Source organism: Hydrogenophaga intermedia (assembly GCF_000723405.1).
In the GTDB taxonomy this organism is placed as follows: domain Bacteria; phylum Pseudomonadota; class Gammaproteobacteria; order Burkholderiales; family Burkholderiaceae_C; genus Hydrogenophaga; species Hydrogenophaga intermedia.
Genome location: NZ_CCAE010000017.1, coordinates 1 through 85,743, shown reverse-complemented (window position 1 = coordinate 85,743; position 85,743 = coordinate 1). Strand labels below are relative to the sequence as shown.

At 67.7% G+C, this 85,743-nt stretch carries 81 protein-coding genes, 3 tRNA genes and 2 pseudogenes; 46 read left to right on the top strand and 40 right to left on the bottom strand.

Translation table 11 applies throughout. The features are described 5' to 3' along the window. Positions 1-120: 120 nt before the first annotated feature. Positions 121-591 carry a hypothetical protein gene (locus tag BN948_RS12185; protein WP_009520140.1) on the bottom strand — a complete coding sequence of 157 codons (471 nt, stop codon included), beginning with the start codon at positions 589-591 and terminating at the stop codon, positions 121-123. Between the two features lie 78 nt (positions 592-669). Between BN948_RS12185 and BN948_RS25660 the strand changes: the two genes are divergently transcribed. Together BN948_RS25660 and BN948_RS12170 are read left to right on the top strand one after the other, a co-directional pair. Beyond that, positions 670-1,152, top strand: a complete 483-nt coding sequence (locus BN948_RS25660; protein ID WP_050980725.1) for a helix-turn-helix transcriptional regulator — start codon at positions 670-672, stop codon at positions 1,150-1,152. 305 nt (positions 1,153-1,457) lie between these two features. After that, on the top strand, positions 1,458-1,877 hold the full coding sequence (locus tag BN948_RS12170; RefSeq protein ID WP_009520137.1) for a hypothetical protein: 420 nt from the start codon (positions 1,458-1,460) through the stop codon (positions 1,875-1,877). A gap of 63 nt (positions 1,878-1,940) precedes the next feature. On the opposite strand, the gene BN948_RS27560 is transcribed toward BN948_RS12170, so the two are convergent. After that, entirely contained in the window at positions 1,941-2,198 is a 258-nt protein-coding gene (locus tag BN948_RS27560; protein WP_202901766.1) for a CPCC family cysteine-rich protein, read from the bottom strand. A gap of 342 nt (positions 2,199-2,540) precedes the next feature. After that, positions 2,541-2,759 (bottom strand): hypothetical protein, encoded by a 219-nt coding sequence (locus BN948_RS12160; protein WP_009520136.1) that lies wholly within the window; start codon positions 2,757-2,759, stop codon positions 2,541-2,543. A 201-nt stretch (positions 2,760-2,960) separates the two neighbouring features. On the opposite strand from BN948_RS12160, the gene BN948_RS12155 reads away from it, so the two are divergent. Continuing rightward, positions 2,961-3,230 (top strand): hypothetical protein, encoded by a 270-nt coding sequence (locus BN948_RS12155; RefSeq protein WP_009520135.1) that lies wholly within the window; start codon positions 2,961-2,963, stop codon positions 3,228-3,230. A gap of 23 nt (positions 3,231-3,253) precedes the next feature. Here the strand turns inward: BN948_RS12155 and BN948_RS12150 are convergent, their stop codons facing one another. Next, entirely contained in the window at positions 3,254-3,880 is a 627-nt protein-coding gene (locus tag BN948_RS12150; protein WP_009520134.1) for an OmpA family protein, read from the bottom strand. A gap of 230 nt (positions 3,881-4,110) precedes the next feature. Here BN948_RS12150 and BN948_RS12145 point away from each other — a divergent pair, with 230 nt between their 5' ends. Continuing rightward, positions 4,111-6,246, top strand: a complete 2,136-nt coding sequence (locus BN948_RS12145) for a CHASE2 domain-containing protein (protein WP_009520133.1) — start codon at positions 4,111-4,113, stop codon at positions 6,244-6,246. 18 nt (positions 6,247-6,264) lie between these two features. On the opposite strand, the gene BN948_RS12140 is transcribed toward BN948_RS12145, so the two are convergent. The 3 genes from BN948_RS12140 to BN948_RS12130 form a co-directional block, all read right to left on the bottom strand. Then, positions 6,265-6,744: a FecR family protein gene (locus BN948_RS12140; protein WP_009520132.1), complete on the bottom strand. Its 480-nt coding sequence runs from the start codon at positions 6,742-6,744 to the stop codon at positions 6,265-6,267. Between the two features lie 62 nt (positions 6,745-6,806). Further along, positions 6,807-7,973, bottom strand: a complete 1,167-nt coding sequence (locus BN948_RS12135) for a lipocalin-like domain-containing protein (RefSeq protein ID WP_009520131.1) — start codon at positions 7,971-7,973, stop codon at positions 6,807-6,809. Positions 7,974-7,978: 5 nt separating this feature from the next. Continuing rightward, a complete protein-coding gene (locus BN948_RS12130) occupies positions 7,979-10,504 on the bottom strand; it encodes an FtsX-like permease family protein (protein WP_035621808.1) in 2,526 nt (841 codons plus the stop codon). Between the two features lie 119 nt (positions 10,505-10,623). Here BN948_RS12130 and BN948_RS27025 point away from each other — a divergent pair, with 119 nt between their 5' ends. The 4 genes from BN948_RS27025 (at position 10,624) to proX (ending at position 14,544) form a co-directional block, all read left to right on the top strand. Then, the gene (locus BN948_RS27025) at positions 10,624-10,791 is read left to right on the top strand and encodes a hypothetical protein (RefSeq protein WP_009515307.1); all 168 of its coding nucleotides are present in this window, start codon (positions 10,624-10,626) and stop codon (positions 10,789-10,791) included. Positions 10,792-11,232: 441 nt separating this feature from the next. After that, positions 11,233-12,432 (top strand): glycine betaine/L-proline ABC transporter ATP-binding protein ProV, encoded by a 1,200-nt coding sequence (gene proV / locus BN948_RS12125; RefSeq protein ID WP_009515306.1) that lies wholly within the window; start codon positions 11,233-11,235, stop codon positions 12,430-12,432. A 13-nt stretch (positions 12,433-12,445) separates the two neighbouring features. Next, positions 12,446-13,516 (top strand): glycine betaine/L-proline ABC transporter permease ProW, encoded by a 1,071-nt coding sequence (gene proW / locus BN948_RS12120; RefSeq protein WP_009515305.1) that lies wholly within the window; start codon positions 12,446-12,448, stop codon positions 13,514-13,516. Beyond that, complete coding sequence (gene proX, locus BN948_RS12115) at positions 13,513-14,544, top strand: glycine betaine/L-proline ABC transporter substrate-binding protein ProX (protein WP_009515304.1); 1,032 nt, start codon at positions 13,513-13,515, stop codon at positions 14,542-14,544. The genes proW and proX overlap by 4 nt, the downstream gene beginning before the upstream one ends. Before the next feature lie 20 nt (positions 14,545-14,564). Here the strand turns inward: proX and nth are convergent, their stop codons facing one another. After that, entirely contained in the window at positions 14,565-15,200 is a 636-nt protein-coding gene (gene nth, locus BN948_RS12110) for an endonuclease III (RefSeq protein ID WP_009515303.1), read from the bottom strand. Positions 15,201-15,314: 114 nt separating this feature from the next. Between nth and BN948_RS12105 the strand changes: the two genes are divergently transcribed. Both BN948_RS12105 and BN948_RS12100 read left to right on the top strand, forming a co-directional pair. Then, positions 15,315-16,505, top strand: coding sequence for an aminotransferase-like domain-containing protein (locus BN948_RS12105; protein WP_035621842.1), 1,191 nt, complete (start codon positions 15,315-15,317; stop codon positions 16,503-16,505). A 1-nt stretch (position 16,506) separates the two neighbouring features. Then, positions 16,507-17,436 carry an alpha/beta fold hydrolase gene (locus BN948_RS12100; protein WP_009515299.1) on the top strand — a complete coding sequence of 310 codons (930 nt, stop codon included), beginning with the start codon at positions 16,507-16,509 and terminating at the stop codon, positions 17,434-17,436. Here the strand turns inward: BN948_RS12100 and BN948_RS12095 are convergent. After that, positions 17,409-18,017 (bottom strand): 3'-5' exonuclease, encoded by a 609-nt coding sequence (locus BN948_RS12095; protein WP_009515297.1) that lies wholly within the window; start codon positions 18,015-18,017, stop codon positions 17,409-17,411. The two genes, BN948_RS12100 and BN948_RS12095, sit on opposite strands and share 28 nt — an antisense overlap. Before the next feature lie 52 nt (positions 18,018-18,069). On the opposite strand from BN948_RS12095, the gene uvrB reads away from it, so the two are divergent. The 10 genes from uvrB (at position 18,070) to BN948_RS12045 (ending at position 26,663) form a co-directional block, all read left to right on the top strand. Next, on the top strand, positions 18,070-20,166 hold the full coding sequence (uvrB, locus tag BN948_RS12090) for an excinuclease ABC subunit UvrB (protein WP_009515289.1): 2,097 nt from the start codon (positions 18,070-18,072) through the stop codon (positions 20,164-20,166). Positions 20,167-20,418: 252 nt separating this feature from the next. Continuing rightward, the gene (iscR, locus tag BN948_RS12085) at positions 20,419-20,952 is read left to right on the top strand and encodes a Fe-S cluster assembly transcriptional regulator IscR (RefSeq protein WP_035621804.1); all 534 of its coding nucleotides are present in this window, start codon (positions 20,419-20,421) and stop codon (positions 20,950-20,952) included. A 73-nt stretch (positions 20,953-21,025) separates the two neighbouring features. After that, complete coding sequence (locus BN948_RS12080) at positions 21,026-22,243, top strand: IscS subfamily cysteine desulfurase (RefSeq protein WP_009515285.1); 1,218 nt, start codon at positions 21,026-21,028, stop codon at positions 22,241-22,243. Between the two features lie 17 nt (positions 22,244-22,260). After that, positions 22,261-22,647 (top strand): Fe-S cluster assembly scaffold IscU, encoded by a 387-nt coding sequence (gene iscU, locus BN948_RS12075; RefSeq protein ID WP_009515283.1) that lies wholly within the window; start codon positions 22,261-22,263, stop codon positions 22,645-22,647. A gap of 8 nt (positions 22,648-22,655) precedes the next feature. Further along, a complete protein-coding gene (gene iscA, locus BN948_RS12070; RefSeq protein ID WP_009515281.1) occupies positions 22,656-22,979 on the top strand; it encodes an iron-sulfur cluster assembly protein IscA in 324 nt (107 codons plus the stop codon). A gap of 56 nt (positions 22,980-23,035) precedes the next feature. Further along, a complete protein-coding gene (hscB, locus tag BN948_RS12065; protein ID WP_009515280.1) occupies positions 23,036-23,554 on the top strand; it encodes a Fe-S protein assembly co-chaperone HscB in 519 nt (172 codons plus the stop codon). 40 nt (positions 23,555-23,594) lie between these two features. After that, positions 23,595-25,469 carry a Fe-S protein assembly chaperone HscA gene (hscA, locus tag BN948_RS12060; RefSeq protein ID WP_009515278.1) on the top strand — a complete coding sequence of 625 codons (1,875 nt, stop codon included), beginning with the start codon at positions 23,595-23,597 and terminating at the stop codon, positions 25,467-25,469. Positions 25,470-25,474: 5 nt separating this feature from the next. Beyond that, positions 25,475-25,813: an ISC system 2Fe-2S type ferredoxin gene (gene fdx / locus BN948_RS12055; protein WP_009515276.1), complete on the top strand. Its 339-nt coding sequence runs from the start codon at positions 25,475-25,477 to the stop codon at positions 25,811-25,813. After that, positions 25,813-26,532 carry a DNA polymerase III subunit epsilon gene (gene dnaQ / locus BN948_RS12050; RefSeq protein WP_009515274.1) on the top strand — a complete coding sequence of 240 codons (720 nt, stop codon included), beginning with the start codon at positions 25,813-25,815 and terminating at the stop codon, positions 26,530-26,532. The genes fdx and dnaQ overlap by 1 nt, the downstream gene beginning before the upstream one ends. Positions 26,533-26,588: 56 nt before the next feature. Then, a tRNA-Val gene (locus tag BN948_RS12045) sits at positions 26,589-26,663 on the top strand. A 75-nt stretch (positions 26,664-26,738) separates the two neighbouring features. Here the strand turns inward: BN948_RS12045 and BN948_RS12040 are convergent. The 9 genes from BN948_RS12040 to BN948_RS12000 all read right to left on the bottom strand — a co-directional run bounded on the left by BN948_RS12040 (position 26,739) and on the right by BN948_RS12000 (position 37,521). Continuing rightward, entirely contained in the window at positions 26,739-30,017 is a 3,279-nt protein-coding gene (locus tag BN948_RS12040; RefSeq protein WP_009515272.1) for a hypothetical protein, read from the bottom strand. A gap of 35 nt (positions 30,018-30,052) precedes the next feature. After that, positions 30,053-30,529 (bottom strand): hypothetical protein, encoded by a 477-nt coding sequence (locus BN948_RS12035; RefSeq protein ID WP_009515267.1) that lies wholly within the window; start codon positions 30,527-30,529, stop codon positions 30,053-30,055. A gap of 153 nt (positions 30,530-30,682) precedes the next feature. Next, positions 30,683-31,852 (bottom strand): MFS transporter, encoded by a 1,170-nt coding sequence (locus tag BN948_RS12030; protein WP_009515265.1) that lies wholly within the window; start codon positions 31,850-31,852, stop codon positions 30,683-30,685. A 3-nt stretch (positions 31,853-31,855) separates the two neighbouring features. After that, complete coding sequence (locus tag BN948_RS12025) at positions 31,856-32,410, bottom strand: NUDIX hydrolase (protein WP_009515264.1); 555 nt, start codon at positions 32,408-32,410, stop codon at positions 31,856-31,858. A gap of 74 nt (positions 32,411-32,484) precedes the next feature. Continuing rightward, the gene (locus BN948_RS12020) at positions 32,485-33,531 is read right to left on the bottom strand and encodes a TRAP transporter substrate-binding protein (RefSeq protein ID WP_035621798.1); all 1,047 of its coding nucleotides are present in this window, start codon (positions 33,529-33,531) and stop codon (positions 32,485-32,487) included. A 91-nt stretch (positions 33,532-33,622) separates the two neighbouring features. Next, positions 33,623-34,321 carry a fumarylacetoacetate hydrolase family protein gene (locus tag BN948_RS12015; RefSeq protein ID WP_009515260.1) on the bottom strand — a complete coding sequence of 233 codons (699 nt, stop codon included), beginning with the start codon at positions 34,319-34,321 and terminating at the stop codon, positions 33,623-33,625. Positions 34,322-34,340: 19 nt separating this feature from the next. Continuing rightward, on the bottom strand, positions 34,341-34,664 hold the full coding sequence (locus BN948_RS12010) for a 2Fe-2S iron-sulfur cluster-binding protein (RefSeq protein ID WP_009515258.1): 324 nt from the start codon (positions 34,662-34,664) through the stop codon (positions 34,341-34,343). An 11-nt stretch (positions 34,665-34,675) separates the two neighbouring features. Then, positions 34,676-36,151, bottom strand: a complete 1,476-nt coding sequence (locus tag BN948_RS12005; RefSeq protein ID WP_009515256.1) for a glutamine synthetase family protein — start codon at positions 36,149-36,151, stop codon at positions 34,676-34,678. Continuing rightward, positions 36,148-37,521, bottom strand: a complete 1,374-nt coding sequence (locus BN948_RS12000; RefSeq protein WP_035621794.1) for a Rieske 2Fe-2S domain-containing protein — start codon at positions 37,519-37,521, stop codon at positions 36,148-36,150. Before BN948_RS12000 ends, BN948_RS12005 begins: the two co-directional genes overlap by 4 nt. A 66-nt stretch (positions 37,522-37,587) precedes the next feature. Here BN948_RS12000 and BN948_RS11995 point away from each other — a divergent pair, with 66 nt between their 5' ends. From BN948_RS11995 to pgeF, 4 genes are all read left to right on the top strand, one after another. Beyond that, positions 37,588-38,307 carry a GntR family transcriptional regulator gene (locus tag BN948_RS11995; RefSeq protein WP_009515252.1) on the top strand — a complete coding sequence of 240 codons (720 nt, stop codon included), beginning with the start codon at positions 37,588-37,590 and terminating at the stop codon, positions 38,305-38,307. Positions 38,308-38,438: 131 nt separating this feature from the next. Beyond that, positions 38,439-39,545 (top strand): alkene reductase, encoded by a 1,107-nt coding sequence (locus tag BN948_RS11990; RefSeq protein WP_009515245.1) that lies wholly within the window; start codon positions 38,439-38,441, stop codon positions 39,543-39,545. Positions 39,546-39,587: 42 nt separating this feature from the next. Then, entirely contained in the window at positions 39,588-40,226 is a 639-nt protein-coding gene (gene maiA, locus BN948_RS11985) for a maleylacetoacetate isomerase (RefSeq protein WP_009515242.1), read from the top strand. Between the two features lie 28 nt (positions 40,227-40,254). After that, the gene (gene pgeF / locus BN948_RS11980; protein ID WP_009515241.1) at positions 40,255-41,031 is read left to right on the top strand and encodes a peptidoglycan editing factor PgeF; all 777 of its coding nucleotides are present in this window, start codon (positions 40,255-40,257) and stop codon (positions 41,029-41,031) included. Here the strand turns inward: pgeF and BN948_RS11975 are convergent. After that, complete coding sequence (locus BN948_RS11975) at positions 40,951-41,271, bottom strand: hypothetical protein (protein WP_009515240.1); 321 nt, start codon at positions 41,269-41,271, stop codon at positions 40,951-40,953. The two genes, pgeF and BN948_RS11975, sit on opposite strands and share 81 nt — an antisense overlap. A gap of 117 nt (positions 41,272-41,388) precedes the next feature. Here BN948_RS11975 and BN948_RS11970 point away from each other — a divergent pair, with 117 nt between their 5' ends. From BN948_RS11970 to phbB, 3 genes and pseudogenes are all read left to right on the top strand, one after another. Then, positions 41,389-43,197: a PHA/PHB synthase family protein gene (locus BN948_RS11970; RefSeq protein ID WP_009515239.1), complete on the top strand. Its 1,809-nt coding sequence runs from the start codon at positions 41,389-41,391 to the stop codon at positions 43,195-43,197. A 31-nt stretch (positions 43,198-43,228) separates the two neighbouring features. Further along, a complete protein-coding gene (locus BN948_RS11965; protein ID WP_009515238.1) occupies positions 43,229-44,407 on the top strand; it encodes an acetyl-CoA C-acetyltransferase in 1,179 nt (392 codons plus the stop codon). A gap of 60 nt (positions 44,408-44,467) precedes the next feature. After that, positions 44,468-45,205, top strand: a pseudogene (gene phbB / locus BN948_RS11960) (acetoacetyl-CoA reductase). A gap of 19 nt (positions 45,206-45,224) precedes the next feature. Here the strand turns inward: phbB and BN948_RS11955 are convergent. Together BN948_RS11955 and BN948_RS11950 are read right to left on the bottom strand one after the other, a co-directional pair. After that, entirely contained in the window at positions 45,225-45,647 is a 423-nt protein-coding gene (locus tag BN948_RS11955) for a cupin domain-containing protein (RefSeq protein WP_009515236.1), read from the bottom strand. A gap of 46 nt (positions 45,648-45,693) precedes the next feature. Further along, the gene (locus BN948_RS11950; protein ID WP_009515235.1) at positions 45,694-46,017 is read right to left on the bottom strand and encodes a 2Fe-2S iron-sulfur cluster-binding protein; all 324 of its coding nucleotides are present in this window, start codon (positions 46,015-46,017) and stop codon (positions 45,694-45,696) included. A gap of 97 nt (positions 46,018-46,114) precedes the next feature. Between BN948_RS11950 and BN948_RS11945 the strand changes: the two genes are divergently transcribed. Beyond that, positions 46,115-46,990 (top strand): LysR family transcriptional regulator, encoded by an 876-nt coding sequence (locus tag BN948_RS11945; RefSeq protein WP_009515234.1) that lies wholly within the window; start codon positions 46,115-46,117, stop codon positions 46,988-46,990. Between the two features lie 23 nt (positions 46,991-47,013). Here the strand turns inward: BN948_RS11945 and BN948_RS11940 are convergent, their stop codons facing one another. Further along, positions 47,014-47,916, bottom strand: coding sequence for a LysR family transcriptional regulator (locus BN948_RS11940; RefSeq protein ID WP_009515233.1), 903 nt, complete (start codon positions 47,914-47,916; stop codon positions 47,014-47,016). An 84-nt stretch (positions 47,917-48,000) separates the two neighbouring features. On the opposite strand from BN948_RS11940, the gene BN948_RS11935 reads away from it, so the two are divergent. Further along, a complete protein-coding gene (locus BN948_RS11935) occupies positions 48,001-48,402 on the top strand; it encodes a PPC domain-containing DNA-binding protein (protein WP_035621830.1) in 402 nt (133 codons plus the stop codon). Positions 48,403-48,468: 66 nt separating this feature from the next. On the opposite strand, the gene rpoD is transcribed toward BN948_RS11935, so the two are convergent. From rpoD to BN948_RS11915, 4 genes are all read right to left on the bottom strand, one after another. Further along, complete coding sequence (gene rpoD / locus BN948_RS11930) at positions 48,469-50,844, bottom strand: RNA polymerase sigma factor RpoD (RefSeq protein ID WP_035621790.1); 2,376 nt, start codon at positions 50,842-50,844, stop codon at positions 48,469-48,471. A 281-nt stretch (positions 50,845-51,125) separates the two neighbouring features. Beyond that, positions 51,126-53,087, bottom strand: a complete 1,962-nt coding sequence (gene dnaG / locus BN948_RS11925) for a DNA primase (RefSeq protein WP_009515230.1) — start codon at positions 53,085-53,087, stop codon at positions 51,126-51,128. A gap of 36 nt (positions 53,088-53,123) precedes the next feature. Continuing rightward, positions 53,124-54,908 (bottom strand): gamma-glutamyltransferase family protein, encoded by a 1,785-nt coding sequence (locus BN948_RS11920; RefSeq protein WP_009515229.1) that lies wholly within the window; start codon positions 54,906-54,908, stop codon positions 53,124-53,126. Between the two features lie 28 nt (positions 54,909-54,936). Next, positions 54,937-55,695, bottom strand: a complete 759-nt coding sequence (locus BN948_RS11915; RefSeq protein ID WP_009515228.1) for a 3-hydroxyacyl-CoA dehydrogenase — start codon at positions 55,693-55,695, stop codon at positions 54,937-54,939. A 131-nt stretch (positions 55,696-55,826) separates the two neighbouring features. Here BN948_RS11915 and pgsA point away from each other — a divergent pair, with 131 nt between their 5' ends. Together pgsA and BN948_RS11905 are read left to right on the top strand one after the other, a co-directional pair. Then, positions 55,827-56,396, top strand: coding sequence for a CDP-diacylglycerol--glycerol-3-phosphate 3-phosphatidyltransferase (gene pgsA / locus BN948_RS11910; protein ID WP_009515227.1), 570 nt, complete (start codon positions 55,827-55,829; stop codon positions 56,394-56,396). Positions 56,397-56,405: 9 nt separating this feature from the next. After that, positions 56,406-57,305 (top strand): DMT family transporter, encoded by a 900-nt coding sequence (locus BN948_RS11905; protein ID WP_009515226.1) that lies wholly within the window; start codon positions 56,406-56,408, stop codon positions 57,303-57,305. Here BN948_RS11905 and BN948_RS11900 read toward each other — a convergent pair. Then, entirely contained in the window at positions 57,262-58,239 is a 978-nt protein-coding gene (locus BN948_RS11900; protein WP_009515225.1) for a LysR family transcriptional regulator, read from the bottom strand. The two genes, BN948_RS11905 and BN948_RS11900, sit on opposite strands and share 44 nt — an antisense overlap. A gap of 95 nt (positions 58,240-58,334) precedes the next feature. Between BN948_RS11900 and BN948_RS11895 the strand changes: the two genes are divergently transcribed. The 5 genes from BN948_RS11895 (at position 58,335) to BN948_RS11875 (ending at position 62,171) form a co-directional block, all read left to right on the top strand. Beyond that, the gene (locus BN948_RS11895; RefSeq protein WP_009515224.1) at positions 58,335-59,420 is read left to right on the top strand and encodes a tartrate dehydrogenase; all 1,086 of its coding nucleotides are present in this window, start codon (positions 58,335-58,337) and stop codon (positions 59,418-59,420) included. 272 nt (positions 59,421-59,692) lie between these two features. Continuing rightward, positions 59,693-59,965 carry an HU family DNA-binding protein gene (locus BN948_RS11890; protein WP_009515223.1) on the top strand — a complete coding sequence of 91 codons (273 nt, stop codon included), beginning with the start codon at positions 59,693-59,695 and terminating at the stop codon, positions 59,963-59,965. 13 nt (positions 59,966-59,978) lie between these two features. Further along, positions 59,979-60,054 (top strand) — tRNA-Val (locus BN948_RS11885). 80 nt (positions 60,055-60,134) lie between these two features. Next, positions 60,135-62,057: a SurA N-terminal domain-containing protein gene (locus BN948_RS11880; protein ID WP_009515222.1), complete on the top strand. Its 1,923-nt coding sequence runs from the start codon at positions 60,135-60,137 to the stop codon at positions 62,055-62,057. Positions 62,058-62,095: 38 nt separating this feature from the next. After that, positions 62,096-62,171, top strand: a tRNA-His gene (locus tag BN948_RS11875). A gap of 59 nt (positions 62,172-62,230) precedes the next feature. Here BN948_RS11875 and BN948_RS11870 read toward each other — a convergent pair. Genes BN948_RS11870 through BN948_RS11860 form a run of 3 tightly spaced genes read right to left on the bottom strand, consistent with a single transcriptional unit; the run spans position 62,231 to position 65,020 of the window. Further along, the gene (locus BN948_RS11870; protein ID WP_009515221.1) at positions 62,231-62,962 is read right to left on the bottom strand and encodes a hypothetical protein; all 732 of its coding nucleotides are present in this window, start codon (positions 62,960-62,962) and stop codon (positions 62,231-62,233) included. Continuing rightward, complete coding sequence (locus BN948_RS11865) at positions 62,962-63,873, bottom strand: metal ABC transporter solute-binding protein, Zn/Mn family (protein WP_009515220.1); 912 nt, start codon at positions 63,871-63,873, stop codon at positions 62,962-62,964. Before BN948_RS11865 ends, BN948_RS11870 begins: the two co-directional genes overlap by 1 nt. Further along, on the bottom strand, positions 63,857-65,020 hold the full coding sequence (locus BN948_RS11860) for a hypothetical protein (RefSeq protein WP_009515219.1): 1,164 nt from the start codon (positions 65,018-65,020) through the stop codon (positions 63,857-63,859). Before BN948_RS11860 ends, BN948_RS11865 begins: the two co-directional genes overlap by 17 nt. A 124-nt stretch (positions 65,021-65,144) precedes the next feature. Between BN948_RS11860 and BN948_RS11855 the strand changes: the two genes are divergently transcribed. Beyond that, a complete protein-coding gene (locus BN948_RS11855) occupies positions 65,145-65,546 on the top strand; it encodes a Fur family transcriptional regulator (protein ID WP_009515218.1) in 402 nt (133 codons plus the stop codon). Positions 65,547-65,576: 30 nt separating this feature from the next. On the opposite strand, the gene BN948_RS11850 is transcribed toward BN948_RS11855, so the two are convergent. The 5 genes from BN948_RS11850 to BN948_RS11830 all read right to left on the bottom strand — a co-directional run bounded on the left by BN948_RS11850 (position 65,577) and on the right by BN948_RS11830 (position 70,262). Then, positions 65,577-66,443 (bottom strand): ParB N-terminal domain-containing protein, encoded by an 867-nt coding sequence (locus BN948_RS11850; RefSeq protein WP_009515217.1) that lies wholly within the window; start codon positions 66,441-66,443, stop codon positions 65,577-65,579. A 99-nt stretch (positions 66,444-66,542) separates the two neighbouring features. Next, positions 66,543-67,871 carry a TRAP transporter large permease gene (locus BN948_RS11845; RefSeq protein WP_009515216.1) on the bottom strand — a complete coding sequence of 443 codons (1,329 nt, stop codon included), beginning with the start codon at positions 67,869-67,871 and terminating at the stop codon, positions 66,543-66,545. Beyond that, on the bottom strand, positions 67,868-68,428 hold the full coding sequence (locus BN948_RS11840) for a TRAP transporter small permease subunit (RefSeq protein ID WP_009515215.1): 561 nt from the start codon (positions 68,426-68,428) through the stop codon (positions 67,868-67,870). The genes BN948_RS11845 and BN948_RS11840 overlap by 4 nt, the downstream gene beginning before the upstream one ends. A 3-nt stretch (positions 68,429-68,431) precedes the next feature. Further along, positions 68,432-69,490 (bottom strand): C4-dicarboxylate TRAP transporter substrate-binding protein, encoded by a 1,059-nt coding sequence (locus BN948_RS11835; protein WP_009515214.1) that lies wholly within the window; start codon positions 69,488-69,490, stop codon positions 68,432-68,434. A gap of 37 nt (positions 69,491-69,527) precedes the next feature. Beyond that, positions 69,528-70,262, bottom strand: coding sequence for a TetR/AcrR family transcriptional regulator (locus BN948_RS11830; protein ID WP_236953857.1), 735 nt, complete (start codon positions 70,260-70,262; stop codon positions 69,528-69,530). A gap of 89 nt (positions 70,263-70,351) precedes the next feature. Between BN948_RS11830 and BN948_RS26155 the strand changes: the two genes are divergently transcribed. From BN948_RS26155 to BN948_RS11810, 4 genes are read left to right on the top strand one after another with little or no spacing between them, the layout of a single operon-like run. Next, a complete protein-coding gene (locus BN948_RS26155) occupies positions 70,352-71,044 on the top strand; it encodes an SRPBCC family protein (protein ID WP_009515212.1) in 693 nt (230 codons plus the stop codon). A gap of 10 nt (positions 71,045-71,054) precedes the next feature. Then, the gene (locus tag BN948_RS11820) at positions 71,055-71,909 is read left to right on the top strand and encodes an FAD binding domain-containing protein (protein ID WP_009515211.1); all 855 of its coding nucleotides are present in this window, start codon (positions 71,055-71,057) and stop codon (positions 71,907-71,909) included. Between the two features lie 17 nt (positions 71,910-71,926). Continuing rightward, positions 71,927-72,412, top strand: a complete 486-nt coding sequence (locus BN948_RS11815; RefSeq protein ID WP_035621784.1) for a (2Fe-2S)-binding protein — start codon at positions 71,927-71,929, stop codon at positions 72,410-72,412. After that, on the top strand, positions 72,409-74,826 hold the full coding sequence (locus tag BN948_RS11810) for a xanthine dehydrogenase family protein molybdopterin-binding subunit (RefSeq protein ID WP_009515209.1): 2,418 nt from the start codon (positions 72,409-72,411) through the stop codon (positions 74,824-74,826). Before BN948_RS11815 ends, BN948_RS11810 begins: the two co-directional genes overlap by 4 nt. On the opposite strand, the gene BN948_RS11805 is transcribed toward BN948_RS11810, so the two are convergent. From BN948_RS11805 to BN948_RS11790, 4 genes are all read right to left on the bottom strand, one after another. Continuing rightward, positions 74,783-76,693, bottom strand: coding sequence for an AMP-binding protein (locus tag BN948_RS11805; protein ID WP_238327234.1), 1,911 nt, complete (start codon positions 76,691-76,693; stop codon positions 74,783-74,785). The genes BN948_RS11810 and BN948_RS11805 overlap by 44 nt on opposite strands. Before the next feature lie 83 nt (positions 76,694-76,776). Continuing rightward, positions 76,777-77,925 (bottom strand): acyl-CoA dehydrogenase family protein, encoded by a 1,149-nt coding sequence (locus BN948_RS11800; RefSeq protein ID WP_009515207.1) that lies wholly within the window; start codon positions 77,923-77,925, stop codon positions 76,777-76,779. Further along, a complete protein-coding gene (locus BN948_RS11795; protein ID WP_009515206.1) occupies positions 77,922-78,719 on the bottom strand; it encodes an enoyl-CoA hydratase-related protein in 798 nt (265 codons plus the stop codon). The genes BN948_RS11800 and BN948_RS11795 overlap by 4 nt, the downstream gene beginning before the upstream one ends. Positions 78,720-78,759: 40 nt before the next feature. Next, on the bottom strand, positions 78,760-80,106 hold the full coding sequence (locus BN948_RS11790; protein WP_009515205.1) for an aminotransferase class III-fold pyridoxal phosphate-dependent enzyme: 1,347 nt from the start codon (positions 80,104-80,106) through the stop codon (positions 78,760-78,762). A 122-nt stretch (positions 80,107-80,228) separates the two neighbouring features. Here BN948_RS11790 and BN948_RS11785 point away from each other — a divergent pair, with 122 nt between their 5' ends. After that, positions 80,229-81,188 (top strand): LysR substrate-binding domain-containing protein, encoded by a 960-nt coding sequence (locus BN948_RS11785; protein WP_081921934.1) that lies wholly within the window; start codon positions 80,229-80,231, stop codon positions 81,186-81,188. A gap of 9 nt (positions 81,189-81,197) precedes the next feature. Here the strand turns inward: BN948_RS11785 and BN948_RS11780 are convergent, their stop codons facing one another. Further along, positions 81,198-81,815 (bottom strand): TetR/AcrR family transcriptional regulator, encoded by a 618-nt coding sequence (locus tag BN948_RS11780; RefSeq protein WP_009515203.1) that lies wholly within the window; start codon positions 81,813-81,815, stop codon positions 81,198-81,200. Between the two features lie 84 nt (positions 81,816-81,899). Here BN948_RS11780 and BN948_RS11775 point away from each other — a divergent pair, with 84 nt between their 5' ends. From BN948_RS11775 to BN948_RS26150, 4 genes and pseudogenes are all read left to right on the top strand, one after another. After that, entirely contained in the window at positions 81,900-83,474 is a 1,575-nt protein-coding gene (locus BN948_RS11775) for an ABC transporter substrate-binding protein (protein WP_009515201.1), read from the top strand. 6 nt (positions 83,475-83,480) lie between these two features. Then, positions 83,481-84,452, top strand: a complete 972-nt coding sequence (locus BN948_RS11770) for an ABC transporter permease (RefSeq protein ID WP_009515200.1) — start codon at positions 83,481-83,483, stop codon at positions 84,450-84,452. Further along, the gene (locus BN948_RS11765) at positions 84,449-85,627 is read left to right on the top strand and encodes a M20 aminoacylase family protein (RefSeq protein ID WP_009515199.1); all 1,179 of its coding nucleotides are present in this window, start codon (positions 84,449-84,451) and stop codon (positions 85,625-85,627) included. The genes BN948_RS11770 and BN948_RS11765 overlap by 4 nt, the downstream gene beginning before the upstream one ends. Next, a pseudogene (locus BN948_RS26150) lies at positions 85,624-85,743 on the top strand (ABC transporter permease); the annotation flags it as partial. The gene BN948_RS11765 and the pseudogene BN948_RS26150, both read left to right, overlap by 4 nt.

Here is an 85,743-nt window from a genome sequence, read left to right as displayed (position 1 = left end):
CGCGGGGTCCGTGCCGGAGTGGGGGGAGTAGCTTAGGCCATGGCGCTCGGCCTTCAATGACGGCGCTGTAATTCGCAGGGATGCACTGAATGAAAATCCGCGCGCAGTTGACGCGTCCCGTCAACTGCAGTGCAGATTCCATTCAACTGAGCCTGTCCTCCAGAGAGAGGATTGATACAGCAGACGCCGGCCGGGAGCTCCCGGCACGGGCTGCATGCGGCCGTTGCGAACGTGTGGATCGTCGCTGAGCTTGAAAAGCAAGGGGCCGACCGATGGGGGCTCGCACGGTGCTGGCCTCCACAGCGCGTCGATCCAGCTGAAGCTCCAACTCGGGCCTGAATCGCGGCGCCGGTCCAGGCGGGCGATGCCCTTGAGGTCCGCGACGGGAATCTCGGCCAGCATGTCCAGCAGCGTGTTGTCCCAGGCCACCAGCGAGGTCTGCGACACCTTCCGGCCGTTGCAGGAGACGTCGTAGACGAGCAGGCACCAGGGGCGTTCCATCGAGAGCGTGATGGCTGGCCAGTGGCTCTGGCGCGGGGCGACCTTCGAGGGGTGAAGGTACTGGACGAGGCCGGGGGCGGTGATGAACACGAGGTGACTCCCTGCGAAAGGGCGTCGATTGTGCCTCCATAAATGCCATCATGAAACTCACGGGGCAACACTTTTTAGGTGCCAGACCTTCCCTCCACGCCTTCTGATCCGTTCGACCGTCTGGTCGCCAACGTCATTGCGCTGCGCGCAAAGGGGAACTGGAGCACGCGCGCCTTGGCCGAGCAGGCGCATGTGAGCCGCACTGCGGTCCAGAACCTGGAATTGGGGCGCTCCAATCTGCCGTTGAGCATTGTTGACAACTTGGCCCGGGCCTTGGGCGTGAAGACGGGCTCGCTGTTCGGCAAGCGTCCCATCGCTCGCGATGAAACCGATGGCTTGATCGAGGTGGTTCTGGCGCAGAACCTGATTGCGGCGAGGAAGAGGGCGATGCTAACTCAGGAGAACTTGAGTCAGCAATCGGGTGTCAGCAGGTTTGTCATCGCGCATGTCGAACGCCAAGCGCGCAACCCGAAGTTGCTCACTGTCGCGAAGCTTGCTGCTGCGCTCGACTTGTCGCTCGAAGCGCTCCTGACCGCCCCCCATTCCGAAACTGGCCCGTGACACGTACAGTCCGGGAACCCATCAACGGGCTCTGACGGGAGGCGCGATTGGAAACAATGGCCGGGATTGCGTGGCAAGTGCTTAGGCAACTTGTGTTCAGCTTCATCTTCTTCTGGCCTGGCTGGTTCGTGGTCAAGACGATCACCCTGGGCCGCTACCCGCGATCCATACATCCCGCCAAAGCCGATTGGCTCGACTACGAGCTTCTGTCGGTCATTGGTGTTGTCGCTGTCATTGGGGCTTTGATCCTGGTGGCTTACCTATGGCGGTAGCCGGCCAGAAGCGGACGTCCTGAGGAGGCATGCATGCTGCACTTGCTTGAACCAGAAGTGGCTGGAGGATGGGGGCCGGGTACCGAGGCTGATGTCTCAGTCCATCCACCTGTTGTTAGTCACTTGGTGTACGAGGTGGAGGGCTGGCTGGGCGACGATTTGCTGGAGGCGTTTCCATGCTTCGTGATAACCGAACGCTTGGCGGATGCACTTCGCTCCACCGAACTCACCGGCTGGAAACTAGGGCCAGTTGAAGTCAGGCCATCGACGCAGTTCGAGGAGTTGAACGCCGGCATTGCCTTGCCGAAATTTCAGCGATTGCACGTCTCGGCCAGTGACGCTGCATGTGACTTCAACCTCGATGGTGAGCATCGGCTTCTGGTGTCCGATGCCGCCCTCACGCTGCTTCGTAGGTTCAACGTCGCTCACTGCAACATCGAAGCGGTGGGCTGAATGACCGCTGTTTGGTGTTCTGGACGTCCGCCATGGGCCCGAAGCAGCCGTTGAACAACTCGTTTACGTATCAAGCTCGTCGGCATTTGGAGGTCTCACTCTCCACTTCCAGGCTTCACTTGAAGCGCCAAATTTGGCGAAATTCAACCTCGCCTGCGAAAGACTCAGTTCATCGTTTGGACCACCCCATACCTCATCGGCCGTGAGGTCGTCCTGGCCATCGTCTTGCCAAAAGCAGACCGGGCAGATTTCATCGTCGCAAGGTTTTGCCTTTGTGCGACATCCGCAGCAAGGGCATCTCGCCAATGGCTTTTTCGTCACTTCTGGCGTCCGCTCCTGGCCGATAGCAAGCTATCGATCTTGAAGTTGTTTGCGAACTTCTTGCCAGTCCGCCCAAGCATGCTCTGGCCGAACGTCTTGGTAGCCCCGCTTTTCCTCCATCGCTATGGCCTTGCTGTAAGGCATCCTCATGCACACAGATTTGTCCCGTATAGCTTCGACTTCGTCTTGATCGAGCGGAGCGCCTTTGTCAGTTTCCATGCGGTGCAGGATTACGACAAGAGCTGGGATAAAGACCAGGCAGAGAGGATCGTCATCAGGTTGCTGCATGTTCGTTCGCTACATATGGCGAGATGTCCGCTCTTGGCCGATTGCTGACGGTGACTACTGCACGCAATCGAATACGTAGCCATTCATGTACATCGCCTCGGTCTGGCCTATGAACCGTGCGTGCCGACCGTGCTTCTGGCATTCTGACTGGGCGGCGGGCGTGGCGCTGCCAATGTCCATCGCGTCCACTGTCACGCTTCGCGGCGTGGTAGCAATGATTTTCGCGGCGCATCCCGATAGGCAGATGCAAAGCACCAAAACTGCGATCTTCATGCGCCCCTCCAAGTTTGGCCGTTCGATGCTTACCCCTGGCCGGTAGCAGCCATCCTAGCCCACACCCAAGTCGAAACCAGCAGCAATTGGAGGATCGCCGTATGGGTGTCGATGCGAGACAACGCGTATGGGCATCACTCCAATTGCACTCAATCAAATTGGGTGATATCAATCGGCATCCACACACCCTTGGAGTACCCGATGCTCACCCGCCCCCTGATCCTCGCCGCCGCCCTGGCCCTCACCGCCACAGCCTCTTGGGCCGACACCGCCACCTGCCACGCCAAGTCCGCCGAGAAAAAGCTCGCGGGCGCAGCCAAGAACTCCTTCCTGACCAAGTGCGAAAAGGACGCCGCAGCCGCCTGCACCATGGCAGCCGGCGAGAAAAAGCTTTCGGGCGCGGCCAAGACCAGCTTCACCAACAAGTGCGTGCGCGACGCGGTGGGCGCCGAGGCGCAGAAGCCGTCCTGAACCGGGTGAGCCGGTGCGCCGGCTCAACGCACGGTTACCTGCACCCGGCGGTTGCGCGGCTCGTCCACGTTGTCGGCCGTGCGCACCAGCAGGTTTTTCTCGCCGTGCGCCTCCTGCTTGATCGACGTGAATTTCACGCCCGAGGCGCGCAGGCGCTCGGCCACCAGGGTGGCGCGTTGGGTGGAGAGGATCACGTTGTCCGCGTCGCCGCCCACGGTGTCGGTGTGGCCGATCACCACCACCTCGGTCATGGCCTGCGGTGGCCGGTCTTTGAGGTAGCTCAGGATGTTCTGAAGCTCTTTTTCCGATGCGGCGGTGAGCTGTGTGTTGCCCGACATGAAGTACAGCATGAAGTGGCCGGGCAGCACGGGTTGGGCGGCTTTGGCGTCGCCGAAGGCGGCGTCCACCTCGGCGTGGTTCATCACGATGTTCACCGCGCTGCCGTCGATGGCCGCGACCTGGCCCGCCTCTGTCAGCACCTGCCGCCCCTTGGGGCCGCTCACCACCACCTGGCCCACGGCCCCATCGGGGTCGGGCACCAGCACCACGTAGGAGCGGGGCAGGCTGGGCGCGCAGGCCGACAGCAGGAACATGGCGAGCACCAGCCAGGGTGCCCGCGCGGCAGAGGGGTGGGGTCGATCGTTTTTCATGCGGAGGCCTCGAGAGCCTGGGACTTTCGCACATCGTGCCGGCAGGGGGCGGCGCAGGCTCCCGATCTTGTGGGATGCGGGGAAGGCGGGGATACTCCCCGCCGATTGAGGAGGCGCGGCGTCTGCCCTGGCGCGCAAGGTGCATGTCCTCGAGGGTGCCTTGACGATGATCAGACAGACATGACCTCAGACGACTTCGAGCCGGCCGAGCGCCGCGCGGCCCTGGCCTGATGCACCTTTCCCTGCGCGCCATCGCGGCGCTGTTGATGCTGCTGACGGCCGGCCTCGGCCTGGTGGTTGTGCTGGCCGATCCGCTGGCCGCGCAGACCCTGCGCCACCAGGGCTTCGACCAGTACCAGCGCTGGCAGCCGCGCGCATACCAGGCGGCACCGGTGCGCATCATCGACATCGACGAGGCCAGCCTCGATCGCATCGGGCAATGGCCCTGGCCCCGCACGCGGTTGGCCAGCCTGGTGGAGCGCCTGGGAGAGCAAGGCGTTGCGGCGATCGGCTTCGACGTGTTGTTCGCCGAGCCCGACCGCACCTCGCCACGGCGCGTGTCGGGCGACTGGCCCCTCACGCCCACGGCGCGGGCCGAGTTGCAGGGCCTGCCAGACAACGATGTGGCCTTCGCCGAGGCGATCGAGAAGCAGGACGTGGTGCTGGGCTTCGCGGCGCGCAGCGAGGCCACGGCCGATGCCAAGGGCCTTGAGCCACGCTACCGCTACGTGTGGATGGGCGAGCCCGACGCCGGCATCCTGAACACGATCGGGGGCGCCGTGCGCCCGCTCGCGCCACTGGAGACCGCGGCCAAGGGCGTCGGTGCGCTCAGCTTCGTGCCCGACGCCGATGGCGTGGTGCGGCGCGTGCCGATGGTGATGTCGCTGCAGGGCCAGCCCGCACCCAGCCTCAGCGCCGAGCTGCTGCGCGTGGCGCAGGGCACGCCGAACTACATCCTGCAGCGCGCCGGCGGCGGGGCACCCGCGCTGGAGGCCCTGCGCATCGGCGCGCTCACCGTGCCCACGACCGCGCGCGGCGAGATGTGGCTCCACTACACGCCGGCGCAGCCGCAGCGCTACGTGCCCGCGTGGCGGGTGTTGAACGGCACGGCCGATCCGGCGCTGCTGCAAGGCCACATCGTGGTGATCGGCAGCTCGGCCCCCGGCCTGCTCGACCTGCGCTTCAACCCGCTCGGCCAGCTCATGCCCGGCGTCGAGACGCACGCGCAGGCCCTGGAGCAGGCGCTCACGGGGCAGCACCTGGGGCGCCCGGCCTGGGCGATGGCGGCCGAGGCCCTGCTGGTGGCGGTGGGCTGTGTGCTGCTCGTCGCGATCGGGGCCTTCATGGGTTCGCTGCGCGCGGCCGTGGCCTGGCTGGTGCTGGTGTCGGCGTTGTTGTGGGGCGGCTGGTGGGCGTTCTCGGCGCACCGGGTGCTGCTGGACACCTTCACCCCCGCCATCGCCTGGACCCTGGCGTACGGCCTGGCCAGCGTGTGCCGGCATTTCCGCAGCGAGCTGCAGCACCGCTGGGTGCGGCAGGCGTTCTCGCGCTACGTCTCGCCCAACCGCGTGGCGCACCTCATGCAACACCCCGAGCAACTGGAGCTTGGCGGCAAGCGGCAGCAGTGCAGTTTCATCTTCACCGACCTGGCGGGCTTCACCTCGCTGATGGAGTCGATCGACCCGGCCGACGCGGTGCACCTGCTCAACCGCTACCTCGAGGAGATGATTTCCATCGCCTTCCGCTACCAGGGCACGCTGGACCGCATCATGGGCGACTCGCTGGCCATCATGTTCTCGGCCCCGGTGGAGCAGGCCGATCACGCGCAGCGCGCGCTCGACTGCGCGATGGAGATGCACCGCTTCGCCACCGGGTTCACGCGCCAGCAGCAGGCCCGCGGCATGGCCTTCGGCCACACGCGCTTTGGCATCCACTCGGGCGAGGTCATCGTGGGCAACTTCGGTGGCAAGGCCCTGTTCGATTACCGCGCGCTGGGCGATCCGGTGAACACCGCGGCGCGCCTGGAAAGCGTGAACAAGCACCTGGGCACCTGGGTCTGCGTGTCCGAGGCCACGCTGTCGGCCTGCGCGCCGCGTATGGCCCGGCCGGTGGGCCGTCTGGTGCTCAAGGGCAAAACGGAAGCGCTGCAGGTGTTCGAGCCGCTGGACGAGGTCCCTCGCGGTTACGCGCCCCTGGATCAGTACCGCAGCGCGCTCGACGCCCTGCGGGCCGGCGACGTCGCGCAGGCGCTGGAGCGCTTCGACGCATTGCGCCGCGCCTACCCGGACGATCCGCTGGTGAACCTGCATGGCGCCCGTTTGCTGGCGGGCGAGCGCAGCGACCTCATCGTGCTGGCCGCCAAGTGATCGGCAGCAAGTCGGGGATCACTCCTCGTCGACCTTGAGCAGGAACTGCGTGCCGCGCACGCCGATCATGCCGGTCGGCGTTTTCACGGACACGGCTTCGGGCTGCAGCTTGGCAATGCCGCCAGACACGTAGTTCAGGGTGCCCTTGCCCATGCGCGCGCCGAGCTTGAGCTTGCCGGCGCTGGGCTCGTACATGTACTCCTCGACGGTGAGCGAGGTGTTCGGCCCGAAAGACATGATGGTGTTGTCGCCGAAGACCACGCCCAGGCTGGAGCCCGCTTGCGTGCTGAGCGCGCTGCCCTGGTGCAGCGGCGTGCCCGGCTGGGCGTTGACGACCTGGCCGTCGGTGGTGACCGTGGCCACGCCCTTGACGGTCTTGACGTGACCGACCGGGGCCTTCTCCATCGCCGTGGCCGCGCTCGCAAGAGCCAGGCACAGCAGCCCGGCGCTCACGGCGGACAACCGGGTGGTGCGGACGTGGGAAGGTGGGTGGGCCATGGTGTTCTCCGTCTGACGAGCGGGATGATAAACCGCATGAACGGCATCGCCTTGGCCGCCCCTCAAAGCACCAGCCGCTTCGCGTACCCCGTCATCTCCAGGTAGCCGCGCCCCACGGTGCGGCCGTTGCTGTCGATCAGGTCCGACAGCCCCTCCCAGTAGATCGCGCCGGTGCTGGCGCGGCTGTCCAGTTCCTGCGCGTCGATCAGCGCACGCACGGTGTAGAAGTCGGCCGGCGTGCGCACCAGCCATTCCACGGGGTAGCGCGTGTTGGTCAGCGGGCTGGTCCACCAGCGCTGGGGTTTGAACTCCACCTCGCCGGGCGCGAAGCGGTGGATGGCGTTCGGGTCGCGCGCATCACCCGCCGCGCGGAATGAGCCGCCGGTCCACAGCGTGGAGCCATCGGCGCGGCGCAGGCGGAAGGCGGTGAGCGCGTGGCCGTCGAACAAGTTCATGCCGATCCAGTCCCAGCCCACGGCCTCGGGGTGCAGCAGGGCCTCGCTCCATTCGTGGTCCAGCCAGGCGGTGCCGGTGATGGCGAAGCGCCGGCCCGCCAGGCCCAGCGTGCCGCGCACCTGCAACTGCGGTTGCGAGACGTAGAAGCTGGACTGCGCGGCGTCCGGCCCCTTGCGGGAGAAACCGCGGTCACCCTGCAGCAGCCAGGCCTGCGGGGCGCTGGCCTCGATGTCGATGAGCAGGGTGTCGCCCACGGCGCGCGTGGCGTAGCCGCCGTCGGCGCGGCGGCGGATGAACCAGTCGCGCAGCACCACCTCGGTGTCGGCTTCGCTGGCGAAGACGGCGCGCTCGGTGTTGGCCGGCCGCTCGCCGTTCCAGCGCGCGATGCGCTCGTCGTGGTGCAGGCGCCGGCCCGCCACGTCGGTGATGGCGGCGTGCGCGAAGAGCAACTGCCGCGCCGCGAGGCGGCCGGGCAGCTCGCGCGCCTCGTCCACGCGGCTGCGGAAGAAGGTGATCTGGAAGCCGAAGTCGCGTCCGGCTTCGTCGCGTGCGTGGCCGGTGAGGTACCACCACTCGGTGCGCGTGTCGTTGTGGCTGCCGTGATCGCGGGGGAAGCGCAGCTCGCGCGGTCGCAGGGTGTCGCCGGGGCGGGCGATGTCGCGGGCCGCTGCGGGCGGGGTGGCGCCGGCCGGCGCGTGCGACCAGGCCAGGGCGGCGGCGCTGCCCAGCAGCCAGTGGCGTCGGTTGATGGGACGGAGCTTGAGGCGTTCCATGCGCTTCACCAATCCTGCCGCACGGCCTGCACCGCGTCGCGGCTGGCGGCCGCGCGCCCCGCCAGCCAGGCGGTGAGGGTGCCCGCCAGCACCACGGCCAGCGCCAGCGCGCCCAGCCGCGCCCAAGGCAACACCAGGTCCATGGTCCAGTGGAAGCTCTGCGGGTTGACGACGTGCACCAGCACCAGGCTCACCAGCAGGCCCAGCGCGGTGCCGGCCAGCGCGCCCAGGGCCGTCCAGGCCAGGCCCTCGGCGGCCACCACGCCCAGAATCTGCCGCCGCGTGAGGCCCAGGTGCGCGAGCAGGCCGAATTCCTTGCGCCGCACCAGCACCTGCGCGCTGAAGCTGGCCGCCACGCCGAACAGGCCGATGCCGATGGCCACGGCCTGCAGCCACACGGTGACGGCGAAGCTGCGGTCGAAGATGCGCAGCGAGGTGGCGCGCAGTTGCTCGACGGAGGCGAAGTCGATGGCGTCCTGAATGCCGTGCGTTTGGGCGAGCGCGGTGATGGCCTCACGCACCGCCGTGGCGTCGGCCTGCGGCGTGAGGTGCAGCGCCAGGTCGCTCACGCGGCGCTCGCCGCTCAGGCGGGCGTAGGTGTCGGCGTCGATGGCGATGCTGCCGTGCTGGCGGGCGTAGTCGCGCCACACGCCGGCCACCACGTAGCGCGCGCGCCGCGCCTCGGGCGCGGCCAGGGCCTGGGCCAGCGCGGGCAGGGGTTGGCCCACGCGCGCGCCGTACAGGTCGGGCATGGCCTCGCTCACGTAGACGGGGATGTCGGGCGCGGCCACGGCGGTGGCCTCGCCCACCAGCGGCAGGGGCAGGGGGTCGCCGTGCAGCGGGCGCACCAGCAGGGCCACGGGCGGGCGCGCGGGGTCGAGTTGCAGCGGCACGGCGCGCAGCGTGTCCACGCGCGCCACGCCGGGCACCGCCGCCACCGCGTCCACGAAGGCGGGCGGCAGGTGCTGGCTGTCCATGGCCGCGCCGCTGCCGCGCAGGTAGAGCGGGGCGGGCAGCACGGTGTCCAGCCACTTCGTCACCGAGTCGCGGAAGCTCGCCACCATCACCGTCAGCGCCACGGACAGGGCCAGGCTGGCGACCACGCCGCTGGTGGCCACGGCGGCGGTTTCGCGCAGGCGGCGCGCGCGTTCCACGGCCAGCAGGGGCAGCAGGTGCCGCGCGCTCAGCGGCGCCAGGCGATCGAGCAGGGCCGACACGCCCAGCGGCAGCGCCGCGATGCCGCCGATGAGCAGCAGGCCCACGGACACGTAGGCGCCCAGCGGCACGCCGGCCACGGGCGGTGCCAGCGCACTCAGGCCCGCCAGCACCAGCAGGGCCAGCGCCGCGCCATGCCGCCGCGCCCCGGGCGCGCCCGTGCCCAGGCCTTTGAGCGCCTGCGCGGGCGCCAGGCCCTGCGCCGCGCGCGCGGGCCACCAGCCCCCGGCCAGCGCCGCCACCACGCCCAGCGCGCCATACAACAGCGCGGCCAGCGGGCTCCAGTGCAGCGTGGGCGACACGCCGGTGAAATAGCCACCGCCCAGGTCGCCGCCCAACTGGCGCAGCGCCACGGCGGCCACGGCACTGCCCAGGGCCACGCCGATGGCGCTGCCCACCAGCCCGAGCAGGGCCGATTCGGCCAGCACCAGGCGCAGCCGCTCGCGCGCCGACAGGCCCAGCACGCCCAGCAGCGCCAGCGGCCCCTGGCGCCGCGTGACGGAGAGCGACAGCACCGAGAACACCAGAAAGGCGCCGGTGAACAGCGCCACCAGCGCCAGCACCGTGAGGTTGACGCGGTAGGCGCGCGAGAGGTTGCTCACGCGCTCGCCCGCCTGCTCGGGCCGCTGGGCCAGCGTGCCGGGCGGCAGGTCCAGCGCGGCCAGCACCCGTTCGGCGCTGGCGCCGGGCGCCAGGCGCAGGTCGATGCGGCTGAGCGCGCCGACGCGCCCGGCCAGGGCTTGCGCGGCGGCCACGTCCATCACCAGCACCGGCGCGCCGGGCGCGTTCCCGTGGCCGGCGACGCGCAAGGTGTGCTCCGTCGCGCCCAGGCGCAGCCGCACGGTGGGGGCGTCGCCCACGGCCAGGCGCGCGCTGGCGTTGAGGAACACGGCGTCGGGCGCGAAGAGGTCGAGGCGGCCACCCTGTTCGTTGACCAGCGGCATGAGCGCGGGCGCCACGCGGCCCACGCTCAGTGCGTCCACGCCGATCAGGCGCGCAGCCTGTCGCTCGCCCTGCGTGTCGATCAGTTGGGCGGGCAACTCCAGCACCGGGCTGGCCGCCGCCACGCCAGGCTGCGCGGCCACGCGCTCGAGCAGGGCGTCGTCCAGCGTGCCCTGGCGTGCGCGCAGTTCGACGTCGGGCTGCCCGTTCACCGCGCTCACCGCGTCGCGGAACTCGGCCAGGGCGGAGGCGTTGATGAGTTGCACCGCCAGCGCCAGTGCCACGCCCAGCGCCACCGCGAACACGGCGGTGGCCGTGCGCCAGGGGTGGTGGCGGAACTCGGGCCAGGAGATGGTGGCGAGCAGGCGAAGCATGCGGGCAGCATAAGTGGATGGGGGGTGGACGGGGAAAGCCGAGGGGAGTGCGCGAAGGCGCGCGCGTCCTGTGGTCCAATACCGGTTTTTCGTCACCCCGCCGCTCTAAGGAAAGTGCCATGGGCAACAAGATCGTCACCGAGGCCGACCGCAAGGCCACCCCCCGTCCCGTCGCCGCCAATGGCGTCGTGCTGCCCACCCCCGGCCGTGGCCAGCGCCGCAGCCTGGAGCGCGGCGTGGCCACGCGCAGCAAGAAGAACCCGGGCAAGCGCCCGCACAGCGGCTGATCGCTGCGGTTCCCGGCAAAAGCCCGCTTCGGCGGGCTTTTTGTTTTCCGATGCGACCCGTTGCGAGCGGATGCCGGTGACTCGGCTTGACTCGTTTAGATCAAAAAGTTACAATCGTCGGTTCCCAAACAGTCAACCAGATATGTTGACGCACCGGGCGCTACTCGCGGATCTCCCTGAATCCCGTCGCGGCGCCGGTTACACCCCGCCGGGCCTTGCCCGGCACCGGCTGGTTTCCAGCCACCTGCCGCCGCGTCGCGCCACCCCGTTCTCGCCCCTCGACCAGGCCCGCTGAACGGTTCCCCTTGGCGTGCACAGGCGCTGGTTGCGTCGTCGCTTCGTCGTCTTCAGTGCCTGCTGCGTGGCTGCGGTCCGCGGCCGCCTGCGCGCACGCTCCAGGCGGCCATTGCCCAAAGCCCACCCACGAGGAGGCCCGCCGCAATGGCAAAAGACATTCAGATCGACCACGTGTTCAAGGTCTTCGGCGACGAGCCCGAGGCCGCGCTCGCCCTGGTGCGCGAGGGACGCAGCAAGCAGGAGATCCTGGCCGAGACCGGCCAGTCCATCGGCGTCTTCGACGCGCACTTCAACATCCAGGCCGGCGAGATCTTCGTGATCATGGGCCTGTCCGGCTCGGGCAAGTCCACGCTGGTGCGCCTGCTCAACCGGCTCATCGAGCCCAGCGCCGGCCGCGTCGTCATCGACGGCCGCAACATCTTCGAGCACAGCGACCGCGAGTTGCGCGCCCTGCGCCGCAAGGACATCAGCATGGTGTTCCAGTCCTTCGCGCTGATGCCGCACATGACGGTGCGCGACAACACAGCCCTGGGGCTGGAGCTGGCGGGCGTGGACAAGGCGACGCGCCTGGCCCAGGCCGACGAGGCCCTCTCGCAGGTGGGCCTCGCCGGCTGGGGCGACAGCTACCCCGATGAACTCTCGGGCGGCATGCAGCAGCGCGTGGGCCTGGCCCGCGCGCTGGCGTCCGACCCCTCCATCCTGCTGATGGACGAGGCCTTCTCGGCGCTGGACCCGATCATCCGCACCGACATGCAGAGCGAGCTGCTGCGCCTGCAGGAGGTCAAGCGCCGCACCATCGTCTTCATCTCGCACGACCTGGACGAGGCCATGCGCATCGGCGACCGCATTGCCATCATGAAAGACGGCCAGGTGGTGCAGGTGGGCACGCCCGAGGAGATCCTGCGCGCGCCGGCCGACGACTACGTGCGCAACTTCGTGCGCGGTGTGGACGCGGCGGCCGTGTTCAAGGCCGGCGACATCGCGCGCCGCAGCCAGGTGGTGGTGGCCGAAAGCCCCACGCGCGGCGCGCGCGCGGCCTTGTCGATGCTGGAGCAGCAGGACCGGGAGTTCGCTTTCGTGGTGTGCACGCAGGAGCGCTTCCAGGGCATGGTTTCCGTGGAGTCGCTGCGCGCGGCGCTCAAGGGCCACGAAGGCCCGCTGGGCCTGCAGCACGCCTTCCTGCCCGGCGTGCAGGCGCTGGAGGCCGGCCACCCCGTCAACGAATTGTTCGGCCAGGTGGCGCAGGCGCCGTGGCCGCTGCCGGTGGTGGGTGCGAACGGCCGGTACGTCGGCGCCATCAGCAAGACCACGCTGCTGCGGTTCATGGACCGCGGTGGCGACTGAGGAAGGAGAAGCGATGCAAGACGAAAACCAATCTACTGACGCCTGGTCCACCAGCACGCAGCCTTCGGGCGGCGACTGGCTGAACACCGCACCGGCCGAGGCCGCCGCGCCTGGCACCGACGGCTTCCAGCTCAGCCAGCTCTGGGACGGCAGCCTGCCCGTGCAGGACTGGATCAACAGCGGCCTGGCCTGGGCCGTGGAGCAGTTCCGCCCCTTCTTCCAGGCCGTGCGCGGCCCCATCGACGCCACGCTGGGCGGTGTGGAGGCCGCACTGCTGGCCGTGCCCACGCCGGTGATGGTGGCGCTGCTGGGCCTGATCGCCTGGCAGGCGGCGGGGCGCGGCGTGGCCATCGGTGCGGTGGTGTCGTTGCTGTTGGTGTCGGTGCTGGGCATCTGGCCCGAGGCCATGGTCACGCTGTCGCTGGTGCTGACCTCGCTGGCCTTCTGCGTGCTGATCGGCCTGCCGCTGGGCGTGGCGCTGGCCGCCAGCGACCGCGCGCAGCGCATCGTGCGACCCGTGCTCGACGCCATGCAGACCACGCCGGCCTTCGTCTACCTGGTGCCGGTGGTGATGTTGTTCGGTATCGGCAACGTGCCGGGCGTGATCGTGACCATCGTGTTTGCGCTGCCGCCGCTGGTGCGCCTGACCACGCTGGGCATCCGCCAGGTGCGGCCAGACCTGATCGAGGCCGCCAAGGCCTACGGCGCCTCGCCCTGGCAACTGCTGGCCAAGGTGCAGTTGCCGCTGGCCATGCCGTCCATCATGGCCGGCATCAACCAGGCGCTGATGCTCTCGCTGTCCATGGTGGTCATCGCTTCCATGATCGCCGTGGGTGGCCTGGGCCAGATGGTGCTGCGCGGCATCGGCCGCCTGGACATGGGCCTGGCCACGGTCGGTGGCCTGGGCATCGTGCTGCTGGCCATCACGCTGGACCGCATCACGCAGGCCATGGGCCAGCCGCGGCGCGGCGCGCGCCATTGGTGGCAGACGGGGCCCGCCGGCCTGGTGCTGCGGCTGGCGCGCCGCCGCCCGAACCCTTCACTTTCTTCCTCCAACGACCTCACCAAAGGAGAACCTGCATGACGATTCCGTCCACACCCTTCACCCATTGGCGCAAGCTTTTCGCCGCCGGCCTCGTGGCCGCGACAGCCGCAACGGCGGCCACGGCCATCGCCCAGGACCTGCCCGGCAAGGGCGTCGTGGTCAAACCCGTGAAGAGCTCCATCGCCGAAGAGACCTTCCAGACCCTGCTGGTGGGCCGCGCGCTGCAGAAGCTGGGCTACGAGGTGCAGCCGATCAGCGAAGTGGAGTACGCCACCGCCCACGTGGCGCTGGCCAACGGCGACGCCACCTACCTGGCCAGCCACTGGGACCCGCTGCACGCCGACTTCTACAAGAACGCGGGTGGCGACGCGAAGCTCTCACGCACCGGCACGTTCTCGCCCGGCGCGGCGCAGGGCTACCTGATCGACAAGAAGACCGCCGACGCGCACAAGATCACCAACCTCGCGCAACTGCAGAAGCCCGAGATCGCCAAGCTCTTCGACGCCGATGGCGACGGCAAGGCCGACCTGACCGGCTGCAACCCCGGCTGGGGCTGCGAGGCCGTCATCGAACACCAACTGGGCGCCTACAAGCTGCGCGACACCGTGCGCCACGTGCAGGGCAGCTACTCGGCGCTGATCGCCGACACCATCACCCGCTACAAGCAGGGCAAGCCCATCCTTTACTACACCTGGACGCCTTACTGGGTGAGCGGCGTGCTGCGCCCGGGCAAGGACGTGGTGTGGCTGCAGGTGCCGTTCTCCTCGCTGCCCGGTGAGCAGGCCAAGCTGGACACCAAGCTGCCCAACGGCCAGAACTACGGCTTCGTGATCAACACGCAGCGCATCGTGGCCAACCGCGCCTTCGTGGAGAAGAACCCCGCGGCGGGCAAGCTGTTCGAGGTGATGAAGCTGTCGGTGGGCGACATCAACGCCCAGAACCTGCGCATGCGCGACGGCGAGAACAAGCCGGCCGACATCGAGCGCCACGTGGACGCCTGGATCAAGGCCAACCAGAAGACTTTCGACGGCTGGATCGCCGAGGCGAAGGCGGCGGCGAAGGGCTGAGGCCCGGCGTCAAGCCGGCGTCAACCCGTCGTCTTGGGCGTGAAGTCGCAGTACGCCGCCACCGCGCAGCGGTAGCACTGCGGCTTGCGCGCCAGGCACACGTAGCGCCCGTGCAGGATGAGCCAGTGGTGCGAATCCACGGCGTATTCGGGCGGCACGCGCTGCATCAGCGCCAGCTCCACGGCCAGCGGCGTCTTGCCCGGTGCCAGACCGGTGCGGTTGCTCACGCGGAAGATGTGCGTGTCCACCGCCATGGTGGGCTGGCCGAAGGCCACGTTGAGCACCACGTTGGCCGTCTTGCGGCCCACGCCGGGCAGGGCCTCCAGGGCTTCGCGGGTGTTCGGCACCTCGCCGCCGTGGCGCTCCACCAGGATGCGGCAGGCCTGCATCAGGTGTTTGGCCTTGCTGCGGAACAGGCCGATGGTCTTGATGTAGCTCTCCAGGCCGTCCTGCCCCAGCGCCAGGATGGCCTGCGGCGTGTTCGCCACCGGGAACAGCTTGCGCGTGGCCTTGTTGACGCTCACGTCCGTGGCCTGGGCCGACAGCAGCACGGCGGCCAGCAGCTCGAAGACGGTGGTGTACTCCAGCTCCGACTGCGGGCTGGGGTTGGCTGCCTTGAGGGTGGCGAAGAAAGGTTCGATCAGCTCGCGCTTCATGGGGGCGCAGTCTATCCACCTTGAGGGTTTCCCCGGACGGATGCGGCGAGTGAGGTTTTGGTGACAATGCGCCATTCCGAACCGAACCCACCCGCTGTCCGCATGAGCTACTCCATCCCCTTCGCCGATCGCCTCAACAACGTCGAAACCTCCGCCATCCGCGAGCTGTTCAAGCTGCTCGGCAAGCCCGGCATCATCAGCTTCGCGGGTGGTTTCCCCGACAGCGCCCTGTTCGACGTGGACGGCATCCGCGAGGCGGTGAACGCCGCGCTGAGCGAAGAACCCGGCGCCACCCTGCAGTACGGCGCCACCGAGGGCTACCAGCCGCTGCGCGAGCAACTGGCGGCTTTCATGGCCAGCAAGGGCGCGCGCGGCGTCGGCGCCAACGACCTGATCGTCACCACCGGCAGCCAGCAGGCGCTGGACCTGCTGGGCAAGACGCTCGTGTCGCCCGGCGACAAGGTGATCGTCGAAGGCCCCACCTTCCTGGCCACCATCCAGTGCTTCCGCCTCTACGGCGCCGACCTGGTCTCCGTGCCGGTGGACGGGCAGGGCGCGAAGACCGACGAGCTGGAGGCGCTCATCGCCGAGCACAAGCCCAAGTTCGTCTACCTCATCCCCACCTTCGGCAACCCCAGCGGCGCCATGATGAGCCTGGAGCGCCGCAAGGCCGTGCTGCGCATGGCGGTGAAGCACCAGACGCTGATCGTGGAGGACGACCCGTATGGCGACCTCTACTTCGGCGAGGCCCCGCCGCCCAGCCTGCTGGCCCTGGCCGACGAGGTGCCCGGCGCGCGCGACGTGCTGGTGCACTGCGGGTCGCTGAGCAAGGTGCTCAGCCCCGGCCTGCGCGTGGGCTGGATGGTGGGCCCCGCCGAGCTGCTGGCCAAGGCCACCATGTGCAAGCAGTTCAGCGACGCCCACACCAGCACCTTCGCCCAGGCCACGGCGGCGCAGTACCTCAAGGCCGGTCGCATGCCCGCCACGCTGTCGCGTGTGCGCCAGATCTATGCCGAGCGCGCCGCCACCATGTCGAGTGCGCTGCGGCGTGAGTTGGGCGATGGCATCGAGTTCGTGGAGCCGAAGGGCGGCCTGTTCGTGTGGGCCACGCTCACCGGCGCAGGCGGCAAGGTGAACGATGGCGCGGCCTTCGCGAAGAAGGCCATCGAGCAGGGGGTGGCCTTCGTGCCGGGCGCCCCGTTCTTCGCCACGAACCCCGTGCACGCCACGCTGCGCCTGAGCTTCGCCACCGCGCCGCTGGACAAGATCGAAGAAGGCATTCAACGACTGGGCAAAGCCTTGTGACATGAACACCACCACCACCGCTGCTCCGATCCGCGCGTCCGCCAAGGCCGACGAAGCCGACGACGAAGGCCCCGCGACACAACCGGGCCCCGTGCCCGAACTGGTGATCGACGACGTCGACGTCTTCATCGACGGCGTGGGGCCGCAGACGGTGGTGATGGTGCACGGCTGGCCCGACACGCCCGCGCTGTGGGACGGTACCGTGGCCGCGCTGGTGCCCGAGTGGCGCTGCGTGCGCTTTCACCTGCCGGGCTTCGACCTGGCGCGCGGTCCCCGGCCCATGAGCCAGAGCGACATCGTCGCGCTCATCGCGCGCATCGTGGACGCGGTGAGCCCCGACCAGCGCGTGACACTGCTGCTGCACGATTGGGGCTGTGCCTTTGGGTACACCTACGCCAAGCGGCACACCGATCGCGTGGCGCGCATCGTGGCGCTGGACATCGGGGATGTGGGCTCGACGGACTACTTCGAGTCCCTGGGCTGGCGAGAGAAGCTCATGATCTCGGGCTACCAGCTGTGGCTCGCTGTCGCTTGGTCATTGGGCGCTTACGCCCCGGGCCTGGCCAACCGCATGACGCGCTGGATGGCCCGCAAGATCGGTTGTCGCAACGACCCGGCGCTCATCGGCTGGGAGATGAATTACCCCTACGCCATGCGCTGGTTCAACGCCTTCGGCGGCCTGCGCGGCGCGGGCCACGCCGACCGGCTGATCGGCGAGAACCTGCCGGGCCTGTTCGTCTATGGGCGGCGCAAGCCTTTCATGTTCCATTCGAGCCGCTGGGTGCGGCATCTGAACCGCACCACCGGTTGCGCGGCCAAGGCGCTGGACACGGGCCACTGGATCATGAAACAGAAGCCGGCCGAGTTCCACGCCGTGCTCAAGGACTGGCTGGCGAATGTGACTCAGCCGGCCTCCACCCCCAAGGCCTGAGCCACCCGGTACGCCGCCCAGGCGTCATTGGCCGCGTAGAGCAGCTGCGATTCGCTCAGCGTGGCGGCGGCCCAGTTGCTCGTGGCGGCCTTCTTGCTCTTGGCGAAGCGCTGGCCGAACAGCACCGCCACCGCCGCGCGCACGCCCATGTCCTTGCGGTAGCCCTGGGCGCGAAAGAGGGCGTTGAGCTCGATCACGCCCGCCGGCTCGATGCCGAGCTTGGCGCGCACCCGCAGGTTGTCGTCGCGCAGGCCGAAGCCGGCCTTGGCGTGCGCCGGGTGGGCCAGCAGGGCCGCCACGGCCTCGCGGCAGCCCGGGTCGGCGAGCTGGAACACCCAGGCGCGCTCGGCGACGGCCAGTTGCACCACGTGCGGACCGTCGGACACCTGGTCCTTGAAGAAGGTGGGTTTGGACTCGGTATCGAAGCCCCAGACCGGGTGATCCGCCAGCGCGGCGGCAGCTTCGCGCGCGCCGCCGACCGAGCGCACCAGGGCGATGCGCGAGAGTTCCAGCGGCGGGAACGGGGGCAGGGCGTCGATGGCTTCCCTGTCGGGCGTGGGGCGGGTTTCGCGCGCGGTCATGGGGCGCCAGCATAGCCGCCAGGGCCATGGCCCTTCCGGCACAATTTCCCCGATGACCACCCCCCTGCTGCAAGAAGTGTCGAACGAGGCCCCCACCCAGGGCGAGTTCGTGCGCTTCCCCGACTCCCCCTTCGAGCTGTTCCTGCCTTACCCACCGGCCGGCGACCAGCCCGAGGCCATCGACCAGCTCGTCGAGGGCATCAACGACGGCGAGGTCTTCCAGACCCTGCTCGGCGTGACCGGTTCGGGCAAGACCTTCACCATGGCCAACGTCATCGCGCGCATCGGGCGCCCGGCCATCGTGTTTGCGCCCAACAAGACCCTGGCCGCCCAGCTCTACAGCGAATTCCGCGAGTTTTTCCCGAAGAACGCGGTCGAGTACTTCGTCAGCTACTACGACTACTACCAGCCCGAGGCCTACGTGCCGCAGCGCGACCTGTTCATCGAGAAGGACAGCGCGATCAACGAGCACATCGAGCAGATGCGCCTGAGTTGCACCAAGAGCATCCTGGAGCGGCGCGACGTGCTCATCGTCGCCACCGTCTCGGCCATCTACGGCATCGGCAAGCCCGAGAGCTACCACCAGATGGTGATGACCCTGCGCGTGGGCGACAAACTGGGCCAGCGCGACGTGATCGCGCAACTCGTTCGCATGCAGTACACGCGCAACGAAATGGACTTCGGCCGAGGCAAGTTCCGCGTGCGCGGCGACACCATCGACGTGTTCCCCGCCGAGCACTCCGAGATGGCGATCCGCATCGAGCTGTTCGACGACGAGATCGAAAGCCTGCAACTCTTCGACCCGCTCACGGGCAAGGTGCGCCAGAAGATCCCGCGCTTCACCGTGTTTCCCAGCAGCCACTACGTGACGCCGCGCGAGCAGGTGCTGCAGGCGGTGGAGACCATCAAGCTCGAGCTCGACCAGCGCCTGAAGGAGCTGGTGGGCATGGGCAAGCTGGTGGAGGCGCAGCGGCTGGAGCAGCGCACCCGCTTCGACCTGGAAATGCTGAGCGAGGTGGGGCACTGCAAGGGCATCGAGAACTACACGCGCCACCTCTCGCAATCGCGCCCGGGCGACCCGCCGTCCACGCTGACCGACTACCTGCCGCGCGACGCGGTGATGTTCCTGGACGAAAGCCACGTGCTCATCGGCCAGCTCGGCGGCATGTACAACGGCGACCGCGCGCGCAAGACCACGCTGGTGGAATACGGCTTCCGGCTGCCCAGCGCGCTGGACAACCGGCCGCTGAAATTCGACGAGTTCGAGCAGCGCATGCGCCAGGTGGTGTTCGTCTCGGCCACGCCGGCCGACTACGAGAAGACCCACGCCAGCAAGGTCGCCGAACAACTGGTGCGTCCCACCGGCCTGGTGGACCCGGAGCTGGAGGTGCGCCCCGCCATGCACCAGGTGGACGACGTGCTGCAGGAGATCCGCCTGCGTGTGCAGCAGCACGAGCGCGTGCTCATCACCACGCTGACCAAGCGCATGGCCGAGCAGCTCACCGACTACCTGACCGAGAACGGCGTGAAGGTGCGCTACCTGCACAGCGACATCGACACCGTGGAGCGGGTGGAGATCCTGCGCGACCTGCGCCTGGGCGCATTCGACGTGCTGGTCGGCATCAACCTGCTGCGCGAGGGCCTGGACATCCCCGAGGTCTCGCTGGTGGCCATCCTGGACGCCGACAAGGAAGGTTTCCTGCGCTCCGAGCGCAGCCTGATCCAGACCATCGGCCGCGCGGCGCGCAACCTCAACGGCAAGGCCATCCTCTACGCCGACCGGGTGACCGACTCGATGAAGGCGGCCATGGGCGAGACCGAGCGCCGCCGCGCCAAGCAGATCGCGCACAACGCCGCCCACGGCATCGAGCCGCGCAGCGTGAACAAGCGCATCAAGGACCTCATCGATGGCGTCTACAGCGAGAAGGCGGGCAAGGAAGCCGACCGCCTGGCCGCCGAGAGCGCAGCGCGCGCCGAGCTGGAGGAACTGAGCGAGAAGGACGTGGCGCGCGAGATCAAGCGGCTGGAAAAGGCCATGCTGGAGCACGCCCGCAACCTGGAGTTCGAGAAGGCTGCCCAGGTGCGCGACCAACTCGCCCAGCTCAAGGCCCGGGTGTTCGGCGCCTCGGGGCACGACAGCGCCGCCTGAACGTTTCCGGGGGATTGCGACTCCATGGATACGGGGTGCATGTCCGGGCGCCTGTCCAGTGGCACAAACCCCATACCCGTACAATGCCGAGCAAAACGCTCAGCTTTTGAGGTAGAATTCGACAAAATTAGTCGGGAAACCCTGCAAAACAAGAGATCCCTTGAGGGTCGGGGCGGGTGGAGGAGGGGTTCGCCATGGCGAATGCCCGGCGGGCCTTACCACGAAGGTCAAGCAACACATAAGGAGCTTGCGATGCGCCTCACGACAAAAGGCCGCTTTGCGGTCACAGCCATGATCGATCTGGCCCTGCGCCAGAACAACGGTCCGGTCACGCTTGCGGCTATCAGCCAGCGGCAGCAGATTTCCCTGTCCTATCTCGAGCAGTTGTTCGGCAAGCTGCGCCGGCACCAGCTGGTGGAGTCCACCCGCGGGCCGGGCGGCGGCTATACCCTGGGGCGCAAGGCAGCCGAAATCACGGTGGCCGACATCATCGTCTCGGTGGACGAGCCGATCGACGCGACTCAGTGCGGCGGCAAGGAAAACTGCATGGGCGAAGGCCAGCGCTGCATGACGCAGGAACTCTGGGCCCAGCTCAACGCCCGCATGGTCGACTTCCTCGACTCGGTCACGCTGCAGTCCCTGGTGGACGAGCAGCTCGCCAAGGGCCTCGTGATCGAGAACGCGCCCATGATCAAGCGCGCCATCTCCAGCACGCCGGTGGTCAAGCCCATCCGCGTGAACGCGCCGAACTCGGTGTTCGCGCTGGGAGGCGCACTCTCGAAATGATCCGGGTGGCTTGGGGCGGCGGAGGTTCCGCTGCCCGCGCCGGCCCTCGTCCAACGCCAGACAGAATAAGCCCATGAGCACTCCCCACTTCCCCATCTACATGGACTACAGCGCCACCAGCCCGGTCGATCCGCGCGTGGTGGACGCCATGATTCCCTGGCTGCGCGAGCACTTCGGCAACCCCGCGTCTCGCAGCCATGCCTGGGGCTGGGAGGCGGAGAAGGCCGTGGAGACCGCGCGCGAGCAAGTGGCCGCGCTGATCGGCGCCGACCCGCGCGAGATCGTCTGGACCAGCGGGGCCACCGAGTCGAACAACCTCGCGCTCAAGGGCGCGGCGAACTTCTACAAGGGCAAGGGCAAACACCTCATCACGGTGAAGACCGAGCACAAGGCCGTGCTCGACACCATGCGCGAGCTGGAGCGCCAGGGTTTCGAGGTGACGTACCTTGACGTACAGGCCGACGGCCTGGTGGACCTCGAGGTCTTCAAGGCGGCGATCCGCCCCGACACCATCCTGGCCTCGGTCATGTTCGTCAACAACGAGATCGGCGTGGTGCAGGACATCGCGGCGCTCGGCGCGATCTGCCGTGAGAAGGGCGTGATCTTCCACGTCGATGGCGCGCAGGCCACCGGCCGCATCGACATCGACCTGCAGACCCTGCCGGTGGACCTGATGAGCCTGACCGCGCACAAGACCTACGGGCCCAAGGGCATTGGCGCGCTGTACGTGCGCCGCAAGCCGCGCATCCGCATCGAGGCGCAGATGCACGGTGGCGGTCACGAGCGTGGCATGCGCTCGGGCACGCTGGCCACGCACCAGATCGTGGGCATGGGCGAGGCCTACCGCATCGCCAAGGCCGAGATGCACGAGGAAAACAAGCGCATCCAGGCCCTGCACGACCGCCTGGTCAACGGCCTGAAGGACATCGAAGAGGTGTTCATCAACGGCAACGAGGCGCGCCGCATCCCGCACAACCTCAACATGAGCTTCAACTACGTCGAGGGCGAGTCGCTGATCATGGGCATCAAGGGTCTGGCGGTGTCCTCGGGCTCGGCCTGCACCTCGGCCAGCCTGGAGCCCAGCTACGTGCTGCGCGCCCTGGGCCGCAGCGACGAACTCGCCCACAGCAGCCTGCGCATGACCATCGGCCGCTGGACGACGGAAGAAGAAATCGACTACGCGATCGCGACGATCAAGGAGAACGTCGCCAAGCTTCGCGAACTCTCACCCTTGTGGGAAATGTTCAAGGATGGCATCGACATCTCGACCATCCAGTGGGCGGCCCACTGATCTGAAGGAGAACAACCATGGCCTATTCCGAAAAAGTCGTTGACCACTACGAGAACCCCCGCAACGTCGGCTCCTTCGACAAGGGCGACGAATCCGTGGGCACCGGCATGGTGGGCGCGCCCGCCTGCGGCGACGTGATGAAGCTGCAGATCAAGGTGAACCCCAGCACCGGCGTGATCGAGGACGCGCGCTTCAAGACCTACGGCTGCGGCTCGGCCATCGCGTCGAGCTCGCTGGTGACCGAATGGGTCAAGGGCAAGACGCTCGACCAGGCCGCCGCGCTCAAGAACAGCCAGATCGCCGAGGAGCTCGCGCTGCCGCCGGTGAAGATCCACTGCTCTATCCTGGCCGAGGACGCCATCAAGGCGGCCGTGGACGACTACCGCAAGAAGCACGCGAACTGAGCGAGTCCATGTCCGTCACGATTTCCGAAGCCGCGGCGCGCCACGTCACCCGCTACATCGCCAAGCGCGGCAAGGGTGTGGGGGTGCGCCTGGGCGTCAAGACCACGGGCTGCTCGGGCCTGGCCTACAAGCTGGAATACGCCGACGAGATCGCCCCTGAAGATGTGGTGTTCGAGGAGAACGGCGTGAAGGTGCTGGTCGATCCGAAGAGCATGCCGTACATCGACGGCACGCAGCTCGACTTCGTGCGTGAAGGCCTCAACGAGGGCTTCAAGTTCAACAACCCCAATGAGCGTGACCGCTGCGGCTGCGGCGAAAGCTTCAGGATCTGAGTGTTGCCACCTCGAATCGACCGCCCGGCGCAGGCCTTGGCGGTCTTTCTTTTTCCATGAACCTGCAATCCAGCGACTTTGAACTCTTCGGGCTGCCCGAGGCCTTCACCGTGGACCGCACCACACTGGACGCGCGCTGGAAAGACCTGCAGCGCCAGGCCCACCCCGACCGCCACGCCAGCGCCGACCCGGCCTCGCAGCGACAGGCCATGCAATGGTCGGTGCGCATCAACGAGGCCTACCAGCGCCTGAAGGACCCACTGCGCCGCGCGGCCTACCTGTGTGAGCGGCGCGGCGCGCCGATCGAGGCGGAGAACAACACCGCCATGCCGGCCGACTTCCTCATGCAGCAGATGCAGTGGCGCGAGTCGCTCGACGAAACGGAGGGCGTGACCGCGCTGGAAGCCCTGGCCAACGAGGTGGCCGAGGCCCGCCAGGCCCGCGTCGAGGCCCTGCGTGTCGCCCTGGATGAAGAGAACGACGCGCCGGCGGCCGCGCGTCAAGTCAGAGCCCTCATGTTCATTGAGCGCTTTGCGCGCGACGTGGAGGATCGGCTCGATCAACTGGGACAATAGCGGGCTCAACCCCTGGCTTCCCTCACGACAACCGATCCCGATGGCGCTTCTGCAGATTTCCGAACCCGGCCAGTCCCTCGACCCGCACCAGCGCCGCGTGGCCGTGGGCATCGACCTCGGCACCACCCATTCCCTGGTGGCGGCGGTGCGGCACGGCGTGGCGGAATGCCTGCCCGACGAGCAGGGCCGCGTGATCCTGCCGAGCGTGGTGCGCTACCTCGAGGCCTCGGCCGGCGGCTCGGGCCGCCAGATCGGTTTCGACGCGCTCGCGGCCCAGGTCGACGACCCGGCCAACACCATCAGTTCCGTCAAGCGTCTCATGGGGCGCCGGCGCGATCAGGTGGTCGACGTCGACAAGCTCGCGTACACCGTGGTCGAGGACAGCGGCATGGCGCAGATCGACACCGTGGCGGGCCGCAAGACGCCGATGGAGGTGAGCGCCGAGATCCTGGCCACGCTGCGCTACCGCGCCGAGGACAGCTTCGCCGACGACCTGTTCGGCGCCGTCATCACCGTGCCCGCGTACTTCGATGACGCACAGCGCCAGGCCACCAAAGACGCCGCCAAGCTGGCCGGCATCGAGGTGCTGCGCCTGATCAACGAACCCACAGCCGCAGCCATCGCCTACGGGCTGGACCATGGCGCCGAGGGCGTCTACGCCGTGTACGACCTGGGCGGTGGCACCTTCGACATTTCCATCCTGCGCCTCACGCGCGGCGTGTTCGAAGTGCTGGCCACGGGCGGCGATTCGGCGCTGGGTGGCGACGACTACGACCAGGCCCTGGCGGCCTGGGTGTTGCAGCAACAGGGCATCGCCGCCGATTCGCTCGATGCCTCGGCGCGCGCGGCGCTGCACAAGGAAGCGCGCCGCGTGAAGGAGGCCTTGTCGGCTGCCCCGCAAGAGAACTTCCGCGCCATGCTGAGAGGCCGCGTGGTGGAGCAGACGGTGAACGTGGCCGACTTCGAGGCCTGCACCGAGGCGCTCACCGCGCGCACCCTGAGCGCCGTGCGCAAGGCCCTGCGCGACGCCCGCATCGCCAAGAACGAAGTGCAGGGCGTGGTGATGGTGGGCGGTTCCACGCGCATGCCGGTGATCCGCCGCGTCGTGGGCGAGTTCTTCGGCACCGATCCGCTGGTCGATCTCAACCCCGACGAGGTCGTCGCGCTGGGCGCGGCGGTGCAGGCCAATGCCTTGGCCGGCAACAGCAAGGACGGCGACTTGCTGCTGCTCGACGTGATCCCGCTCTCGCTGGGCATCGAAACCATGGGTGGTCTGGTCGAGCGCATCGTGCCGCGCAACAGCAGCATTCCCACCGCGCGCGCGCAGGACTTCACCACTTACCAGGACGGCCAGACCGCGCTGGCATTGCACGTGGTGCAGGGCGAGCGTGACCTGGTGGCCGACTGCCGCAGCCTTGCGCGCTTCACGCTGCGCGGCATTCCACCCATGGCGGCCGGGGCGGCGCGCATCCGCGTCACCTTCACCGTGGACGCCGATGGCCTGCTGTCGGTGGGCGCCAAGGAACTCATTTCGGGTGTCGAGGCAAGCATCGACGTCAAACCCTCTTATGGCCTGAGCGACGAGCAGATCGCGAAGATGCTGCAGGACAGCTTTTCCACCGCCCAACAGGACATGGCGGCGCGCGCACTGGTCGAGGCCCGTGTGGATGGCGACCGCCTGCTCGTGGCCACGCGCTCGGCCCTGGCGGCCGACGGCGACCTGCTCGCCGCCGATGAGCGCACCACCATCGACGCCCTGATGGCCGAGGTGCAGGCCCGCCTGGGCAGCGAAGACGCCGCGGCCATTGAAGCCGCGAGCGAGGCCCTGGCCAAGGGCACCGAAGGATTCGCCGCGCTGCGCATGAATCGCGGCATCCAGCAGGCGCTGGCCGGCAAGAAGCTCGAAGAAGTCTGAACCCCATGCCCACGATCAAGATCCTGCCCCACGCCGAATACGCCCCCGAGGGCAAGACCATCAGCGCGCCCTCGGGCACCTCCATCTGCGAGGCCCTGCTCGAGAACGGCGTCAACATCGAGCATGCCTGCGACATGAGCTGCGCCTGCACCACCTGCCACGTCATCGTGCGCGAGGGCTACAACAGCCTGAACGAAGCCGACGAGGACGAGGAGGATCTGCTCGACCGCGCCTGGGGCTTGGAGCCGCAATCGCGCCTGTCGTGCCAGGCCATACTGGCGCAGCAGGACGTGACGGTCGAGATTCCGAAGTACACGATCAACCACGCCAAAGAGAATCACTGATGCGCCAGATCATTCTCGACACGGAAACCACCGGCCTGTCGGCGGAAAACGGCGACCGCATCATCGAGATCGGCTGCGTGGAACTGCTCAACCGCAAGTTCACCGGCAACAACCTGCACCACTACGTCAACCCCGAGCGCGACAGCCACGAGGACGCGCTCAAGGTGCACGGCATCAGCAACGAATTCCTACGCGACAAGCCCAAGTTCGCGGCCATCGCCGAGGATCTGGTCGAGTACCTGCGCGGCGCCGAGGTCATCATCCACAACGCGCCTTTCGACGTTGCCTTCCTCAACATGGAGTTCCGGCGCCTGGGCCTGCCGCTGGTGAAGGACATCGTCGCCAGTGTGCTCGACACCCTGGTGATGGCCAAGGAGATGTACCCGGGCAAGCGCAACGGCCTGGACGCTCTGTGCGACCGCCTGGGCGTGGACAACTCCGGCCGCACCCTGCACGGCGCCTTGCTCGACGCCGAGCTGCTGGCCGACGTCTACATCAACATGACGCGGGGCCAGGACGCGCTGCTCATCGACGTGAGCGACGCGCCGGGCGAGGGCGGCGTGGTGGAGGTGGTGGACCTGAGCCGCCTCGACCTGCCCGTGCTGCTTGCCAACGAGCAGGAGGCGCAAGCGCATCAGACCGTGCTGGCCGAGCTCGACAAATCGAGCAAGGGCAAGACGGTGTGGCGCCGGTTGGAAGCCACCCCGGAAGCGGCCTGAAAAAGCTGGCTATAATGCGAGGCTTCCGTCAGCGGTGATATCCACCGCCGCTGAACGGGCGGTTAGCTCAGTGGTAGAGCACTGCCTTCACACGGCAGGGGTCGCAGGTTCGAACCCTGCACCGCCCACCAGGAAACCCATTCGAGCCGAAGGCCTTGCGAGCGATCGCAAGGCCTTTTGGTTTTTGGAGGCGCGCGATCGGGGCTTCAATTCACGGGGTTCGCCAGGCCGTTTCTGGGTGTTGGCAGGCCCTGCAGATCATTCAAGTAGTCGTCCCACCAGACCGAATCGGCCGCTTGCGATTCAATCTCAGGTTCCACGGCTCGCGCAGCTCGCTGTTCCTGCTGGGCTTTCTGGCGCTTCTCGGACAGGTGCTCGACGCACAAGTCGGCCAGTTTCATGGAGCTGTCGAACCGCTCTTGCAGAGTGGCGAACAACTTGGACTGCTCGTGGCTGGCATGGTCGGCGACCGACTCGCTCAGTGACGCGTATTGCGTCCTTGTGTCCTGCATCACCTGCGACAGGTAGTCGTCCTCGCTGGCAAAACCCTTCGGAACCTCGATCTCGCCTTGCTGATTTCGCAGTGTGTCGCGCCACGTTGATACGAGGTTGCCGAGCACCAGTGCTTGCTCTTCGACCGACGCATTGTTGAGGTACTTGAGCCACTGTTTTGGCGTTCGAACCGAGCGGCCCCCGGCGAACAACAGGTGGCCCTTCTTCAGCCGCTTCCGCTGGAGTGCGGTCATCTGCGCCTTGCCCAGTCGGCGGATGGCCTTCTCGAATTGCCGCACGCCGACGGGAGGGGTTGTGACGGCCTTGGCGTCCTGGGTCCCTTTCAGGGGGGCGTCTTTCCAGGTCAGCAGAAGCTCCAGCAAGAGCTGTGTCGGGTTGTCCCGCGACTTGATCTGGCTTGAAAGTTCAGCAAGTTGCCCGAGAGGAACGCCGAGTAGATCGATCAACCTGGTGCGCAGATCGGCGATCACCCGCTGCATGAAGCGTGCATTGACCGGGTCTTTTCGAACCCATTCTTCGATCGCCTCAAGAGATCCCTTCTCAGCAATCAGGTCGGTCAATGACTGGTGTTGTTGCGTACCAATCAGGCTGTTCAGGGCATCGACCGCCTCGGTGAGTTGAACATCCCTTGCCTGGTCTGTTGCGTGATCGGGTAGTCGATCGGCCTCGTAGACCTTGGCATCGCCGAACAGGGACGCCAGGGTGGTGAGCGCCACCCTTTTCTTGTGCAGTCCCTTGTGTTCCGGGTCATCCAGCAACGGGTCGTTGTGCAGCAGGAAGTTGTTTCGCTGGTCCGTCAGCCCGAGAGGCTGGGTCATCTGCACGGCGAAGGGCGCGCTGTCGATGTCCAGGGGGGTGGCGGGATCGGTAGGCGCGTTGGCGTATTCCTCACTGAGCGCCATGCTCATGAGGTACTCGTTGCGATGCAGTAACGAATGCTCATTGATGTAAGGAAGCAGTGTGGCCGGGGCCTTGGCTCGCAGCCGGGCGATCTCGGCATGCACGCTCTTGCTGTCGCCGGTAAACAGCGTCCGCACGTCGCTCACCCGGCTCTCCACCCACAACGCGGCGGCCTGGCGCCGCTTGGCTTCGTGTTTGTCCTGCTTCGCCTTCTTCTTGAGATGGGCCGAGTAGCCGTAGTACGCGCCTACGCCGATGGCGGTCAATGCGGCGGTTACCCCGAAAGCGATGCCGCCAGTCCCAATGAAGAGGGCGCCGGTGACGATCGCCGCTGCTGCAAACATCACCACAGCGGGTATGCCCACGTAGCGAAGGCCCGCTCCCTTCAGTTCCTTCTTCGCGGACAGATTTTTATCCCGCATGGCTTGCTTGTATTCGCGCAGCGCAGCCGAGATCAGGTTGTGGGCGATGCTCTTGCCGAGCCGGGTTTGCGGATTGCTTTGCTGCTCGGTTGGCAGGCCATCGAAATGCGCCAGCATGGCCCGGCCCAGGGCGAGCTTGTTCAGGATGGCTGTGAGATTGGCGTCGGCGGTGAGCCGAGAGCGGTGAGCGTCTTCTATGTCCAGCCTGGCGCTGCGCATCCAGAAGGGCGACATGAGAATGGTGACGGCAGGCCCGACGAAGCCGGTGGCGGCGAAGCCGAGGGTCATGCCGACGTACGTGATCAGGGTCGCGGCGAAGTCGGCCGGCAGGCGGATGTAGGTCACATCCTCGTCGCGCTGGCCTTTGACCTTTTTGGGCCCCAGGTGCTTGGTGGCTCGCAGCAGGCTGGGGTACTTCTTCTGCTTGTTGATGAGTTCCAGTCGATCGATGTTCGCCTGCACCCGCTTCAGTTCGGCGGTCAGGTCCGAGATGGCCGCGGCGTCGGCTGGTGAATCCGAGGCGGGCAGGGCCTTGAGGCGCCCCAGCTTCGCCTCAAGATCGGCGCGTTGGATCTTCAGGTCGTGCAAGGCATCGTCGCGCTTGTACTTGTCCTCCGGCATGAGCTCGAGCCAGTGAAGGAGCTTGTCGAGTTCCGCCTGGTCAAGCTTGCCGCGCTTGATCTCGACCAGCTCGTCGTTGATGCGCAATTCCAGTGCGCGCCGTTCGGCCAGCAAGTCGGCTTCGGCAGGGGCCAGGTATCCCTCGTGGCCCTTCAGCACCTCGTCCATCATCGCCACCATCTCCCGAGCGGCATCAAGATACGCCTTGCCCTCCTCGAGCTTGCCCTCCTTGGCTAGTGCCGTGGCGAGGATCAGGCGGTCGCCGATGGCTTTGTCGCGCAGCGTCCTGGCCTCCTCGTAATTCTTTTCGGAGAGCAAGAAGCTGCCCCTGGCCTCGAAGCCGTCATAAATGTTGCCGATCCAGGTCGCCAGCGACGTGATGCTGGCCCAGGCTGCGAGCGCCGTCATGCCCAGCGCAACGCCGGTGAGGGTGGTTCCGATGGCGGCGGTGCCTTCGACGGCCAAGCCGGCGCCCCAGCCCGCCAGGCCGATCTGCTTCTTCTGGTCGGTGTATCCCTTTCGGTGGTGCACGACGTTCTTCAGCTCCGCCGCGGTGCTGCCCATGGGAACGGGGGCTTTCAGGCGGAAGTCCTCGGGGGAATGCCGCTCGCTCTGGACAAGACTCGAGGCTTTGCCGTGGTCGGGCCGAGGCAAATCGTCGCTTGCCTCGAAGGACGTGTGTTCCTGCTCCAGGTCATCGGCGTCGAACTGCTTCTGTGAAATCTCGGTTTCGCTTTCAGATTCATGGGGCGCGTGCGTGTCGGACCGTGGTGTCGAGAGCAGCCGCTTGAAAGACCCGCACTTGGAATCTTGCAGCTTCTTCAAGTGTTCGCTAAGCCCCATGGCCGCCGTCTTTTGTTTCAGCGGGTGTGGCGCGGTCTTTTCGCCGTGCCCACGCGCGGAGTTTCCAGGCATCGGCATGCCTTTCGCAGGATCGTGCAGCGTCAGGGAGCCACCACTTCTTTTCCGGATGGTGTGGCTTTGCGATGCCGGCACAAGCGGCATCAAGCGAGGCGTTTCGATTCCCATGGGTGTTCTCTCCTCTTGAAACGAATGGGCCCGGCTTACACGGCCAGGCTTCCCTGGACCGCGGTGGGTGGCTGTTGCGCGAGGTAGGCCTGCAGCAGGGCGTCGGCCATGATCAGCGTCCAGGCCTCGTTGATCTGCTCCGCCGTTTCCATGAGCAGTTCTTCCACCGCCGGCGCCTCCATGCCCGGTTCAATGGCCAACTGGGCGCAGGCGACGAGGGCACCGTCAGGGTCGAGAGCGAACTGCAATCCGTCGCTGAGGTAAGGGTGGCCGAAGGACCAGCGCAGGAGTTCTTCGCAGATCCAGGGAGCGACTTCGTGCTCCAGCACGGGCTCGATCAGCACGTCGACGCGGATGACGTCAGGCTGTTGTGTCGTGGACAAGGCCATCCAGGCGTCGCCCACCTGCAGGGCGAGCGGCTCAACCTGTGGCATGGCCTGGGCGGCCTGCGCCTCGTGCCCGGTGTTGCAGCGCCAATGCTGCAGCCACGTGAACAGATCGGGCTCATCCATGACCACTCCATCATTCCCAACAATGGTGCATGGGTGGCGGAGTCATAACGCCATGTTCCTGTGTCATGAACACCAAAAGGTTGATGGGGCGCGATCGGTCGCGATGGGCGCTGGCCGGATACGTCTGCCTCCTTGGCGTGATCGGGCGAACCCTTATGCCGCGGGGTCAGCGAGCGAGGGGCGCAAGTACAGCAGGCACAGCCATGCGCTGGCCACCAGCCCGCCCGACACCCACAGCGCCTGCGCCCCCCAGCGCTCCACCAGCGCCCCGAACAGCAGCGGCGCGAAGGCCTGGGCCACGCGCGAAGGCGCGACGATCCAGCCCTGGCGGCGGCCATAACCCACCGGGCCGAAGTAGGCCAGCGGCAGCGTGCCTTTGGCGATGGTGAGGATGCCGTTGCCCAGGCCATGCAGCACGGCGAACACGGGTGCCGCCGCCGCGCCCACCGCCATCCACACCAGCACGCCCACGGGGTGCATGGCAGCCGCCACGCGCGCCGAGATGAGCGGGTGGAAACGCCTGAGTCCACCGAACTCGAGCAGGCGGCCCGCCACCTGTGCCGGCCCCACCAGCGCCCCCACCGCCAGCGCGCCCGCCAGTGACAGGCCGCTGGCCATGAGCAGCGCCGGCAGGTGCGCCGCCAGGGCGGTGCTCACGAACCAGGTGGCGGCGAACACGTAGGCCAGCACCCAGGCCACGTGGCGCGGCGCGCGCGGCGGGGCGTCGGTGGCCAGGCCTTCATGTGGCCGCGGTGGCGGCAGGGCCGATGCGTGCGGCAGGCCGATGTTGAGCGGCAGCCCCAGCAGCAGGTGCAGCGCGGCCCAGCCCAGGCAGGCGCCGCGCCAGCCGATGTGCGCCTCCATCCAGCCCGACAGGGGCCAGCCCACGGTGCTGGCCAGGCCCGCGAGCAGGGTGATGCCTGTGATGGCGTCACGCGCGGCCTCACCCTGCAGACGCACGAGCGCCGCGAAGGCCGCCTCGTACAGGCCGGCCCCCATGGCCACGCCGATCAGCAGCCAGCCCGCGAACAGCATGACCGGGCCGTGGGCCTGCGACAGCAGGGCCAGCCCGCTGGCGAAGATCAGGCTCGTGGTCGCCAGCACAGGGCGCCCGCCGAAGCGGTCGATGGCACGCCCGGCGAAGGGGCCGATGAGGGCCGAGAGCAGCAGCGCCATGGAAAACGCCATCCACACCGTGCCTACGGGCAGGCCGGTGTCCTCAGCCATGGGCCGGGCCAGGATGGCGGGCAGGTAGTAGCTGGAGGCCCAGGCCAGGGTCTGGGCGGTGCCCAGACGCAACACGAGGCGCGTGTTGCCGCCCATGTCTTACACGATGTCGAGCACGTGAAAACCGAAGCGGCCGTGGCGGCGGTCGGCGAAGTAGCACTGCAGCGTCTCGCGCACGGTGCGAAAGGCGATCTCGTCCCAGGGCACCTCGTCCTCGCGGAACAGCCGGGCCTCGATGGTCTCGTGGCCGGGGTTGAAGCGCTCGCTGAGCAGGCGCGCGCGGTAGAACAGGTGCACCTGACCCACGCGCGGCACGTTCATCAGGGTGAAGAGTTCACCCAGTTCGATGTGGGCGCCGGCCTCTTCGTCGGTTTCGCGCTGCGCGCCCTCGGCCGTGGTTTCGCCGAGCTCCATGAAGCCGGCGGGCAGGGTCCATTTGCCCCAGCGCGGCTCGATGTTGCGCTTGCACAGCAGCACCTGCTCGCCGTCGGCGCCCCACACGGGCACGGTGCCCACCACGTTGAGCGGGTTGTCGTAGTGCACCGTGCCGCAGGCAGGGCAGACCGCGCGTTCGCGCGTGTCGCCGTCGTCGGGCAGGCGCATCTGCACGGCGGTGCCGCAGTTGCGGCAGAACTTGGCGGGCGGACGCAGCATCGGGGCAGTGTAGCGAGGTGGTTTGACGGCGAAAAAAAGGCCGGGAAGTCCCGGCCTTGTGTGGCATCGGTCGATCAGGACTTTTTGCCGTGTTTCTCGATCAGCGCCTTGGCGGTCTCGAACAGCTTCTTGCCGTCGAAACCGCGCTTGTCCATCTCCTGCATCCATTCCACTTCCACCAGGCGGGCCTTGCGGCGGAATTCCTGCGCGTCGGCGGCCGAGATGGTGTGGATGGTGTTGCCCTGGTCCACCGCGGCTTTGCGGCCGGCGGCGTCGCCACCCTGCTGTGTCTTGCCCAGCCAGCCCGAGGTCTCGATGCCGGAGTTCTTGTCGATGATGGCCTTGAGATCAGGCGCCAGGGTGTTGTACTTGGCCTTGTTCATGGCCAGCACGAAAGTGTTGGTGTACAGGGCGCCGCCAGCGGGCTCGATTTCGCTGTGGAACTTGGTGAGTTCGTGCACCTTCACCGACGGCACCACTTCCCACGGAATCACGCAACCGTCGATCACGCCTTTGGAGAGCGAATCCGGGATCTGCGGCAGGGGCATGCCCACGGGCGTGGCGCCCAGCAGACCCAGCATCTTGGTGATCTGGCGGGTGGGGCCGCGCACCTTGGAGCCGCGCAGGTCGTCGGCCGTCTTGATGAGCTTGCTGCGCATGTGGAACGTGCCGGGGCCGTGCACCTGCAGGGCGATGGGCTGCACTTCGCGGAACTCGTCCTTGGCGACGGTCTGCACGTATTCCCAGTAGGCCTTGGAGGTGGCCTCGGCGTTGTTCATCATGAACGGGAGCTCGAACACCTCGATGCGCGGGAAGCGACCCGGCGTGTTGCCCGGCAGCGTCCACACGATGTCGGCCACGCCGTCGCGCGCCTGGTCGTACAGCTGAACGGGCGAGCCGCCGAGCTGCATGGCCGGGTAGTGCTCGAACTTGATGCGACCGCCCGAGTCCTTCTCGACCTTGTCCATCCAGGCCTTGTGCATGTTGAGCGACACGTTGGACTGTGGCGCCTCGAAGGTGTGGAACTTGAGCGTGACGCTTTGCTGGGCAAAGCCGGTGAGCGCCGGGGCGCCGAGGGCGATGGCTGCACCAGACTGGAGCAGGGTTCTGCGCTGGATCATGGGATGGGTCTCCGGGGTTGATGAACTTGGTTCAAGCTTAAACCGTGGGTGTGCCCCTGTATCAGAGGGCAAACCCCAAGATCGGCATTTGTCAGGCGATCTTGACGGTGATCGGTACCAGGCCGTCCACGCCACCACTGAGGGTGTCGCCGCTGACGACCGCGTTCACGCCCTCGGGCGTGCCGGTGTAGATGAGATCGCCCGGCTGCAGTTCCCACGCGGCCGAGAGGTGTTCGATGGTTTCGGCGAGGTTCCAGATCAGCTTGGCGACGTTGCTGCGCTGGCGGTCAGCGCCGTTGACCTGCAGCCAGATGGCGGCGTTGGCAACGTCACCGGCCTGGTCGGCGGGGGTGATGGGGCCGATGGGGGCCGAGTGGTCGTAGGCCTTGCCGATGCACCAGGGGCGGCCCTGCTTCTTCATCTCGCCCTGCAGGTCGCGGCGGGTCATGTCCAGGCCCACGGTGTAGCCGAAGACGTGCTGGATCGCGTCAGCGGCCTTGATGTTCTTGCCACCGGTGCCGATGGCGGCCACGAGCTCGATCTCGTGGTGCAGGTTCTTGGTGAGTGAGGGGTAGGGGACGCTGGCCGTCTGGCCGGCGTCGGCCACCACGATGGCGTCGGCGGGCTTGAGGAAGAAGAAGGGCGGCTCGCGGCCGGTGAAGCCCATCTCCTTGGCGTGCTCCTCGTAGTTGCGGCCCACGCAGTAGATGCGGTGGACAGGGAAGCGCTCGGCGCGCCCGACCACGGGCACGGATACGGTGGGGGGCGGGGTGATGACGTACGAGTTCATGACCCCGGAGTGTGCCACCTCAATACTGGGTGGCTGGCAGTTTCACCACCAGGCCGTCCAGCTCGGGCGTGAGCACGATCTGGCAGGACAGCCGGCTTTCGGGTTGCACCGGCGCGGCGGCGAAGTCGAGCATGTCGCTCTCGTCGGCAATCGGCGCGGGCAGCTTGTCGGCCCAGGCGGCGTCCACGTACACGTGGCAGGTGGCGCAGGTGAGGGTGCCGCCGCAGTCGGCGGCGATGCCGCTGACGCCGGCGTCCACGGCGGCCTTCATGAGGCTGTCGCCGGGCTTGCCGCTGACCTCGGTTTCGCTCTGGTCGGCGTTGATGAGTCGGATCTTGATCATGGGTCGTGGGCTCAATATCGCGAAAAATATTCGCGGCGGTCGAAATCGGTCTTGTCCTCGGCGGCGGCGTGGCGCTCCAGCTCGCTTTGCTTGATGCGGCAGAAGTGGTTCACCACCACCTCGCCCAGGCCCTTGACCATGGCCGCGTCGGCGCGCAGCGCGGCCAGGGCGTCGCCCAGGTTGTTGGGTATGCGTTGACTGCCTTCGGCGTAGGGCGCTTCGGTGCCCTGGGGCGCCGACAGCTTCTGATCCACGCCATCCAGGCCGGCGTGGATCTGGGCGGCCATGCACACGTAGGGGTTGGCCGCGGGCTCGCCCAGGCGGTTTTCGATGCGCGTGGCGCCGTCGCCCGCGCCACCCACCACGCGCAGCATGGCGCCACGGTTGTCGCGACCCCACAGGATGGCCTGCGGCGCCAGCGCGTTCGGGCGAAAGCGCCCGAAGCCGTTGACGGTGGGCGTGCACAGCGGCGTGAGCGCCGGCGCGTGCGCCAGCAGGCCGGCCAGCCAGCCCGCGCCCAGTTCGCTGAGCGTGTGCGTGGCGTCGCGCGGGTCGGTGCCCGGCGCGGGCGCGTCGCGCATGAAGGCGTTGCGGCCGCCGTCCAGCGTCACCACCGACTGGTGCAGATGCCAGCCGCTGGACATGATGCCGGGGAAGGGCGGGCGGCACATGAAGGTGGCGTGGTAGCCCTCGCGGCGCAGCGCCTGGCGCACGCCGTTGCGCAGCAGCACCATCTGGTCGGCGGCGGTCAGCGCGTCGGTGGCGTCGAACACCGCCTCCACCTGGCTCGGGCCGAGCTCGATTTCCAGCGACTGCAGCGGCAGCCCCAGGCCCAGCGCGGTGCGCTCGACAATGCGCAGCGCGTCTTCGGCCATGTCGGTCATGGCCTCACCGTGCAATTGATAACCCGGGTGCACCATCTGCACAGCGGGCGGCAGGCCGGGCCAGGCCGCGAGTTCGGGGTCCAGCTGCGGCGTGGCGTCGGTGAGGCGGTAGATGTGGAACTCGACCTCCAGCCCCGTGGTGAAACCCAGGCCGCGTTGCGCCAGACGGTCCAGCGCGGCCTGCAGCACGCGCCGGCTGTCGAAGGCCACGGGCGTGCCGTCTTCATGCCAGGGCTGGGCGCGCAGCCAGGCGGTGCCGGGCGACCAGGGCAGCTCGATGAAGCTCTCGGGGTCGGGCAGCAGCAGCAGGTTGGACGCGCCGGCGAAGCCGGGCAGATCGGCCGTGCCACCGGGCTCGAACACCTTCCAGGCCTTGCGGTCGGCGGTGTCCTTGAGCATCAGCGTGCCCACCATGCCCACACCCTGGCGCAGTGCGCGCACGGCGGCGTGCGGCATCAGCGTCTTGCCGCGCAGCAGGCCGTGGGCGTCGCACCAGCCCACGCGCACGCGCTCGATGCCGCGCTCGGCGATGAGCCGCTCCAGCCGCTGGCAGGCGGCTTCGCGTTCGGGGGTGTGCAGTCCGCAGCGTTCGGCGAAGCTCATTTGGCGCCCGCCAAGGCCGCGTCCTTCGCGCTCCAGGGCGAGTGCTCGCGGCGGTCGTCCACCGCCTTGCGCCACCAGGCGTCCCAGTCGCCCGTGGGGGCGAAGCCGTCGATGGTGTCGGGGCCGTGGATGCCTTCGTGCTTCGCCACGTCGGCGATGCCGGGGGCCGTGCCGCCTTGTTCCACCGCGTCGATGGCCTGTTGCAGCGCGCGGCGGTAGGCCATGATGACCTTGTCGCTGGTGCCCAGGTGCTCGCGGGTGCGGTCCTGGATGGCGCCCATGCTCTCGCAGGCCCATTGGTCGTGCACGTTGATGTCGTCTTCGCCCATGCCCAGGTAGGTGCGCTCCACCTGCTCCTGCGCATTGAAGCCCCAGTTGTTGTGGCGGCCCATCTTGGGCTGGAAGAAGGGCAGGGTCACCGCGTCCAGGCGCGGCTTGCGCATGGCTTCCTTGTCCACGGGCTTGTCGAAGCTGGTGAAGAAGGCGTACCAGTAGTTGTGCGTGTCGTCCACCGGCACATGCATCTGCGTGATCGTCATGGTCTCGGACAGCGGGATCACGAAGGTCTGCGGGAACACGGCGTTGGTCACGCGCACGTGGGTCAGCTCGTCGTTCAGGCGGCGCAGGGCGATGAGCTGGGTGCCCCAGGGCTTGGGCTCGTGCAGGATCTCGGGCTGGCCGAACTCGCGCATCACGCGCGTCATGGGCCAACGCTCGCCGGCCACCTCGCCGGCGCTGGCGCCGCGGAACTGCTTGCCATAGGCGTCGTCGAGCGAGCCGTCGCTGAAGAAGCGGTGCAGGTAGGAGGCGTGCGCAGGGTCGATGCCCACTTCCAGCGACTGCAGCCAGTTGCAGTTCCACAGGCCCTTGAAGGCGAAGACGTGCGTATTGGGCGCGCTGAAGCAATCCAGCGCGGGCAGGGGCGGGGGCTCCACGCCCTCGGGGCCGAACCAGCCGAACAGCACGCCGCTGCGCTCGATCAACGGGTAGCTCTTCTGCGTCACGCGGTTGCACAGGGTGCTGCCGGCGGGCTCGGCGGGCGTCTCCAGACAGCGGCCGTCGACGTCGAACTTCCAGCCGTGGAAGGGGCAGCGCAGGCCGTCGCCTTCGTTGCGGCCAAAGGCCAGGTCGGCACCGCGGTGCGGACAATCGCGGTCGAGCAGGCCGAAGCGGCCTTCGCTGTTCTTGAACAGCACGAAGTTCTGACCCAATACGCGCACCGGCTTGACCGGGCGCACCGCCATGGCCGGGTCGATGGCAGGATCGAACTCGTCCACCAGGGCCACGGGCTGCCAGTAACGACGCAGCAGATTGCCGCCGGGCGTGCCGGGGCCGACTTGTGTAAGGTGTTGATTCAGTTCAGCTTTCATGAGGTTCTGGTGGGTTTGGGGTTAAAACGGTATCCCGTTTGACGAATGCAGTGTACAGTTTCGATCATGAGCTTGCAAGAAACCGTTTTGATGCAATTGCGCGACTGGATCCTGTCGGGCCAGTTCGAACCCGGCCAGCGCCTGGCCGAGCAGCAACTGGCCGAGCGCCTGGGCGCCTCGCGCACGCCGGTGCGCGCCGCGCTGGTGACGCTGGAGCAGGAAGGCCTCGTCGAAGCGAACGAGACCGGCAAGTACCTGGTGCGCCAGTTCACCGCGCAGGAGGTGGTGGTCGCCATCGCCGTGCGCGGGCACCTGGAGGGCATGGCCGCGCGGCTGGTGGCCGAACACGGGATACCGCGCGCGCTGCAGAACGATCTGCAAGCCGTGCTGGACGAAGGCGACCGCTTGCTGGCGGACGACCCGCTCACGCTGGAGAGCTACGCGGCGTACGCGCGCATGAACGACCGCTTCCATGAACTCATCCTGCAGGCCTGCGGCAACCGCGCGCTGCAGCGGGCCGTGGCGGTGAACGACAAGCTGCCGTTCGCGCCGGCATCGGCCATGCTGCCCATGCAGGGCACGGTGGCGATGGACCGCGACTGGATGCTCTATGCGCACCGCCAGCACCACATGCTGTTCGATGCGCTCAAGCGCGGTGAAGGCGCGCGGGCGCAATCGCTGGCGACCGAGCACACGCAGGTGGCGCAGATGAACATGCGGCTGGCACTGGAGCGGCGCAGCGAGAGCGAGCAGGTGATGCCGCTGATGAGGTTGGTGGTGGGCTGAGGCCTGGGCCGCTGCTCGGTCGGTATCCGCATTTGCTTGGCCGCACGGGTCATAAGCCCATTCGGGTGGTGGCTTCAGAATGAGCGCGTCGGCGGCGGTGATGCCGCCAACCGTCCCACTGGAGAACCCTCATGACCACCCTGTTCGAGCCCACCACCGCCGGCGACATCGCCCTCAAGAACCGCGTCGTGATGGCGCCGCTGACGCGCAACCGCGCGCCCGATGCCGTGCCCACGCCGCTGATGGCCACTTACTACCGTCAGCGCGCCAGCGCCGGTCTGCTCATCACCGAGGCCACTGCCATCAGCCACCAGGGCCAGGGCTACGCCGACGTCCCGGGCCTGTACGCGCCCGAGCAGATTGCGGGCTGGAAGCGCGTGACCGACGCGGTGCACCAGGCCGGCGGCAAGATCGTCACGCAGATGTGGCATGTGGGCCGTGTCTCGCACACCGAACTGCAGCCGGGCAAGGGCGCACCCGTCGCGCCCTCGGCGGTGACGGCCAAGACCAAGACCGTGCTCATCGTCGACGGCGTGCCCACCTTCGTCGAGACATCCGAGCCGCGCGCGCTGCGCGCCGACGAACTGCCCGGCATCGTCGAGGACTACCGCCGCGCCGCGCTCGCGGCCATCGAGGCGGGCTTCGATGGCGTCGAGATCCACGCCGCCAATGGCTACCTGCTCGACCAGTTCCTCAAGACCGGCGCCAACCAGCGCACCGACGCCTATGGTGGCCCCATCGAGAACCGCGCCCGCTTGCTGCTGGAGGTGGTGCGCGCGGTGATCGGCGCCATCGGCGCGGGCCGCACGGGCATCCGCCTCTCGCCCGTGACGCCGGCCAACGACATCGTCGACGCCGACCCGCAGCCGCTCTTCGAGTACGTGGTGCGCCAGCTCGGCCCGCTGGGGCTGGCCTATGTGCACGTGATCGAAGGCGCCACCGGCGGCCCGCGCCAGCTCGACGACCGACCCTTCGACTACGCCGCGCTGCGCCAGGCCTGGCGCGACGCGGGTGGCAAGGGTGCCTGGATGGTCAACAACGGTTATGACCTCGCACTGGCCGAGCAGTCGCTGAAAGGCGGCGCCGATCTCGTGGCCTTCGGCAAGCCCTTCATCGCCAACCCGGACCTGGTGGCGCGGCTGCGCCAGGGCGGCCCGTTCAACCCGCCCGACAAGGCCACTTTCTACGGCGGCGGCGAGAAGGGCTACACCGACTACCCGGCCCTGGCCGGCGCCTGAGCGCCCGGGTGGGCCATCCCCCCGGGGTTATCCTCCGGGGCCATGAAGCTCTACAACTACTTCCGCTCTTCCGCCTCGTTCCGCGTTCGCATCGCGCTCAACCTCAAGGGCCTGCCCTATGAGTATGTGCCGGTGCACATCGCGCGCGGCGAACACCGGCAGGAGGCCTGGGCCGGGGCTTTGCCCGAAGGCCTGGTGCCCACGCTGGAGCTGGACGATGGCACCCTGCTGACGCAGTCCATGGCCATCATCGAGTACCTGGACGAGACGCAGGCCGGTGCGAAGCTGCTGCCGTCTGACGCCCTGGGCCGCGCCCGCGTGCGCGCGCTGTCGCAGATCGTGGCCTGCGAGATCCACCCGATCAACAACCTGCGCGTGCTCAAGTACCTCGTGAAGGAGTTCAAGGTCGAGGAAGAGCCCAAGAACGAGTGGTACCGCCACTGGGTGCGCACCGGACTGGAGGCGTTCGAGAAGCAGCTCGCCGCCGGTCCGAAGGGCCGTTTCTGCTACGGCGACACGCCCACCCTGGCCGACTGCTGCCTGGTGCCGCAGATCTTCAACGGCCAGCGCTTCAATACTGACCTGAGCGGCCTGCCGCGCACCATGGCCGCCTTCGAGGCCTGCATGGCGCTGGAGGCGTTCCAGAAGGCGCAGTGGTCAGCCTGCCCGGACGCCGAGTGAGCCGGCCCAGCGGCCCGGCACCGGACTGATGGCGCCCGACACCGCCGCCCGCTTCGTCCCCGACTGGCCTGCGCCCTCCGGTGTGCGCGCGCTGTGCACCACGCGCGCGGGCGGCGTGTCGGCCGCGCCCTTCGACAGCTTCAACCTCGGCGACCACGTGCGCGACGAGCCCGCCGCCGTGGCAGCCAACCGTGAGCGCTTCGCGGCGCTCACCGCGCCCGCGCGCCCGGTCTTCCTGCGCCAGGTGCACGGCACCGGCGTGGTGAGGCTCAACGCCGAGACGCCCGACGGCACCGAAGCCGACGCCGCCGTGGTCCACACGCCCGGCGTGGCCGCCACCATCATGGTGGCCGACTGCCTGCCCGTGCTGTTTGCGCACGCCAGCGGGCGCGCGGCGGCCGCCGCGCACGCGGGCTGGCGCGGCCTGCATGGCGGTGTGCTCGAGGCCACGCTGAAGTCGCTGCGCGACGTGGCGGGGCCGGGCGAGGTGATCGCCTGGCTCGGTCCTGCGATCGGGCCGACGGCTTTCGAGGTGGGCGAGGAGGTGTGGGAGGCCTTCGTGACCGCCGACCGCGCGGCCGTGGCGCACTTCCGGCCCCACGCCACGCGCGGCAAGTGGTGGGCCGACCTGCCCGCCTTGGCCCGCCAGCGGTTGGTGGCGGCCGGGCTGCGCTCGGTGCACGGCAACGACGGCAGCGCCGCCTGGTGCACTTTCAGCGACGACTCAAGGTTCTTTTCGCACCGGCGCGACGCCGCCCGGCTCGGCAGCACCGGGCGCTTCGCCGCCAGCGTCTGGCTGGGTTGAGGCGGCCCTGGCGTCGGGTGCGGTCGCGGTCGCGCGGGCCGCGTCCTCGGCCGCTTCGCGTGCCTTGATCGCGCGGCGCCGCTGCGGCGCGCGCATCACGTAAACCACGATGCCGACGGGCAGGATGCCGTAAAGAAAAAAGGTCACAATGCCCCCGAGCACCGTGCCGGTCGTGTTCGTGGCCTCGGCCACCGACATCATCAGGACGACGTACATCCAACCGATCACGATCAGGTACACGGCTTGCTTTCTGGTTGAGCTGCGTCAAGCCACCACGGGGCCGCGCAGGGATACTGGAACTCTCATGGAGACAAGGGCCGACACTGTAGGCCTTGCGTGAAAGCTGAGGAGACTGGCATGGCATCGGGCAACAAGAACGGCACGACCGACTGGGCACAGGCGGCGCAGCAGTTCCAGCAGAACCTGGTGCAGCAATGGACGCAACTGGCGCAGAGCTTTCCCGGCGTCGCGGGGCAGTCGGTGCCGACGCCCGACGCCTGGTCCGCCTTCCAGGCCTTCATGCCGCCGGCGCAAGGCGCCGCACCCATGGGCATGCCCGCCTTGAACGAGCTGTTCCAGCAGGCCGCCGGCACCCCGGCCTCGTTCGATCCGGCCACGCTGCTCGAGATCCAGCAGAACTACCTGAAGGAGGCCGCGGCGCTGTGGAACCAGGGCCTGTCCGTCAAGCCCGTGGGCGACCGCCGCTTCGCGTCCGACGCCTGGGCCGCCAACCCGGTGGCGGCCTTCACCGCCGCCACCTACCTGCTCAACGCGCGCACGCTCATGACCATGGCCGAGGCCGTGCAGGGTGACGCCAAGACCAAAGCCCGCGTGCGCTTCGCCGTGCAGCAGTGGATCGACGCCAGCGCGCCGAGCAATTTCCTGGCCTTCAACGCCGAGGCGCAGAAGAAGGCCATCGAAACCCAAGGGGAAAGCATCGCCAAGGGCGTGGCCAACCTGCTGCACGACATCAAGCAGGGCCACGTGTCCATGACGGACGAGAGCGTGTTCGAGGTGGGCAAGAACGTGGCCACCACCGAAGGCGCGGTGGTGTTCGAGAACGAACTGTTCCAGCTCATCGAATACAAGCCGCTCACGGCCAAGGTGTTCGAGCGGCCCTTCCTGCTCGTGCCGCCCTGCATCAACAAGTTCTACATCCTCGACCTGCAGCCCGAGAACTCGCTCATCCGCTACGCGGTGGAGCAGGGCCACCGCACCTTCGTGGTGAGCTGGCGCAATCCCGACGAGTCGCTGGCGAACGCTACCTGGGACCAGTACATCGAGGACGCGGTCATCAAGGCGATCGACGTGGTGCGCGACATCAGCGGCGCCAAGGACATCAACGCCCTGGGCTTCTGCGTGGGCGGCACCATGCTGGGCACGGCGCTGGCCGTGCTGGCGGCGCGCGGGCAGCAGCCGGTGCACAGCGCCACCTTCCTCACCACGCTGCTCGATTTTTCCGACACCGGCATCCTGGACGTCTTCATCGACGAGAACTTCGTCCGGTTCCGCGAGATGCAGTTCGCCAATGGCGGCCTCATGCCGGGGCGCGACCTGGCCACCACCTTCAGCTTCCTGCGCCCCAACGACCTGGTCTGGAACTACGTGGTGGGCAACTACCTCAAGGGCGAGACGCCGCCGCCGTTCGATCTGCTGTACTGGAACGCCGACAGCACCAACCTGCCCGGGCCGTACTACGCCTGGTACCTGCGCCACATGTACCTGCAGAACGACCTGGTCAAGCCTGGCGAGGTGACGGTCTGCGGTCAGAAGATCGATTTCCGTCAGGTCAAGCTGCCGGTCTATATCTACGGCTCGCGCGAGGACCACATCGTGCCCATCGGCGGCGCCTATGGCAGCACGCAGCTGTTCCCGGGCAAGAAGCGCTTCGTCATGGGCGCCTCGGGCCACATTGCGGGTGTCATCAACCCCGCGAGCAAGGGCAAGCGCAGCCACTGGACCTCATCGGGCGCCAGTTTCCCCAAGGACGTGAAGGACTGGATCGCCAAGGCCACGGAACATCCGGGCAGTTGGTGGGGCGACTGGTCCGCCTGGCTCAAGCCCCTGGGAGGCAAGCAGATTGCCGCGCCCAAGGCCTATGGCCGGGGCAAGGCCTACGGTGCCATCGAACCGGCGCCGGGTCGGTACGTCAAGGCCAAGGCCTGAACCACCTCATTCGAATCACTCAGGAGAAACCATGGAAGACATCGTCATCGTCGCCGCCGCCCGCACTGCCGTAGCCAAATTTGGCGGCGCGCTTGCCAAGACGCCCGCCACCGAACTCGGTGCCACCGTCATCAAGGCCTTGCTGGAGCGCACGGGCCTGCCCAACGACGCCATCGGCGAAGTGATCATGGGCCAGGTGCTGGCGGCCGGCGTGGGCCAGAACCCCGCGCGCCAGGCCCTGATGAAGGCCGGCATCGCCAAGGAAACGCCCGGGCTCACCATCAACGCAGTCTGCGGTTCTGGCCTCAAGGCCGTCATGCTCGCGGCCCAGGCCATCCAGACCGGCGACAGCGAGATCGTCATCGCCGGCGGCCAGGAGAACATGAGCGCCGCGCCGCACGTGCTCAACGGCAGCCGCGACGGCCAGCGCATGGGCGACTGGAAACTGACCGACACCATGATCGTTGACGGCCTGTGGGACGTCTACAACCAGTACCACATGGGCATCACCGCCGAGAACGTGGCCAAGGCGCACGGCATCACGCGCGAGATGCAGGACGCCCTGGCCCTGGGCAGTCAGCAGAAGGCCGCCGCCGCGCAGGACGCCGGGAAATTCAAGGACGAGATCGTGGGCGTGAGCATCCCGCAGAAAAAGGGTGACCCGCTGATCTTCGACGCCGACGAGTTCATCAACAAGAAGACCAACGCCGACGCGCTGGCCGGCCTGCGCCCCGCCTTCGACAAGAGCGGCACCGTCACGGCCGGCAACGCCAGCGGCATCAACGATGGCGCCGCGGCCGTGGTGGTGATGACGGCGAAGAAGGCCGCCGCGCTGGGCCTCAAGCCGCTGGCCCGCATCGCGGCCTTCGGCACGAGCGGCCTGGACCCGGCCACCATGGGCATGGGCCCGGTGCCGGCGTCGAAGAAGGCGCTGGCGCGCGCCGGCTGGAAGGCCGCCGACGTTGACCTGTTCGAGTTGAACGAAGCCTTTGCGGCCCAGGCCTGCGCGGTGAACAAGGCGCTGGAGCTCGACCCGGCGCGCGTGAACGTCAACGGTGGCGCCATCGCCATCGGGCACCCGATCGGTGCATCGGGCTGCCGTGTGCTGGTGACCTTGCTGCACGAAATGCAGCGCCGCGATGCCAAGCGCGGCCTGGCCGCCTTGTGCATCGGCGGCGGCATGGGGGTTTCCCTCGCTGTGGAGCGCTGATCACCCCGATAGCATGGCCGACGAACAAGGCATTCATCCAGCACTCACAGAGAGGTCAACATGACACAGAAGGTTGCATACGTCACCGGCGGCATGGGGGGCATCGGCACCGCCATCTGCCAGCGCCTGCACAAGGAAGGCTTCAAGGTCATCGCGGGCTGCGGCCCCACGCGCGACTACCAGAAATGGATCGACGAGCAGAAAGCCCTGGGCTTCACGTTCTACGCCAGCGTGGGCAATGTGGCCGAGTGGGACTCCACAGTGGCCGCGTTCTCCAAGGCCAAGGCCGACCACGGCTCCATCGACGTGCTGGTCAACAACGCGGGCATCACGCGCGACCGCATGTTCCTGAAGATGACGCGCGAGGACTGGGACGCGGTCATCAGCACCAACCTCAACTCCATGTTCAACGTGACCAAGCAGGTCGTGCCCGACATGGTGGAAAAGGGCTTTGGCCGCATCATCAACATCAGCTCGGTCAACGGCGAGAAGGGCCAGGCGGGCCAGACCAACTACTCGGCCGCCAAGGCCGGCATGCATGGCTTCACCATGGCGCTGGCGTAGGAACTGGCCAACAAGGGCGTCACGGTGAACACCGTGAGCCCGGGCTACATCGGCACCGACATGGTCAAGGCCATCCGCACCGACGTGCTCGACAAGATTGTCGCCACCGTCCCCGTCAAGCGCCTGGGCGAACCCAGCGAGATCGCCTCCATCATCGCGTGGCTGGCCGGGGACGAGGCGGGCTACTCCACCGGGGCCGATTTCTCGGTCAACGGTGGACTGCACATGGGCTGAGAGCCCCTCGCCCAGTCAGTCACTCGCCTTCGGCCACCTCGAAGTCGATCAGATCCACCGAGACGATTTCGTCCGGCTTGCCGCTGCACCAGTGAAGGTACAGCGTCATGTCGGTCGAAATGCCGCCGTGCAGCGCGCCCGGCGCGTTGTACATGAAGCTGCCTTCCTTCGCGACCACGCGCCCGCGCGTGTCGTAGTAGGCCCCTTTCATGATGTAGACCTCCTCGCCGAGTTCAGGCGCGCGGCCCATGATCTTCCAGGCCTTGCCCGGTGGTGCCACGAACCGGGCGATGACGGTGAGGCCGTGCGCGTCTCGGCGCAGCACGCGCCGGAAGCGCCCGTACTCGCGGCCGTCCTCCCAGGTGATGTTGTAGGCCGCAGGCTCCCAGGGGCTGTCGTCCGGGTGGAGCTGGAAAGAGCGGGGGCGTGGGCTTGCTTGCATGGTTGGGTGCGGTTGTTGGGTGGTGGGGAATGCGCCGACGGGGCCCCTAGATCTGGGTTGCCGGCAGTTGAACGATCAATCCCTCGCACCGCCGGTCCGCGAGAACCTGGCAGGCCAGCCGACTGCCGGCGCGGCGCGGGGCGGCGGTGAATTCGAGAACCTGCAACTCCATGTCGTCCGCTGGCAGTAACCTGGTCATTGAGGCTTCGTCGAGGTAGACGTGGCAGGTGGCGCAGCAGCAGGCACCGCCGCACTCGCCCAGAATCTCTTCTACCCCATGGTGCACGGCGATGCGCATCAGCGTTTCGCCGTCGGGTGCGTCGACGGCTCTGCGCGTGCCATCCGGGCTGACAAAGGTGATTCGGGGCATGGGCTTCGTGGGTGTCTCGTCTGTTCCGCGGCGGATTCTGTGCCCCCCGGTGCTAGGATCCAAACGCTGTTTTTTGACCCACCCATAAGTTCAGCTGATGCATATCAGTCTTCGGCAACTGCGAGCCTTCATCGCCGCGGTCGAAACGGGCGGTTTCACACGCGCCGCACACCGCCTGCACCTGACGCAGTCGGCCGTCAGCATGGTGATTCGCCAGCTGGAGTCCGAGGTCGGCCTTCCCCTGTTCAACCGCGAGGGCAAGCGCATCACGCCGACCGAGATGGGGCTACAGCTCGTGCCCATCGCCAAGCGCATGCTCGACGACCTGGACCGCATCGCCATCAGCGCCTCCGACGTCCGTCAGCTCCAGCGCGGATCGCTGCGCTTCAGCGCGCCCGATTTGCTCGCCTGCACGCTCATCCCACCGGCGCTCGCCGCGTTCTCGGCCCGGCACCCGCAGGTGTCCGTGCAGATCGTGGACACGGCACTGGGGGACATTCCCGCAGCGGTTTCGCGCGGGGTGGTGGAGTTCGGCATCGGCCCGGACCGGCCGTCCGACCCCGGCGTGGAGCGCACCTTCTTTCGCAAGGTCGCGATCCAGTTCGTGTGTTCATCGACACACATCGCCGCGCGCAAGCGGTCCATGCGGTGGAGCGACACCCGGGACGATCCGTGGATCTGCTACCCCAGCACCTTCGAGCAGGACATTCGCGACGCGATGTGGCAGAACGGCCGCGCCCAGCGCATGGAGGATGCGACGGTCGTCGAGCACCTGCCGACCGCGCTCGCGCTGGCCGGGCATGGCCTGGGCGTGACCACGGCTCCCGACTACGCCCGGGCCCTGCGCCGCGATCTGCGCCTGAGCTTCATTCCGCTGGTCGAACCCTCGATCGAGCGCACGTTCTACGTCTACCACCGAAAGGGCCATCTGCTGTCGCCGGCGGCGCGTGCGTTTCTTGATGAACTCATGTAGTCGGCGGGGTCCGTCGTCTTGACTCAGCGCCGCATCCCCGGCCGGTTCGCCATCAGCAACTCATACAGTCCCTGCGCCGCCGACGACAGCGCCCGGTCGGCGCGGCGCACCAGGAACACCTGGCGCTTGAGTCCGGCCGACACCACCGGCCGCGCGCGCAGGTCCTTGTGGTCGAAGTGAAACAGCGTGAGGGAGGGCACGATGGAGATGCCCAGACCCTCGCGCACCATGGCGGCCACCGAGCTGAGCTGTTCCAGTTCCAGCAGGGTCTGCAAGCGGTTCGGGTAGATCGCCGCCTCGACGTACTGGCGCACGCTGCTGGAGCGCGCGAGCTGGATGATGGGCCAGGCGCCGAGTTCGGACAGCTTGAGCCGGCCGGTGTCGGCGGCCAGCGGGTGGTCCTTGCGGAAGACGGCGTGGAAGGTGTCGGCACAGAAGCGCTCGGTGCGCAGGCCGCCGACGTTGGCGCGCGTTGAAGCCAGCGCGAAGTCGGCGTGCCCGGCCTGCACACGCGCCACGCAGCCGTCGGACAACACATCGGCCACGTCGAGTTCGATGCCCGGGTGTTCGCGATGGAATCGCGCCAGCAAAGGTGGTAGCCAGCCGGCGGCGAGTGAGGGCAGGGCCGCGATGGCCACGCGCCCGCGCCGCCGCGCCACGTGGTCGCGCACGTCGGACACGGCGTCCTCCGCGTCGCGCAGCAGGCGAGACGCTGCCTCGAGGAAGGCCTGGCCCTCGGTGGTGAGCTCCACCTGGCGTGTGGTGCGGTCGAACAGGCGCCCGCCCACGTGCTCCTCCAGCGAGCGGATGAGCGCCGAAAACGCCGGCTGCGACAGGTGGCACAAGGCGGCCGCGCGCGTGAAGTGGCGCTGCTCGGCCAGTGCCACGAAGGCACGCAGTTCGCGCGTCGACAGATTGAGTTGCATGGCCGATGAATGTATCGGCATTCGCGGGCGTTGCGGATCAGCCGTTGCCCGGGCAAGATGCCCGGCCGCCGCCCCATCGATGCCATGCACACATTGCCCCTTCGTCTGAATCCCGGTGAGGACCTGCGCGCTGCGCTGCAGGCGGCGGTGCGTGCACGGGACCAGCGCGCGGCCTTCGTGATCGCCGGCATCGGCAGCCTCGTCGACGCTCGCCTGCGCCTGGCCGCTGCGGACGATGCGCTGGTGGTGCCCGGACCGAGCGAGATCCTCACGCTCAGCGGATCGCTCGGCGCGGACCACGCCCACTTGCACATGAGCGTGTCGGACGCACAAGGCCGCGTGTGGGGTGGCCATGTGCTGCCGGGTTGCCGGGTGCGCACCACCGCCGAGGTGCTGATCGCGCTGCTGCCGGACTGGGATTTTTCCCGTGATCCCGATGCGGCCACGGGTTATCTGGAACTGGTCGCGAAAGCCCGGGGTCAGTGAGCCGCGGGCGGCGCGCGCAAAAGAAAAGGGAGCCACTGGCTCCCTTTTCCGTATCGATCGGCCCGATCAGAGCGAATCGATGAAGCTGCGCAGCTTGTCGCTGCGGCTGGGGTGCTTGAGCTTGCGCACCGCCTTGCTCTCGATCTGGCGGATGCGTTCGCGCGTGACGTCGAACTGCTTGCCCACTTCTTCCAGCGTGTGGTCGGTGGACATCTCGATGCCGAAACGCATGCGCAGGACCTTGGCCTCGCGCGGCGTGAGGCTGTCGAGGATTTCCTTCACCACCTCGCGCAGGCCGGCCTGCATGGCGGCCTCGATCGGGGCGGTGTTGGTGGTGTCCTCGATGAAGTCGCCCAGGTGCGAATCGTCGTCGTCGCCGATGGGGGTTTCCATCGAAATCGGCTCCTTCGCGATCTTCATGATCTTGCGGATCTTGTCCTCGGGCATCTCCATCTTCTCGGCCAGGATGGACGCATCGGGTTCGAAGCCGAACTCCTGCAGGTGCTGGCGGCTGATGCGGTTCATCTTGTTGATGGTCTCGATCATGTGCACCGGGATGCGGATGGTGCGCGCCTGGTCGGCGATCGAGCGGGTGATGGCCTGGCGGATCCACCAGGTGGCGTACGTGGAGAACTTGTAGCCGCGGCGGTATTCGAATTTGTCCACCGCCTTCATCAGGCCGATGTTGCCTTCCTGGATCAGGTCGAGGAACTGCAGGCCGCGGTTGGTGTACTTCTTCGCGATCGAGATCACCAGGCGCAGGTTGGCCTCGATCATTTCCTTCTTGGCGTCGCGCGAGGAGGCCTCGCCGTTGTTCATGCGCTTGTGGATGTCCTTGAGGTGATCGATGGGCACCACGACGCTGTTCTGGATGTCGATCAGGCCTTGCTGCAGCTCCTGCACCGGCGGGATGTTGCGCTCGATGATGACGCTCCAGGGCTTGCCCGCGGCGGCCTGCTTCTCCACCCACTTGAGGTTGAGCAGGTTGGGCGGGAAGTCCTTGATGAAGGTCTCCTGCGGCATGCCGCACTTGTCCACGATGATGCGGCGCAGCTCGCGCTCTTTCTTGCGGATCTCGTCGACCTGGCCGCGCACCGTACTGCACAGCTTCTCGATCGCCTTGGCCGTGAAACGGATGGTCATCAGCTTCTCGGTGATGGCCTGCTGCGTCTTGACGTAGACGGCGCCACCGTAGCCTTCCTTGTCGTAGGTCTTGTGCAGCTTCTCGAACATGCCGCGCAAGGCGTCGAAGCGCTCCAGCGCTTCGCGCTTGAGTTCTTCGAGCTTGCGCGTGAGGGCCTTGGAGCCGCCCTTGCCGTCGTCGTCGTCGGCCTCGTCGTAGTCGTCGAAGTCTTCCTCGGCCACGTAGTCGTCGGCCTCGTCGGCGTCGGCAAAGCCGTCCACCACGGTGGAGATGACGACCTTGCCTTCGCGGATCTCCTCGGCCATGGCCAGGATCTCGGCGATGGTGGCGGGCGATTCGCTGATCGCCTCCATCATGCTGTGCAGGCCGCCCTCGATGCGCTTGGCGATCTCGATCTCGCCCTCGCGCGTGAGCAGCTCCACCGTGCCCATCTCGCGCATGTACATGCGCACCGGGTCGGTGGTGCGGCCGAATTCGCTGTCCACGGTGGACAGGGCGGCCTCGGCTTCCTCTTCCGCTTCCTCTTCGGTGGCGGCGGTGGGACCGGTGTTGTTGAGCAGCAGGGTCTCGGCGTCGGGCGTCTGTTCGTAGACGGCCACGCCCATGTCGTTGAGCAGCGAGACCACGACTTCCAGGGTCTCGGCCTCGACCAGCTTGTCGGGCAGGTGGTCGTTGATCTCGCCGTGCGTGAGGTAGCCGCGCGTCTTGCCCAGCTTGATCAGCGTTTTGAGGCGTTCGCGGCGGGCACGGGCTTCTTCTTCGGACAGGATGGTTTCATCCAGGCCGAATTCCTTCATCAGCGCGCGTTCCTTCGCCTTGCTGATCTTCATGCGCAGCGGCTTGGCCTTCTCGGCCGGCTGCGCTTCATCGACAGCCGCGACCTCCTCAGGCAGTTCCTCGCCGGCGAGTTCCTCATCGATGTCGCCCAGATCGGCGTCGTCGATGTCGTCGCCGGGCTTGCTGCCTTTGGCGTCGGCCTTGGGCTTGCGGCCACGTTTGGCGGCGGGCTTGTCGGCCGCGGCCTTGGCGGGGCGGCCGGGCTTCTTCTTCGCCGGGGCGTCTTCGAGCAATTCCTCGCTCAGGGCCTCGGGCTTGGCTTTCTTGGCGGTGCTGCTGGCGGTCGTCTTGGCGGCAGCCTTCTTGGCCGGCGCGGCCGTGGCGGCGGCTTTGGTGGGGGTCTTGGTCGTCACTGCAGGGGCTTTCTTGGGGGCGGCCACCGGTTTTGCCTTGGCGGGCGGGGCCTTCTTGGCGGCGGTCTTGGTGGCGGCAGCGGACGGACTGGCTTTCTTCGCGGGCATGGGAACCTCAAAAAAACGTCGATGGGACCGGCAGAACACTCAACAGCCGCCAGAAGACCCTACATGGGGTCGAACCGGTGGTTTGGAAGTGCACGAAACCCACCACGGGCCGGTGCGGGCGGGCTTGCAAGCTGTGGGGCGATCATTTGGTGTGCAGTCCTTGCGGGGTTCCGCGCGCCCGGGGAGGGCGGGGTGGCCAGGCTGTTTTGCCATGTAGCCCTTGCAGGAGGGCCGGGCCGGTGCCGGAGGTGCTGCTGTCGCGCTTGCGGTGCAACCCAGGATTATACCGGGGCGGCCCCGATCTGGTGCTCCAGCGCCTTGCGTTGCGCCTGAATGTCGGCATAACGCCGCAGTTCGGTCGGGTCGCTGGCGGCGCGGGCAATGGCCTGCACCTCCAGCGCCTTCAGGTGCTCGATGCGCAGGCGCAGCATGACGCCGGCCAGCTCTTCGGCATCTTCCTCCGCGCCCGGTGTCATCGCGCAATGCTCCACCTGCTGGCAGGCCAGGGCCTCGTGCTCGTGCCCGCGCAGGGCCTCGCGCAGGGCAGCCCAGGGCTGGTGGCCGTGTTCGTGCAATTGGGCTTCCAGCCAGGCGAACAGCGGCCCGTGCGGCGCGGGCAGTTCGGCCAGCAGGTGGTGGTCGTCGGCCGAGAGCTGGTCCCAGGACGTGGTGTTCGACAGCAACAGGCCCAGGGCCCGGTCCTCGCGGCTCATGAGGCCGCGTCGCCCGGTCCGCGCGCGGCCTTGCCAGGCGTGCTGGGTGGCGGCCTTGCGCTGGCGGCGCGGGCCGCGCGCCTCGAATCCACCGGCCTGTTCGTACCCGCCAGCGTGTTCATAACCGTGGTCGCGCTCGTAGGCCTGGTCGTGTTCACGGAACTCCTGGCGGGCCCGGGGCGAGCGCGGGGCGCCCCCCGTCTGGCCGCGTCCGCCCGAAGGCGCCCACAGGCGCAGCAGGTCTTGCGCGTCCAGCGCTGCGGTTTGGGCGATGTCGGCCAGCAACTGGCTCTTGAGCGCGCCCTCGGGCAGCGCGCTCCACAGGGGGCGCGCCTGGCTGGCCATGCGCGCGCGGCCCTCGGCGGTGTCGAGTTCGCAATCGGCGCTGGCGGCTTCCAGCAGGAACCGCGAAAGCGGCACGGACTCCTTCACGCGTGCGGCGAAGGCATCGGTGCCGTGCTCGCGGATGAAGCTGTCGGGGTCGTGTTCGGTGGGCAAGAACAGGAACTTGACGCTGCGCGTATCGCTGGCCCAGGGCAGGGCGGCGTCCAGGGCCTTGCGGGCGGCGCGCCGGCCGGCGGCGTCGCCGTCGAAGCTGAACACCACGGCATCGGTGAAGCGGAACAGCTTCTGCACGTGATCGGCCGTGCAGGCCGTGCCCAGCGTGGCCACGGCGTTGCCGAAGCCGAGCTGGGCCAGCGCGACCACGTCCATGTAGCCCTCCGTCACCAAGGCGTAGCCATGCTGGCGGATGGCGGTGCGCGCCTCGAACAGGCCGTAGAGCTCGCGGCCCTTGCTGAAGACCGGCGTTTCGGGCGAGTTGAGGTACTTGGGCTCGCCCTTGTCGAGCACGCGCCCGCCGAAGCCGATGCACTCGCCTTTGACGTTGCGGATGGGGAACATCACGCGGTCGCGGAAGCGGTCGTAACGCTTGGCCTGGCCGTCCTGGCCTTTTTCGTCGGCGTGTTCGATCACCAGGCCCGATTCGGTCAGCAGGGGCGACTGGTAGTCGGGGAACACGCCGGCCAGGTGGCGCCAGCCCTCAGGGGCGTAGCCCAGGCCGAAGACCTTGGCGATCTGGCCCGACAGGCCGCGTCCTTTCAGGTAGTCGATGGCGCGCGGCGAGGCCTTGAGCTGCTTCTGAAAATCACGCGCGGCCTTCTCCAGCACGTCGGTGAGCGTGGCCTGCTGTTGGCGCTGCTGCGCGGCGCGCTCGCGGTCCTGCGGCGACACGTCATCGTCCGGCACCTGAAGGCCCACCTGCGCCGCCAGATCCTTCACGGCCTCCACGAAACCCATGCCCGCGTGCTCCATGAGGAAGCCGATGGCGTTGCCGTTCGCCCCGCAGCCGAAGCAGTGATAGAACTGCTTGGACGGGCTGACGCTGAAGGACGGCGACTTCTCGCCGTGGAAGGGGCACAGCCCCATGAAGTTGGCGCCGCCCTTCTTGAGCTGGACATAGCGGCCCACCACGTCGACCACGTCGACGCGGTTGAGCAGTTCCTGGATGAAGCTTTGGGGGATGGCCATGAAAGAGGGCTAGCTTACCCCCTGGGGCCAGCCGGATCAGTCTCCGGACACGATCCCCTCGCGCCGCGGGTCGGCGCCGCCCAGCCAGCGGCCGCCGCGTCGCACCAGGGCCTGCGCGCCGCTGGTCATCTCCACTGTCTGCACCGTGTGGCCCATCGCGCGCAGGGCCTGCACGGTGGCGTTGGGGAAGCGGTTCTGCTCCAGCATGAGCGGGCCACCCAGCGTGCCGAAGTTGGGCAGGTCCAGCGCCGCCTGCGGGTGCAAGTTCCAGTGCAGCGTGCCGTGCAGGGCCTTGGCGGTGTAGTGAATGATCAGCGCGCCACCCGGGCTGCCTGCGCTCATGATCGGCTCACCCGTCTGCGCGTCGAACACCAGCGTGGGCGCCATGGACGAGCGGGGGCGCTTGCCCGGCTGGACACGGTTGGCGATCGGGCGGCCCTGCGCGTCGGCGGGCGCGAAGCTGAAGTCGGTGAGTTCGTTGTTGAGCAGGAAGCCGCCCGGGCGCGCGGGATTGGTGCTCACCATCAGCCGCGCGCCGAAGGCCGACTCGATGGTGGTAGTCATGGCGAGCGCCTGACCCTGGCCGTCGACGATGCTGATGTGGCTGGTACCGGCCTCGGGCTGCGGCGGCATGGGTGCGAAGGCCAGCGGCGTGCCGGCTGGGCGGCCCGGCTCGGCGTTCGGCATGCGCTGCGGGCCGATGAGTTCGGCGCGCGCGTTGAGGTAGTCGGCATCGAGCAGGCTGCGCCAGTCGCCGCCGGGAGCGGGCACGAAATCCGGGTCGGCCACGTACTGGGCGCGGTCCGCAAAGGCCAGGCGGGAGGCCTCGGTGTAGGCGTGCAGCCAGTCGGCGCCGGGCAGGCCGTTGCGCAGCGAGGCCATGGCCTGTGGTGTGCGCGAGAGCAGGCTCAGGATCTGAGCGACCGCGATGCCGCCCGAGCTGGGCGGCGGGAATCCGCACAGGCGCACCCAGCGCCCGCCGGTGCGCAGCGGGTGGCACAGGGCCTCGCGTTCGCGCGGCTGGTAGCGGCGCAGGTCGTCCTGCGTCAGCGCGCCGGGCAGGGTGGGGTGCTGGCGCACCTTCTCGACGATGGCGCGCGCGATGGGGCCTTCGACCAGGGCGACGGGGCCAGTGGTGGCGATCTCGCGCAGCACCACCGCGAGTTCGGGGTTGCGCAGCACGTGCCCCACGGGCTGGGGCGTGCCGTCGGGGCGGTAGAAGTAGGCGCGTGCCACGGGATCGGCGGGCAGTGCCTTCTCGGCGGCCAGCAGCGTGTGCAGCCGCGGGCTCACGGCGAAGCCGCGCTCGGCGAGGTCGATGGCGGGCTGGAACAACCGCGCCCACGGCAGCCTGCCGTGCTGGCGGTGGGCCAGCGCCAGCATGGCCACGGCGCCCGGTACGCCCACCGAACGGCCGCTGGCCACGGCCTGCGGAAAGGACATCGGCTGGCCCTGGGCATCGAGAAACAGGCGTTCGTCCACACCGACGGGCGCGGTCTCTCGGCCATCGAAGGCCTGCACGCGCCGGCCGTCCCAGTGGAGCAGGAAGGCGCCACCACCGATGCCGCTGGACTGCGGCTCCACCAGCGTGAGCACCATCTGCACGGCGATCGCGGCGTCCACCGCGCTGCCGCCTTCGCGCAGGATCTGCGCGCCGGCGTCGGTGGCGAGCGGGTTGGCGGCTGCAACCGCCTGACGCTGGTAGGACCAACCCGGTTTCGCGGTGAAGCCGGAGGCGGCCTCGGGTTGTGGCGCAGTGGCCGGCGGTTGCGCGCAGGCCGCCAGCAAAGACAGAAGGAGGGGCGAGAGACAGCGCGTCATGGCGCCACTCTACGCCCGACGCGCCGGCTTATCGAGGCGCCAGCCGGATTGCGCCATCGAGACGGATCACCTCGCCATTGAGCATGTCGTTTTCGATGATGTGTTTCGCCAGCTTCGCGTAGTCCTGCGGCGTGCCCAGGCGGCTGGGGAAGGGCACGCTGGCGGCCAGGGCGTCCTGCACTTCCTGCGGCATGCCGAAGAGCATGGGCGTGCCGAAGATGCCGGGGGCGATGGTCATGTTGCGGATGCCGTTGCGCGCCAGGTCGCGCGCGATCGGCAGCGTCATGCCGACCACGCCGCCCTTGGTGGCGCTGTAGGCGGCCTGGCCGATCTGGCCGTCGTAGGCCGCCACGCTGGCCGTGCTGATGAGCACGCCGCGCTCGCCCGTGGCCTCGGGCTCGTTCTTGCACATGGCGTCGGCGGCCAGGCGGATCATGTTGAAGGTGCCCACCAGGTTGACCATGATGGTCTTGGTGTAGACGGCCAGCGAGTGCGGCCCGTTCTTGCCCACGGTCTTCTCCGCTGGCGCAATGCCCGCGCAGTTGACCAAGCCCATCAGCTTGCCCAGCGACACCGCCTTGGCCACCACGGCCTGGCCCTCGGCCTCGCTGCTCACGTCGCATTTGACGAACACACCGCCGATGTCCTTGGCCACGGCCTCGCCCTTGTCCACCTGCATGTCGGCGATGACCACCTTGGCGCCGTTGGCCGCCAGCATGCGCGCCGTGCCTTCGCCGAGGCCCGATGCGCCGCCGGTGACGATGAATACCTTGCCTGCAATCTCCATGCTTGTGCTCCTGAGGTGGAAAGGACGCCGGTGTGGCGTTGACGTTGACGTAAACGTCAATTATGCAGCGTCGCCAGTCGATGTTGCCCCTGAAACAAGTCCCTCGCGTCCCCACCCGCATAATCCGGCCCATGTTCTTCAACCTCCCCACACTGCTGACCTGGGCCCGCATCCTGGCCATTCCGCTGATCGTGGGGGTGTTCTATCTGCAAAGCCTCAGCGCGGCCGAGCAGAACCTGGTGGCCACCGCCATGTTCATCGTCTTTGCGCTGACGGATTGGGCCGACGGCTACCTCGCGCGCAAGCTCAACCAGACCTCGGCCTTCGGCGCCTTCCTCGACCCCGTGGCCGACAAGTTCCTGGTCTGCGCGAGCCTGCTGGTGCTGGTGCACATGGGCCGGGCCGACGTGTTCGCCGCGCTCATCATCATCGGCCGCGAGATCGCGATCTCCTCGCTGCGCGAATGGATGGCCATCATCGGCGCCACCAAGAGCGTGGCGGTTCACATGATCGGCAAGCTCAAGACCATGGTGCAGATGATCGCGATTCCCTTCCTGCTGTTCGACGGTCGACTGCTCGGCCTCATCGACACGCGCGTGTGGGGCACCTGGCTGCTGTGGCTCTCGGCCATTCTCACGGTCTGGTCCATGGTCTATTACCTGCAGAAGGCGCTGCCCGAGATCCGCGCGCGGTCCCGCTGAGTGAGCCCCATGCAGTCCCCAGCGTCCGACAACGCCTGGCTGCGCGCCATGCCCTGGGTCTTCGTGCTGATCTGGAGCACCGGCTTCATCGTCGCGCGCTACGGCATGCCGCACGCGCCGCCGCTGTCCTTCCTGGCCATGCGCTACGCGCTGTCCATCCTGTGCTTCCTGCCCTGGATCCTGTGGGCCGGCGTGAAGTGGCCAGCCAACCGCCAGCAGTGGCTGCACCTGTCGGTGGTGGGCGTGCTCATGCACGCGGGCTACCTCGGCGGCGTGTGGGCGGCGGTGAAGGCGGGGATGGGCTCGGGCCTGTCCTCGCTCATCGTCGGGCTGCAACCGGTGCTCACCGCCATCTGGCTCAGTGCCGTGGGCGGCGCGCAGGGCCAGGTGTCGCGGCGGCAGTGGCTGGGTCTGTTGCTGGGCTTCGCGGGCCTGGTGCTGGTGGTCTCGCGCAAACTGATCGAAGGATCGCCCGGTGATCAGGCGAACGCGGAGAACCTGGTCTACGCGGTGTTCGCGCTGTTCGCCATCACCGCCGGCACGCTGTACCAAAAGCGTTTCGTGCAGGCCTGCGACGTGCGCACCGCCAACACCGTGCAGCTCATCGCGGCCTTCATCGTCACGCTGCCGCTGGCCTTGCTCGAGTCCGAGCCCATGCACTACACGGGCGAATTCATCGGCGCCATGGCCTGGTCGGTGCTGGGGCTCACGCTGGGCGGCAGTTCGCTGCTGTACCTGCTGATCCAGCGCGGCGCGGCCGCCAGCGTGGCCAGCCTCATGTACCTCGTGCCGCCCACCACGGCCGTCATCGCCTGGCTGCTGTTTCGCGAGCCGATCACGCCGCTCACCGTGGCGGGCATTGCGGTCACGGCTTTCGGCGTGAGCCTGGTCGTGCGCTCGCCCCGCTGAGCGCCGGTGCGGGCCGCCAGGGCTCGTCGCGAAAGGCCTCCGCCAGAGCGGCCACCAGCAACCGTATGCGCTTGGGTGAGTGCGCCTGCCAGGGCGCGAGCCAGTGGATGTCGGCGTCGCGGTGGCTCCAGGCCGGCAACACCTGCATCAGCTCGCCACTATCGATTTGCGGTGCGATGTCCCACAGGCTGCGCAGCATGATGCCGTGGCCCGCCAGGCACCAGTCGCGCACCAGCTCACCCGAGTTGCTGGACAACGGCCCGGCGATGGCCACGCGGTGCAGGGCGGTGTCGCCCTCGCGTTGCAGGGTCCAGTGGTCGCTGCGTCGTGGGCCCGCGTCGGTGTTCTCGCGTACCACCAGGCAGTGATGCATGGTCAGGTCGTCCAGCGCTTGCGGCGCGCCATGCACCGCCAGGTAGGCGGGCGCGGCCACCAGCACGCGCCGGTTGGGGGCCAGACGTCGCGACACCCATTCGCCGGCGCGCTGGTCGGGTGCGCTCCACAGCCACACCGCGCCGTCCAGGCCCTCGGCCGCCAGGTCGGGCAGGCGTTCGGTGAGCTGCAACTGCACGGACACCGCCGGGTGTTTCGCCTGGAAATCGGCCAGCGCCGGGCCGAGCCAGCGCCGCCCGAAGCCGAAGGTGGCCGCCAGGCGGATGGGGCCGGCGGGTTCGGCCTGGCGCTCGCGCAGTTCGGCTTCCGCCGCCTCGAAGCCGCGCAGCAGCTCGGCCGCGCGCAGCGACAGCGTTTCGCCCTCCGCGGTGGGGCTCACGCGGCGCGTGGTGCGCTGGAACAGTCGCACGCCCAGCGCGTCTTCCAGCGCCGCCAGGCGCCGCGTGATGGCCGATGGGGTGAGCCCGAGGGCCTGCGCGGCCTGCGCCAGGCTGCCGTGCTGGTGCACGGCGTGCACCATCTCCAGATCGGCGCGGTCCATGAATTGCTCCTGGATCAATAATCGATGCACGGATTATTGCGAATGGATTCGCTACAGTGGCGCCAGCGATTCGAGTCCACACCAGGAGATCTTCCATGAGCAAACACCGCATTGCGGTCATCGCCGGCGACGGCATCGGCACCGAAGTCATGCCCGAGGGCCTGCGCGTGATGGAGGCCGCGGCCACGCGCTTCGGTATCGACTTGCAGTTCGACCACTTCGACTTCAGCAGTTGCGACTACTTCGAGAAGCACGGCAAGATGCTGCCAGACAACTGGAAGGACCTCATCGGTGGCCACGATGCCATCTACTTCGGCGCCGTTGGCTGGCCCGACAAGGTGCCCGACCACATTTCGCTGTGGGGCTCGCTGCTGCTGTTTCGCCGCGAGTTTGACCAATACATCAACCTGCGCCCGGCGCGCCTGATGCCCGGCGTCATCGCGCCCGTGGTGCGTCGCGATGGCAGTGCGCGCCAGCCCGGCGAGATCGACATGGTCATCGTGCGCGAGAACACCGAGGGCGAGTACAGCAGCATCGGCGGGCGCATGTACCCGGGCACACCGCGCGAGATCGTGATGCAGGAGACCGTGATGTCGCGCCACGGTGTCGACCGCGCGCTGCGCTTCGCCTTCGAGACGGCGCGTTCGCGCCCGAAAAAGCACCTGACCAGCGCCACGAAGAGCAACGGGATCGCGATCACCATGCCGTACTGGGACGAGCGCGTGGCGGAAATGGCAAAAGAGTATCCAGATGTGACGGTCGACAAGTTCCATATCGACATCCTCACCGCGCACTTCGTGCAGCGGCCCGATTTCTTCGACGTGGTCGTGGCCAGCAACCTGTTTGGCGACATCCTGTCCGACCTCGGTCCGGCCTGCACCGGCACCATCGGCATCGCGCCCAGCGCCAACCTCAACCCGGACCGCACCATGCCTTCGCTGTTCGAGCCGGTGCACGGCTCGGCACCCGACATCGCCGGCAAGGGCATCGCCAACCCCATCGGCCAGATCTGGTGCGGCGCCATGATGCTCGACTTCCTGGGCCACCGCGACGCGCACGACGCCGTGCTGCGCGCCATCGAGGCCGCGCTGGAGCCCAAGAGTGGTGCGCCGCGCACGGCCGACCTGGGCGGACGCGCGGGCACGGCCGACGTCGGGCGTGCGATCGCGTCCCTTGTGTGACCGCCGGTCCCGCAGGCGTGGCTTCACCCCCCGTGAGAGGGGCGTCGCGCGTTGCATCTGCGTCTAGAATCGCCGCTCGTGTGGCCCACGGGCCTCAGCGCCAACCGTCTTGTTGACATGCGCTGCGGCACGTGGGTCTAATCGTTCGGCGCATGGATTCCGGCAGCTCGCCAGGGCCTGCGCTCCCGGATAGACCCCGGTCGGCCCTCGCGGCAACCGGCCCATCCGGCCCAACACACGCTTCACTCATCCATTTCCAAGAGGGGCCCTTCGTGAACAAGACCGAACTCGTCGAACACATCGCCAAGCACGCCGACATCTCCAAGGCCGCCGCGACACGTGCACTCGACTCCACCATCGCCGCCATCCGCACCACGCTCAAGAAGGGCGGCACCGTTTCCCTGGTGGGCTTCGGCTCGTTCGCCGTGAGCAAGCGCCCCGCCCGCAAGGGCCGCAACCCGCGCACGGGCGCCGAGATTAAAATCAAGGCCGCCAAAGTGCCGAAGTTCCGCCCCGGCAAGGCACTGAAGGACGCGGTCAACTGATCGACCAATACCCGGGTGCTTAGCTCAGTTGGTAGAGCGGCTCTCTTACACGGAGTAGGTCGGCGGTTCGAGCCCGTCAGCACCCACCACAAAAAGGCGAACGAGGGTTCGCCTTTTTTGTTGTCCATCAGAATCCGGCACTCGACCCCGCCACCTCAAGGACGTCCGCATGTTCGATTCCATTCGCGATCACAAGAAGTACCTCATGGGCTTCCTGCTGATCCTGATCATTCCCTCCTTCGTGCTCTTCGGGGTCGAGGGTTACACCCGCTTCAGCGAAGGCGGTGAAGCGGTGGCCACGGTCGATGGCAAGGACATCAAGCGCGCCGAATGGGAGCAGGCACACCGCGAAGAGTCGCAGCGCCTGCGCCAGGCCATGCCCACGATCGACCCCGCCATGCTCGACTCTGAGGAGGCCCGCTACGCCACGCTGGAGCGCATGGTGCGCGACCGCGTGGTGGCGGCCGCCGCACAGAACCTCCATCTCTACACCAGCGACCAGCGCCTGGCGCGCGAACTGCAGTCCAACCCCACCATCGCCGCCATGCGCCGGCCCGACGGCAGCCTCGACGTCGGGGCTTATCGCCAGTTGCTCTCGCGCCAGGGCATGACGCCCGAGATGTTCGAGGCTTCGGTTCGCGCCGACCTGTCGCAGCGCCAGGTGCTGCAGAGCGTGCAGAACAGCGGCTTCGCCTCGAATGCGATGGCCCGTGTCTCGCTGGACGCGTTCTTCGAGAAGCGCCAACTGCGCAGCAAGACCTTCTCGGCCAAGGACTTCACCTCGCGCGTGAAGCCGAGCGACGCCGACATCGAGGCCTTCTACCAGCAGAACCAGGCGCTGTTCCAGGCCGGTGAACAGGCCGATGTCGAATACCTCGTGCTCGACGCCGCCGCGCTCGAGAAGTCCGTGGTCCTCAACGAGGCCGACCTGCGCAGCTACTACGAGCAGAACGTCGCCCAGCTCAGCGGTGCCGAAGAACGCCGCGCGAGCCACATCCTGCTGAGCGTGCCTGCCGGAGCCACGCCCGAACAGAAGGCCGAGGTGCGCAAGAAGGCCGAGGACCTGCTCGCCCAGGTCAAGGCCGATCCGTCCAGGTTCGCCGAACTTGCCAAGGCGAATTCTCAGGACCCGGGCTCGGCGCCCAATGGCGGCGACCTCGACTTCTTCGGCCGCGGCGCCATGGTGCCGCCGTTCGAGCAGGCCGTGTTCGCGCTCAAGAAGGGTGAGATCTCCAATCTGGTGGAGTCCGACTTCGGCTTTCACATCATCCAGCTCACCGACATCAAGGCGCCGCCCCAGCGCTCCTTCGCCGAGCTGCGCCCGCAGATCGAAGAGGCACTGCGCAAGCAGCAGGCCCAGCGCCAGTTCGCCGAATCGGCGGACACCTTCACCAACCTGGTCTACGAGCAGCCCGATTCGCTGCAGCCCACGGCCGAGCGCCTGAAGCTGCAGGTCCAGACCACCAAGGGCCTGCAACGAACACCCGCGCCGGGCGACGACGGCGTGCTGGCCAACCGCCGCCTGCTCGAAGCCCTGTTCGCGCCCGAGTCCACGTCCGGCAAGCGCAACACCGAGGCCATCGATGTGGGCAGCAACCGCCTCGTGTCGGCGCGGGTGGTGGCGTATCACCCGGCCCGCACGCTGAGCCTGGACGAGGTGCGCGATCAGGTGCGTGCCCGTCTGGTGGCGCAGCGCGCCGCCGAGCTGGCCAAGGAAGAAGGCGAGAAGCAGCTCGCGGCCTGGAAGGGTGGTGCCGATGCCGCCGCGCTGGGTGCGTCCGTCACGGTGTCGCGCGACGCGCCGCTGGACCTGGACCCGCGCGTGCTCGACGCGGCCCTCAGCGCCGATCCCAAGGCCCTGCCGGCCTGGGTGGGTGTGAACCTGGGCGAGCAGGGTTATGCGGTCGTGCAGGTCAATCGGGTGGTGCCGCGCGGCGACGTGGACGCCCAGCGTCTGGCGCAAGAGGTGCAGCAGGTGTCGCAGTGGTGGTCGGGTGCCGAGAGCCTGGCCTACTACGAGACACTCAAGGCCCGCTACAAAGCCAGCATCAAGGTGCCGCGGCCCGGTGCGGCCACTGTGGCGGCCCGCTGAAGGCGTGCGCCGGCTGAGGCTATAATGCGCGGCTTGCGGTGGCTGTAGCTCAGTTGGTAGAGTCCAGGATTGTGATTCCTGTCGTCGTGGGTTCGAGTCCCATCAGCCACCCCAGCAGATCCCAATGAAAAAGCCCGGCAACCGCCGGGCTTTTTCATTGGGCGCGTTGTGTCTCAGGCCCGTGGCCCTTGCCGGCCGAGGCTCGCGATGCTGGCAAGCCCGCACAGCGCCAGGGCGAAGGCGACCAAAGGGCCGCTCGGGGCGTTCATGGCCCAGGAAGCCCCCAGGCCCAGCAGGACGGCGGTGATGACCAGCCCGAACACGGCGGCGAATCGCAGCCCGGCGCGCCGCCACAAGCCCGGTGCGATCAGCGCCGCGAAGACCACGAACAGGCCCAGCACCTGCACGGCCAGGCTGCTGACCAAGGCAAACGTGGCGTAGAACCACACGTCGCCGCCGAGGCGGCGCCGCACCAGGCCCACCAACGCGGCACAGGCTGCCAGCAGGGCCACTTGTGGCCACTGCGACCACAGCACATCGGCCGCCAGCAGAGCGTGCAGGTGCTCGCCACCGTGCGCATCGATCTGCGCGGTGAGCAGCGCAGCGCAGGCACTGGCCACGTAGACCAGACCGATGAGGGCTTCGCGTTGCGCCGGCCACCAGCGCGCCAATGCGGCCACCAGCGCCACCGCCAGAAAGGCGCCCGCGATGGCGCAGGCCTGCACCACGGGCCAGGGCGGGTGTCCGCCCAGCACCGTGGCGGTGAGGGCGGCGGCGGCGGCGGCCTGCGCCACCGCCAGGTCGATGAAGACCACGCCGCGTTCCAGCACGCGCTCGCCCAGCGGGGCCAGCGCCAGCACGCCGGCCACCAGGGCCAGCGCGGGTGCGAGGAACCAGGCGTCCATCACCGCGGGCTCAGCAAGGCGTCCACGAGGCCGTCCATCCAGAGGCCCAGGGCGTCGGGGGCCTCGGGGTCGTCCACGGTGGCCGGCAGTTGCAGCAGCGGCACACCGCCGCCCAGTTGCTGCACGAGCCAACGCCCGGCGCGCGGGTTCTGGTGGCCGGCGATGACCACGGCGTAGGGCGGGCGTGCGCGCAGATCGGTCAACAGGCTTTGCAGGTGCCCGGGGGTCGGCGCCAGGCCCGGCTTGGGCTCCAGGTCGGCCACCTGGCGCATGCCCAGCCACCGCCACAGGTAGGCGAAGCTGGCGTGCTGCGCCGCCACGCCTTTGTCGCGCAGCGGGGCGGCCTTGAGCTCCCAGGCCCGAATGCGCTCGGTCCAGTGCGCCTCGAATGCGGCCTGGCGCTGGGCGATGCCGGCCTGCTGGGCTGGAAACAGTTGCTGAAGGCGTGCGCCCCAGGCGCGCGCTACCTGCAGCAGACGGTGCGGGTCGGCGTGCAGGTGCGGGTTGCCTTCGGCGTGCACGTCGCCGGCGAATGGGTTGCCGCCAGTGCCGGGCCGCGCGTCGATGAGGGCCACGGCCGAGGCGGCGTGGAACATGCCGGGTGCGCCGTCCTGCACAGCCGCGTTGCCGGCGCGCTGCCGCAGCATGGGCAGCCAGCCCGCCTCCAGCGAGGCGCCCGTGCAGATGGCGGCATCGGCCGATCGCAACTGGGCAATCAGCGCGGGTCGGGCCTCGATGTGGTGCGGGTCCTGCCGGGCATGCGTGGCCACGTGCAGCGTGGCCTGGGGCAGCAGGGCGCGCGTCAGCGCGGCCCACTCGGGTTCGCAGGCAAAGATGGTCTGCGCCCGCAGCGGCGTGAAGGCCAGCAGCAGCAGGGCCCCGCCCAGCCAGCGCTCAGTAGCTGTGCGCACCGTGGGCCCCGAACGCGATCACGTACTGCAGCTGGATGGCCCGCTTGGCCGGGTGTTCGAAGCCAAGGGCCCTGTCCTGCGTCGTGTACTGCAGGCGAAGGCTTTGACCGTGGCTGGGCTTCCAGGCCAGCATCAGGGCCGTTTCGTCCAGGCGGCCATCGTGGAAATGGTCGCCGTGCGGCATGGCGACGCGCAATCGATCGAAGCGCACGCCGGTCTCCCAGTTGGGGTGGAAGCGCCAGACCGCGGACAGCGCATAGGCCTTGTGCCGATCCTGCGAGCTGGCGAAGCGGTTGATACCCGAGATCTGCGCGGCCTCGACGCTGACGCGCACCTGCTGGTCGCTGTTGTTGCCGGCAGGCGCCCACTTCCAGGTGGCGTCCACCATCCAGGTGTGGCGGCCACCGAAAACGGCGCCGTGGTGGTGGTGGGCGTGGTCGTCGTGCCCTTCTTCCTCATGGCCTTCCTCTTCCGCCTCGTGCTCCCCGTGTTCCTCGTGTGCATCCAGCGCCGCGATGCGCCGGCTCTTGAGGTAGGACAGCCCCAGTTGCCAGCTGTTGGAGCGATCGAAGTCGCCGCCCAGCTTGGTGGTCAGCGTGAAGGCCCCGGCGCCGTTGACGGGTTCGTCCGTCTCGGCGATCAGTCGACGGCCGCGGAAGGCCTCGGCGCCGACCATCCAGTACAGGCGCGTGGGCAGCGTGAGGTTCAGGCGCACACCATCGTCGTTCCAATGCCCGCCGAGGAAGGCGCGGTAGAGCAAGGGGCGCTCGACAAAGTCGTCCGCGTGCGGGTGCTGCTGGTTCAGGTAGCCGATCTGCGAGGCGAAACGGCCGACGCGCGCCGTCAGGCCCAGCGGCAGCGTGCGCGTTTCCAGCCAGGCCTCCTCGAAGGCCGACTCCAGCTCACCGTCGTGCGTTTCGAGCACGCCGGTGATCTGCGCCTGCAGGTGTCGGCCGACGGGGCCACTCGCGGTGAGGTCCGAGTGCCCCAGCTGCAGGCCCTGGTCGCGTGTGCCGAGTTCGAGCGCGCGGGAGGTGGCGGTGGCGTCCAGCACGGCGCCGAACTGCCACTGTTCGGTGGGGGCGCTGGTCTGGGCCTGGGCTGCGGCAGCCAGCAGGGCGGTGGCGCCGATGAGCAGGTTTTGCATGTCGGTATCCTTGCTTTATTGATATTGAGAAGTGTATATCAATAAAACAAGAACACCGATACTGATGGATTTGCCCAGCGGGTTGGATCAGCCTCCTAGAATGCGCGCAGCCACACGACCGACCATGGAAAGAAACACCCGCCAACGCAGCGCCATCGAGGCCGTGCTCTACGCCGCCGGCCGGCCCCTGACACCTCAGGAAATCCTCGAGGCGGCGCAGCAGGGCGCGCCCGGCCTGGGCATCGCCACGGTCTATCGGCAGATCAAGGCCTTGCAGGACGCGCAACTGATACAGCCCGTGCTGCTGCCCGGCGAGAACCCGCGGTATGAGCTGTCGGGACTGCACCACCACCACCACTTCCAGTGCACGCAGTGCCAGCGGGTGTTCGACATCCACGCGTGTCCGGGCGATCTGGACCGCATCGCGCCGCCGGGCTTCAGCGTCGAGCGGCACGAACTCACGCTCTATGGCTTGTGCGACGAATGTGGCGCCAGGCGCGGTCGGCGCAAGCCTGCCGTGGGGTAGCCGTCGGCGAGAAGATCGCCTTGGGCCCGGTCAGGGTGAAGGCACTGTTTGCGCCTGCCAGCGCGCCAGTTGCTCGCGCAGCGCGACGTTCTCCTGTTCAAGCGCGCGCACGCGCTGGCGCAAGGCATTGAGTTCATCGCCGGGCGTGTCGCTGGCTGCGCAGGCCTCATCGGACGCTGGCACCGACTCGCTCGCCGCCGGTGGTTTGCGGCGGGCTTCGCGCACGCGCCGGGCCGCCTGCCTGAGTTCTTCCTTGCCCGCGAGTGCGGCGTCCTTCTGTTCCTGCTCGGGCAGGCTGGCCACGGCCGCGGCCGCGTTCAGGGAGATGTCGCCGGCCTTGAGAGCCTCCACCACTTCGGGGGTGGCGTGCTTCTGGATCTTCTCGATCATCACCACCTGGTTGCTGCTCAGGCGGGCGGCCCTGGCGATGGCTTCGCGGCTGTTGAGCGCGCGCGTTTCAGGTGCGTCGGGAGCGCCGGGAGCGCCGGGAGTGTGCGCTTCGGGCGTGGGCACCGCTTGGTCATCGGGTGGCAGCGATTGCGGCGGGGGGCTGGCGGCAAGCAGGCGCGCGCGCCGTGCGCCAATGATTTCTCGCTTGCGCAAGGCGAGCACGCCGCGCTGGAAGTCGGACACGCTGCGGCGACCGAGGTGCTGGTCGATCATCCACAGGTGCACGTCTTCCATCGACTGAAAGCGCGGGTTTTGCACGGTGTGGAACGGCAGGCCGTGCTTCTGGCAGATGCCATGCCGGTTGTGTCCGTCCACGAGCACGTCGCCCCACAGCACCAAGGCATCGCGGCAACCTTCGGCGAGGAGGCTGCGCTCCAGTGCGTCGTATTCGTCGGGCGTGAGGGGGTCGATGTAGGCTTTGAGCTCCGGAAGAATGGTGATCTGCATGGGGTCGGCTGAAACGAGCAAAAGGCGGCCGGCGACTATACCCAGGCGGCGAAGCACCCCGGGCCGTCACCGGCGCACCCGCTCGAGTGGCCGCCTCCGTCAGGTCAGCGCCAGCGACAGCGCGGGAAACACCGCCACCAGCAGCAGCACGAACAGCATCGCGCCCACGTAGGGCAGGGTGCCGCCAAAGATGGCCTCCACCGATACGCGCGGGTCGTTCAGCGTGGACTTGACGGTGAACACCGAGATGCCGAAAGGTGGCGTGAGCAGGCCGATCTCCACGGCGAGCACGGTAAGTACGCCGAACTGGATCAGGTTGAAACCCAGGTCGGTCGCAATGGGCACGGCCACGGGCGTCATGATCAGCAGGATGGAACTGGAGTCCAGGATCATGCCCAGGAAGAGCACGATCAGTACGTAGATGAGCAAGAAGCCGTAGGGACCCAGGCCCGCGTCCTGAACCAGGTCGCTGATGGCGACCGGCACACCTGCCACGGAGAGCATGCGGCTGTAGAAGCTCGCGGCGATCAGCAGGATCAGGATGGTGACGGACACGCTACCCGTTTCGTGCAGAACGCGCCAGAAGCGGCCCTGACCCAGGCTGCGCCGTGCCAACGCCACCAACAGCGCACCGAAAGCGCCGATGCCGCCCGCCTCGGTGGGCGTGAAGAAGCCGCTGTACAGCCCACCCAGCACCAGCACCACCAGCGCCACGATGGGCAGCAGCTTGCCCGCCATCTGCGCGCCGCTGAGCAAGGGGCCGGTGGCGCGCTGCAGGGCGATGTCGCGCTGGCGCTGGAGATCGAACACCATGCCGGGTGCGAAGGTGGCCATCAGCACGATGAGCACCACGAAGGCCGCGGCCAGCAGGAAGCCCGGGATGATGCCGGCGATGAACAGCGTGCCGATCGACTGCTCGGCCAGCACGCCGTAGATGATCATCAGCAGGCTGGGCGGGATCATCATGCCCAGCACCGAGCTGCCGGCCACGGTGCCGGCCGCGAAGGCCGTGCGGTAGCCGTGGCGCGCCATCTCGGGCACGGCCACGCGCGTGAACACCGCGGCCGATGCAATGGACACCCCCGTGACCGCCGCGAACACCGTGTTGGCCGCGACCGTGGCCACGCCCAGCCCGCCGCGCACGCGGCGCAGCAAGGCCTCGGCCACCTCGAAGGTGTCCTTGCCCACGTTGGATATGGACACCAGCAGCCCCATCAGAACGAACAGCGGGATGGTGGCGAAGATGTAGTCGGCCACGCCGTTGTAGGCGGAGAGGTAGAGCAGGCGCATGGCCATCTCCACGTCTTCGCGCATCAGCCAGATGCCCGCGAAGCCGATGCCGATGAGCGCCACGGCGATGTGCACGCCGAGCAGCACCAGCACCACGAGCGCGCCGATCAGCAGCGCACCGAAGCCAAGCTCGCTCATGCCGGTTCTCCGAATTCACCCGCGTGGCGCCACAGCGAGGGGATCTGCAGCAGATAGGCGCCAGCCGCCACGACCGAGCCGCCCACGATGAGTGCCCGAAAGGGCCAGGTGGGCACGGTGTACACGCCTTGCACGCCGAAGAATTCGTTGCTGCGCCAGGCGTCGGCGAGTTCGGGCCAGGCGATGAAGGCCAGCGCCACGAAGAGCGCCGTGCCCAGCACCGCGTTGCCGACCTCCAGCACGCGCAGGGCCGTGAGCGAACGCGAGCCCACCAGGCGCAGCAGGAAGTCGCTGCGGGTCATGCGGCCCGAGCAGATGGCCGCCGCGAGCTGCAGGAACACGATGGAGGCCACGGAGCGCGCGGCGAATTCGGCCACGCCCGTGATGGGCGTGTCGAGGAAGTTGCGGCCGACCACGTCGGCCACGACCATCATCATCATGAGGAAGATCCACACGGTGCCGGCGGCAGCCAGCACCCGCGCGATGCCTTGCAGCGGGTGCGGATCGGCCGGCGCGGCGCTGCCACCTTCGGCGGCGAGTTCGGGTTCGTGGTGCACGGTTCAGCGGTTCTGGCCGTCCCAGTCGCGCAGCGGCTTCACGCCGCGCGCGCGCAACTCATCGAAGTAGGCCTTGAGCACGGCCTTGCCGTTGTCGCCCGTGGCCTGCAGCCAGGGCTGCACGATGTTGGGCAGGCCGTTGACCCACTTGGCCTTTTCGGCCGGCGGCAGGTCGGCGATCTGCAGGCCGGCGGCCTTCATCGTTTCCAGCGCGGCGTTGGCGGTCTTGGTGACGTGCTGGCCGTGCGCCTTGGACGTGGCCTTGCCGGCCTGCGCGAAGGCGTCCTGCACTTCCTTGGGCAGGGCGTCGTGGAACTTCTTGTTTGCGGCCACGCTGCCGAAGTACATGGAGCCCACGTCCACGCGCGTGAGGTGCTTGGCCACCTCGTACACCCGCGCCGGACCGATGCCGCTGGCGAACGACAGCGCGCCTTGCGTCACGCCGGTCTGGATGTTGGTGTAGTAGGTGGTGAGCGCGCCGTCCACCGGCGTGGCGCCAGTGTCGCGCAGCCAGTTGGCCGAGGTGCCTGGCGCGTTGATCTTCTTGTTCTGAAGATCGGCCATCGTGCGGATGGGGAAGTTGGCGTAGATGTCGTAGCTGTCGGTGATCAGTGAGGACAGCGGCACCATGTTCTGCGCGGCCCAGCTCTCGCGCAGCGCGGGCACCGTGGTGTTGAGCTTGTCGAAGATCTCGATCAGCAGCTCGTGGTTGGTGGTGGCGAAGGGCGTGAAGTAGGTGACGTTCTGCAGCGGCATGGCCGAGTTTTCCCAGACCGTGCCGACCATGCCGACGTCCACGATGCCGTCGCGCACGGCGGCGCGCGTGTCGGTGAACTTGTAGAGCGTGCCGCCGTAGTTCTCGCGCCAGCGCACCTCGTACTTGCCGCCGCCGGCCTTGAGGAGGCGGTCCACCTCGGGCTGGAACACCTCCTTCATGGCATAGGCCCAGATGTTGGTGGTGGGGTGGCTGGAGCCGATGTTGACGGTGATGCGCTGCTGCGCGACGACGGGCAGTGCGGCCAGGGCCAGGGCGCCGGCCACGGTGAGGGTCGAAAGCTTCATCTGTCTTGTCTCCTTGTGTTGCTCTTGGGGTGGCGGCTCATCGAGCCGGGGATTTCTTTCTTGGCGTCGTGCCGGGCGCTTCACCGAGCAAGTCGCGGCTGCTCTGCAGGTAGCCGCGCACGCGGTCGCGCACCAGGGCCTCGTCGCAGGTCTCGTGCATGGCCTCGCTGTGCACGTCCTGGCCATAGATCCAGCGGCGGATCGAGATGTAGAACATGCCGCCGTGCAGGCCCATGAGCAGTTCGAGCTCGCGTTCGCTGGGTTTGGCGCGCGAGGTGGAGCCGCGGAAACGCCGCGTCTCGCGCACGAGGCGCGGGAACAGGCGCTCGCGCAACATGGCGAAGAAGCGGTCGGAGATGGCGTGGTCCATCAGGCCCGAGAACATGAGGATGCGCACGAACTCGCGCGAGAGCGCGTTGTTCACGTAGTCCGCGTAGAAGGCGGTGAACTTGTCTTCGACGTCGGCCTTCGGGTCATCCAGCAGTTCGTCCCAGCTCTCGCGCCAGCGGCCCTCGAACACGTCGAGGTACACGCGGTCGATGAGGGCCTGCTTGGTGGGGAAGTAGTGGTAGAGCAGCGCGTGCGTGACGCCGATGCTGCTGGCCAGGTCGCGCAGTTGCCCGCCGAAGCCGTTGGAGGCGAAGAACTGGATGGCGCCATCGACGATCTGGCGCTCGCGTTCGGACACGCTCAGGCGGCGGCGCGTGGGCACGCCCTCCGCAGCGGTGCCCTCGACTTTCTGCTGTCGCTCAGGGTTTTTCTGTATGCGCACGCTATTTACCGAACGGTCAATGAGACATAGCATTGTTGAACGGTTGGTAAACAAGCGCACCCGTGAAAACCCGGGGGCGGAAAGAACGAATGGAACTCAACGGAGACATCCTCATTGCGGCGCCGCGCGAGCAGGTCTGGGCCGCGCTCAACGACCCGGCGGTCCTGGCGCGCTGCATCCCCGGTTGCGAGAGCATGGAAGCCACCAGCGACACCGAGCGCACCGCGCGCGTGGCGGTGAAGGTGGGCCCGGTGCGCGCGCGCTTCACGGGGCATCTGCGCCTGCACGACGTGCGAGCCGGCGAGGGCTGCACGCTGCAGTTCGAGGGCTCGGGCGGTGCGGCGGGCATGGCCAAGGGACAGTCGAGCGTGTCCCTGAACGACGAGGACGGCGGCACGCGCCTGCGCTACACGGCGCAGGCCTCGGTGGGCGGCAAGCTGGGGCAGGTGGGCGGCCGCATGATCGACGCGGCAGCCAAGCAGATGGCCGATCAGTTCTTCGCCGCGTTCCAGAACGAACTCGCGCCGGTCCAGGCCTTGGCTCCTGAGGGCGAGCGTGGTGCCGCAGCCGACGAAGCCCCATCGGGTGACAAGGCCAGCGCGCCCGCTGCCGCGCCCGCTGCCACGTCCACCGCTCCAACAGCCAGTCCCATTCGAACGGCGCGTCCCATGCCCGTCCATGCCTCGCCCGTTGCTGGCGAAGGCGTGCGCGTGCTGTGGTTTGCGCTCGGCGCCCTGTCCACCGGTTTCGGCGTGTGGATCGCTTCCCTGTTGTCCGCTTGAGGAGAGCGCCTTGAAAGCCGCTGCATTCGACTACATCAAGGCGGGCTCGATCGCTCAGGTGATCGACCTGCTGGTGCGCCACGGCGACGATGCCCGTGTGCTCGCCGGGGGGCAGACGCTCATGGCCACGCTGAACATGCGCCTGTCCGAGCCCGCGCTGGTCATCGACATCACGGGCCTGCAATCGCTGCGCGGCATCGAGTTGCGGGGCGAGGTGCTGCGCATCGGCGCGCTGGCCACGCACACGCAGATCGAGCAGTGTGCGCTGGTGGCGCGCCACGCGCCGCTGCTGGCCGAGGCCGCGCCGCACATCGCGCACCGCGCCATTCGCAACAGCGGCACCTGGGGTGGCTCCATCGCCTACGCCGACCCCGCCGCCGAATGGCCCGCCTGTTTGCTGGCGCTGGGCGGCACGGTGATCGTGCAGGGGCCGGACGGTGAGCGCCGCATCGCGGCCGACGATTTCTTCACCGGTCTCTACGCGACCGCGCTGCGGCCCGAAGAAATCATCACCGCCAGCGAGTTGCCCATCGCCACGGCGGGCCAGTGGCAAGGCATGTCGCAGCTCGCGCGCCGCCATGGCGACTACGCCATCGTCGGCCTCGCGGCCTCGGCGCAGCGCCAAGACGGCGGGCTGCTCGCCCCGCGCCTGGCCTTCATGGGCGTGGGCACCACGCCCTGGCGTGCGCGCCAGGCCGAGGCCGTGCTCGACGGCCAGACCCCCGACGAGGCCACGGTGGCCCGCGCGGTGGCCGCATTGCGCGAGGAGATCGACCCCTTGCCCGACCTGACCAACACCCCCGACACCAAGCGCCACCTGGCCGGCGTGCTGCTGCAGCGCCTGCTGGCCTCGGCGCGCGGTTGATGCGAGAAATCACACCCATGGCAGACCAGCTCCCCATTCAGCTCACCGTCAACGGCCACACGCACCGTTGCCAGATCGAACCCCGCACCCACCTCGTGGACTTCCTGCGCGAGGACCTCGGCCTCAAGGGCAGCCACCTGGGCTGCGAGCACGGTGTGTGCGGTGCCTGCACCGTGGAACTCAACGGCCAGATCGTGCGCGGCTGCCTCACGCTGGCCGTGCAGGCCGACGGCGGTGAGGTCAACACCATCGAAGGCCTGAGCCAGAGCGGCGCGATCCGCGACCTGCAGCAGGCCTTCGTCGCACGCAACGCGCTGCAGTGTGGCTTCTGCACCTCGGGCATGCTGATGGCGGCGAAGGAGCTGGTCGAGACGCGGCCCCAGGCCACACGCGCCGAGGTGCGCGACTGGATCTCGGGCAACTACTGCCGCTGCACCGGCTACCACGCCATCGTCGACGCCATCTGCGACGTGCTGCGTCAACGCCAGGAGGCCGCCCTGTGAAGCGCGACATCACCAACCTCGAACCCGGCGTCGAGCAGCCCACGCCAATCGCCCCCGTCACCGAGGACCAGCGCTACATCGGCGCGCCCGTGCCGCGTGGCGGCATCGAACGCCTCACGCAGGGCCTGGGCCAGTTCATCGACGACATCGAGCTGCCGCGCCTGGCGCACGTGGTGTTCTGGCGCAGCCCGGTGGCGCACATGCGCCTCAAGGCCGTGCATGCCGACGCCGCGCGCGCCATGCCCGGCGTGCTGATGGTGGCCGACGGCCAGGACCTGGCCAAGGTCTGCAAGCCCTGGGTGGCAGTGCTGGGCCACCTGGCGGGCATGAAGTCCGCGCCGCAATACGCGCTGGCGGTGGAGCGTGCCTGCTGGCAGGGCGAGCCCGTGGTGGCGGTGGTGGCCGAGTCGCGCGCGCAGGCCGAGGACGCGCTGCAACACGTGGTGGTGGACTGGGAAGAGCTGCAGCTGGCCACGGACATGGAGGCGGCGCTCGGCGACGGCGTGGCGCCGATTCACGCCGAACTGGGCGACAACCTGTGCTTCACCCGCAGCCTGAACGTGGGCGATGTCGACCAGGCGTTCGCCGAGGCCGACGCGGTGGCCGAGGCCACGTTCGAATTCGGCCGGCACACCGGCGTGACGCTGGAGCCGCGCGGCCAGATCGCACACTGGAACCCGGCCGAGCAGCGCCTCACGGTCTACCACTCCTGCCAGGCGCCGCACATGATGCAGGACCTGTATGGCCGTCAGTTCGACCTGCCGGCGAGCGCCATCCGCGTGGTCTGCAAGGACGTCGGCGGCTCCTTCGGCATCAAGGTGCATGCCTACCCGGACGATTTCGCGACCGTGGCCCTGTCCATCCTGCTGGGCCGACCGGTGAAGTTCGTGGCCGACCGGCTGGAGAGCTTCACCAGCGACATCCACGCGCGGCACCACCTCGTCAAGGCACGCATCGCGGTCAACCGGGACGGCGAGATCCTCGGTTTCGACATGAATGATCTCACCGGCATCGGCCCGTATTCGATGTTCCCGCGCACCAGCGCGATCGAGGGCAACCAGGTCGTCAACCTGGTGGGCGGGCCGTACAAGCACCAGCACTACCGCGCCAAGCTGGACGTGGTGTTCCAGAACAAGACGCCGACCTGCCAGTACCGTGGCGTCGGCCACCCCATTGCCTGCGCCGTGACCGAGGCCCTGGTGGACCTGGCCGCACAGAAGATCGGCATGGACCCGCTGGAGATCCGCGCGAAGAACGTGATCCCCGACGACGCCTACCCGGCCACGGGTGCCTCGGGCATCAAGCTGGAGGTGCTCTCGCACGAGGCCAGCCTGAAGCAACTGCGCGAGCTGATGAACTACGACGCGCTGCGCGCCGAGCAGGTCGCGCTGCGCAAGCAGGGCATCCACCGCGGCATCGGCTTCGCGGTGGTCATCGAGCTCACCAACCCCAGCGCCGCGTTCTACGGCGTGGGCGGCGCGCGCATTGCCTCGCAGGACGGCGCCACCGTGCGGCTTGACCCGGAGGGCGACGTCACCGTGCTGGTGAGCGTGGGCGAGCAGGGCCAGGGCACCGAAGGCATCTACCGCCAGATCGCGGCGGATGCGGTGGGCGTGGACATCGACAAGGTCAAGGTCATCACCGGCGACACCGACGTGACGCCCTACGGTGGCGGCACCTGGGCCTCGCGCGGCGCGGGCATTGGTGGCGAGGCGGTGCTGCTGGCCGGCCAGGCGCTGCGCGACAACATCCTCAAGGTCGCGGCGGCCATCCTGAAGGCCGATGTGGCCACGCTCGCGCTGCGCCGCAACCGGGTCGTGGACGCCGACAGCGGCGAGGAACGGCTGCCCCTCAAGGAGCTGGGCCGCATCGCCTACTACCGCTCCGACACGCTGCCGGCCGACTTCACGCCCGAGCTGATGGTCACGCGCCACTACGCGCAGCGCGACTACCCCTTCATCTTCACCAACGGCGTGCAGGCCTCCTACGTGGAGGTGGACCCCGACACCGGCTTCGTGAAGCTGCTCAAGCATTGGGCGGTGGAGGATTGCGGGCGCGTGCTCAACCCCATGCTGGTGGACGAGCAGATGCGCGGCGCCATCGTGCAGGGCATTGGCGGCGCGCTGTTCGAGGAATGCCTGTACGACGAGGCCGGCCTCATGCTCAACGCCAACATGGCCGACTACCTGGTGCCCATGTCGGCGGAGATGCCCGACATCGAAGTGGCGCACGTGATGACGCCCACGCGCAGCTCCAAACTGGGCGCCAAGGGCGCGGGCGAGGCCGGCACGGCCGGCGCGCCGGCGGCGGTGATGAACGCGATCAACGACGCCATCGCGCCCTTCGGCGCGGTGGTGCATTCGCAGCCGATCACGCCGCAGAAGCTGCTGCGGGCGTTGGGGAAGGTGGGCTGAGCGCGGTCAAGGACTTTAGTGCGTGGGGGTTGTCGAGTGCCGACGTGTCGCCAATCGCTTTGCCCTCAAGCGCGCTGCGGATGAGGCGCCGCAGAACCTTTCCATTGCGGGTTCTCGGCAGTTCGGCCACCCAGTGGATCCGTGCGGGCGAGAAGGGCTTTCCCAGGCCGGTCTGCACGGCGAGCGACATGCTGTGGCCGATGGTGTCGAGGTCCGCCGACACACCTTCATCGGCGATCGCCACGAGCACCAGGCGCTGGCCCTTGTGCGGGTCGTCGACGCCAACTGCCGCCACCTCCCTGACGCCCCGCACGTGGGCCAGGGCTTCCACTTCCGCCGGGCCGACGCGCTTGCCCGCGATCTTCAATGTGTCGTCCGAGCGGCCCTTGATGAAGTGGTGTCCGTCCGTGTCCGTGAGCAGCAGATCGCCATGGGCCCAGACACCGGGAAAGCGTTCCCAGTAGGACTCGAAGTAGCGGCGCTCTTCGCGCCAGAAGCCTCGGGTCATGCCGATGAAGGGACGACGGACCACCAGTTCGCCCACGGCGCCGATGCAGGCATGGCCACCGGCGTCGAAGGCCGCCACGTCTACCGCGAGTGAAGGCGCATTGAAACCAGAGGCCTTGATGGGCCGCGTGATCACGTTGCCCAGAATCGCGCCGGATACTTCGGTACCCCCGGTGTAATTGATCACGGGGCATCGACCCTGGCCGTAGTCCTTGAAGTACCACTGGAAGGTTTCCTCGGGCAGGACCTCGCCGGCTGAGATCAGGATGCGCAAGGTGTCGCGCGAGGGCTTGAGGCTGTGCCCCGCATGTTCCGCCATGCCGCGCAACAGCGTGGGCGAGGCGCCGAAGTGCGTCACCCCGTGGCGCGACACAGTTTCGCTGAGGCGGCTCCAATCGGGGTGGTCGGGGGCGCCGTCGTAACACACCAGCGTGGCCCCCAGGCACAACGCACCCACGATGGTGATGGGCGCCACGATCCAGCCCACGTCGCTGGGCCACAGCCACCGTTCGCCCGCGTGCAGGTCGAAATGGTAGGCACAGTCTTCGACGATCTTGACCGGAAAGCCGCCGTGCGTGTGCACGGCGCCCTTTGGCCGCCCCGTGGTGCCCGATGTGTACACGACCATGAACGGATCGTTGGGTTGCATCGTTTCCGGAGCGCGAGGCAACAGGCCCTGGCCCAGCGTCTCCCAACGTCGCTCGCTCAAGTGCTGCAGCTGGAGCGGTTCGTCCGAGGCGGCGAGCAAAACCAACCGCAAGGACGGCAAGCGGCGCGCAGCGTCGCTCACCCGTTCCCGCAGATCGATGCGCTGGCCACGGCGGGCCATCGCCGTGGTGCAGATCAGGGCCTTGGCCCCGCAGGCATCCAGCCGGGCCACGATAGCGTCTACTCCGTAGCCTGTGAACAAGGGCACCGCGATGGCGCCGACGGCGCTCAGTGCCAGGAACGCGACGACCGCGTCCTTGCCCATGGGCAGCATCAAGCCGACGGTGTCGCCGCGACCGATGCCCTCGTCCGCCAGACCAGCCGCCTTGCTCCTGACCTCGTGACGCAGGGCCTCGTAGCTTGTGGTCTGCTCAACTCCCCCCTCGGACACGCAGATCAGGGCGGGGCGCTGCGCGCTTTCGACGCGTTCTCCATGCTTGAGCGCGTTGTGTACCCAGTTCAGCCACCCGCCAGGGAACCAGCTGGGCAGGCGGGGATCTGCGTCGGCAGACATCAGGGCCTTGGGCGGCTCATACCACTCAAAGTCGAGATGGCGCATGGCCTCCATGTGAAAGCGAAAGCCCTCATCCAGCGACAAGCGGTGCAACTGTGTGTAGTCGGCGACCCCGAGGCGATCGCACAGTTGTTGCACTCGGGCGCTCGAGCGCGTGGCGGAGTCGGGACGCCAGGCGATGGCCTCGCTGGCGGTGGACGTCGCCTTCGTGTTTGAACGTTTCATGCATGCCCCTTGATGAGTTGCCTGGCGATCACCAGTTGCTGGATCTGAGAGGTGCCCTCATAGATCCGGTAGAGCCGAGCGTCGCGGTAGAAGCGCTCGACGCAGAAGTCACGCATATATCCGGCGCCACCGTGAATCTGCAGCGCGCGGTCCGCGACGCGACCAAGCATCTCGCTGCTGAACAGTTTGGTGCAGGACGCGAGCATGTTGACGTCTTCGCCTTCGTCGCGGCGCCGCGCGGCGTCAAGCACCAGGGCGCGCGCCGCCTCGATCTCGGTCTGCGAGTCCGCCAGTTGCGCCTGGATGAGCTGGAAGCTGGCAATGGGCGCGCCGAACTGCTTGCGGCTCAGCGCATAGGACAGGGCCTCGGCTTGCAGGCGCTGTGCCATGCCGACGCAAACGGCGGCGATGTGAATGCGACCGCGGTCCAGCGTTTTCATGGCGAGGCGAAAGCCTTCCCCAGGCTGGCCCAGCAAGGCGTCGCGCGAAACCGGCACGTCGTCGAAGAACACGTCGGCGGTGTGCGCGCCGCGTTGTCCCAGTTTGTGGTCGCGCGGCCCGACCGACAACCCGGGAGCGTCGCGCTCGACCAGGAAGGCCGAAATCGTGTGGCCGTTGGCATCCGAGGCGGGCGTTCGGGCGAACACGGTGAAGACGGACGCCTGCGGGGCGTTGGTGATGAACCGCTTGACGCCCTGGATCACGAAGCCCGAGTCGACGGGCCGGGCCATGGTCTTCAGGCTCGCGGCATCCGAGCCCGCATCGGGCTCCGTTAGAGCGAAGGCCGCGATGCGATCGCCACTGGCCATTGCGGGAAGGTGTCGCTGGCGCTGCGGCTCGCTGCCCGCGAGCACGATGCCCAGGGAGCCGATGCCATTGTTCGTTCCCACGCGTGAGCGGAAGGCGGGCGAGGTCTTGCCGAGTTCGAAGGCAATGCCGACTTCTTCCTCGGTGGTCAGCCCCATGCCGCCATAGGCTTGCGGAATGGTCATGCCGAACAGTCCCATTTCTCGCATGTCCTGCAGGATGTCGGGGGCGATGTCGTCTTCATCCTCGACCTGTTGTTCGGCGGGGACGAGGCGTTCGCTCACGAAACGCCGCACCCCCTCGATCAGCAGCGTGTGGGTGTCTGGGTCGCGGATCATGGTGTCCGCCTCTGGTAGTGCGATCGAAAGTCGGGCTTTCGTTTGTTCAGGAATGCCTCGACACCTTCGCGCGATTCGGCGCTCTCGTAGAAGAGGGCAAGCGCCTCGAAGCCCATGGAGGAGACGGCGCGGAGTTGCTCCGTGTCGATGTTGAAGGAACGCTTGGCGATGGCCAGCGCCGTCGGACTCAAGCCGAGGATCTCGTCGCACCACCGCTGAACCTCGGCGTCGAGGTCTTCCTTGGAAACCACGGCGTTGATCCAGCCCCATGCCAAGGCTTGCGCGGCGCTGTAGCGCCGGCAAAGAAACCAGACCTCTCGCGCGCGCTTCTCGCCGAGGCCCCTGGCCAGCAAGGCGGTGCCAAAGCCGGGATCGACCGATCCAACCTTGGGGCCGACCTGGCCAAACTGCGCGTGCTCCGCGGCGATGGCCAGGTCGCACACGGTGACCAGCACATTGCCCCCGCCGATTGCATAACCATTGACCTTGGCGATCACGGGCTTCGGCGTGTCGCGGATGAGGCCCTGCAATTCGTCCACTGGCAGGCCGATGGCACCCCGGCCGCCGTAGCCGCCCTGGCCATGCGAGGATTGGTCGCCTCCCGTGCAGAAGGCTTTGTCGCCCGTGCCGGTGAGCACGATGACGCCGACGCTGCGGTCCGCGCCGGCCTGTTTGAATGCATCCAGCAGTTCCTCGATGGTCTGGGCCCGGAAGGCGTTGTACTTGTCTGGCCGGTTGATGCGAATTTCCGCCACACCCTGTCGGCGGTCGAACGCGATGTCCTGGTAGCTCATGGTTGTTCCTCTTGGTTGGTGCGCGGGGTGGGCATTGGCCTCACAGGCGTGACTCCACGACCGCCAGGGCTTCGTCGAGGGCCTGGAGCCCGACGTCGAGTTCGTGCCGCTCGATCGTGAGCGGCGGGGCAACGATCATCACGTTGTAGCGTCCGTAGGCATGGACGCCGCGCTTGAGCAGTTCGGTGTAGAGGGTGCGCATGGGGGCGGATCCGTCGGGGTGATGCCACTGCACCAACGGCTCCTTGCTCGCGCGGTCCTTCACGAGTTCGATGCCGAAGTGCGCGCCCAGTCCGCGCACATCACCGATGACCGGGTGGCGCTCCTGCAGCTGGCGCAAACCGTGGTCCAGCCACTGCTCAACCTGGCGTGCGCGTTCGAACAAACCCTCTTCCAGGTAGACCTTCAAAGCCGCCAGGCCACCGGCCACGGCCAGCACGTGGCCGGCGTGGGTGTGGCCCACATCGAAGAGATGGGTGTCGAAATGACGGGCCACGCGCTCGCGCACCAGCACGCCGCCCAACGGTGTGTAGGAAGCGCTCGCGCCCTTGGCGAAGCTGATCATGTCGGGTGCGACGCCCACACGCTGAGCAGCGAATGGCGCGGCGCACCGCCCGAAGCCCGTCATGATCTCGTCGAACACCAGCAGGATGCCGTGTTCGTCGCAGAGCTGGCGCACGCCTTCGAGGTAGCCATCGGGGTACAACACCACACCGCTCGAGCCGGTCACCGGCTCCATGAGGATGGCGGCGACGTTTTGCGCGCCTTCATGAGAGAGCACCATCCGAAGGTGGTCCAGCGCGCGCGCCGCTTCCACCTGCGGGTCTTCGGTGTGGAAGGGGCTGCGGTAAGGGTTGGGCGCCACGAACTTGGCAAAGCCTGCAGGCGCGGGAATCGGATCGCGCCAGCGATCCACGCCCGTCAGAGCGCTCGAGCCGAGCGTGCTGCCGTGATACGAGCGGTAGGCCGTCAGTACCTTGGTCCGCCGCGTGACCAGGCGCGCGATCTTGATCGCGTCGTCGTTGGCCTCGCCCCCACCGCAGGCGAAGTGAACCCGAAGGCCTTCGGGCCAGGGTGAGATGGTCTGCAACAGCTCCGCGTACTCGGCGCGCACGTCGTTGAAATAGCTCGACGCCGTCCAGCAAAGTCTTTCAGCCTGCGCCTGGATGGCCTTGACGACCTTTGGGTGCCCGTGGCCCAGCGAGACGGCCACGTAGCCGCTGGTCAGGTCGAGGTAGCTCTGGCCATGCTGGTCCTGGAAGTAGGCGCCCTTGGCGCTGGTGATGACGGGGGGGTTGAGGCCGCCCTGGACGGCCCAGGGCACCAGCACCTGGCGGTAGCCGGGGGCGAGCTGTTCGTTGCCCAGTCCTTGAATCTGAAGGTCCATTGCTCACTTTCGGAAAGAGGTGGTCCGCGTGCCGCGGGTGCGACAAGGCCTAAGATAATTAGGGCAGTCGCTCTCAACAAACGAATGTTTTTCGCCTCTTTGGTGCAATTTCATTGATCCTCATGCCACGTCGACTTCCCCCCCTTCTGGCCGTCAGGGCGTTCGAGGCCGCCGCCCGCTTGAACGGCTTCTCGCGCGCCGCCGAAGAACTGTGTGTGACGCCAGGGGCGGTCGGTCACCAGATCAAGGCCCTGGAGGCCTGGCTGGGCGTGAACCTGTTCGAGCGCGGAGCGCGCTCGGTGGAACTCACCGAGTCCGGCCGGCGCTACTGCGGGGAAGTGACGGCTGTCCTGGAGCGCCTCGAGTCCTGCTCCGATGAGGTGCGGCGCATGGCGCAGACGAACGAGATCACGCTTACCGCCATGCCTTCGTTCGTGACCCGATGGCTGATGCCGCGCCTGGGCAATTTCCAGGCGCGGCATCCCGACATTGAGGTGCGGGTGCTGGCCTCCGTCCCACCGGTGGATTTCGCGCGCGATCGGGTCGATCTCGCCATACGCCTGGGGTCGGGCAGCTATCCGGGCCTTGTGGCGCGTTCACTCATGCCCGAGCACTACATGCCGATGGCCAGTGCGGCCTTGGCCAGGCGCCTGGGCCGCGCCGGTCCGGCGGATCGTCTGCTGGCGTCGAATCTGCTGCACGACGAATACGAGGTGCGCATCCCAGATCAGATCGATTGGCCGCGCTGGGCGCGTGCGCAACGAGCCGGGAGCACCACCGACGCGCGCTGGCGCCGCGGCATGCGTTTTTCTCACTCCTACCTGACGCTCGATGCGGCGGGCGCAGGCCAGGGTGTGGCGATGGCGTCTTCGGTCCTGGCGGGGCGTGCCCTGTTGGCGGGTGTGCTGGCGCCGCTGTCTGATGCCTGGCTGGCTGGGCCGTATGCCTATCACCTGCTGTGGCCGGCAGACCGGCCGCTCAACGCGCGGGCCGAGCGCCTGGCCTCTTGGATCGAAGATGAGGTGAGCGTGTTTCTGGGCGATATGAAGCGCCGCTTCAAGTTGCCGCAGACGCCGGCCTGAACAACCGGCTCAGCCCTTCGCGCGGCGCGGGGACTTGAGCGCATGCAGCACCAGTTCCAGCAGGCGCGAAGCGAAGTCTTCATCGATAGGTGCGTGGTCAAACAGCAACCGGTACCACAAGGGGCCGAACAGCATGTCCAGAATGAGCTCGAGGTCTCCATCGGCGGCGATTTCCTTGCGCCGCTGAGCGCTATGCAACAGGCGCAGGCCGGCTTCGCGTCGCGGGCGGATCACCTTGTCCTGCATGAGGCGGGCGGTGCCTTCGTCGTACTGCGCTTCGGCGACGAGGGAGCGCAAGATCTCGCGCCAGCCTTCGTCGTTGACGCGGCGGATCGTCGCCAACAAGTACCGATGCAACTCGTCGCGCAGTGAGGGAGCGTCCGCCGCGATGGCATCGCTCGGCAGGCCCGCCATGTAGAGGTCAAGCAGCAGCGCGCCTTTGGTGGGCCAGCGCCGGTAGATGGATGCCTTGGATACGCCCGCGTCCGCCGCCACGCGCTCGATGGAAAAGCGTGCGTAGCCTTGCGAGCGCAGCAGGTCTCGCGCGGCACCCAGGATCGCTTCATGCGTCTGTGGGTTGCGCGGGCGCCCGCGGCCGGATCGATCGGATGGCGGGGGTGTGGGCATACGGGTTAGTCCTTATATTTGGAACGGTGCGTATCGTTTTATATTTTACGAAACGGCACGTGCCGTATTTAGGAGATGTCCCCCATGATGCTTCGACTCCGCCGTGGTCTCCTGCTGGCCTTGTCTCTTCTGGCCATCGGCACCGCCCACGCCGTTCCCTTCAAATGGGCTTCGCAGGACGACGCGACCACGCTCGACCCGCACGCCTTCAATCACGGCATGACCTTGACGCTGCTCAACCACGTCTACGAGGGCCTGGTGCGGCGAGACAAGGACATGCGCATCGAGCCCGCGCTGGCGCAACGCTGGGAGCAACCCACGCCCACCACCTGGGTGTTCCATCTGCGCCCGGGCGTGCGGTTCCACGACGGCACGCCACTGGCGGCGGCCGACGTGGTGTTCTCCATCCAGCGCGCCATGCACCCGGATTCGGACATGAAGGTCTTTGCCGCCTCGATTGGCTCGGTCAAGGCCCAGGGGCCGGCCACAGTGGTCATCGAAACAGAGTTTGCGAACGCCGCGCTGCTTCAGTCGCTGCCCGAGCTGCGCGTCATGTCGAAGGCCTGGAGCGAGGGCAATGGCGCAACCGCGCCTGCGAACATGCGGCAGAAGCAGGAGAACGCCGCGACGCGGCAGGCCAATGGCACGGGTCCGTTCAGGGTCGCAAGCCGCGAACCCGACGTCAAGACCGTACTGGAGCGCAACGAGCAGTGGTGGGGCAAGCACACCACCAACATCACGCGCGCCGAGTTGCTGAAGGTGAGCTCGGACGCCACGCGCGTGGCCGCCTTGCTGTCGGGCGAGCTCGACTTTGCCTATCCGATCCCGCTGCAGGACATCGCGCGCGTCGAGAGCAACCCGCGCTTCAAGGTGAAGCAAGGTGCCGAGATCCGGGTGATGTTCCTGTCCCTTGACCAGGGCAGCGATGAACTCCGGTATGCAAGCGTCAAGGGGCGAAACCCCTTCAAGGACCAACGCGTGCGGCAGGCCTTCTACCAGGCCATCGACACCGAGGCCATCCGTTCTCGCATCATGCGCAACAGCGTCAGACCCACGGGCATTCTCATTGCCACCGGCGTGAACTCCGTCGATCCCGCCGCCACCCAGCGCCAGTACGCCTACGACCCCGAGGCCGCGCGCCGCCTGCTCGCTCAGGCCGGTTACGAGAATGGGTTCGAGCTCACGCTCGACTGCCCCAACGACCGCTACGTCAACGACGAACAGGTCTGCGTGGCCGTGGCGGCCATGCTGTCGCGTGTCAACGTGAAGGTGGCGGTGAATCCCTTGCCGGCGGCCCGCTTCTTTCAGAAGGTCGGCGCGGGCGACTCCAGCTTCAACTTCTTCGGCTACACGCCCAGCAACATCGACGCCTACAACGCAATGGACGTGATCATGGCGACCCGCCAGGGCGGCTCGGGGCAGTGGAACGTCGGGCGCTACTCGAACCCGCAGGTGGACGCGCTGATCAAGCAAGTGCTCAGCGAAATGGACGCTCGCAAGCGCACCGAACTCGTGACGCAGGCGCTGGCGCTTCACAAGCGCGACGTCGGGCACATACCGCTCTACCAGCAGGGGCTCGCGTGGGGCATGCGCCAGAACGTCGATGCCGCGCTTCAGATCGACAACCGTGTCAACCTGAACTACATCACGGTGAAGTGAAGGACCATGTTTGGTTTTATCCTGCGGCGGCTGATCGCCAGCCTGGGCGTTCTGCTGGTCGTCACCGTCCTTGCCTTTGTCCTGTTCCAGTACGTCGGAGATCCGGTCAACCAGATGCTGGGCGTGGAGGCCACCGAGGCGGATCGTCAGCGACTGCGCGCCGAACTCGGCCTTGATGACTCGGTGCCAAGCCAGTTTGCCCGGTATGTGGCGAACCTCGCCCAAGGCGAGTTGGGCAACTCGCTGCGCCAGGGCCGGCCGGTGGCCGACATGTTTCGCGAGCGCTTGCCGGCCACGTTGGAGTTGTCGCTGCTGTCAGGCGTGTTGGCCTTGCTGGTGGGCGTCGTGCTGGGCGTATCGGCGGCCATCCGGCCGAACGCCTTGCGGGCCAAGGTGGCGATGCTGTTCTCGCTCATCGGCGCCACCTTGCCGTCCTTTCTGATCGGCATCCTGCTCATCATGGGATTCTCTGTCCAGTTGAACTGGCTGCCTTCCTTCGGCCGCGGCCCGACCGAACTCGTCGGTGGCTGGAGCACCGGGCTGCTCAGCGCGCGGGGGTGGGTGCATCTGATCATGCCGGTGGTCACCCTGTGCCTGTTTCAGCTGGCGCTGATCGTGCGACTGTCCCGCACCGAGATGTTGGAGGTGCTCAAGTCCGACTACGTCAAATTTGCGAGGGCCCGGGGAATCCCCGAGCACCGGATCCGATACGGACACGCGCTGCGCAATGCAATGATCCCGGTGATCACCGTGGCCGGCCTGCAATTGGGCACGGTCATCGCGTTTGCCCTGGTGACCGAAACCGTCTTCCAGTGGCCCGGCGTGGGCCTGCTCTTCGTCGAGTCGCTGGCCTTTGCCGATGTCCCGGTGTTGGCGGCCTACCTGTGCTTCGTTTCGCTGACCTATGTCGGCATCAATCTGCTGGTCGATCTGGCCTATGTCGGCATCGATCCGCGACTTCGCGTGAGCGGCTCATGAACCACCCCATCGACACCATTGGCGCTTTCAAAGGCGAACTCATTGACATCCGCAGAGATTTCCACAGCCATCCCGAACTGGGGTTCGAGGAGCACCGGACAGCCTCGAAGATCGCCGCTTACCTTCGGGCTTTGGGGCTGCCCACCCACACCGGCGTAGGCCGAACCGGTGTCGTGGCGGTGATCGATGGCGAATCCCAATCCAGTGGTGCCTCCGTGGGGCTTCGGGCCGACATGGACGCGCTGCCCATCACCGAGCTGGGCAATGCGCCGTACCGCTCGTGCGTACCTGGCCGCATGCACGGCTGTGGGCACGACGGGCATTGCGCCATGCTGCTCGGCGCAGCGCGGTACCTGGCCCAGACGCGCCGTTTCAATGGCACGGTGTACCTGTACTTCCAGCCCGGTGAGGAAGGCTACGCTGGTGCGCGCGAAATGATCCAGGACGGCCTGTTCGAGCGCTTTCCCGCTCAGCGGGTGTTCGCGCTGCACAACTGGCCTTCCTTGCCTGCGGGCCATATCGGGCTCAACAGGGGCCCGATGATGGCCGCCATCGATCGGATCCACATCCGCGTGCAGGGGCAGGGCGGCCACGGCGCGCACCCGCATCAGGCCATCGACCCTATCTTGGTCGCGTCGCAGATCGTCGCCAACGTGCACACCATCGTCAGCCGCAGCGTCGACCCGGCCGATGCCGCCGTGATCAGCTTCCAGTCGATCCAGGCGGGCGCGCCCGAGGCGCTGTCCGTGATCCCCGATACCGCCTCGCTCGATGGCATGGTCAAGTGGTTCAAGCCTTCGGTGCAGCAACGGCTGAGGCAGCGTCTGCACGAGGTGGTCGAGGCGGTTGCGCGCGCCCATGGCGCGCGAGCCGAGTTGCGATACGAGGAGCTCTACCCGCCGACGATCAATGCACCAGACGAGGCGGCGCTGGTCGCCAGGGTGGCAACGCGCCTGTTCGGCGCGGACAAAGTCGATTCCGATATGGACCCCAGCATGGGATCGGAAGACTTTGCCTTCATGCTGCAGCAGCGCCCCGGTGCCTATTTCCGGCTGGGGCAAGGCATGCAGGAAGGCCGCTTCCTGCATCACCCCATGTACGACTTCAATGACGAGACCATTCCGGTGGGCAGCGCGCTGTTCGCGGGCCTGGTCGAAGAGGCGCTGCCCCGATGACGACACACCTGGGTCGCTGGCTGGACAGCGATGTCGGCCACAGCTTTCGCACCTCGCCCACGGCCATCGTGGCGGCGGTGATCGCGCTCATCTGTGTGGTCTGCGCGCTCTTCGCC

What these genes read in the sequence shown, in the direction of transcription:
- BN948_RS12170 (WP_009520137.1), top strand. Translation starts at nt 1,458, where the DNA reads ATGCTGCACTTGCTTGAACCAGAAGTGGCTGGAGGATGGGGGCCGGGT.
- BN948_RS12160 (WP_009520136.1), bottom strand. Translation starts at nt 2,759, where the DNA reads ATGAAGATCGCAGTTTTGGTGCTTTGCATCTGCCTATCGGGATGCGCC.
- BN948_RS12155 (WP_009520135.1), top strand. Translation starts at nt 2,961, where the DNA reads ATGCTCACCCGCCCCCTGATCCTCGCCGCCGCCCTGGCCCTCACCGCC.
- BN948_RS12150 (WP_009520134.1), bottom strand. Translation starts at nt 3,880, where the DNA reads ATGAAAAACGATCGACCCCACCCCTCTGCCGCGCGGGCACCCTGGCTG.
- BN948_RS12145 (WP_009520133.1), top strand. Translation starts at nt 4,111, where the DNA reads ATGCACCTTTCCCTGCGCGCCATCGCGGCGCTGTTGATGCTGCTGACG.
- BN948_RS12140 (WP_009520132.1), bottom strand. Translation starts at nt 6,744, where the DNA reads ATGGCCCACCCACCTTCCCACGTCCGCACCACCCGGTTGTCCGCCGTG.
- BN948_RS12135 (WP_009520131.1), bottom strand. Translation starts at nt 7,973, where the DNA reads ATGGAACGCCTCAAGCTCCGTCCCATCAACCGACGCCACTGGCTGCTG.
- BN948_RS12130 (WP_035621808.1), bottom strand. Translation starts at nt 10,504, where the DNA reads ATGCTTCGCCTGCTCGCCACCATCTCCTGGCCCGAGTTCCGCCACCAC.
- BN948_RS27025 (WP_009515307.1), top strand. Translation starts at nt 10,624, where the DNA reads ATGGGCAACAAGATCGTCACCGAGGCCGACCGCAAGGCCACCCCCCGT.
- proV (WP_009515306.1), top strand. Translation starts at nt 11,233, where the DNA reads ATGGCAAAAGACATTCAGATCGACCACGTGTTCAAGGTCTTCGGCGAC.
- proW (WP_009515305.1), top strand. Translation starts at nt 12,446, where the DNA reads ATGCAAGACGAAAACCAATCTACTGACGCCTGGTCCACCAGCACGCAG.
- proX (WP_009515304.1), top strand. Translation starts at nt 13,513, where the DNA reads ATGACGATTCCGTCCACACCCTTCACCCATTGGCGCAAGCTTTTCGCC.
- nth (WP_009515303.1), bottom strand. Translation starts at nt 15,200, where the DNA reads ATGAAGCGCGAGCTGATCGAACCTTTCTTCGCCACCCTCAAGGCAGCC.
- BN948_RS12100 (WP_009515299.1), top strand. Translation starts at nt 16,507, where the DNA reads ATGAACACCACCACCACCGCTGCTCCGATCCGCGCGTCCGCCAAGGCC.
- BN948_RS12095 (WP_009515297.1), bottom strand. Translation starts at nt 18,017, where the DNA reads ATGACCGCGCGCGAAACCCGCCCCACGCCCGACAGGGAAGCCATCGAC.
- uvrB (WP_009515289.1), top strand. Translation starts at nt 18,070, where the DNA reads ATGACCACCCCCCTGCTGCAAGAAGTGTCGAACGAGGCCCCCACCCAG.
- iscR (WP_035621804.1), top strand. Translation starts at nt 20,419, where the DNA reads ATGCGCCTCACGACAAAAGGCCGCTTTGCGGTCACAGCCATGATCGAT.
- BN948_RS12080 (WP_009515285.1), top strand. Translation starts at nt 21,026, where the DNA reads ATGAGCACTCCCCACTTCCCCATCTACATGGACTACAGCGCCACCAGC.
- iscU (WP_009515283.1), top strand. Translation starts at nt 22,261, where the DNA reads ATGGCCTATTCCGAAAAAGTCGTTGACCACTACGAGAACCCCCGCAAC.
- iscA (WP_009515281.1), top strand. Translation starts at nt 22,656, where the DNA reads ATGTCCGTCACGATTTCCGAAGCCGCGGCGCGCCACGTCACCCGCTAC.
- hscB (WP_009515280.1), top strand. Translation starts at nt 23,036, where the DNA reads ATGAACCTGCAATCCAGCGACTTTGAACTCTTCGGGCTGCCCGAGGCC.
- hscA (WP_009515278.1), top strand. Translation starts at nt 23,595, where the DNA reads ATGGCGCTTCTGCAGATTTCCGAACCCGGCCAGTCCCTCGACCCGCAC.
- fdx (WP_009515276.1), top strand. Translation starts at nt 25,475, where the DNA reads ATGCCCACGATCAAGATCCTGCCCCACGCCGAATACGCCCCCGAGGGC.
- dnaQ (WP_009515274.1), top strand. Translation starts at nt 25,813, where the DNA reads ATGCGCCAGATCATTCTCGACACGGAAACCACCGGCCTGTCGGCGGAA.
- BN948_RS12040 (WP_009515272.1), bottom strand. Translation starts at nt 30,017, where the DNA reads ATGGGAATCGAAACGCCTCGCTTGATGCCGCTTGTGCCGGCATCGCAA.
- BN948_RS12035 (WP_009515267.1), bottom strand. Translation starts at nt 30,529, where the DNA reads ATGGATGAGCCCGATCTGTTCACGTGGCTGCAGCATTGGCGCTGCAAC.
- BN948_RS12030 (WP_009515265.1), bottom strand. Translation starts at nt 31,852, where the DNA reads ATGGGCGGCAACACGCGCCTCGTGTTGCGTCTGGGCACCGCCCAGACC.
- BN948_RS12025 (WP_009515264.1), bottom strand. Translation starts at nt 32,410, where the DNA reads ATGCTGCGTCCGCCCGCCAAGTTCTGCCGCAACTGCGGCACCGCCGTG.
- BN948_RS12020 (WP_035621798.1), bottom strand. Translation starts at nt 33,531, where the DNA reads ATGATCCAGCGCAGAACCCTGCTCCAGTCTGGTGCAGCCATCGCCCTC.
- BN948_RS12015 (WP_009515260.1), bottom strand. Translation starts at nt 34,321, where the DNA reads ATGAACTCGTACGTCATCACCCCGCCCCCCACCGTATCCGTGCCCGTG.
- BN948_RS12010 (WP_009515258.1), bottom strand. Translation starts at nt 34,664, where the DNA reads ATGATCAAGATCCGACTCATCAACGCCGACCAGAGCGAAACCGAGGTC.
- BN948_RS12005 (WP_009515256.1), bottom strand. Translation starts at nt 36,151, where the DNA reads ATGAGCTTCGCCGAACGCTGCGGACTGCACACCCCCGAACGCGAAGCC.
- BN948_RS12000 (WP_035621794.1), bottom strand. Translation starts at nt 37,521, where the DNA reads ATGAAAGCTGAACTGAATCAACACCTTACACAAGTCGGCCCCGGCACG.
- BN948_RS11995 (WP_009515252.1), top strand. Translation starts at nt 37,588, where the DNA reads ATGAGCTTGCAAGAAACCGTTTTGATGCAATTGCGCGACTGGATCCTG.
- BN948_RS11990 (WP_009515245.1), top strand. Translation starts at nt 38,439, where the DNA reads ATGACCACCCTGTTCGAGCCCACCACCGCCGGCGACATCGCCCTCAAG.
- maiA (WP_009515242.1), top strand. Translation starts at nt 39,588, where the DNA reads ATGAAGCTCTACAACTACTTCCGCTCTTCCGCCTCGTTCCGCGTTCGC.
- pgeF (WP_009515241.1), top strand. Translation starts at nt 40,255, where the DNA reads ATGGCGCCCGACACCGCCGCCCGCTTCGTCCCCGACTGGCCTGCGCCC.
- BN948_RS11970 (WP_009515239.1), top strand. Translation starts at nt 41,389, where the DNA reads ATGGCATCGGGCAACAAGAACGGCACGACCGACTGGGCACAGGCGGCG.
- BN948_RS11965 (WP_009515238.1), top strand. Translation starts at nt 43,229, where the DNA reads ATGGAAGACATCGTCATCGTCGCCGCCGCCCGCACTGCCGTAGCCAAA.
- BN948_RS11955 (WP_009515236.1), bottom strand. Translation starts at nt 45,647, where the DNA reads ATGCAAGCAAGCCCACGCCCCCGCTCTTTCCAGCTCCACCCGGACGAC.
- BN948_RS11950 (WP_009515235.1), bottom strand. Translation starts at nt 46,017, where the DNA reads ATGCCCCGAATCACCTTTGTCAGCCCGGATGGCACGCGCAGAGCCGTC.
- BN948_RS11945 (WP_009515234.1), top strand. Translation starts at nt 46,115, where the DNA reads ATGCATATCAGTCTTCGGCAACTGCGAGCCTTCATCGCCGCGGTCGAA.
- BN948_RS11940 (WP_009515233.1), bottom strand. Translation starts at nt 47,916, where the DNA reads ATGCAACTCAATCTGTCGACGCGCGAACTGCGTGCCTTCGTGGCACTG.
- BN948_RS11935 (WP_035621830.1), top strand. Translation starts at nt 48,001, where the DNA reads ATGCACACATTGCCCCTTCGTCTGAATCCCGGTGAGGACCTGCGCGCT.
- rpoD (WP_035621790.1), bottom strand. Translation starts at nt 50,844, where the DNA reads ATGCCCGCGAAGAAAGCCAGTCCGTCCGCTGCCGCCACCAAGACCGCC.
- dnaG (WP_009515230.1), bottom strand. Translation starts at nt 53,087, where the DNA reads ATGGCCATCCCCCAAAGCTTCATCCAGGAACTGCTCAACCGCGTCGAC.
- BN948_RS11920 (WP_009515229.1), bottom strand. Translation starts at nt 54,908, where the DNA reads ATGACGCGCTGTCTCTCGCCCCTCCTTCTGTCTTTGCTGGCGGCCTGC.
- BN948_RS11915 (WP_009515228.1), bottom strand. Translation starts at nt 55,695, where the DNA reads ATGGAGATTGCAGGCAAGGTATTCATCGTCACCGGCGGCGCATCGGGC.
- pgsA (WP_009515227.1), top strand. Translation starts at nt 55,827, where the DNA reads ATGTTCTTCAACCTCCCCACACTGCTGACCTGGGCCCGCATCCTGGCC.
- BN948_RS11905 (WP_009515226.1), top strand. Translation starts at nt 56,406, where the DNA reads ATGCAGTCCCCAGCGTCCGACAACGCCTGGCTGCGCGCCATGCCCTGG.
- BN948_RS11900 (WP_009515225.1), bottom strand. Translation starts at nt 58,239, where the DNA reads ATGGACCGCGCCGATCTGGAGATGGTGCACGCCGTGCACCAGCACGGC.
- BN948_RS11895 (WP_009515224.1), top strand. Translation starts at nt 58,335, where the DNA reads ATGAGCAAACACCGCATTGCGGTCATCGCCGGCGACGGCATCGGCACC.
- BN948_RS11880 (WP_009515222.1), top strand. Translation starts at nt 60,135, where the DNA reads ATGTTCGATTCCATTCGCGATCACAAGAAGTACCTCATGGGCTTCCTG.
- BN948_RS11870 (WP_009515221.1), bottom strand. Translation starts at nt 62,962, where the DNA reads ATGGACGCCTGGTTCCTCGCACCCGCGCTGGCCCTGGTGGCCGGCGTG.
- BN948_RS11860 (WP_009515219.1), bottom strand. Translation starts at nt 65,020, where the DNA reads ATGCAAAACCTGCTCATCGGCGCCACCGCCCTGCTGGCTGCCGCAGCC.
- BN948_RS11855 (WP_009515218.1), top strand. Translation starts at nt 65,145, where the DNA reads ATGGAAAGAAACACCCGCCAACGCAGCGCCATCGAGGCCGTGCTCTAC.
- BN948_RS11850 (WP_009515217.1), bottom strand. Translation starts at nt 66,443, where the DNA reads ATGCAGATCACCATTCTTCCGGAGCTCAAAGCCTACATCGACCCCCTC.
- BN948_RS11845 (WP_009515216.1), bottom strand. Translation starts at nt 67,871, where the DNA reads ATGAGCGAGCTTGGCTTCGGTGCGCTGCTGATCGGCGCGCTCGTGGTG.
- BN948_RS11835 (WP_009515214.1), bottom strand. Translation starts at nt 69,490, where the DNA reads ATGAAGCTTTCGACCCTCACCGTGGCCGGCGCCCTGGCCCTGGCCGCA.
- BN948_RS26155 (WP_009515212.1), top strand. Translation starts at nt 70,352, where the DNA reads ATGGAACTCAACGGAGACATCCTCATTGCGGCGCCGCGCGAGCAGGTC.
- BN948_RS11815 (WP_035621784.1), top strand. Translation starts at nt 71,927, where the DNA reads ATGGCAGACCAGCTCCCCATTCAGCTCACCGTCAACGGCCACACGCAC.
- BN948_RS11800 (WP_009515207.1), bottom strand. Translation starts at nt 77,925, where the DNA reads ATGATCCGCGACCCAGACACCCACACGCTGCTGATCGAGGGGGTGCGG.
- BN948_RS11795 (WP_009515206.1), bottom strand. Translation starts at nt 78,719, where the DNA reads ATGAGCTACCAGGACATCGCGTTCGACCGCCGACAGGGTGTGGCGGAA.
- BN948_RS11790 (WP_009515205.1), bottom strand. Translation starts at nt 80,106, where the DNA reads ATGGACCTTCAGATTCAAGGACTGGGCAACGAACAGCTCGCCCCCGGC.
- BN948_RS11785 (WP_081921934.1), top strand. Translation starts at nt 80,229, where the DNA reads ATGCCACGTCGACTTCCCCCCCTTCTGGCCGTCAGGGCGTTCGAGGCC.
- BN948_RS11780 (WP_009515203.1), bottom strand. Translation starts at nt 81,815, where the DNA reads ATGCCCACACCCCCGCCATCCGATCGATCCGGCCGCGGGCGCCCGCGC.
- BN948_RS11775 (WP_009515201.1), top strand. Translation starts at nt 81,900, where the DNA reads ATGATGCTTCGACTCCGCCGTGGTCTCCTGCTGGCCTTGTCTCTTCTG.
- BN948_RS11770 (WP_009515200.1), top strand. Translation starts at nt 83,481, where the DNA reads ATGTTTGGTTTTATCCTGCGGCGGCTGATCGCCAGCCTGGGCGTTCTG.
- BN948_RS11765 (WP_009515199.1), top strand. Translation starts at nt 84,449, where the DNA reads ATGAACCACCCCATCGACACCATTGGCGCTTTCAAAGGCGAACTCATT.